Below are 115,343 nucleotides of genomic sequence, written 5' to 3'. Positions count from 1 at the left end.
ATCAACGCACGTATGGAATTACCTTTCGCTACAGTCTATAATGTTAACTAGTAGCTTGAAAATGCTTTCTATGCGTTTTTAAGATCATTTGAATACGAATTCTAATTGAAATAAAAGGGAACGCCGTCTCATTGAGACGGCGTTCCCTTTTATATTGTTTCAATATTTTAGCTAGCTGCCAGCGCTTGTTCGATATCAGCAATAATGTCTTCAACAGCTTCTAGGCCTACGGAAACTCGAATCAATCCGGCCGTAATTCCTACTCCGGCTTTTTCAGCATCACTGAGTTTGCTATGAGTTGTAGAAGCGGGGTGAGAAGCAATGGTTCTGCTATCACCAAGATTATTGGTCATAGAACACATCTGCAATGCATTGAGGAATTTTCTTCCTGCTTCTACGCCCCCTTTAATTTCCATTGTAACAATACCGCCACCATTGCTCATTTGCTTTTTGGCGATTTCGTATTGAGGATGGGTGGGAAGAAATGGATACTTTACCCAATTTAATTTCGGATGATTTTGAAAATGTGTTGCCAATGCCAACGCATTGGAAGCGTGTTTATCCATTCGTAAGAACAATGTCTCCAAGCTTTTCGTGAGTACCCATGCATTGAATGGACTCATGCTAGGTCCTGTATTTCGAACGAACAAATACATTTGATAGATCAAGTCTTTAGGACCTACCACTACACCACCGAGTACACGACCTTGTCCATCTATGAATTTAGTAGCAGAATGCAAAACCAAATCGGCGCCCAATTCAATAGGTTGCTGAACTGCCGGTGTTGCAAAGCAATTGTCTACAACCAACAGTACTTTGTGTTTTTTGCAGATATCAGAAAGAAATTTGATATCAATGATGTCTAAACCCGGATTTGAAGGGGTTTCCACATACATCATTTTTGTATTTGGCTTGATCAGTGCTTCTACTGTTTCAGGTTTTGCCATATCAAAATACGAGTACTCAATTCCCCATTTGGGCATGTACTTCGTGAGAATGGTATGGGTTGAACCAAATACAGCAGAAGCGGATACAATATGATCTCCTTTACTAAGGAAAGTCATGAAAGTACTGAACACTGCAGCCATTCCTGTTCCGGTAGCAATACCATCTTCGGCACCTTCCAATACTACGATCTTTTCAACGAATTCGTCTACGGTTGGGTTGGAGAAACGGCTGTAGATATTTACATCCAAGCTGTCGTCCATAAAAGCTGCCGCCATATCTTCAGCAGAATCATACACAAAACTACTGGTTAAAAATAGCGGAGTGCTGTGTTCTTTCTGTTCGGTACGTTTGGTTTGTGTACGTATTGCTTTTGTACTGCGTTGTTGAGCCATGTCATTCCTTTTATAATGAAGCTTTTACTTCTTCTCCGTTTACAATTACTTTAAAGTTTACTTTTCCGCCCGCTCTGCGTAGGGTTTCTGCAACTGTGCAATATTTATCAATTGAAAGTGCAGCGGCGCGGTAAACTTTCTGAGCATCTACGTTTCCGGTAAGGGTGAATACTACTTCAACAGTTTCCCAGATCGCTAGATCTTTATCTTTCTCGCGTTCGCCATCAACAGTAATATTAAGCGTTTCATAATCCTGACGTTGTTTTTTCAGGATATTGACCATATCAACACCACTGCAACCACTGAGTGCAGCAAGTAGCAATTGCATCGGACGAAAACCCGTTCCATTTCCTCCTTGATCTTCAGGAATGTCAATGGTAAGATGGTGACCTGCACTGTCTTTAACAGAGAATCCATAATCACGAGTGGCCAGGTCTGCATTCATAATAGGCATACATAACAATTTGAGTGCAAAGATAGCCTCATTCTACGGAATAATAAGCTACTTGCCCTTGACACTTTCATCGTTTTACATTTTAATGATGAATGCTTGTTAGTATTTTAAAGGATCAAGGATTGAGGGACTTTCAAGTTGTTTCCTGCGAAGTTTAAGTGGTTGATGATTAGTATTTTTGATTGGTTGAAGCTGCGTAGAGTTGATACCAGTCTTGTCGATCTAACTCAAAATTGAAAGCATCTGCAACATGATGAATACGCGCCTCATTAGTGGTACCTATGAGGGGAATCGCTCCAAGGGATACAATCCAGGCGACTGCCAATGATTCAATATCAGCATTGTATTTAGGCGCCAATTTTTCCAAAACTGATCTAACTGCCAATGCTTTGTGGTCGGTACTGTTGGCAATGTCTCCACCGGCTAAAGGTGAGGAGGCGAGGGGCCTCATAAAGCGCTGTTTGATATAATCGAGCTGGCCATTCTCCAAAGGTTCGGTTTGAAGAAGGTTGAGTTCAATGTGATTGGTCACAATGGGAAAACGGAGCACTGAGGCTAATAACTGATGTTGAAAAACGGTAAAGTTGGCCACACCAATGTTTTTAACTTTGCCCGATTCTTTTAGTTGCGCCAATGTTATCGCTGTTTCCTCTAGATTGGAAAGTGGATCAAGATGGTCTAACAGAAATATATCGATATAGTCTGTTTTCAAACGTTTCAAAGAATTGTCTAAACTTTCTTTGATATGCTCTCTTGAAGTGTTGTAATGCTTGATTCGAATACCCGGTTGATTGTGATTGGGTAAGCTAATGCCGCATTTAGTGAACAGAACAATATCTTCTCTTTTGAATGATTTTTTTGCGATCACGTCACCAAACCATGACTCTGCTAATCCATGACCATAAATATCGGCGTGGTCAAATGTATTGATTCCCAGTTCTAAGCAAAGGTTAACAATGCGCTCCATTTTTTGAGGAGCATTTTCGGTTTCTGCATCCCATCTCCAGAAGCCATAAACTGCTTCAGATACTTTTGGGCCTGAATCGCTTAAATAAATCTTTTTCATCTTTGAGTTGATCTGGGTTTAAATTCAAATATCAATTAAAATAGTAGACTAATAGTTCTTAAGTAAGGGAGTACCTGTTTCGATTGTGATTTAATTAGAATAATTTAATCAAAATTCTTGCACTCCAGAAAATAACCAAGGCGCCTAACAATAAGAAAGCCGTTTTGCGGGGCAGTTTGCCGGCAATTTTTGCGGCAATAGGAGCTGCAATGGTTCCGCCAATAATAAGTCCTACAATGGTTTGCCAGTGGGTGAGGCCTATCATAGTAAAGAAAGTAAAAGCGCTGGATACGGTAACGAAAAATTCGGTTAAGCTTACCGTGCCCACAGCAAAGCGGTGATTTCTACCTCGGTTGATTAGTGTTGAAGTAACAATGGGTCCCCATCCACCACCGCCAAATGAATCAAAAAAACCTCCTACGGCTGCCAATACTGAATATCGTTTTATCTTTTTTTGAGGCTTAATTTCTTTAAAGGCATTGATAATGAATTTGATCCCTAGAAACAATGTATATATGGCAATAAATGGACGAACATAATTACCATATTTATCTCCCAACTGTGTTAATAGAATTGCTCCGGCCACAGCCCCTAATACACCGGGTATCACGAGTGCTTTGAATAATTTCATGTTCACATTTCCGAACTTGTAATGACTGTATCCCGATACACCCGAAGCAAATGTTTCGGCTGTATGAATGCTGCCGCTGATCGCTGCAGGGCTAACTCCGGCCGACATTAATACTGTGGCACTGGTTACCCCATAACCCATTCCAAGTGCGCCATCAACCAACTGTGCAATAAAGCCGGCGAGCAACATGATAGGGAAATTTGCATCAAGAGATTTGTACAATTTAGTTACTGAGGCGCCAATCGTTTCGTAAGGGAAATACGAAAAAAGAAGATGACCCAATACCATGAATCCAAAAGCTGCTAATGTGTAGCTTGCTACTTTTTTCCACTTCTTTGCTTGCAGCTCTTGATCGTCCACTAAACTACTGGTGAGTTTGTTGAGTTTTCTAACCTTATTGTTAAAATCGCCGTTTAAAGTGGCACGTACTTTATTGATATTCCCAATTAGATCATCGATCTCATTAGGGAAGGCGTCGTTCAAAACTTCTTTTACACGTTTAGCAACGGTGGGTGATTTGCCATTGGTTGAAATAGCCATTTTTAAATAACCCTTTTGTACTATACTGCCTAAATAGAAATCGCACAACAAGGGAGTATCGGCTACGTTTACAAGCAAGTTTTTGGCATGAGCCTGTTCTCTAATTTGAACGTGCAGTTCTTGGTTGTCAGTTGCACATATAATCAAGTCCTTGCCTTCCAAGTCTGTTTCTTGATAAGCCCTTTCATGTATGGTGACATTTGAATAGTCCGAAACGAAAGAGCGAAATTCTTCTCTTACCAAAGGGGCCACAATGCTCACTCTTGTATTGGGTGAATTGCGCAAAACCGATTGCACTTTTTCCAACGCTACATTGCCTGCACCTACCAATAATAGATCGAATTCCTCCAGCTTCAAGAAGATGGGGTACAATGGATTTTTAGTGCCGGTTTCCACTGTGTTTTGTGTTGAATCTATTTGTGCAGACATGTATTATTGTCGATTAATTTTTAATAAATATGGTGGCTGAGTGCCGGATCTTCTACTTTAAATTTTCCCAATACTTTTTGCAAAGCATAGGTTAATACGTTCAGATGCTTGGGTTGATGCTTCGCAGTAATGATCAATCTCAAACAGGCTTCGCCAATAGGTACTGTTGGATGATTGATTGGTTGCATATAAATTCCATGGTCTTCTAATAAGGCGGATGCAATTTGTTTGCACAAATGAGCGTCTCCTATGGGAATATTGGTGATATGTGATTTGTTGGGACTGAAATAGACTCCATGTGCTGTAAGCGTGCGACGAGCTTGCTTTACTTGTTCATGAAAAAGCCTTCTTTTCTCAGGGTTTTTTTGAATCGATTCAATACTTTTTTCCGCGGCTGCGCAAATTGCAGGCGGAATAGAAGTGGTGAAAATAAATCCGGGTGCGAAGCTTCTAATAAAGTCGATCAATAGTTCTGACCCGGCAACATAACCACCGTATACACCGATTGCCTTTGAAAGTGTACCGTTGATTAGATCAATCTCTTCAGCACAATTTTCTTGCTCACTCATACCTGCCCCTGTAGGTCCGTAGAGTCCTACAGCATGAACTTCGTCTAAGTAGGTGAGTGCTTGGTATTTTTTAGCTAGCGTTATGATCTCTTTCAGTGGTGCAATAGTGCCTTTGATAGAATAAACCGATTCAAAGACGATTATTTTTGGGGTTTCAATTGAAACCGATTGCAATTTCAATTCGAGGTCTTGCAAATCATTGTGGCGGAATATTTTCTTCTCGTTTCCGGCTGCGCGCATGCCTTCTATTAAGGAAGCATGGTTTCTTTCGTCGGAGAAGAACACCAAGTTCGGAATGTTCCGCCCGAGGGTTTGTAAACAAGCGTGATTGGCTGCATAAGCACCATTGAATACAAGGGCTCGATCTTTCTTGTGCCAATTAGCTAGGGTGGTTTCTAAGCTTACATGGTGGTTGGTGCTTCCGGAAATATTTCGGGTTCCTCCACTGCCTGTTCCTGATCTATGGGCTACAAAGGAGAGTTTCGCAATTACATCCTCTTCCGTGCTTTGTCCTAGATAATCATTGCTGCAAAAATTAATAGCTGAACGGTATCTCCCGGAAGAATCGGTGAAGTAAAACTGTGGAAAGTGCTGCGCACTTCGGTTTACCTCCAAAAATTGGCGGTAATTCCCTTCTCGGCGAAGGGTATTTAATTTGGTAGAAAGATGATCCGTCCACATAATACCCTACAAAAATAGTAGACAATAGAACCTCAGCCAAATAAATTCCTTAAAAGTCTACTAAATAAATAGGATAAATACTAACGTTCATTTAAAAAAGCAGTTTTTCTTAGGTCAGGTGGGCAGATTTCGTTACTTTTGTTACAGTCTATTAATGTAGTAGACTAATAAAAAACAGTAAAACTCGATTGTAAAATCAACACATTCAATAAGCTATGCAAAGTTTTCGTACGGAATTAGAAAATCCTTTAGTAGAGAAAGACATATTGGAACTGGAGCGCAAAATTCGCGCATTTAAGGAAGGAAGCATCCCTGAGGAAAAGTTCAGATCACTTCGATTGGCGCGTGGGGTGTACGGTCAGCGTCAGCCCGGCGTACAGATGGTTCGGATTAAACTGCCTTATGGTAAAATGACACTTGCGCAGTGGAAGCGTATTTCAGATGTTTCGGATGAATATTCTACCGGGAACTTGCACTTAACAACACGACAAGACATTCAAATCCACTTTGTGAGCCTCGATCGCACTCCGGAGCTTTGGAGTGAATTAGAGAAAGACGCCATTACCATTCGTGAAGCTTGTGGTAATACGGTTCGCAATATCACAGCGTCCGATATGGCGGGTATTGATCCTGAAGAGCCCTTCGATGTAACTCCTTATGCGCATGCCATGTTCGAATATTTCTTGCGCAAGCCTTTGTGTCAAGAAATGGGGCGTAAGTTTAAGATAGCATTTAGTAGCAGTGAGAAGGATACGGCCTTAACGTTCATGCACGATTTAGGTGCCATTCCTCGTATTCGTGTGATTGACGGAAAAGAAGTGCGTGGTTTTAAAATATTGATTGCAGGTGGATTGGGTGCCCAGCCTCACTTAGCGGTTGCCACCCACGAATTCTTGGAAGCTTCATTATTGATTCCTTATCAAGAAGCCGTTTTGCGTGTGTTTGATAGACATGGAGAACGCAACAGTCGTCATAAAGCCCGAATCAAATTCCTCGTTCAAAAGATTGGTATCGATGCGTTCAATGAGCTAGTAGCAGCGGAGCAATTGGCTCTAACCTATCAAGAATACCCGGTGAACGCAGATGCGTTTCCTGAGGCTGCTTTACCATCGTACGAAGGCGATACAGCAGCAAGTCCGGTAGATCCCCTGAAATATGAGTTGTGGCAGGCCACGAATGTAGTACCGCAAAAGCAGGAAGGATTTTTTGCAGTTTATGTGCGTGTGCCTAACGGCAACATTAGTAGCGACACAAGCCGTTTTCTCGCCGAGCGTTTGAAAAACGTAATTGGTGATGATGTGCGTGTTACCATCAACCAAGGCTTGCAGTTTCGATTTGTGAAAAAGGAGCATTTAGTATATATCTACAATACACTAGCAGAGGTGAACTTGGCGGCTGCAGGTTTTGGTAGTGTAGCGGATATCACAAGCTGTCCGGGTACAGATACCTGCAATCTCGGTATCTCTAATAGTACCGGCACTGCATTGGTACTATCGGAAGTGATTGAAGAAGAGTTTCCGGAATTCTTATACAATAAAGAAATTGCCATTAAGATCAGCGGCTGTATGAACAGTTGTGGTCAACATGGAATGGCCTCCATTGGGTTTCATGGAAGTTCCTTGAAAGCAAAAGGATTGGTATTGCCTGCCTTGCAAGTGCTGGTGGGTGGTGCTGTATTGGGGAGTGGGGAAGCAAGAATAGCAGATAAAGTAATTAAAGTTCCTAGTAAAAGAGCACCTGAAGTATTGCGCGTTGTACTCAACGATTATATCAGCAACGCAGCAGGTAAAAGTTTTGCCGACTACAGCTTTGAAAAAGGCGATCGTTATTACTACGAACTGCTCAAACCTCTTGCAGGATTGGAAGCTTTACAAGACGAAGACTTTATCGATTGGGGACAAGAACAGAAATTCTCAACTGCCATTGGAGTAGGAGAGTGTGCCGGTGTGATGATAGATTTAGTGGCAACACTGATCTTGGAAGCAAGAGAAAAATTAGCTCTGAGTGAAGCTACGGTAGCCACTCAATCGTGGGCCGATGCCATTTATCATGCTTATGCAGCGCAAGTACATGCAGCCAAAGCATTGTTGTTAAAAGAGGGCGTGCAATGTAACACTCAAGCAGGCATCTTAAAAGATTTCGATACGCATTTCATTGCAACAGGAAAAATTACAGGCTTTACAAGTTTCAAAGAATCGGTGATGCGTATGAATGATCACATTCCTTCAGAAGCATTTGCTGCAGAATATTTGCAACAGGCTGCTTCGTTTGTAGATCAAGCCGAAGCGTATAGAACAGTTTAGTCATTGTTTATTCCAACCATCTGTTATTTGTTTCAGCACACACGAGTCTTATGGGCTCGTGTTTTTTTTGGGGAAGTTGGAATTAGGACGAGGTAATTAATAATTAAGAAGTAATAATTAATAATTAATAATGAAACAGCCAGGGAGCTAATTGGTGAATTTGGGAGTTTGTGAATGTGGGAATGAAATACAAAAAAGAGGAGGGAAGAGGTAGACTGTCCATCCTGTAAATCCTTTAATCCTGTGAATCCTGATCGCAGTTAGGTTGGTTGAATATCGGAGGCTAATCTGTGGGAATCTGTACTAATCAGTGTTATTTGTGGTCAAAAAAAGAGCTCTTCAATTATATTCATTCATCAAAATTTCCAATTAGTAGACTCTACCGCAAAGAGAGGAAGAACACAACGATGCGCAAAGAAAGTTGCCGCGAAGCTGTGCCAATCTGTAATAATCAGTGTTATTTGTGCTCAAAAAAAGAGCTCTTCAACTATATTCATACATCAAAATTTCCAATCAGTAGACTCTACCGCAAAGAGAGGAAGAACACAACGATGCGCAAAGAAAGTTGCAGCGCAGCTGCACAGAACTTAATAACTTAAAACTCAATAACTCATAACTCAACCTTGAAAGCCATCTCTGGTAAAATAGCGCCACATTCACTAATTATCATAATACGTGTGATCTTTTACAATCTTTCCGTTTTTGATCGTGAAAATCGTAGTAATAGGAAGAAATAGTTTTGTGCTATCAAGACCCGTACCAATTGAAATAAACTCCGCTGTTATTACATCCGATCCTGATTGGTAAGTTCTAATGACACTGTCTTTTATATTCGGGAAAATAGCTTCTAGTTCTGAGTACTTTTTTACAATACTATCCTTTGATTGCACAACTTCTTTCAAGCCCAAGGAAGGGTCTAAAAACAATGCAGAATCGGCATACATTGAAGCCATGCTTTTCCAGTCATGTTTGTTGAAGTGGAAGTACAATGAATCCACTACAGGTTTCAGATCAACCGTCTTCTCAAGGGGAGAAGTGCAGGAGATCAATAATCCTAAAGAAAGACAAGCTATAAGCAGTTTCATAGCAATTCAGTTTTCGGTAATTGTGAATACTACAATTTACCGAAAACTGATCAATATTGTGCTAGGCATTCTTACTATTACATTTAAACTAACTTGTAAAATACGCCTCCTGTTTACCGCTGTTCTTTAACCAACTGAATTGTTCGTGTAAGGCCACCACTTTCCCGATGATCACCAAAGAGGGCGATTGGAATTTCAATCCGGCAAAAGTTTGCTTGTGATTGTGGATGGCTGAAATATAGGCATTTTGATTTTTAGTAGTTGCTTGTTCAACAACAGCAATGTATTTATCGGAAGTGATGTTGTGTGCTCTTAGGCGGTCTACCAACTCATCAAGGGTTTCAGACGACATGTAGAAAACCAAGGTGTCATCTGTATTTGCCAGATCGTACCAATAGTCTGCAGGTACCGCATCATGTTTATAGAAGGTGAGTAAACGAACCCCTAATGCATAATTACGGGCAGTCAGTGGAATTCCGGTATACGCAGCAGCACCCATTGCAGCCGATACCCCGGGAATCAATTCGTACGGAATATCATGTTCTACCAATGTTTGCAATTCATCCAAAATATTTGAAAACACTGAAATGTCTCCTCCTTTCAAACGTACCACGGTTTTGCCTTGTGAAGCATGTTCTACCATCAATTCATTGATGGTTTTTTGCGGAGTTGATTTTCCTTTATGTCCTTGCTTGCCCACTTTAATGATGAGCGCATTAGAAGGTACATGGGTTTTTAAGATTTCCGGACTCACCAAGCGATCCGTTAACACCACATCGGCAGTGCTCAATGCATTGGCTGCTTTAATGGTGATAAGATCGGGGTCGCCGGGACCTGCGCCGGCTAGAATTACTTTTCCTTGTTTAAGGCCTACTTGGTGTAAGATCATGGTGTTGTTTTAAGACAGTGATTGTTTAAACAGTACGGCGGCAACAGTACTATTGCTGGTTTCATCGATCAAAATTGCCGTGCCGTTTAGAGGCAATTGATCGTAAGCATCGAATACCAAAGGAGAAGCTGTTTTAATTGTAGCTTTCACTACTTCATTAAGTTTAACTCCACCTTCCACAGGTTGCTCTTCCAAACTGTTTACATCCAGCTTGAAGGCAAGGTTTCGAACCATGGCGCGAACCAGTCTACTGTTGTGTTGTAATAAGTATTTATTTCCGGGCTGTAGAGGCTTTTCATCGAGCCAGCACAGCAAGACTTCTAATTCGTTGGAAACATTGGGTTGTTGGTGTGATAGTACAATACTGTCACCTCGGCTGATATCAATGTCTTCGTTCAAATGTATCACGGCACTTTGTGGTGCAAAAACTTCTTCTACTTCTTTTCCGGCAATTTCGAGTTTGGAAATAGTGGCGGGTAATTGCTGCGGAAGGATCGTAACTTGATCGCCTTTTTTATAAACCCCGCTGTTCACTTTTCCAGCATAGCCTCGGTAATCGTGAAGGTCAGCTGTTTGGGGACGAATTACCAATTGCACTTGAAAGCGGGCCGTTGATAAGTTGATATCATTTTGAAGCGGCACTTCTTCCAAGAACTCTAATAACGAAGGCCCTTCGTACCAATTCATGTGCGTAGAGCGGTCTACAATATTGTCTCCGTTTAAGGCACTGATTGGTACATAGGTTACTTCTTCTAAACCTAATTGTTTGGCAACTGCTGAGTAATCGATCACGATATCATTATAACGCTGTTGATCGTATTCAACCAAATCCATTTTATTAATGGCCACTACTACATGCGGGATCTTCAAAAGAGAAGCGATGATGGAGTGACGTCTGGTTTGTTCTACAACACCCTGTCGGGCATCGATCAAAATGATGATCAGATTCGAATTAGACGCCCCGGTGATCATGTTACGGGTATATTGAACATGACCGGGTGCATCCGCTATAATGAATTTACGTTTTGGGGTAGAAAAATAGCGATAAGCTACATCAATGGTAATACCTTGCTCTCTTTCAGCTCTAAGTCCATCTGTTAACAAGGCGAGATCTATTTCACCGGCAGCTTTGTTCTTGGTTTGTTTTTCCAAAGCTTCCAATTGATCAATAAGAATGTTCTTACTATCGTAGAGCAAGCGTCCAATCAAAGTTGATTTTCCATCATCTACACTGCCTGCTGTTATAAATCGGAGTAAATCCATGAGAGTTGTTTGTGTTGAGTTTTAAGTTTTGAGTTTTGTGTTCTTGGTTATGAATGTTCCGAAATTACTAGTACAGGAAGCTCATAACTGATTGCTTATAACTTAAAAATAGCCGTTCTTTTTTCTGTCTTCCATTGCCGCTTCGGTTACTTTGTCATCGATGCGGGTTTCGCCGCGTTCGCTGATTCGCGTAGCCGTGATTTCTTCAATCACTTCTTCTAAAGTAGCAGCTTTGCTTTCAACTGCAGCCGTGCAGGTCATATCACCAACTGTTCTATAGCGAACGCGTTTTGTTTCTATTTTGTCGTTAGGTTCCAGTTGAACAAATTCAGATAAAGCCACCCATTGACCTTCGTGGTCTATTACTTTGCGATCATGCGCGAAGTAGATTGATGGCAAGGCTATTTTTTCTTTTTTGATATAGTTCCAGATATCAAGTTCGGTCCAGTTGCTGATTGGGAACACACGTACGTTTTCTCCTTTATGAATGCGGCCGTTGAAAGTGCTCCACAATTCAGGACGTTGGAGTTTGGGATTCCATTGACCGAATTCATCGCGCACTGAGAAGATGCGTTCTTTGGCGCGTGCTTTTTCTTCGTCTCTTCTTGCGCCACCAATGCAGGCGTCGAATTGAAACTCTTCGATGGTGTCGAGTAGGGTATAGGTTTGCAACCAGTTTCTGCTGGCGAATTTACCTTTTGGTTCCGTGAGATTGCGTTGTTTGATGGTATCGCCAACCAAACTAACTACCAATTCGGCGTTTACTTCTTTTGCCAAAGCATCACGAAATTCGAGTGCTTCGGGGAAGTTGTGTCCGGTATCGATGTGCACCAATGGAAAAGGAATTTTTCCGGGTGCAAATGCTTTTCTGGCTAAATGAACGAGCGTGATGGAGTCTTTTCCACCACTGAACAATAAAGCGGGGCGTTCGAATTGCGCTGCTATTTCGCGAAAGATATGAATGCTTTCTGCTTCCAGTTGTTCGAGATAGTCCAATTGTCTGTTGTTCACACTACTCATAGTATAAGCTTCTTAGTTATGCATTTGATACGGATGCATGTACATGCAAACCACATTCTTTTTTTGATGCGTCTTCCCACCACCATCTTCCGGCTCTGAAATCTTCTCCGGGTTTAATGGCTCTGGTACAGGGGGCGCAGCCGATGCTTACAAATCCTTTATCGTGTAAAGGATTGTAAGGAATGACATTAGCGTTGATATAATTTTTTACTTGTTCTTGTGCCCAATTGAACAGCGGGTGCACTTTGATGAGTTGATTGCCTTCGTCCCATTCAATCCAATGCATGTCTGTTCTGTTTGGAGAGTGAGCGGCGCGGATACCGGTGATCCAGATTTTTTTTCCGGCAAGTGCGCGTTTCAAAGGTTCTACTTTGCGGATCTGGCAACATTGTTGACGAAGGGCTACGGAATCGTAGAACGCATTGGGCCCATTACTGCCCACAAAGTTCTGTAGCGCAGCATCATTCGGGTAATAAGCAGTAATGGGTTTTTGATAGCGTTCCAAGGTGGCCGACCATGTGCTATAAGTTTCGGGGAAAAGGCGTCCGGTGTCGAGCGTGAAAACAGCAATGTCCAATCCCTGTTCAAAAATTTGATGGGTTAAAATTTGATCTTCTTCGCTGAAACTAGTGGAAAGGGTTACGGCGCCGGGGGCATAGTTTGCCAGCCAGCGGAGTTGATCTTCCGTTTTCAGAGAAGCCAGGTTTTTTTCAATTTCCTGTAATTCAGTATGGATGCTGTTTTGCGTCATAGTCTATTAGTCTACTAGAGAAGTAGAGTAATGCAAATGTACGTCATTATTTTGAAAAGGAGGGGGAAAGTTTGGTTAATATTTTGTGGGGTGAACGGGTGTTTGTAAGTGTGTGGGGTGGGTAAATAGTATATGAAGGTTTCAAATTTAGAATATGTACAATGTGAATTGTAGGAATGAGGAAGTGCGGGTTCTGTTTTTGAATAAGCCTGATTTGGCAGTTTTAGATTTCACCGCGGAGATCGCAAAGCCCACTAAGTTGTCGCAAAGAGCCTTCAACGTCTTTTCCATCTTCCCGAATCTCGATCTTTTTCTTTCACCGCGGCGGCGCAGCGTCCTTCGACTGTGCCTTCGGCCCGCTCAGGACAAGTCCGCAGCGGTTCCGCAGCGCTGGCAGTACCGTTGTATTTCCTCCTTCATACCTCTTCTTTGTTGTATTTCCTCGTTCCTGTATTCCGGCTGTTCCATTATTAATTATTACTTATTAATTATTAATTACCCCGGCTGTTTCATTATTAATTATTAATTGTTAATTAATAATTCAAACCCCTAACGCCTAATAACTAACGACCCATTTTTTATTTTCCCAACAATCCCTATCTTTGTATCAGTTCTTTCAATACTACTTATCAAGAAAGGCGGAGGGTATGGCCCGACGATGCCTTGACAACCTGTTTGTTATGAGTTACTTATAACAGGCAAGGTGCCAATTCCATCCCGTATTACGGGGCAGATAAGTCAGATCCTACGCTCAATATTTTCAACTCTACTTTTATAATATTTAGCGCTTCTGACGAACTGTTGGAAGCGCTTTTTTTGCTTTCAACGTTCCTTTTGCCAACTTCTTGGTGTAGTGTTTTACGAACCTGTTTATCAATTTATTCACCCGCTTTGCGGAAAAAAAATGTTTAACATGTCTCAAAACACAGAAAAGCCCATCTCACCAACGGTGTATGAAGGATGGCAGAGGGATTTACTACCTCTTAACTTAAATTTTAGAAATTCAATTTGGTGGTTCGTAAAAAAGTCTATTACCTTTATAGAGAATTTATGCCACAAAACAACAACCATAGTTTCTTCTTCGCTGCAGTTCCTTGCTGCATCAGTTGTTGTTGTTGTATGCCCTAGGGCATACCTATTTCCATATAAACCTATTGGGTATTCTCCTGTTCGTATTCCATTGGAATCAAAGCCTTCATTTTAAAACTTTTTAAATTCATTCATCATGAGCCATCGTTTCGAAACCTTACAACTACACGCCGGTCAACAAATTGATCCAACAACTAAATCGCGCGCCGTTCCCATATATCAAACTTCCTCTTATGGATTCAATAACAGCGATCACGCTGCGAATCTTTTTGGATTGAGAGAGTTTGGTAATATCTATACCCGAATCATGAACCCAACTACCGATGTGTTTGAACAACGCATCGCTGCCCTAGAAGGGGGTGTAGCTGCATTGGCTACAGGTTCAGGACAAGCTGCACAGTTTCTCGCTCTAAATAATATTTTACAAGCAGGCGATAACTTCATCACCACTTCTTATTTGTACGGTGGTACCTACAACCAATTCAAAGTTGCTTTTAAACGTTTGGGCATTGAAGCACGCTTCGCTGATGGCGATAATGTGGAGAGCTTTGTTAAGTTAATCGACAAGAATACCAAGGCTATTTACTTAGAGACAATTGGTAATCCTCGTTTGAATATTCCCGATTTTGAAAAATTTGCTGCTCTTGCGAAAGAATACGATCTGCCGCTGGTGGTAGACAATACGTTCGGTGCGGGTGGATACCTCTTCCGTCCATTAGAACATGGTGCTAATATTGTTGTGGAGTCTGCAACAAAATGGATTGGCGGACATGGTACTACCATTGGCGGTGTGATCATCGATGGAGGTAATTACAATTGGGGCAATGGTAAATTCCCTCAATTCACTGAACCTTCTGAAGGGTATCATGGATTGAATTTCTGGGCAACTTTTGGTGAAGGAAATCCATTGGGCTTACCCAATATCGCTTTCATCATCAGAGCTCGTGTAGAAGGCTTGCGCGATTACGGTGCTTCTCAGTCTCCTTTCAACTCTTTCCTTTTATTGCAAGGTTTGGAAACATTGAGTTTGCGCGTTGAACGTCATGTTGAAAATAGTTTGAAACTCGCCAAATGGTTGGAAGCACATCCACAAGTAGAGTTTGTATGGTACCCCGGTTTGGAATCAAGCCCCTATCATACCCTCGCAAAAAAATATTTGAAAAACGGATTCGGTGGAGTATTGCAATTCGGTATCAAAGGCGGTGTAGCCAATGGAAAGAAATTTATTGATTCACTGCAATTGGTAAGTCATTTGGCGAATGTGGGAGATGCGAAAACATTGGCCATTCACCCGGCTTCTACCACACACGAACAATTGAGCGATGAAGAGAGAGAAAGAAGTGGTGTATTGTCGAATCTTATTCGTATCAGTGTTGGATTAGAACACATCGATGATATCAAAGCTGATTTTGAGCAAGCTTTTGAAAAAGTATTTGCTGCTACTTTGGTAGGATAATATAGAAGCTGTGTCGTTACAAAGCGACACGGCTTTCAACAACTCTAAGTGATTTAAGCTACTATGTCAACAACGATTTTTCATTACAACCAACCCTTCAAGTTGGAAAGCGGTACAACGCTCCCGGCTATTCATTTAGCTTACACTACCTTGGGAGAGCTGAACGCACAAAAATCCAATGTGGTTTGGATTTTCCATGCGCTGACTGCCAATAGCAATCCCGCTGAATGGTGGCCCGGACTCGTAGGTGAAGGAAAGTTTTTCGATCCTTCCAAACACTTTATTATTTGTGTGAACAAACCGGGTAGTCCGTATGGAAGTATTTCTCCTTTAAGTACCAATCCTGAAACCGGTAAACCTTATTACGACAGTTTTCCGGTATTCACCATTCGCGATATCGTTCAATCTTACCAATTGTTGAAAGAACATTTAGGTATTACAAAAGTGTGGATGGGGTTAGGGGGAAGCACCGGTGGCATGCAGTTATTGGAATTTGCTATTGCCGAGCCTGAACTGTTCGAGCATATTGTTCCCATCGCAACCAGTGCGGTTTTATCACCATGGGGCGTTGCATTCAATGCCTCTCAACGGATGGCCATTGAAGCTGATCCAACTTGGTTAGATCACAGTACCAATGCAGGAGAAAAAGGATTAGCCGCCGCCAGAAGCATCGCTTTACTTTCCTATCGTCATTACAACGGCTATGGAATTACGCAGCCTAGAGACAAAGCCTTTCTTCCCATTACGGAGAATGTTACTTACGCTGCAGATAACTATCAACGTTACCAAGGATTGAAATTGGTGAATCGTTTTCATGTACTGTGTTATTATCGTTTAACGCAGGCCATGGACAGTCACGATATTGCTCGTAACAGAGGTACAGCGGAGGAAGTGTTGAAAGGAATCAAGTCGAAAACGCTGGTGATTGGCATTGATAGTGATGTATTGTATCCAATTGAGGAGCAGGAATGGCTGAAAGAGCATATCAAAGGGGCAGACTTGTTGACCATTAGTAGTGATTTTGGTCACGACGGATTTTTATTAGAGTATGAAAAAATAGAAAGAGCACTGGCAGAATTCGCCTCGGTGCCCGGTTCATTACATTTAAAAGTTGTCAATAAATAAAAAATGGAAAGTCAGAAGCAATTAACAATTGGATTGTTCGGTTTTGGTGTGGTGGGAGAAGGTTTGTACAAGATATTACAACAAACTCCTTCTTTAAAAGCCACCATTAAAAAAGTGTGCATTAAAGACAAGAGTAAGAAACGCAATGCTCCCGATTCTTTGTTCACGACCGATAAGGATGAAATTTTGAATGATCCTGAAATCAATGTGGTGGTAGAAGTGATCAGTGAAAGCGAGCCTGCTTTCCAGATCGTGAAAACAGCGCTGAAGAATGGGAAAGAAGTAGTGAGCGCCAGCAAGAAGATGTTAGCCGAGCATTTGCCTGAACTCCTTCAAATGCAACAAGAAACCGGATTGTCTTTATTGTATGAAGCTTCTGCTTGTGCTTCTATCCCTGTTATTAGAAATTTGGAAGAGTATTACGATAATGATCTGTTGTATTCCATTCGTGCCATTGTAAACGGGTCTACCAATTTCATTCTTACTAAAATGTTCGAAGAGAAATTGGATTACAAAGAAGCCTTGTTATTGGCGCAACAATTGGGTTTTGCAGAAGCGGATCCAAAATTAGATGTAGAAGGATACGATGCAGTAAACAAATGGACTTTATTGGTGAACCATGCTTATGGTATCGTTTCACATCCTGACAAAATCTTGTTTACCGGTATTCAAAGCATTCAGGGTTCTGATGCTACCGTGGCGAGAGAGAAGAACTATGACATTAAACTGGTGGCTCAAGCTAAGAAATTGCAGAACGGAAAAGTTGCAGCATTTGTACTCCCACAATTTGTGAAGTTGAATGAGCCTTTGAGTTTTGTGAAGAATGAATACAATGGAGTGGTAATTGAAAGTGGTTTCGCCGATAAGCAATTCTTTTATGGAAAAGGCGCCGGTAGCTTTCCAACAGCTTCTGCGGTATTGAGTGATATCTCCGCTTTGCGTTATAACTACCGTTACGAGTATAAAAAGCTATACTATCACAAACCTCACGAATTAACCAATGAGTTCTTTGTAAAAGTGTATGTGAGCTTTGATGATTTGGCAGTTATTCCAAAAGATAAATTTGAGTGGATCGAAGAATGGCATTCCGATGCTGAACGCAAATATTTGATTGGTGTTATTTCCTTCACGGCTTTGAAAGAAAGCAATTGGTGGAGAGAAAACAATACTTCACTCATTCTTACTCCCGATCCAATTATTGAAGATGTAGAAATTCGGAAATTGAAGAAGAAGAGTTTGGAGTTGGCAGGACTTTAGAGAATTAATAATTAATAATTATCAATTAATAATTAAACGGCCGGCAGTCAGGTTGATTGAAATTCGGAGGCTAATCTGTGTGAATTTGTTTTAATTTGAGGAATCTGTGGTTTCAACACATAAAACCTAAGGCCTAAAGCCTAAAACCAATTCTTCCACAAATACAAAGGGCTCGTTTCGATACCGCGAAACGAGCCCTTTCTGATTTTATTTCTTCACTACTCCTGAGTGTCGGTTGGAGTATAATGATTGCTTTCTTCATTTTTCTTACGTCCGGTAATGAAACGCCAGATGGCTCCACCGGCGGCAACTACGCCAATGATAATGAATTTGAGGAATTTCAAAATAACTGCAAAGAATCCCACTTTTGCGAGCACTTTACCGGCAACTAAGCCTCCGATGGTCCAAGCGGCAACATTGTCTACGTCGGGGTTAAAATCACTGTATTTATTACCATCCGTAAATTTGGCCATTTTCAATACCTGGTCCATTTCTTTATTAATTTCCGGTAATTCGTTTTTAGAACAAATGGCACCAAGAGATAATACGCCCTTTCTTCCCAATACCCGAATATCATAATTAATGGTAGTTCCTTCCGAGCCTTCTACTTTGAATTCCTTGGCCCAATGAAGTACTTTGCGATCTTTATCATAGTATGGTTTTTGCGCCCAGCCAATAACAGAAAATGTTTGAAGCCCTTGTTTTACTCTTTCTTTATTCGCTTCGGTAACATCTTCTTTGATCTGCTTTAAAAGATCGTCATAGTCTATTTTGTCGGCGTCATCGTCTTTCACATAACCCATTCCTTCATATCGAACAACGTAAACCCATGAATTATCATCGAAGGGGCCAAATTTTTCTGGGAAAATCATTCCTAGAACAGAGCCGTCTTTTAAATTACCCCAGTAAGTTTCAAGAATTTGCTGACTTTGCTCGGCACCTAGAAATTTAAATCCGGTAGGAATTTGAAGTTGGGCCTCCCCTCCGGGAAGTTGAATGGTTCCGGTTTGCCATTTCATTGATTTGTTGACAGAATCAACGAAGGCAACTACTTCCTCAGAAGCTACTGCAACAGAGTCTTTTGTTTTGTTTTTTTCTTTGCCTTTGTCTTTATCGCCTGCGAATAAGGCTGTGCAGATAAAAAGGCTCACGCACATGAGTAGATAAGATCTCATAAAAAGGAAAGTTTTGGTTTAAAATATGCCGATCGTTTTGGCTGAGACTGAAAACTACAGGAATTATTTGAGATTTGTGACGTAGGAAGTAGAAAAACTCTGATTTCTTGGCGTTCTTCGCGGTTTTAGCGGTGTAAAAAGCGAAGGGTTCTATTGGTTTTTTTGACCACAGATAGTACAGATTAGAACAGATTTGCACAGATTGGTCTCCGATATTCTAAAAGTATGTTTAACTCGCAAACTCTAATCTGTGACAATCCGTCTTAATTCGTGCAACGCTGCGAAACCACTGCGGACGCTGCGCCGCTGCGGTAAAAAAGGTCTTAAGAACTAATGGGAGTTTTTTGACCACAGATAGAACAGATTAGTACAGATTTGCACAGATTGGTCTCCGATATTCTAAAAGTATGTTTAAATCGCAAACTCTAATCTGTGACAATCCGTCATAATTCGTGTTATCTGTGGTCAAGAAAAATTATGATAACAAGTACTCTCTCAATTCATTATACTCCGCCCCAATCAACTCCGCCTTCTTCTCCCTCTCCAATAACCCCTTCAATCCCTTCGGCACTTCCGGCTGAAATCCCAACGCCTGTTCAATTGCATCCGGAAACTTAACAGGATGCGCCGTTTCCAAAATGAATCCTTTATCCTTAGGGAGCGATTTCAAATATTCTTCTAATGCATAATATCCAACAGCCCCATGCGGGTCGAGTAAATAATTTGATTCTTTATACACCCGTTCAATTGTAGCCAAAGTAGTAGCATCATCAACACGCACACTCTTGAACATTTCTCTCAACTCAGGAAGCTCTTGGTGAAAAAACTCCAATATGCGAACGAAATTACTGGGTACGGCCACATCCATTGCATTCGATAAAGTGGGAATAGGGTCTCTGGGTTCCAATTTTCCGCTTTCTAAGAATCGTGGAATGGTGTCATTGGCATTGCAGGCTGCTATGAATTGTTTTACGGGTAAGCCAGACTGATATGCCAGCACGCCCGCACAAATATTTCCGAAATTTCCACTCGGTACTGTAATAACCGGTGGCTGCCCTTGCTGCTTCCATTGCTTGTAAGCAAAGAAGTAATAGACCTGTTGTGGTAACCAGCGGGCCACATTGATGGAGTTCGCTGATGTCAAGAATTTCTTTGCTTTAACTTGTTCGTCGGTAAAAGCTTGTTTCACCATGCGCTGACAATCGTCGAAACTGCCCTTCACTTCCAACGCATGAATATTATGACCTAAAGCTGTTAATTGTTTTTCTTGAACCGGACTTACTTTTCCGGAAGGGTACAATATCACTACTTCAACTCCGGGAACTTTGTAAAACCCGTCGGCCACTGCGCCACCCGTATCACCCGAAGTGGCTACCAGTACAGTTACTTTTCGATCACTGTTTTGAACGAATGCACCCAAACACCTACTCATGAAGCGCGCGCCAATATCTTTAAAGGCGAGGGTAGGTCCATGAAACAATTCTAAACTGCTTATTGTATTCGTAATGGGAACTAAAGGAATCGGGAAATTAACCGTCTCCGACACTATATTGTACAAGGCGTCTTCTGCAATGGTGGCGCCTACATAAGGACGCAACACTTCAAAAGCAATATCTGCTTCCGATTTTGACTCCAGTGTATCAAAAAAAGCAGCACAAAGCTTGGGTACTTCCGATGGGAAGTACAAGCTTTTGTCCGGCGCTTGTCCGGCAATGGTCGCTTCTTTGAAATCAACAACAGGCGATTGTTTCGCTAAACTATAATACTGCATATACTATGATACTTGTGTAACTCCCTTGGTATTGATAGTGGTTACATAGGTTTTGTAATCGATTCCCAATTCTTTGAACACCTCTTGCATGATGCGTTCGTTTTCTTTGGCGATGGACTCGTGTTGATTGAGCATGAATAAAGAAGGCCCGCTTCCGGAAATACCACCTCCGAGGGCACCTGCTTCCAAACATCTCGACTTCACCGTATCAAATCCCGGAATCAGAATACTTCTTACGGGTTCAATGATCACATCTTCCAAGCTACGTCCAATCAATGCGTAATCTTTCTTTAAAAAGCCCGCAACCAATCCGGCAATATTGCCCCATTGTTTAATGGCCGATTTCAACAAAACCTCCTTGCGTAAAATTTGTCGAGCATCGGAAGTTTTTACTTCTATTTGCGGGTGAACAACGGTAACGTATAGGGGAGGAGCATCCAGTGCAACAACATCCAAGGGATGAATGGATCGAATGAGGGTAACGCCACCATAAATACAGGGAGCTACATTATCGGCATGTTTTACTCCCGAAGCTACTTTCTCCCCAAACATGGCGAAGCGAAGCAAATCTTCATTGGAGAATTTATTTCCCAATAATATATTAGCCGCAACAGTCGCCCCGGCTGCACTCGCCGCGCTTGAGCCCAAGCCACTGCCGGGTTTGATGTTTTTATGAGTCAATACATCGAAGCCGATACCCGGCTCCAATTCTTTTACCATTTCCAATAGAGGAGCACCGGCGGTGTTTTCCGCAGGATTTTCCGGTAAGGGATAACCATCGGCGCTTTTTACGGTAATGCGTCCATCATGATTGATAGAAACATCCATTAAGTCGGCAGGGTCATCAAGACACAATCCCAATACATCAAAGCCACATACAAGATTGGCCACAGTAGCCGGACATTTTACTTGAACGCTATTCTTCATCTCAATTTTTTTAAACGTACTCTGCTGAGTTTATTTCAACAATATCTTAATCAAATTCAGTCGCTACGAATTTTTAGTTCGTTCGTAGCTCCTGTTGCGTAGCAACCTGTGTCCCTTTTTCCGAAGTAACAGGTTCTTACCAAACAATCAAGCTGCAAACCCTCTATTCCTTCACCGTGCCCCCGTGCCTCCGTGGTTAACTCGCTATGGCGCACCGCGCCACCTATTTTGCTTATGCATTCATCGTACGCATGATATCAGCAAATACCCCACTGGCAGTTACATCAGCGCCTGCACCGGCTCCTTTTACTACCAAGGGTTGTTCGGGGTAACGTTTGGTATAGAACAATACGATATTATCTTTCCCATACAAATGATACAAGTTGTGAGCAGGATCGATGTGTTGCAATCCTACTTTCGCTTTACCGTTATCGAACTGTGCAACAAACTTCAGTTTCTTACCGTCTTTCGCGGCAGCATCATAGATGGCTTTGAAATGGGCTTCTTCTTGCTCCATGGCTGCATAGAAATCGGCTACGGAACCTTGCATACAAGATTCCGGCATGAATGATTCATTGGTGATGGCATCCATTTCCAAAATCGAGCCCGACTCACGAGCGAGGATCATGATCTTGCGCATTACATCGGTGCCATTCAAATCCAAACGTGGATCGGGTTCAGTGTATCCTTCATCTTGCGCTTGTTTCACTACACTGGCAAATGATTTCGATCCATCATAATTATTGAAAACGAAATTCAGTGTGCCGCTCAAAACTGCTTCAATTTTGGTGACGGTATCACCTGTACGCAAAAGATCATTCAAGGTTCCAATCACCGGTAGGGCAGCACCCACATTGGTTTCAAACAAATAGTGACAATTGAATTCCCGCGCCAATTGTTTCAGTTTGGAATAATGCGCGTACGAAGAAGCGGCCGCTATTTTATTACAAGCTACAACAGAAATACTCTTTCTTAAGAGTTTTTCGTAGATCAAAGCAACAGACTCATTTGCAGTAACATCTGCAAAAACAGCATTGCGGAGATTTTTAGCCGCTGCCATTGCTACAAATTGATCAAGGTCCATTTCCATTCCCTCTTGCAAAGCTTCTTTCCAATTGGAAAGGGCAATGCCCGATTCTTTGATCAACATTTTCTTACTATTGGCAATTCCTACCACGTTTACCTGTAGTCGAAGAATTTCGAGTAAGTAGGCTCTTTGTTGTTCCAATTGTTCTAGCAATCGACTTCCAACATTTCCGACTCCTACAATGTACAAGTTGATTTGTTTGTACGATTCTTCAAAGAAGGCCTCGTGGAGTACGTTGATGGCTTTTTTAACATCGTCTGCTGCAATTACGGCTGAAATATTACGCTCAGAAGATCCTTGTGCAATGGCGCGAATGTTCACCCCGTTTCTTCCCAATACATAAAACATCTTTCCTGCAATACCGGGATGGCTCTTCATTTGATCGCCTACTAATGCTAATATCGACAGACCTTCTTCAATTTGAAGTGGCTCTAGTTTTCCTGTTTCAATTTCATAGTCAAAAGCAGCATCTACCACTTGTTTCGCCTTCGATACATTTACTTCATCAACGGCCACACAGATCGAATGCTCCGAAGAACTTTGAGTGATCAACACTACGTTGATTTGCGCTCCGGCCAATGCTTCAAACAATCGTTTTGAAAAGCCCGGTATACCTACCATGCCACTTCCTTCCAAACTCAATAAAGCCATTTTATTCAAGCTGGAAATACCTCGAACCGCATCTTGGCCAATCGATTCTTTTTGAATCAAGGTGCCATAGTCTTCCGGTGCAAACGTGTTCTTGATCCAAACAGGAATGTCTTTTTTCATCACCGGTTGAATGGTAGGGGGGTAGATCACTTTCGCCCCAAAATGACTCAGCTCCATGGCTTCTTGGTAAGAGATATCCGGAATGATCCGTGCATTCGGAACCAAACGTGGATCGGCCGTCATCATACCACTTACATCGGTCCATATTTCCACCGCATCTGCGTTTAATGCACCACCTAAAATTGCAGCGGTATAATCGGATCCGCCTCTTCCCAAAGTAGCGGTAACGCCTTTGGCAGTGGCAGCAATAAAGCCCGGGAGTACAAACAATCCTGCAGGATTGCCGAGAAAATAATCTTGTATTTTTTGATTGGTTTCTACAAATTGAACGGCGGCATTACCAAACTGCTCATTGGTTTGAATCAATTCTCTGGAGTCTTTCCAAACGGCCGACATGCCGAGGTTTTGAAAGCGGTGCGCAATGATTTGGGAGGAAAGCAATTCTCCATAACTCATGATGCGGTCTTTGGTTTGGAGCGACAATTCTTGTAACGCATATACACCGTTGCAAATATCTTCTATTTCATTGCATTGTTTCTTTACCAAACTCAACACGCTGCTTTGATTGGTAACTGGGATCAAGGCTTTTACGGCTTCTAAATGAAGTTGTTCAATAAGCGCCAAATTTTCTTTGTAGGATTCATCTCCTGCCGCAGCGAGGGTTCCGGCTGCCAACAAGGTATCAGTGATACCGCCTAAAGCTGAAACTACTACCAGGGTTTTCTTTTTTGCAGCGGCGTCCTTTACTATGGCGGCTACTTTGTTGATGTTTTCGGCATTGGCTACGGAGCTACCGCCGAATTTTAGAACTTGCATAAATAAGTTATGTATGTAAATGCTGTAAAAGCGATGATAAAAGTGGAAATTTCTTGATCTCAGAACAGCCAAACGGCCCAACGGTGATATGACAACTTACAACCCTTGACGGGTTGTTGTAATAATAGTCGTAGTGGTAGCGGTGAACGCTACAACAGCAGAAGTGATAATATTGAGACGACTATTTTTCATTGATTCGAGAGCGAAACTAGCATTAAAACTCGATATAACAATCGTTAGTCTTTAAAAAATATCCAAAAACGATTTATTTCATTTAAAATTAACGTCAAACTATTGAAAATTATTCAATAGTATTCCCTAGTCTTTTGTTAACTTCGCCTACTGCTTGCCTGAACTATTATTTGTACTAAATATTTGAAAGAACGATGAGCCAACAGTCTTCCAGAGGATTGCAGCAGTTTCGGAATTTCGTGTCCATCAAATTCCAGCTCTACAACAGTTTGTTTACATCCCTTCCTTTTCATCGAATTGAAAAGACGGGCATCTTATTGAGTTTACTCCAAAATATTTGTGAAGAAGGATTCAAGAAGAAGATGAGTCCGCATCAAATCATCGACGAGTTTTTCGAGAAACATACTACTTATACCAAGGATCAGGAAAAAATTGATCTTTTGTTTCGATTTGTTCAATTCGTAGAACGCCAAGTGGTGTTGTTCGATGCATTGGAAGATGCTGCCTTCCGTGAGGTTCACGATATGGGTGGCATTGGTACTTTGAAGCAATTGGAGGCGGAGACCATTCAGTCAAACAAGCAAGAAGACCTGGCGCAAAAGCTGAAGGACTTCTCCGTACGACTGGTGTTGACCGCTCACCCTACTCAGTTTTATCCCGGTACCGTGTTGGGTATCATCAACGATTTGTCGCGAGCATTGTCGGAAAACAACGCCTCTCAAATCAACGTGTATTTGCAACAGTTAGGGAAGACTCCTTTCTTGAAAAAGCAGAAGCCTACTCCTTACGATGAAGCCGTGAGTTTGATCTGGTATTTGGAGAATGTGTTTTATGCAGCAGCCGGAAGAATCATCGGCTACATGAAGTCTCAATTCCCCGATGCCTTGCCGGCGAATCATTCACTTATCACTATGGGATTTTGGCCCGGTGGCGACCGCGATGGAAACCCTTTTGTAACGGCAGCTACTACTTTACAAGTTGCCGATGCATTGAGGGGCGGCATCATTAAATGTTATTATTTGGATGTGCGTCGCTTGAAGCGCCGCCTTACCTTCAAAGGGGTGGATACCATTTTAGCCGAATTAGAGAATACTTTGTATACCAATATCTTCATTCCCGGTCAGCGTACAGCGCTTACCAAAGAATGGATCATGGAGAATTTGGTGAAGATCCGCGATATTTTGGTGTACCAACACAATGGACTGTTTGTGCACTTGATCGAAAACTTGATCAATAAAGTAGAAGTATTCGGATTGCATTTTGCTTCTTTGGATGTTCGTCAAGACAGCAGCATCCACAACGGCGTATTGGAATCCATAGCCGAACGCACCGATGCATTGCCTTCCGATTACGCCAGTAAATCTGTTGCTGAAAAAATTGAATTGCTGACTTCTGCAGCCAGTGATGTAGGAACGCATATTTTCGATGAAGGCATCATTAAAGATACCATTCAAACCATCAAAGCCATTAAAGATGTGCAGCGTTTCAATGGTGAAGCGGGTTGTAGCCGATACATCATCAGTCAGTGCAACAGCACGTTGAATGTATTGGAAGTATACGGCTTGTTCAAGCTCTGTGGATGGAGAGATAATGAGTTCAATATTGATATTGTTCCTTTGTTTGAAACCATCGACGATTTGAAGAACGCCGGTGATATCATGACCGAATTGTACGAGAACAAAGTTTACGCCGCACATTTGAAAAAGCGTGGCAATAAACAGACCATTATGCTTGGTTTCTCTGATGGAACCAAAGACGGCGGTTATTTGATGGCCAACTGGAGTATTTATAAAGCCAAAGAAGCATTGACCAGATTGTCGAAACAATATGAGATCGACGTGGTGTTCTTCGATGGTAGAGGTGGACCCCCTGCACGTGGTGGTGGTAAAACGCATAAGTTTTATGCTTCCATGGGCAAGCATATTTCCAATAAAGAAATTCAATTGACCATTCAAGGGCAAACCGTGAGTTCCAACTTCGGAACCATTGATTCTGCCCAATACAATTTGGAGCAGTTGATCAATGCAGGAATCAGCAATGAGCTTTTCTCTGTAAATGAGAAAACCTTGTTACCCGATGAGGAAGCTTTGTTGCAAGAATTAGCGGAAGCCGGCTTTAAATCGTATTGTGAGTTGAAGGACGATCCTGCTTTCTTGGATTATTTATCGCATGTAAGTCCTTTGCGTTTTTACAATGAAACGAATATTGGTAGCCGTCCCGCGAAAAGAGGCGGTGGTAGTAGATTGACCTTAAAAGACCTGCGTGCGATTCCGTTTGTTGGAGCTTGGAGTCAGTTGAAGCAAAACGTAACCGGTTATTATGGAGTGGGATCTGCTTTGGAGCAATTAGACAAACAGGGAAAACTTCCGGCGGTAAAAGCATTGTACCAACGTTCTTTGTTCTTCCGCACTTTGATGGACAACTGTGAAATGGCGATGAAGAAATGTTTCTTCCCATTAACAGCGCATTTGGCGGATGATCCGCAGTTTGGTCCATTATGGAATAAGATTTATGAGGAATACGAACTCACGCAGCGATATGTATTTCAGTTATCGGGCAAGAATGAATTGATGGCGGCCTATCCGGTAGAGCAGTTGTCGGTACAAATGCGGGAGCGCATTGTATTACCGCTCATTACCATTCAGCAGTACGCCATGAGTCGCATCCGCAAACTCGAAACCGCGCCAAAGGATTCCGCACCGAAGGAAACTTTTGAGAAACTGGTAATTCGTTCATCGTTCGGGATTATCAATGCGGGGAGGAACTCGGCTTAAGAGTTGTTTAGACGCAGCGTTTTGTGGAGACGCAGAGGTTTATTGAGACGCTGAGTACGCAGAGGGATATTGGAGAAAAATTTAATAAGAATAGAATTGACGCCGCGAGAGATCGCGGCGTTTTTTGTGGTAAAAAGGCAATTCAGTTATTTTTTGAAATGAATTGTAAGTTGTAGAGAAAGGATGAATACTTTCCTGATTGTTTCAAAATACTCAGTAAAAATTATGTGTGGAAGTCCCCGTCCGTCCGTTTGGGTAATCAAGGCTTGCTTACGTATTTTAGATGATATACAGAATGTTATATAGAATATTTTTAGGCCCATCTCGTGTAGGTGTTAACCATTAGTAAATGTTAATAAATTATTTAGTTGATTTTTGTATTGGTATCGCTTGTATATTTGAGTTATAACGGTAACGTTATGTAATAACCTTAAACCTTTTACTAGCTTCTTATGCGAATCAGGCATTTGCTTACAATTGTATGCATGGTGCTGTTGAATCAGTTATCTAATGCCCAGGTGGTAAAGATTGATTCAACGCTGGCAAGTCTCTCCGACAAAGCCATTAGTAAGCTTTCCTCGAAAGCCGATAAGCTAGCATCGAAGCTTCACAAAAAATCACTAAAGCAATTAGACAAATTTGAAAGAATAGAAAAAAAGGCACTGCGTAAGATTGCTTTGAAAGACTCTATTCTTGGAAATTCGCTGCTCCAAGAATCCAAGGAGAAGTATGCAGCAATGAAGAGTAGACTCCGCTCCGGAAGGCTTGAAACACTCGGACTCGACAACTACTTACCTAAACTCGACAGCCTTGAAACCGGTCTTGCCTGCATTACAAAGAATTTTGATGTTTCATCCAATGAAAAGTTAGCTAGCATTTCTAACGGAATTAAGAGCATTTCATCCCTGAAGCAATCTTATAAAGATGCTGGGTCTGTTAGTGCATTTCTGAAGCAGCAACGAAATCAGCTCAAGCAGTATTCGACAAAGTTTGGCTTGGATCGACAACTAAAGAAGCTAAGTAAGGACTATTATTATTATGGTCAAATGGTAGCGGACTACAAACAAGTATTGAACGATCCTTTGAAGCAACAAGAGTTGGTGTTAAAGGTGATTCGAAAAGTACCCATGTTTTCGGAGTTTTTTTCCAAGCATTCTGAGCTAGCTTCTTTATTCCCTAATAATGGAAATATCGGGACCGCCGCCGGATTGGTAGGTCTGCAAACCACTGCAATGGTGCAGCAAGGGATCCAGGGCCAATTGCAAGGTGCCAGCACTGCTCAAATAAACGCCCTTCAGCAACAGATTACACAGGCGCAACAAGAGTTGAAGCAATTGAAACAGAAACTGAGTCAAATGACATCGGGTAACTCTGAAATGGAAGTGCCGGATTTTACACCGAATTCGATGCGCCGAAAACCCTTTGCAAAAAGACTTGAATACAATGCTAATATTCAGTCAACGAGGAACACCCCCTTTTGGCCTATTACTTCGGATATAGGATTAGGACTTGGATTTAAACTAAATGATCGAAGTGTCATTGGACTTGGTGCTAGTTATAAGTTGGGGTGGGGAAGGGATATTCGCAATATTAAAATTACACATGAAGGTTTAGGGTTGCGCTCCTACATTGACTGGAGGTTGAAAGGATCTTTTTATTTGTCGGGAGGCTATGAGCAAAATTATAGACAGCGTATTGAAAACATTAGTCTGTTAAAACAGACCGACTACTGGCAACAAAGTGGGTTATTGGGGTTATCGAAGAAGATTGCTGTAAAGAAGAAAATGAAGACGGATTTTAAATTGTTATTTGATTTTTTATACAGACAACACGTTCCCGAAACGCAGCCAATTTTGTTTCGGGTAGGGTATTCCTTTTAAAGTAATTGATTCATTTATGAGAAAGAGTTTCGTTGCTTTTTTGTTTCTATGTATTGGTATAAGTGCCAAATCTCAAGAAGGCTTAGAGGTGAAGCTTCCAAGTGTGCTTCCTCCTACGCCCGAACCTGCTGCGATTGTTAAACAAGGGCAGTTAGCTGCAGGCTTATATACGGGCGCAGCACAGGCTTCCATACCCTTGTATACAATCAATGTTGGAGAGGTGGCTGTTCCCATTTCACTCAGTTATACAAGTAATGGAACACGTGTTGACGACATCCCTTCTAGAGCGGGTTTGGGTTGGGTATTGAATGCATCGGGTGTTGTGACTAGGATTGTTAGGGGGGCACCGGATGACAAGGCACCTCGAATAAAAGTTCCTACTGCACCTTCGAGCTTTAATCAAAGTAATTTTAACTATTATGTAGGTATCACAACCATCGATGGAGGAAATTCAACGTATGATTCTGAACCCGATGAGTTTTCATATAGTGCCCCTGGTATTTCAGGAAGATTTGTTTTGGACGACTCCGGTAGAGTAGTCAGTATTCCTTATAGTGCCAATAAAATCTATGTATACGGCGGCGGCGGCGCATTCAATTTTACCGGATTTAAAATCATAAGTTTGGAAGGCAACACCTACGAGTTTGGAACCGACGCCATAGAGTCAACGACCAGTCATACGAATATTTCAGGAATGGGTGGACATCAAACTGTGAACACAAGTTTTTTTCTTCGCAAAATCACCATGCATACTGGTGAAACGATTGAATTCAATTATGGAACGATTAATACTACGTCTGCAACAGGTGTTAGTCAATCGATTACTTTGCAGAATGGCGGAATTGTACAGTGTTCTCAAGTGGGTGGTTGCCCAACCAATGCATACGGTACTTTAAGCACAAAAGTTTCTCTAGTAAATTACAGCACAAAATACTTAACGAGTATTCAGTCGTCTGATGGTACGTATGTTTCACTTGGGTATGCATTCAGGCCGGATTACAGTGGTGATAACCGGGTTACTAGTCTCACAATTTTGAATGGTTCTACTTCTTTAAAAAAGTACGTTTTTAACTATACTGATCCTACAACTTTTAGTGGGGTTGGGGGCAATCCAGGTGCTTCTTTTAATACGAATAAGAGATTCTTTCTTAGTAGTTTGATGGAGTTGGGCAGACCTACGGTTACGCAAAACGATAGTTTGATTTATTCCGATACTTTAAAATATCAGTTCGATTACAATGATATCAATGGCCTTCCGGTTCGATTGTCTTATTCTCAAGATCATTTTGGATTCTATAATGGAAAAGGCAATAGTTGGTTACTACCTCCAACGGGTGACAATCTTACCTGGGGTGGTTACACGGCTGGGGTCGATCGTTCTTCTGATTGGAGCTTCGCTTCAAAAGGGATGTTGACAAAAGTTACTTATCCAACTGGAGGGTACGAGTCTTACGAGTATGAGGGGAATACTGTTCCCGGAAGCCAACAACAGTATCCCAATCCTTATGTTACGGTGTCTGTGAGTGGCACGGGTTTTAATACGTCGGATGTTGGTACTTGGACTGTTAATTTTCTTGCTAAAAAGACACAAACGACCAATATCAATATTGAGTCTAAGTTCAATCAGTATTATTGGGAGAGCATTAGTCAAACTCCGCCTGCCAACGATCCCTCAAAGCCGGTTGAGTTTTTCTTGAAAAACTTAACTAACAATACTACGGTTTATTATTCAAAACCTATTGTGAATAATACACTTACGGCATCTGTTAATTTGGTTGCAGGTAATAATTATCAGATCATGGTGAAGGTAACGGGACAGGCTTATTATGGCAATGCTTATTTAGCTCATGATACATTGACGGTTTCGAATGCTTCAATGGTAGTGAATGCTCCGGCGTCGGGGGTTCGGGTGAAGTCAATCGTTTCATACGATCCTGTTACCAACAAGCAGTTTAGGAAGTACTACAAGTATGGCTATCGAACTAATCCTGATAGTACATCCGGGATCGGAGCATTGAGAATTTCAGGTGCGACCTATGTTACCAATTCAATTACAGCTACGAGTTGCGGTACAAACTGTCTTGGGTGTTACAATTTCTGCAACAACAAAACCTTGAGTTCATCAAGTTCAATTCCTCTTTATGCATATGGCAGTGATATTGTGGTATACAAATCTGTAATCGAGACTGACGACACTGCATTTGTCAATGGCGGAACCGAGCATCGATTTGAATTGCCTACTGAATATGCTAGTGCTAATTTGGTATTAAATGATGGAATTAAGGGGCTACCTGCCAATACCAATACGAACAATGGCGGTGTTGAATCACTAACCACAGTATTCAACAGTTCAAAAGCTATTGTAAAGCAAGTTGAAAAGCGATTCAAATTTGACAGTCTTTATATAGTGGTTCCCGCAATTAGTGCTCGCCGTAACTACTTCTACAATCCAACACTACCCTACAGTGATGATGACTTTGCGCAGTTTGATGCGTCACAATATTATTGGCTGTCAATGTGGATTCAACCTGATTCAGTAATTACGCGAGAATACGATGCCAATGGTACGGTACTCACTAATTACAGCTTGGATAGTTTTGGTTTGAAGGAGAATACCTATCCGGTTAAAACAGAAACAATGGGTAGTGATGGCAAAAAAACGGCGGTGTATATGAAATACCCTAACCATTTTGCATCTACCTATCCCTACAATAGAATGGTGAGTGGTAACTACATGAGTCCAGTTATTGAAAAAAAAGTGTATGTGGATGGTCGTCAAGTGGTACTTTCAAAAACAAACTATGTAGGCTTTACGACCGGCGGCACAGACACTTTGTACGCTCCACAAAATATTGAGACAAAGAAAGCGGATCTAGCACAAGAATCACGCCTTCGTTTTTATAAGTATTTCAAGTTTAAGCGACCAGGCGAGCTTTCGAAAGAAAATGATATTCGAGTATCCTATATCTGGGACAGTACTTTTTCCAATCCCATTGCCCAGTTTACGAATGCTAGTTTATCGAATGATTCTATTGCCTATACTTCTTTTGAAGATGGTCAAAAAGGATATTGGAACTACTCGGGAACTCCTACTGGTGATATCTCTGCTCCTACCGGAATCAAAGTCTATAATTTAAGTGGTGGTGCTTTGTCGAGAAGTACCACAACAGGAAGGAACTATGTATTGACCTTCTGGTTAAAGAATGGATCCGGTACACCAACAGTTGGAGCTGCAACAGGTAAGGCGATTCTTTCGAAGTATGGATGGACCTGTTATCAATATGATTTAGTGGAGACAAATTCTGTTGGTATTAGTGGTACAGGTATTATTGATGAAGTGCGGTTGTATCCACAGCTTGCTCAAGTTACAAGTTACACGTATCAAAAAGGGGTCGGGATCACTTCTGCCAGTGGACCGGACAACAACTTGGGTCGATTCGAATACGATGCTTTCAACAGATTGTCAATTGTTAGAGATGGAGACAGAAATGTACTAAAAAAGAATGAGTACAAACTAAACCAGAACTACACGCCTTGTGCGTCAACAACGGCCAATTGGGTATCGCAAGGTGTAGAACAGTGTGTGCAATCGGGTCCTAACAACAACTATACGGGACAGCGTATTCGTCTTGAAAAAGATGTCAATCCTTGCAGTGCTACTTATTTGCAAACACGTTGGCTCAATATTGGAACATCGGGATGTACTGCCACCAATTGCACCGGCACCAACTACCGAATTCCTACCGGAGGTTCTACTTGCGTTCAAGGTCAAATGGTGTTTGTTTATCAGACTTGGATGGGTTCTTACTGGGAGTGTAAGTACTATTATTACTGGCCACAAGACGGATATAGAACCCAAGACTATATTTCTAATGACATTAATATTTGTTCAGTTAACTAAATCTAATATATGAGAATCAGTTTTCTTTTTATCTGTGTTGTGTTGTGTGCAGCGGTTGGAAAGAGTCAGTCTATTTATAGTTATAAATTATATGAACTCAATGGAGTTGATAGCATCGACTTTCAGCAGTTTACGGGTAAGAGAATTTTACTTGTGAACATTGCGACTCAACATCCCAAGGTAGGTCAAATCAAGTCGCTTGATTCCCTTCAAAATCGCTACAGGGACAGTGGCTTGGTGGTCATTGGTATTCCTTCCAACAGCTTTGGTAATGAACCGGGGACGAACGAAGAGATCGATTTGCTATTAAGAAATCGTTATGCACCCAATTTTCTGATCAGTCAAAAATTGGCGGTGTCTTACCCTGGAGCGGAGCTGGTGTACGACTGGTTTTCTGATAAGAATAAAAATGAACTGTTGAACGGTCGCGTGAAGACTGATTTTTACAAGATATTAATTAACGGGCAAGGGAAGATTGTGGGACTGTTCAGTGATCAAGTGGACCCGCTTGATTCCATATTAATCCAAGCGATTCAAAAAAATTAAGATAGGTTGATTAAAGTACAATCAATCAATAATAGTTGAGTTTAAACCTCCTCTCATGACGGCTAGAATGAAATTTGTTGGTCTATCGATCTTAGTATTGTTTTTGCAAACAGAAAATGCTGTTGCGCAACAACCGCTGCCACCTTCTTATGCAAGTGGTGTTGGCTTGAACTATGTCCGCAGTTGGCAAGTGGTAGCTCCGGACACGAGTGCAACGGCAATTGTAACGCGGCCTTTGAAAGATGTTCGGATGACGACGCAGTATTTGGATGGGTTGGCACGTCCGTTGCAGACAGTGACCAAGCTCGGTTCTCTTGAAACGGGTGGAAGTTCAGCCGACTTAGTCGCTGCTAATGTGTACGACGATTATGGAAGAGAGGTCTATAAGTATTTACCTTTTGCAGCAAATACTACAGCAGGGAATGCGTCACTAACCGACGGTGGCTTCAAGGCCAATCCCTTTCAACAGCAAGAGGTGTTTATGCAAGGAATGTATTCTAGTCAGGGGGAGACGTATTATTACGGTAAAACTGAGTTTGAGAATTCGCCGATGCAAAGGGTGACCAGGGCCATGTCGCCGGGCAATAACTGGGTAGGTGCGAACAGAGGCATTCGAAAAGAATATTACTACAATCAATCAACAGAGACGACGCTTCGCAGATGGGTGGTTGCCGATGCTATTGGAAGCATCCCTACATCACCTGCTGCCTACGGGGCAGGTCAATTGAGCAAAGTGGCTACCTATGATGAAAACAACAATCTTGTTTACGAGTATACCGACAAAAAGGGAAAATTGGTTATCAAGTCCATGCAGGTAGGTTCGGAGTGGGCGATGACAACTTATATTTACGATGATTTTGGCTTCTTGCGCTGCGTGATCCCTCCGAAAGCCAATGCTGCTATTGCTTCAAACTGGACGCTTACGCAAGCGATTATGGACGAGCTTTGTTTTCGATATGAGTACGATCAGCGCGGACGGGTTGTTGTTAAGAAGGTTCCCGGTGCGGATGAAATGAGAATGGTGTACGATGCAAGAGACAGGGTAGTACTTTCTCAGGATGGAAATTTAAGACAGAAAAAGCAATGGCTGTTTACCAGTTATGATGAAGCCAATAGGCCTGTTACAACCGGTATCCTTAATGACGCTACTAATTTCAACAACAGAGCCTACCACCAGGGCCTTGCCGACGCAAGTACCAGTTATCCCAACTTGTCCGGCTATACTTATGAAGTGTTGACAAGAAACTTTTATGATAACTATGTTTGGATCTCTAATTATCTAGTGCCCTTCAGTACTACAAGGGTTACTACAGACGATGCTAAGTTTTTAACTCCTTCCACTACTTATCCCTATCCACAGGCATTGACTCAATCGGACAATATTTACGGAAAGCCAACGGGTATGGCGGTGAAGGTGCTTGGGACCAGTCAGTTTTTATATACGGTCAACTTTTACGATGCCGATGGCAGGGTTATTCAAACCATCTCTCAGAATTTAACAGGTGGCACGGTGACCAGTACCACGCAATACAGTTACTCGGGACAGCCCTTAGTGAACTATTCTGTTGTAAAGTACAATACTTCTAGTGCTACGGCGGGAACCCTTACCAAGTATGATTACGATGACTTAGGTCGGGTACTCACCATTAAAAAGACTGCTTTAAATTCAGCAGGCATTACAAGTGGAGAGAAAACAATCGTTCAGAACGAATACGATAAATTAGGACAACTAAAGAAAAAGAAACTGGCACCTGCCTATAAATCAACCGGGCTTGAAAGTCTTTTATACGATTATAATATTAGAGGTTGGATGCTAGGAATGAATAGAGATTATTTACGAGATCAAGGTGGGGTTGGTTATCAAGATAAGTATTTTGGTTTTGAATTACGTTATGACAAAGATTTTGCCATGAGTGGCAATACCGCAGGCGCACCCAATCAATTTAATGGTAATATCAGTGGTAGTTCATGGAAAACGAAAGGGGATATGGTGCGACGTAAGTTTGACTATGAATACGATCAGTTGAATCGGCTGTTGAAGGCGAACTATACACAGAATAGTACAGCTGCAAGTGGGGGCTCATGGACAAAAACTGAGATGGACTATAGTGTGCATGGTTTTGATGCTGATAACAACTGGGGCATTAAATATGACTTGAATGGTAATATTTTGCAGATGATTTCCCATGGATTCAAATTAGGAGATCCTACCGGTTATATCGATGCGCTGCGTTACACTTATAATACAAACAGCAATAAGTTGAAGTATGTGGGGGATGATTACTCGGATCCCAATACAAAACTCGGGGATTTCAAAGATGGTACAAATGCGCCAGGAACGGATGATTATGCCTATGATGTAAATGGAAATATGAAAATTGATAACAATAAGTCCATTGACTCCATCCAATACAATCACCTAAACCTTCCGGCTTTTGTACATATTAAAGGCAAAGGAAATATCACCTATACCTATGACGCTGCCGGTAACAAATTAAAGAAAACCGTATTGGACAGCACGGCTGCTCAAAAAGTGACTACCACCGTATATGTCGGAGGACAAGTATATGAGAACGATGCTCTGCAATTCATGGGACATGAAGAAGGTAGGGTACGTTATAAAGCTGCGGTAGGAAGCACTCCGGCCAGTTTTCAGTATGATTATTTCTTAAAAGACCACTTAGGTAACGTACGAATGGTACTTACAGAAGAAAGTCAACAAGATGTTTATCCGGCACTTACATTTGAAGGAACGTGGACAGACACTACGACAGCTGTAGCGATAGAAAAACTCTACTACAATGTGGATTCTTCGAAGATTGTAAATGCTTCTGTTGCAACGGGCATTACGGCCTATCAAAACAACAACGGCAATCCCCCTTTCAACAACAACCCGAAAAGCAATACCACTGCCAATAGTGCCAAGGTTTATCAAATGAACGGTTCTGTGAATAAAACAGGACTAACCATTGCATTGAAGGTAATGGCCGGTGATACAATTAACATATATGGAAAATCCTACTATAATTTAAATGGCGGAACGATATCGGGTACTACCACGGCTCCAACAACTTTAGCGCTGCTCACTTCATTTGCAGGTACCAATGCCATTAGTAGTAAAGGTGTTAGTGGAACGGCATTGAACAGTATTACTCAGTTAACCTCAGGCATTACCAGTCTATTGGGAACCCAGCCTGCTCAAACGTCTAGTACTCCCAAAGCCTTCATCAACTGGATCTTATTTGACGAACGCTTTAACTATGCAGGTGGTGGCTACGACAGGGTCGGTAGCAGCGGAACTGTTAAAAATCACAATAGCAGTACCATTCCATCCATTGTAGTTCCGAAAAATGGGTACATTTATGTATATTGTAGCAACGAATCGAACATAAATGTGTTCTTTGATAATTTACAGATCATTCACTCACGCGGACCAATTGTGGAGGAGACGCATTATTATCCGTTTGGGTTGATAATGGCCGGAGCATCAGCAAAAACCATTAATGCTGCTGGTTACGATTTAAGCTGTGGATGTGGTAACAAGAGAGGATTCAATGGGAATGAGAAGCAGGAAAATGAATTTATAGATGGATCAGGACTAAACGTATACGACTTCAATGCTAGGACTTATGATCAGCAAATTGGTAGGTTTATACAGATTGATCCGATACCCGAAGAAGGAGATCAAGAGTCTTTGTCCCCATATCATTTTGCAGGAAATAACCCAGTTTTGTATAATGATCCGGATGGCAAATGTCCATGGTGTTTGGTTTATGTAGTAAAATTTTTAGTTGGTGCTGCTGTTGAATATGGATCTCAAGTCTACGATAATTATAAAGAAGGTAAGACAGGAGCTGACGTTCTTATCCCTCAGAGTACAGGAAAAATTATTTTAAATGGTGTAACCAGTGCTTTTGATCCGTCGGGTGGTGCAGTTAAAAAGGCTGTTCTAAAAACCGTAAGTAATGTGGTGGAATCTGTAGGAGGGCAATTATTAGAAGGTAAAAAAGTTGAGCTTGGAAAAACTGTAAAAGATGTTGCTGTGATGACGTTGTCAAGTGTTGTTAAAGTTGATGGGTCAAAGACAGTTGCAAGTGCCGAAAAGAATGCTGCTAAATTGGAACGGGTAGCAAAGAATAGCCCTAGTGCGAGAAATAAAATACAAGCTGCCCAAGCTAAAGATGCTGCAAAGGTTGCAGATTTAAAGAATCAAGGTCTCGAAACTGCTACTACTGAGACTACCGAAAGTATTGCTGGCAAAAAAGCCGATAAGATAGACTTCAGCGCTGGTTATGGCGTAAATAATTTTGATTTTCGAGGGCTAGGTGTAGACAATACATCTGTTAAAAAACCTACATTTCGTCCAGTTCGTCCGCTATACAGTCAATAATTTATTTACATGAAAAGATTAAGATATTGGGTATTAGTTTTGGCGGCCATAACCGTTCTTGTAATTGGCTTTTTTTCAGTTGGAATAAAAATTTTTATCAAATATCATGGTGTTAGAACAAATGCATTTGTTATTAAAATTCCAAATTCCTGCGACAAGTATAATCATATAACTTTATTAATTGATTCTGCTTTTTACGAAGTTAGTATTAGTAGGTCTGATTGTAAAAATGCGGTTTATAAGGTTGGGGATATAGTTGTTGTGCTTAAAAGTGACCTATTTGATGAAGTTATTTGGCCTGAAAATCAATTTGAGTACTTACCTATTATATTTATTTTACTTGCAATCATTGGATATTTTTCTATTAACTCAAATTTGAAGGAAATTCGAATTGGTAAAAATCCAGTGACATCTAAATCTGATTCCAGTTGATTGGTATTCATAATCAGAGTATTTTTTTGAAATCCCTTTCAATCTATATGTTCACTATTTGATTGTTTGTAATGAAGAACAAGAGTTTTTTTGATATTGCTTAAGAAATTATGAACGCGAATAACATGCCATTGCTAGTAATTTAGAAATTGAAAACTAGTAATAGTGTTATTTTCAAATTATACTAGTAGCAGAATCTAGCAAGCACGATAGAGTTTTACCTTTTTGATTGCAGTAATCATTGTATAGATTGTTAATGCGAATATTATTGAAATGATTTCTATCATATTCTATCCTATTTTTATCCCATGAACGCAATTGGTGTATTCGACTCAGGATATGGAGGACTAACGATTTTTGAAAAAAGATTGTGAAGAGGTTCCCGTGGTAGGACTATGTGTACTTGAGTTTAGTGTTAAATAGACGAAATCAATTAGATTAGTTATTTAAGACTGATTTGGGGGTGCTCTCTAGGATTCAATCTGGTGTTATACCTCAAGAAATTGACAAGACAAGGACACCTCAATTGTATTAAAAGCGCAGTTGTATGAAAAAAAATTTGTTCGTAGTTGGGGTACTATTTTTTTTATCTTGCGAACACAAGTCAAAGACTTCCAGATATCGTTTAAGCGATAGTTACGAAAAAGTAAGTAAAACAAAGGACGTCAATTATTTAATCGAATATTCAAAAAAGCTCCCATGTGTTTGCAGTATTAGTATAGGAATAGAAGGGTCGTATAATCCGGATGGAGAGTACTTTAAACGGTTAAACGAGTTGGCTTCTGATTCATTGTTAATTGAATTAACTCGAAGTAGCTCTCCTAACCTGAGGATTTCTTCTTTTTGGGAACTTGAAAGTAGAAAATCCAAGAAGTTGCCGCAACTTATAGAGCTTCTTAGTAATGATACTTCAGAGGTGTGCGTAATAGATGGAGATATTAAAATACACAGTACCATTGGACAATTAGTTCAAGTATCAAAATCCAAATAGAATTCCAATATCAAGTAATACAAACGTTATAGATATTTGCGTAATTTTAAAAGCCTGAGCGTTGAACAGTAGTACAGTAATTATCAGAATTGAAAAGAATATGTATGCTTATTTTTCTAAATACCTCAATCACCCCATCCTAGGTTTTTGTTACCAATAAATTCTTCCACTTCCTCATTTCTCCTCCTGCATTCCCCCTGTTCCTCCCCCTCTTCTTTCTTTCTCCCTCTCGTTTTCCACATTCCCCCAATTCCTCCCTCTTTGCTAATTAATTTAGCCTTAAATTTGCCTAGCCCGCGGCATAGAACCCCGGGATTTGTGGAGGTACGTAATTACTATGGCAACAAAAAAAACAACTGCTTCTTCTAAAACTGAATCGCCTACGGTTGATTCTCAATTGGAGCAAATCGAGATCTATGGCGCACGGGAGCATAATCTCAAAAACATCGATATCAATATCCCCAAGAATAAATTGGTGGTGATCACCGGCATCAGCGGCAGCGGTAAAAGCTCCCTGGCTTTCGATACCATCTACTCTGAAGGACAACGCCGCTACATGGAGAGCTTTAGCGCCTATGCCCGACAATTCATGGGCGATATGGAGCGACCCGATGTAGACAAAATAACAGGCCTTTCCCCCGTTATTTCCATCGAACAAAAGACCACCAATAAAAACCCACGCTCTACCGTGGGTACCATCACTGAGATCTATGATTTCATGCGCTTGCTCTATGCCCGTATTGGAGAAGCCTATAGCTACAATACCGGCAAACGCATGGTGAAATGGAGCGAGGAAGAAATCATCGCCAATATTTTCAAAAAGTTCAACGGTAAAAAAATATCCTTACTGGCGCCATTGATCAGAGGTCGGAAAGGTCATTACCGAGAATTGTTTGAAGACGTTCGAAAAAAAGGATTCCTGAAAGTACGTGTAGATGGTGAGATCAAAGACCTCGTGCCGAAAATGCAAGTAGATCGCTACAAGATCCACGATATTGAAGTGGTGGTAGACCGATTGAAAGTGAGCGCCGAATTCAAAACCAGGATCAGTCAAAGCGTGCAGCAAACGCTGAAGATAGGGAAGGACTTGATGTTCGTGGAAGTTGAACCTGATTCACCCAAAGCCGCGCCACTGAATGTTGGCTATTCAAAACTGCTCATGTGTGAAGATACCGGCATCAGTTACGAAGAACCTTCGCCCAATGCCTTCTCCTTTAACTCTCCCTACGGTGCCTGCCCTTCTTGTAAAGGATTGGGTACGATGTATCAAATAAACATGGAAGCTGTGATCCCCGACAATTCATTGAATGTGAAAGAGGGTGGAATTGCTCCATTAGGTGAAGAACGCGAAGCACATGTGTACCGCCAAGTACAAGAGATCGCTAAAAAGCAAAAGATATCCTTGTCCACACCCATCAAAGATCTTTCCGAGAAATCATTGAACTTCTTATTGTACGGAAACGAAGAAGGTACCGAAGAAGACATTGATTTCGATGCAGAAAAATTTGATCCATACGGGCCTTTTGAAGGGATCATTCCCATGCTGAAACGTTGGTTCAACAACGGCTACAGCGAAGGCTTGCGCGAATGGGCGGAAGGTTTCATGATCGTTAAACCTTGTGAAACCTGCGGCGGAACACGCTTGAAGAAAGAAAGTCTTTGGTTCAAAGTTGATAAAAAGAACATCGCTGAAATTAGTGAGATGAATCTCGATGCTTTGGCAGAATGGTTCAAAACCATTGAAAAGCGCTTGAGTGATAAACAAAATGCCATCGCTAAAGATGTGTTGAAAGAGATTCGGGATCGCTTGCAGTTTTTATTGGAAGTAGGTCTTACTTATTTAACCATCAATCGTAGTTCTAAAACCTTGAGTGGGGGAGAGAGTCAACGCATTCGTCTCGCTACTCAAATTGGATCGCAGTTGCAAGGGATTACTTATATCTTGGATGAACCTAGTATTGGGTTGCACCAACGCGATAACATGCGATTGATTGAAGCACTCAAGCATCTACGTGATATTGGTAACAGTGTATTGGTAGTAGAGCACGATAAAGACATCATGATGGCTGCCGATCACTTGATTGATATTGGCCCTAAAGCCGGATACCATGGTGGAAAAGTAGTGGCAGCAGGCCATCCCAAAGATTTGTTGAAGTTGGATACCCTCACTTCCGGTTACCTCAACGGCAAACGCTCTATTCCGGTTCCCAAAGAGCGAAGAAAAGGAAACGGTAAGTTTTTGGAATTGAAAGGCGCTACCGGAAACAATTTGAAGAATGTCTCTGTGAAGTTTCCACTCGGTAAACTGATCGTAGTAAGTGGTGTGAGCGGAAGCGGCAAATCTACTTTGATCAACGAGACCTTGTATCCGATTCTTTCTAAACATGCTTACGGATCGAGGATGACTCCGTTGGAGTACAAAGAGATCATTGGACTAGAGCATGTAGACAAAGTAATTGAGATCGATCAAAGTCCAATTGGTAGAACCCCTCGTTCGAATCCGGCCACCTATTGCGGATTCTTCACTGATATCCGAACGCTTTTTGCCAATGTGCCGGAGGCGAAGATTAGAGGTTACAATGCCGGTCGTTTTTCTTTCAATGTAAAGAGCGGTCGTTGCGATGTGTGTGAAGGAGGCGGCATGCGTGTAATTGAAATGAATTTCTTGCCCGATGTGTATGTGCATTGCGAGAAATGCCAAGGCAAGCGCTATAACCGAGAAACCTTGGAGATTCGATATAAAGGGAAATCAATCTCCGATGTGTTGGACATGACGGTGGAAGAAGCTGTAGAGTTTTTCCAAAACGTTCCCTATATCTATCGCAAGATAAAAGTGTTGCAAGAAGTAGGCTTGGGATATATCACACTAGGTCAAAGTGCAGTTACTTTAAGTGGGGGAGAAGCGCAGCGTGTGAAGTTGGCAACAGAACTTGCAAAGAAAGACACGGGTAAAACATTTTACATCTTAGACGAACCCACAACCGGTTTGCATTTTGAAGACATTCAACATTTATTGGATGTACTCAATAAATTAACCGATCGAGGAAATACTGTATTGATGATTGAGCACAATTTGGATGTGGTGAAAGTGGCCGATCATATCATTGATTTGGGTCCGGAAGGCGGGGCCGGAGGTGGAAAGATCTTGTTCGAAGGAACGCCCGAAGGATTGGTGAAATGCAAGGAAAGTCATACCGCAGTTTATCTAAAACATGAACTATGAAGAAAAGAATTATTGTAGACATGGACGAAGTAATGGCCGATGTACTAGGCGCCATGGAGCTTTGGTACAAGGAACGTTATGCGGCCCCCATCGACTACGATCGCATGAAAGAAGGATCTTTGGTAAAAGGATTCCCGGAAGAAGTACAGCCCATCATGCGTCAGCGTTTGTTTGAGCCCGGATTTTTCAGGCACTTGCCTGTAATGGCGAATAGTCAGGAAGTATTGAAAGCCATCAATGACAAATACGAACTCTTCATTGTATCTGCTGCAACAGAATTTCCGAATTCGTTGAAAGATAAAATGGAGTGGTTAAACGATCATTTCCCCTTTATAAGTTGGCGCCAATTGGTTTTATGCGGCGACAAGAAACTCGTAACCGGAGATGTGATGATCGACGATCACGGTCGCAACTTGGTTCATTTTCCCGGAGAGAAATGGTTGTACCATGCTCCGCACAATGTGTTGGTAACTGAGTATGAGCGGGTGATGGATTGGGAGGAGATTGGGAAGCGATTGCTGTAAGGATAATTAATAATTAATAAGTAAGAATTAATAATGAAACAGCCGAGCTAATTAATAATTAATAAGTAATAATTAATAATGAAACAGCCGACGGTCAGGTTGATTAGAATTAGAAGGCTAATCTGTGCAAATCTGTACTAATCTGTGGCGATCTGTGGTCAAAAAAAGAAAATGAATCTAGTAATTAAGTCGAGTCTTAGCGACTTCTTTGAGACCTTCTAATACTTTACGAATAAAAAAGCCGAGATATTCTCTCGGCCTTTTTTATGTGTGTTAATCCAATAAGCGAAACAGGGAGTGATCAATAAAATCTTTTTGTGGGTACAATGAAAAATAGGGAACGGATCAGGTTTTGACTCAACCGGATATTAGATTCTACTAATTTTCCCTGCTGCTTATTGGCAATAGCGTGCACAACAAACTATTTGACGGTGAGCAAACCGTTTTCGATGCGCTCATCATCACTAAACACTTCGAACGAATATTGACCTTTCTCAATATTGTTCACCACTGTTGTTTGTTTGTTGCGAATGTTCACTTGTTTGATCAATTTTCCGTCAATGTCAAAAACGAAAAGTTGATACACTTTTCCCTCTTCTCCGCTTGCGCTGAAGAATAACACTGAACTAGTGTTGTTGGGATAAAGTTTGATTTTGTGCTTTTTGCTGGTTAACTGTTTCTGAATGATGATTGAATCTTTCAGTGTAACCTGAGCAGATGGGGATACTGTAGTGAAACCTGATAAAGCGACCACTATGGTCCCTGATACCATCAAGGAGGTGAGGGCGCGCGAATAAGACTTGTAGCGTAAAATTTGCTTCATAGTAATCGCTCCGTTAGATTTCAAAGGGTACGGATTAACAAATATCTTTTACTAAAAACTATCTCTGATAATTAGAAACGGATAGGGCAACGTACGTCTCCGGTATAACGACGGCTGTCATCTGTTCCTAATCTGATTCCAATTTTGAATCCGACAGAATAGTAGGCATCGTTGTTAGTTGGAGTACCGCGTTTGTCGCCAGGACCGAATGTAGTGCTACCTACGTTATTAATATCGGTCTTGTTTGCCATACGCTCTGCCAATCGAGCTTGTTCAGTGGGTAAGTAAGTATAGAACAAGGATGGGTTAATATAGTTAGTACTAACATCATCAATATAGTCGGTAAATGTTTTGCGGTGGATGATTTCAAGACTCAAGCTTGTTTTATCGCTCACAAAGTATTTGATACCGATACCCATTGGGATGTTTAACTGAGTAAGTTTGTACTCTTTACGATCAGGGTATTCAGGGAATCCTTGACCTTCTGTGTGCAAGGGTTTCAAATCAACCCATGTACCTGAGAAGTTATCGTATCCTTTAGGATTGAAGTGGAAAGCACCCACACCAATTAAACCATAAGGACGAAGTTTATGAAATACATCGATTGGTTCGTATTCAAAGAATACAGTAGGATAGATCTCCATTGCAATGAAGCCTTCCAATAATCGAGATTTAAAGTTGGAGTTTCTGATCTTACGAGCTTCTTCCAAACCACCTTTACCTTTGATGATGGCATCATCACCTTCTAATGTTCCGGCGTTTAAGCTCAAACGAAAGTTGATCCACTCTGAAGGTTGATAAGAAAGGAAACCTCCAATCATCAACTTCGTCATTTGTAAGTTATTATCTTTCAGGAAAGTAGTACCTCTACCGTAGTTACCTCCTAAGTCGCCTAAGAAGTTTGATGGACCGATGGTAAAACCACCTTCCCAATTGGAAACTTTTTCAAATAAGTTTTGGCTTTGCGACGGGAGCGCGTTAAATATTACAAGCAGAATACCTGCCACGTACTTCCACACAAAAGGTTGTAGCTTTTGTTTCATGAGATATTAGATTTAGTTTTCAGATGGTCAATGATTTCAGCGCCTAAACTAATAAACGCTGGACATACTTACAATAAACGATAGAAAATACTTTTCTTGTGTGTGGGCAGAAGAATATTTTTTAACGCATGAAACTATGTAGGAGAATTACTATGTTTTTCTATAGTAACATTTCTATGTGATCGATGCCATCTTCATCGTATACATCGCTTATTTGTTGAAAACCAAAGGATTCATAAAAGTTCTTGAGATAGAGTTGCGCACCAATTTTTATCGGTGCTTTTCCCCATAATTCATAGCATTTATCGATGGATACACGCATTAATTCTTTCCCAAATCCGGAACGACGGTCTTTTGGGTTGGTGATCACTCTTCCTATAGATATATAATTTGGGTAACTCACGCCTACAGGAACTAAGCGAGTATAGGCTGCTAATCGATCTTCGTTCCAACCCATTAAGTGATAACATTTTTGATCTTTATCATCGGCGTCTTGAAATACACAGTTCTGTTCTACTACGAATACTTCATTGCGTAGTTGAATGATCTTATATAATTCTAGTGGTGTTAACTCGTCGAATGGTTTTGTTATCCAGTTCATTGTTATATTGATCTTCTTAGTTATTAAATGCGATTGGGTTCACCGCAAAGTGCGCAGAGAACGCAAAGAATTCGCAGAGTCTTGACTTACTTCCTAGATTCATCTTCATTTTTTGACCACAAATAACACTGATTAGTACAGATTGACACATATTCGTCTTCTAATTCTAATCAACCTGACCGCCGGCTGTTTCATTATTAATTCTTACTTCTTAATTCTTAATTACTCCCCCTGCTCATCTTCTTGTTCTTTCTCTGTTTTTTCCTCGTTCCTCGTCTCCTCTTATCCTCGTTCCTATTCTCCCAGCTGTTTCATTATTAATTATTACTTATTAATTATTAATTAGCTCGGCTGTTTCATTATTAATTATTAATTCTTAATTATTAATTCACTTATATTTCTCCCACCGCTGCTGCAAAAACTTCCGCATCTCTTCTTCTCGTGCATTCTTTCCGGGTTCAAAGAATTTTTGATTTTTTATTTCTTCCGGTAAGAATTCGTGTGGAACGAAATTGTTTTCATAGTTGTGAGCATATTTGTATTCTGCTCCATAGTTCAATTCTTTCATCAATGCCGTTGGTGCATTGCGAAGAGATAGAGGTACGGGAAGATCGCCTGTTTGTCGCACCATTGCCAGTGCAGCATCAATGGCTACATAGCTGGCATTGCTTTTAGCAGAACAAGCCAAATAAATGGCGCATTGACTGAGAATGATTCTTGATTCAGGATAGCCAATTTTATTGACTGCATCAAAGCAATTGTTGGCCATGATCAAGGCGGTTGGATTGGCATTGCCAATATCTTCCGCAGCCAATATCAACATTCTGCGGGCAATAAAAGATACATCTTCGCCTCCTTCTATCATTCGTGCCAACCAATACACCGCTGCATTGGGGTCGCTGCCGCGAATCGATTTAATGAAAGCTGAAATGATATCGTAGTGTTGTTCTCCTTTCTTGTCGTAGATCGCCATTCTGCGCTGCGCAATGTCCATTACCAATTCGTCGGTGATGGCTGCTTCTGCAGGTAGGGAGTCGCAAACCAGTTCAAACAAATTTAACAGCTTTCTAGCATCTCCTCCTGATATTTGCAACAAGGCATTGGTTTCTGCCAATACTTGCTTTTTCTTGCGCACCGATTCGTCTTTGGTCATTGCATCGTTCAACAATTGAATCAACTGCTCCTTATTCAAATGTTGTAATACATACACCTGACATCTACTCAGCAAGGCCGCATTTACTTCAAAACTGGGATTTTCTGTGGTAGCGCCTATTAAGGTAATGGTACCTTTCTCAACAGCACCTAACAATGCATCTTGTTGCGATTTGTTGAAGCGGTGAATTTCATCTATAAATAAGATAGCCGACCGGTTTCTCTTAGCGGATTCAATCACTTCTCGCACTTCTTTAACACCACTGCTGATGGCACTGAGGGCATAAAAGGGTATCTTTAGACTGTGGGCAATGATATTGGCCAGCGTGGTTTTGCCGGTTCCGGGTGGACCCCAGAGGATCATAGAAGGGATTCGTCCATTTTCAATGGCATTTCGAAGCACCTGTCCTTTACCTACCAAATGCGTTTGGCCGGCCAGTTCATCCAAGGTTTTTGGACGCATGCGTTCTGCCAAAGGAATTTCCTGAAATAACATGCCCGATTTTTGCATGCAAACTACAATAAGTTTGCCTTTTGTAAGTTAAAACCCTGATATGCGGTCACTTTTTTTACTGGTAGGATGGCTCGGTTTTTCGATGGTTTTCGGCGCGTCGCTGCAAGCACAGGGTCCCGATTTGGCGGCCCAATATGCCACCAATCAACCGGCTGTGGTAATGGTAAAAACGGAAGTGTCTGCCGAAGTAAATGTGGCCCGCATCAATATCAATGGAAGGGCTTTTAATCGATTGCTCGATTCGATCCATGATCAAGAATTGGACAGCATTTTTTTGACCCCTTCCCAGAAACTCGACATTGTTTTAAATGCTTTTTACCGCCAACCCCGCAGGTACTTTACTCCTGAATTTAATTATTTCCGTCACCGCGAACGAGTAACTGCCACAGGCTCCGGATTTCTCATCAGTAGTGATGGCTACGTGCTTACCAATTGCCATGTGGTGGACGAGAATGAAGGTGAGATCAAGCGACGATTCATTTTATCTGCGTTCAATTTTATCACTACTACTAATATTCAAGCGATTGAACAAGCTTGGGCCATTCAATTTACCGAACAACAACGCAATTTGCTCAACCGCACTTTTGCCGATGTATATTCTGAAATGGTGCCCATGGAGTTTGAAAAGTTGGAGAAGAAATTATGGGTTTCTTTTCAAATGGAAGACTCGCACGGCATTAGTGTGCCACTTGAACTGGCTGCAACTATCATAAAGAAAGGACAGGCCATGCCCGGTAAAGATGTGGCCCTTTTAAAAGTAGACCCTCCGTTTCAATTGGCTTCTTTGAATTTGTCACTCGATTCAATTCCGGCTGTGGGTACCAATTCGTACGTCTATGGTTTTCCCAATCCTGTTGCAAACAATCCCTATTTATCGAATGTAAGTGCCGCGGCTCCCTCTTTTACAAAAGGAATTGTGAGTTCTTGGAAAACAACCATTCACCAATGGCCGGTGTTTCAAATGGATGCTACCATCAATCATGGCAATAGTGGTGGTCCGGTTTGCAATGATAAAGGAGAAGTGATTGGAATGACCACTTTTGGAAGTCTCGATGACAATGCTCGTGGATTGGCTGCCGGACTGAATTTTGCCATTCCCATGTCAATTGTGAAAGAATTCATTCCCGATAGTATCGAATTGAAAAAGTCTCCTGCCTATTTAGAGTTTTCGAACGGTATTAAGTTGTTTTATCGTGAACATTACAAAGCAGCCTTGGCCCAGTTTGAGCGATTGCATTTGTATCATCAAGGATTTCCGGGATTGGAGTATTACAAAACAGAAGCCTCAAAAAGAATAAAAGAGGGGAGAGATCAATCACCCAATTCTTTCTTTTTCTATCTCATTTCATTTCTCATCTTTGGCTTGTTTTTTTGGATCGTTCGCCGCACTTATCTGAAATAAGTTGAAAAGAAGGTATTCATTTTCGTTAGTGCATCCAATAAATTATTACTATTGAGTCCATGCCCCTCTGTAGGGTAATTGACATAGGTTACGGGTACTTTTACCTGAGTAAGCCAGTCTTTTAGTTTAACCGCTTGAGATACATTCACTACTGTATCTAAGGAGCCATGAATCAGCATTGTTGGACTTGAACTAATATTGGCAGCAGCAATTGGGCTGGCTTGTTGGTAGGCGGTTAAATTGGAACTAGGTGTTGCTCCAATAAAGAGCGCGATCGCTTTTTGCAGATCAGCATTGCTTTGGTTATAAAGATCTGCCATATCTGTTGGACCGAAAAAGGATACCACAGCAGTGGGCTTCTTGGGTACTTCACTTTTATACGTGTATAGCAATGCCAAATGACCACCGGCACTGGTTCCTAATAAAGCAAAATTCTTTGCATATTTATAATGATCGGAATGCTCTAATAGATAATTATAGGCCTCAACAACATCGTTGTAACAAGCCGGAAATTTAGTGGCGGGGGTGCCGTCAAATAGCGTATAGTTGATATTGGCGATGGCCATGTCGGGATTTTGAAACTGAAGCATGGGGATCATGGCGTTGAAATCGGCTTTGTCGCCCGAAACCCAACCACCTCCATGTATCAAGATCAAAACTTTGGTATTTAGTGAAGTTCTGTTGGCCGGCAAGTAAAGGTCCAATGTTTTTTTAGAACCCGTGCCATAGCTCACATTCAATATGGTTTCGGCAGATGCGGGCTTGTCGTTTTTAGTACAAGAGACCAAAAAAAACAATCCGATGGCCACTAGTGCTGGTTTCATGTGACATCGTTTGAAGGAAAACTACAAAAATCGGGCTGAAAAGTTGAAGAGATAGCATTATTTAGAATCGCTTTAACTTTTTGAGTTTAGAAAGCTGATTCTAAATCCTTGATGTACTGATTACTTTTTTTAAGCAGTGTTGTTTGCAATAACGCACAAACTAGATAAATCACAAACATTGCAGTATAAACTGCCGGAACAATATAGGTATATTTAATACTAATTTCATCGCGATTGGACATTTGGATTAGATTATATACAGTAAATAAGACTGCAAGTATGCACATGATAACTAATATCCAAACAGCTACACGGGTTCCTTTTAGAAAAGCAGTCAGATTTTTGGTTGTGTAAGATTTAAAATAGTATCGTTTTAAAAACCTTCGGAACAAAATTGTATTCCACACGCTACCACCAAATGGAATGATAACTAAGATATAGAAAAAAATGGACCAAGCCCCCAAAATTAGACCGGACGTAAGTATTCCAATAATTGAAGTTATTAAGAAGATTGTAGAAACAATCATATTCAAGTAATTAAAAACTGTGGCTGTTGTTTTTTGTCGCATAAAAAAAGGATGACCAAATATACTGATCATCCTTTAATAACATATATAAATTTTCGACTAGTCGTTTAGCTTAGTAGCAATGCTTAACTCTTTCAATTGTTTGTCATCAATTGTAGAAGGAGCATCTAACATCACGTCTCTGCCGCTGTTGTTTTTAGGGAAGGCGATGAAATCACGAATGCTTTCACTTCCTCCTAAAATAGAACAAAGGCGATCGAAACCAAAAGCGATACCACCATGCGGAGGCGCGCCGTATTCAAATGCACCCAAGAGGAATCCAAATTTGTGAAGGGCTTCTTCTTCGCTCATACCCAAGGCAGCAAACATTTTCTCTTGCAAGTCGCGTTGATAAATACGAATAGAACCACCACCAATTTCATTACCGTTCAATACCATGTCGTAAGCATTTGCCTTAATATTCGCATAAGGATGCTCGAGGTAACGGGCTGCGTCTTTGATACTTGGCTCGTTGTCGATCATGGTTTTTATTTGATCGGGCTTCGGAGAAGTGAAGGGGTGGTGACGGGCTACCCAACGATTCTCTTCGGGATCGTATTCGAACAGTGGGAAATCGAGTACCCACAATAATTTGAATTCATTTTCTTTACGAAGTCCGAGGCGCTTACCCATTTCCAAACGCAATTCACTCATCGCCTTACGTGTACGTTCTTCGGCACCGGCTAAGATCAAGATCAAATCACCGGCTTTTGCACCTGCGGCTTCGGCAATTGCTTTCAAGCGAGCTTCGTCGTAGAATTTGTCGACGCTGCTTTTTAAAGTACCGTCGGCATTGTATTTAATGAAGGCCAAGCCCATCATTCCAATTTGAGGACGCTTCACCCAATCGGTCAATTCATCCGTTTGTTTACGTGTATATTCGGAACATCCGGGAACCGCAATGGCTACAACCGTTTCAGCATTGTCGAATACACCAAAGTTCGCTCCATCAATTAAATTGCTGATGGAAGGACGACCGGGGAAGGTGTGTGCAGGGAATTTCAAGTTCAAGAGTTGCATGCCGAAGCGGATATCAGGTTTGTCGTTACCATAGGTCCACATCGCATCTTCCCAGCTCATGCGTTCTACTTTGTCAGTATAATCAATTCCTTTCACATCCTTGAAAATACGCTTGATCAAACCTTCGAAGGTGTTTAGAATGTCTTCTTGCTCTACAAAACACATTTCACAGTCGATCTGGGTGAACTCGGGTTGACGGTCGGCTCTCAAATCTTCATCACGGAAACATTTTACGATTTGATAGTAGCGATCATAACCGCTTACCATCAAGAGTTGTTTGAATGTTTGGGGGCTTTGAGGCAGGGCATAGAATTGACCCGCATTCATACGCGAAGGCACTACGAAATCGCGTGCTCCTTCCGGAGTTGATTTAATAAGGAAAGGAGTTTCAATGTCCATAAAATGATGCTCGTGCAAATAGTTGCGCGCGCTTCTGTTCACGGCATAACGCAGTTCCAAGTTCTTTTTAACGGCGTTTCTCCTCAAGTCGAGGAAACGGTATTTCATGCGGAGGTCGTCGCCACCATCTGTATCATCTTGAATGGTGAAAGGAGGAACCGCCGATTTGTTCAATATGTTGAAGGAACTTACTTTGATTTCAATAGCACCGGTAGGAATATTGGGGTTTTTATTGCTTCTTTCTTGAACTTGACCGGTTACTTGTAATACGAATTCGCGACCCAATGGATTGGCGTCTAACTGCGAATTCAACTCTTCTCCAAATAACAATTGCGTGATGCCATAGCGATCTCTCAAGTCTACGAAAGTGATGCTTCCGAATTTACGTACCGTTTGCACCCAACCGGCTAAGGTTACTGTACTGTTGGCGTGCTCCAATCTTAACTCACCACAGGTATGTGATCTAAACATAATGTCTGGATTTTATCAGGTCGCAAAGGTACTTCCAATAATGCAATTTTCCTTTGGGAAGTTTGGGGGAGGGGGAAGGATGTAAATTATTGAAATTTAATAGGTTGAAGATGGTTTGGTAATTAAGCGCCTACAAGTTCGGGGTGCATGGATTTGTAGAGGGTCCGGATGAGAAGCGAGAAATTTTTTCTCTTTGCTTTGAATGAAAGGTCCCTCGACTGCGTCCTACGCTGCGCTTCGGACTCCGCTCAGGAACCTTGCTTGGGGTATTCGATTTTCGCATCTACAAATTTCCAAATTCACTAATTACCTTCTTCCTTCTCAATTCACCGACATCTTCTGCATCTTGTAATCTTCAAAGAAATCCGATGCTTTGATTCTATTGGTATTCAAAATAACAATGGGATCTTGATTCAAAAGTTTCTTCATCGCTGCAAATAGATCGGGTAATTCGTGACGGAAACGAATGGGGTTTTCGAAAAATAGTTCCACGCACACGGCCCAGAATTCGTGGTAATTGGTACCTGCATAATCACCGAGAATATTGCGTCTGCCCGTTTGCATCGATTCGAAAATGGGGCGCGCCACTTTAGAGAAATTTTTGAATTCTTTTTTGAAATGCTTGTCTTCTTCGGTTTGTGTAATGAAGTTGACATAGGTAAGCGCATGACCCATTTCATGCAAACCAACATTGCAATTGGCCGTGAGACCTTGAACGCCGCGCATGAAATTGTCCCAGCTTAAATAGATGCCACTGTGGTCAACATGCCCTTGAAATGGACGTGAATAAAGACCATAGTGATAGTCGTCTTTTAAAACGAAGATGTTTTTGAAATAGTTTAGTTTGTAACGCTCTAATCCGAATGTAAGCTGCACGGCTACTGCACTGATGAGGACGCTCATTTCAGGAATTTCTTCCAATTCAATGTAGTGAAAACGTTTCGATTGACGGAAGATGTATGTGCGGAAGAGAAAACGGTGTTGTTCTTCTACCGTTAAGCGTTTATAAAAACGAATATTTTTCGAAATAATGGAGTGAAGAAAGGGTTCGTGTGCAAGAAATTTCTTGTACGCGAGCTTTTCAATAATTCGGTTATACAGGCCATTTAGTGGCTCGAAGAACACTATTATTCCAACTATCACCAACAAGAGTATAACTAGTTCCATAAGGTCCAATTTGCAAATTCTGGAATACGGTACGCTTATGGCTTTACGAAGGAACACTGGATACACTACGGTATCATGGAAATAGGGGGTGATAATTCAAGGGAATTGGGAGCGGAGGGATTAGATGCGAACAAAATAGAAAGAATCTTTGAAAAATGAAAGCAGTTGATCGTAAAAATGTTTTGCACATTTTTGGTTTCATAACTTATTCATTGTCAATAGGCTCTAGAATGATTTGAGGTTGAAGCGGGTCTTGGTTGAGCAAGATGGTCATGGCTTCGTAGAGGCGACCGTGGTGAATTTGGAAGGCATGAGGGCGTTCGAAAAACTGTTCCACGCACACGGCCCAGAATTCATACATGTTGGTAGCGGCATAAGCGCCGAGGAAAGAATAAGGATCGGTTTGAATTTCATAGAAAACCGGTCGAGCAATTTGATTGAATTTTTTGAAGAGCTGAGCGAAGAGTTCGTCTTCCGGAGTTTCAACATCTGCATTGACTTTACTTAATGCATGGGCCATTTCGTGTAGCCCCACATTGTTGCCATCGGAATAGTCTTCAAATGATTTTACAAAACTTTCCCAACTGATGAAGATGTCCGATTCAGAAACATGTCCTTCAAAAGCAACCGGTAGCCCGGCAAAACGGTAATTGCCGCTGAGTACGTGTATGGTGTCAAATTCTTTTAAAAGATAATGTTTCAACCCAAAACTTAATTGCACAGCTGCGGCACTAATGAGCAGCGGAACCTGGGGTTCTTCTTTCATATCGTAGTAATGGAAACGCTTCGATTTCATAAATGCAACGGTCCTTCTTAAAAACCGCTGTTGTTCCTCGAATGAAAGTTTGCTATAATAAGGAATGTTCTTTTCAAGAATAGAATGATAGAACCAATCGTATTGGTTTAGGATTAATCCAACCTGTTTTCTTCGAATGAATCGAAACAGCGGATTTTTTAGCATTAGTAATCCCAGAATTGTAAGAATCACAAATGTAGAAACAGCAGAATAATCGGTTTGATCTGTTTCTAGGTCGATGGGGGGTGCAGGTTTACTGGAAGCACTGAAACCTGTTCCATAAACTGGTGCTGCTGAGTTGTTTGTATTAAGAGAATCGCCGGGCAAGGTTTGGGTTTAGGTATTACAATCTTACGAAATATGATTGAAGAAAACAATGGATTTGGGATGGGAAAAACGATGTATAATGGGATTTTGATACAATGATTTCGGTTGAACGATGATGATAGGGCTACAATCATTGCTAAAATCATTCCGATCTACAATCATATCGCCCCTGACGGGTGCTACAATCATTTCGACCCTAACGGGGCTGTGCATTGGATGCGAATGATTGGATAGTTGCCACAATCATGTCGCTTTGCGCTCCTTTTTACCCTTCATCTCCTTTGCGCCTCCCAAGCAGCGCAGCTGCGCAAAACTAAAAAACTCAAAACTCATTACTCACTTCTCTCCCCCAGCTTTCAGCATCGATTCCGATACTTCCACTTCAATCGTCACCATTTTCTCTGTTTTCTTTTCATTCGGAAGTATAACGAAGTAGTAGATGCCTATGAATAGAATGCCAATGCTGAAGGGTATGGCGGCGTAGTAGCGCGTTTCATCGGGCCATTTGAAGAATTCGGAGATCATCCAATAGGCATTGGCTGAAATCCAACTTACGATGGCGAGGTTGTGAAACAATTCGGCTTTGATTTTTCTGGTTTGCCAGGTAATGAGAATGGCAACGGCCATAGTAGGTACAATCATGGCAATGCCCAATGGTCGCCAGAGCATGGCCCAACCCAAATCTTTCAACAACCAAAAAACAATGTGTAAATTTTCGATCTTGCGAAAGCGATCGGGGATGGCGTACATTTTAGTCTGACTCATGCGGTAGAATTGATTGCTTAAAAATAATAGTTTCAAAGCAATTCAATCGCTATCTACTCAGGATTCGGCTGAATCGTTTTAAATCCGCTTCGGGTGCAATAGTACGTCCATTTTTTAAATGATCGACGAGTTGTTGGGCAAAATAAGGACCTAATGAAAATCCTTTGGTACCCATACCGTTTAAAATGCCAATGCGTTCATCTTTGGGGTGAAAGCCCACGTAGGGGCGGCGTTCCATGGTAGCGGGTCTGATCGATGCTTTGTGCTCCAAAACCTTAAATGGAAGTTTTAACCACTGGTTCAAATGCGCCAGTGTTTTCTCTCTGAAGGCCGCAGTAGGATTGGGGTCCGTAAATTCCCATTCATAAGTAGAGCCTACCCAGAAGATGTCTTTTTCCCAGGGAACGAGGTTCATCCCTTTTTTGAAAATATGTGTATCGGGCAAGCCCTTGCATTCGATCCATATAACCTCACCTTTATTTTTGGTAGAAGGCAATCGCTCGAACCAAGGATTTTCAAAGCTGTCGATGCCATCACAAAACACGATTTTGTGCGCTTCTACTCCTTTATAAGTCAGCCATTCCTTATCGAGATTTAATTCGTTGAGCTCAAAGCGTTCTTCAAGCAAACGCTCTTTGTGTTTCAAGGTTTTTCGCCATGCTACTAATAACTCAGGTGAGTTCACTACATAGGCAGGGTGGATGGTTCCATACCCAAAGGGATAGTCGAAGTATTCGAGCCAATCGCGTTCGTTCTCGGGTAGGGAGATGTATTCAGTGCCTTCTTTCACACGTTCTTCGAAGGCCAGTTTCATTTGAGGCGAAGCGTGTTGATCAATAATGGGTTTTAGGAAGATGCCTTCAATACCCAATTCTGTTCCAAATTCTGTATAAGCCTGTGCGGCGAAGGGCATCACTTCGTCGATCATCCAGGTTTTTACGATTCTTCTGCCTGTTACGGGATTGATGATTCCAGAAGCAATGTAAGAGGCCCGATCGGGTCTTTGCTCGTCAATTACTTTATAGGAGAGTCCTGCTTCTTCAGCATAATAACTGAGCCATGTACCACATATTCCCTGGCCTATAATGAGTAGGTCTATTGCCATGCGGCAAAACTAGGGAATTTGGGGTTTGGAAGCGTGGAGGTTCACCGCAAAGTGCGCCGAGAGCGCAGAGAATTTGCTAAGTTTTTCGTTGCGAATCGTTGCGTACTTTGTTTCTTTGCGGTAAAATAAACTGGTTGAATATTTTTAGTGTTTTTTTACCGCAGCGGCGCAGCGATCGCAGCGGTTTCGCAACGCTGGCAGTCTCTCTTTATTTCATAACCACATTCACAAACTCCCAAATTCACCAATCATCTCCCCGGCTGTTTCATTATTAATTATTAATTGTTAATTATTAATTAGCTCGGCTGTTCAATTATTAATTATTACTTATTAATTATTAATTTCCTTCCACCTGAAACCTCCCCACTCCCGAATACGCTTTGAACTCCGGAGCATACAAACACTGTATTTCAGCGATGCCATTGTTGAATGTGCCGGTATGTGTAATGAACACATCATATTCTACGGTGAAGTTGCCTTTGGGTAGATTGTCGAAATAGAATTCGACTCTGGTGTCTTTGAAACTCTGATAATAACTCAACCCTTTGTTCCATTTGTAGCCACTTAATGCATCTTTCAAAGGTGGTTCCATGGATGCCGAACGGGTATCTTTTAATTGCACATAGTCGAAAGAACGAGTGCTGGTTATCATTAGTTTCACCCGAATGCGATCGCCTACTTTCAAGGCATTGTTCTCTGTAACCAATTCCAATGATTCTCCTTTCGCTGTTTTGCTTACTTTGTATACTTGCTTTTTCAAACTCATTCCTGCCGCAATGTCTTTTACATTGGCTGCATCGGTGAAATACTGCCAGTATACAGCACCCCAGCTTGGACTATTGCTTTGACTACCGGATACCGATACCTGAATAGCTCCCAAACTTGGTTTTACATTCTTAGCAGGAATCACTTCTTTGAAATAGCCGCCTGGCGCCGAATTTTCATTCGATTCAAACGAAGTAGAACCCATCGTGATTTTTATTTTTCTATTTTCTGAAGCCAGCTTCGCTTTGTTGTACAGCAGCGCATAGCAAGCTTCCGCTGTAGAACTGCCGGTACCCCAATCGCGGGTTTGTTTTTGCAACAAAAGCCATTGTTGCAGGGCGGTAATTTTGGCTGCATCGGGTTGAATGGTTGCATAGGCTTCAATAGCTGCCGACTGTGTTTCTACACCACCATAACTGCGGTACAAGCGCGCACTGTTTTCTTTCCAATACATACCCAATTCCGGATCGCTTAATGCAAATTGATCGATCGATTTTAATGCCGCTGCTGCCAATGCTTTATCGCCCAAACGATGCGCCGCTAACGCAATTCTCGCTTTATTATAAATACTTTGATTGTTCCAACCCGTAGCAATGGATTTTAAAATCCATTTTAGGGTATTGGCCAAGGCGGTGTCTTTTTGATTGACACTGAAATAAGATCGCATAAATGCATAGTCGATCTTTGCATCCGAAGCATTTGGAACTGCTATTTTCAATTTGAGTTCTTCCGCTCTTCTGGCATTCCAGTACTTGTCCATATACTCCAAAGCATCGTCTGTGATTTCATCAATGGGTTCCTCATCAATATCAATCAACCCCAATTGCTTCATTCTACCAATTCCGGTGAGTACTTTATTGGTCATCCAACTATTATCAGGTCCACCTTTGAACCAAGGGAAGGAACCATTTTCGTTTTGCAAGTCTTTCAACAATCGAATGCTGTTGATTCTTTGTTGACTCAACTTATTTATATCAAGCAATAAGGCCAGATTCTTCAACTGTGTTGCTTCGTTATCGGCTTCTAATACCCAAGGGGTTTCTCTTAAAATAGCTTGTTTGAGTTCCGGATTCTTGTTAAGCACCGCATCGAAATTTGGGTCTTTCGATTTGCTCCATTTCTCCAAAGCTTTTGCCATTCCCGGATGGGTTTTAATGATGGATGCTGCCAATTCATTCGCGAACCATTTGTTCAAACTTTGATCGGCGCAATCTTGCGCATTTTCTAAAAGTGCGGGCAAGGCCTGTACTGCATACCAAAGCGGTTGCGCCGTAAACTCTACGGTTACGCCTTGATGTAAAATTTGTTCATTGCCTTCGCTTTTCAAAAGACTGTTGAATCGGAAAGGTTTGAAACCATCGCCCATCATTTTAATGGGCAAACTTTCGGTGATCAACACCTGGTTGGTGAGAACGGGTAGGGTATAGCTTTCTCCGTCAGAAATACTACCGACACGCGCAATGATTCTTGCTTCTACCGGTTTATTGTATTGATAAGGCACTTCAATGGTAAAACTGGCCGGCACCGATCCATTCGCAGGAACGGTAAAATATTGATTGGGGAAGAAATTGCGGAACCAACCATCTACCGGAACATTGGTAGCAGGATCGAACAATTGTAACTGAACTTGACCGGTGAGTTCTTTGTCGGTCATATTTACAATTTTAGTGCTGTAGTCCATGCGATCGCCTTCGCGCAAAAAGCGAGGTGGACTGGTTTGCACCATCAAGTCTTTTTGAGTAATGGTACTCGCTTCTTTATAGCCGCTTTTGCCTTGCAGGCTATGAGCAAATAATTGCAGACGCCATTTTGTTAAGGCATCGGGATAGGTAAAAGTGAATTTAATCCGTCCGCTATCATCGGTTCTAAGTTCGGGATAGAAGAAAGCGGTTTCGGAGAAGTTGCGGCGGATGGGGGCTGGGTTTTCGTCGCTTGCTTGTGGCTTTTCGTTTGCTGTAATTTGAACTCCAGCAACTTTACCTCGAAGATTATAACTGATTTTATCCGCCTCCGAAAAAAAGCCGAAAGTATTACCTTTTTCATAATTGCCTCGAAAAGTTGATGGTCTGTCTGAATCAATTTTAGGACTTGTGAATTTTGAAGTAATAGCGATCCCGTAAGAATCATCTGCTCCATCCACTCCGGTTTCAGCAATATTATCAAAACTCCAATTGATAGTATCTACCGGATAGTTGTTGTCTAGTATTGAAGCTGTGATTTGATCATTCTCCACTCCTTGAAAACGTCTATGAGTGTTAACAGCCCAATAGCGACCAATACTTGGAATTCGGTTAGGATTAAAGGCGTCTAAACTCTGATCATACATTGAAGCCAATAGTTCAATTGATTTTCGTTCCGCATCCTTACCCTTGAATTGAATGGAGACGGTTTCGGATGATCCCGGAATCGATTTGTCTCTTAATCCATCAATGGTAAAATCTAAATTTTCATCTTCTTGCTTTGCGGTGAAGTATTCGTTTCTACTGATAAACTGGTTGTATCGGTAGGTGGCAAAACTTAATTCATAGTCATGGGTACTATCCTCAATAACTAAATTCTCAGATTTTTTCAATACATCATTTAAAATGATCATTCTACTGTTCTTACGGTCAGATGAAATGAATCCAATTAGGTTCAGCGTGTCAATATTTGAATTTATCTGAAATTGTGGAGCTTTGCACGTTATTTGCTTTTCGTCGATGCTGAATTCAAGATCGTCCCATGTTTTTTCATCACCGTTTACTTTGAAGTATCGGATCAGAGAATCGGTTGAACCTGGGGTACTGCCAATTACACTTACTTTATAACTTCCTTCTTCCCATTTATAGTTGTCCCATTTAAATGCGTTTTTATCGCTGCTAGTCCCAGATACGATTTGGGCGTTCACTGTTTTTCGATTCTTAAAATCCGACTCATTGCTGTATTCATCAAAGGGGAAAAAGGAGTGATAGGTTTTTTCATCGTATATAAAACGATCGGGGGCATTCCATTTTCTCTGTCTTAGCGGATTATTGAGCTCTGAAAGTTTTTCTATTTTAACGGTTATTGGTGTTGAAACCTCTTGATTTGAATAGTTGGTGGTTGAGACAACTAATTTCTGAATGGTTTCTTTTGTGTAAGTGTCCTCAAATAGGTCGACAAGTTTAAGTGGATAGCGCTGTAGATAAACGGTTTGGTTGTACTCTATCGTTTCTCCTGTTGCATCTGTTACCATTGTTTTGATGGAAAAACTCTTTGAATCTTCTTCGTTTAGCGCAATTGCTTTAAAGGGTATTGTAAAAGAACCTGTTTCATTGGTTTTCGTTTCTCCCGTAATTAGTGGTGAAGACTTATTAATGCCTGGTATTCGAACACGCAATTGTCGAGGATACGCTTGCCAAGTACCGCCTGTTGAAATGGAGTAAGAGACCTTTGCATTTGTGATAGGTTCTCCGGAATAAGCAAGGGCTTGGAATTGAGCTTGAATGCTATCGTTTAATTTTTTGAGTTCTTTCGATGGCGTGTAACTGACAATGAATTTGGGTCGTTTGTATTCTTCTACAAGAACCGAATACGATGAAACAAGATTTAGTGAATCATGAAAGTAAATGGATCCATTCATCAATTGCGATGGCAAATCGAATTTTCCATGAAACGAACCAAACTCATTCGTGGTGAGGGTCACTCTACCTACTACACTGCTATTCTCATCTCTGATTTCTATTACATCTGTTAACCCTTTTTTGAGCTGCATTAGGTTTGAGCCACGCCGCTGCTGATAGGCGATTCCTTTAAAGTAAAGAGTTTGTCCCGGGCGATAAATGCCACGGTCGGTAATCAATACTATTTGCGTTACAGGAGCAGCTTCAGATTGAATTGAATACGGTTGGATCCATCCAAAATTATTAATGGAAGAGTCGGTGCTGGTCTTTACAATAAAGCTATAGGAATTGTTTCCCTTAGTGGCAGCAGAATCTAAAACAAGATGCCCATTATTGTTGGTGAATTGTGGCTTCGATATTGCGTAGGAAATTTTTCCTGTGATGAAGTCACGTAGTACCGTTCTGTATTGTACCGATGCTTTGGGTACCGGCTTGCCTGTGTATCTGCTTACAGTAAAGAAATCATTTCCCGACAACAGCGCTCCCAAATCACTTACTTGAAATAGACATAAACTAAGTCCCTTCTGGCCAGGAGAAAACACTTGTTTGTCACTGGTAAGTAAGGCGTACATGCCCGGCGATAAACCATCAATTTTTGCTTCAACTGAATGTTCAAGATAATCTTCTGTTGATGGAATTTGCTGTTGATAGGCTCTTGCAATGGGTAAGGTTACTACTTCACTGAAAACTTTGTCGGTTTCATTGATTTGATCCGTTAGAGATTCAACTTGTTTATAGTTGAGTTTGATGATTCTTACATATACACTGGAAATGTTCTTGTAAGTAATTAAGTAACGAAATGGCTTGTAAGGAATATTGATCGATTCTACTGTGGTTCTATGCGTCTGAAACTTGATCTCGTCTTCAATCAATTTTGCCTGCTCTCTTCTTTCTTTGATCTTGCTTTGTGTAATTACCGCTTGCGCATATTGCAGCGATGTTTTAATGTTTGCAGCGCCGCCTTTTTCATAGTAATGTCTGGCCGCATACAGTTTAATCTGCTGAACCGCTTCATTGGTTTTGTATTCTTCCAGCCAAGATTTTAACACTTGCTCAAAATCCTTCTCATCCGCTTCTTCTTTGTATTTGTCTAGTAACTCAAGTCTGAGGGCCACCAATCGCTCTGTTTCATTTTTCTGTTGTAAGAAGACCAATCCCTTTTGAATCCAATACAAGGCTAGAAAATTACCATCGGTGCTGTCTTTAGGTTTGAAAGAAGTTTTGATAAAGCTTGCAATAGAACTTGTGTAAACTGAAGCGGGTATTTGAAATTGCTTGTCTACCGGAATGTCGTCGTTGTTTTTTGAGTTGGCGAATTCAATCGCTCTGTACAAGAGTAAATCAAAAAGCCCCTTTCTCTCTATCTGATTTGTCCCTTTTGAAACAATGGCGCCAAAGCTTTCTACTTTAGTGGCATTTAATTGTTCCTGATTCGCCAAACTTTCTTGATACAAACGAATGATACGTTGATAGAACTGTTCGGTGGTCCAGTCCTCTAGTTTAGCATTCTTCTTAAACTCGTGGTCTTTGATATCGTAACTATTGTCGTTGAAGTATTCTTGGTAGGCCTTGGCTAGAATTGATTTATAGATATTCAGCGCTACACCGGTATAGTTTCTTTGCTGTTTTTCGAGTTGCTCAATAGTATAGGTTTCTGTTTTTTCATCGAAAGAAGCCTCAATGGTAATTTGAGCTAGCAATGCTTTGATCAAAACATCTTGTTTCTTCTCTTTGAGTGCCTGTTGCTGAATTTCTTTTACCACCAATAAAGCATCTTTTGGTAAAGAAGCCTGATTGAAAAGGGAATCGACCATCGCCCATTTTTGCTCATAGGGAAAGGATTTGGTTTGTGCGAAAGAACCAAGGAATAAGGTGGTACAGAGTGCTGACAATAGTATGTTGCGCATACGCAATTCGGAATTTTTTACAAGGTATTAATAGTGTTTCAATTATAGGATGCCATTCTTCCCTATTTTTCATACCCGGGCCTTTTAACAGAACCTTAGCGACCCGCTTCTAAACCTTGGCACCCCTTTGGATTCTATAAGTGTAAGGAGGAATTTTTTATGAAAAAAATCTTTACACTTTTAGTTATCGCTTTAACAAGTATTCAAGTAATGGCCCGCGACCTCGATGGAGTGCTCTCCATCACACAAATAGGAAAAGCGAACTATTTGGTGGAAGTGGACGGACGAATGGTGAATGACCGCAACGGAGAAATATTCTTAGACAATATGGCTCCCGGAAAACACTTCGTTCAAGTGTATTACTGGAAAGAAACCCGTTCACGCGGGTGGTTTAGAAACGATCGTCAAAAACAATTCATATACAACAATGCGATTTATGTAAAACCTCGCACACACACTGATATTATCATCAACCGTTTTGGCAAAGTGTTTGTAGATGAAAACATGATCAATGATGTGTATGATCGTAGAGATGGTGATCGTGATAGAGATTGGGATCGTGACCGCGACAGAGGCCGTGATTACGACCGCGACAACCACGATGGCTATTTCAACGCCATGGATCTCCGCAGCTTCGAAATGCTGGTGCAAACCATGAAGCGTGAAAGCTTCGACAATGGTAAAACATCCATTGCCTTTCAAGCCATCGATCGCAACTACTTTACTTCTGAACAAGTAAAACAGTTGATGAACACCATGAGCTTCGATAAAGGAAAAGTAGAAGTGGCAAAAGCCGCTTATCGTAAAACAATCGATAAGAACAACTTCTTCATCGTATACGACGCATTGTCTTTCAGTAGCTCAAAAGCAGAACTGGTCGACTTCGTCAGAACTTCTAAATAGGTGATCGGACGGTTTAAATCAGATGGGCTTCTCTGTTTAGGGGAGCCCATTTTTAATTAATAATTAAAAATGAAACAGCCGAGGTAATTAATAATTAACAATTAATAATTAATAATGAAACAGCCGAGCTAATTAATAATTAACAATTAATAATTAATAATGAAACAGCCGGAATACAAGAACGAGGATGAGGAAGCTGGTTTTGCGCAGCAAAAGCAGTCCCGCAGGCGAAGCCGTTGCGGGAAAAGGGGAAATACGGACAGCCTGCCAGCGCTGCGAAAACGCTGCGAGCTTGTCCTGAGCGAACCGAAGGTTCAGTCGAAGGACGCTGCGCCGCTGCGGTAAAAGTTAATTAATAAGTAAGCATTGAATAGCCGGAAAACAAGAGGGAGGAAGATGGAAGAGATAGGCTATCCTTGGTCAAATAAATAGTAAAGAGTACATAGCGAAATCTTAGCGTTCTCCTTTGTTTGCGGCGAATATTTTTTTGACCACGGATTCGCACAAATTATGACAGATTTACACAGATTAGGGTCTGAGTATTCTGTTATACACTACGAACAACGGAATCTAATCTGTGGTAGCTATGTTTAAAATCTGAACTAACGGTTATCTGTGGTTTCCAAAATCCTTCGCGACATCTTCGCGCTCTTGGCGGCCTCTGCGGTGAACTCGCCAAGCAGCGAAGCTGCCCAATTATTAATTCTTACTTCTTAATTATTAATTCAATTCACCGCTTTATTCGCACAACTACTACTCGCAAATGCTTCCGGTTTTGCTTTGAAGGCAAAGCCCATTCCTAGGATATAACCCATGGCTTCACGGAGTGCGTCATTGCTTTTGAACTGGGGATTGGTATTGATATCGGCATGAACTTCCATATCCACATCATACTGCGTGAACAGGCCACAAAGCTCATAGGCGATTTCAATACTTTTGCTTACTTCCACCAGCATGCGTTCTTTGATGCTGTACTTTTGGCGGGTCTTTTCATTGTGAAGGAACATAAAGCCACCCTGTCCCTCGCGAAGAAATACAATAACGGTGGCGAATTCAGTTTCCGGACCTTTTACTTGTGAGTCGGTTCCGATGCATACTTTTAGCTTGAAGCCTTTTTGAGTTTCTCTCTTGATCGCCTCTTCAACAGCCTCTACAATGGGAATCTCAATGGCCTCACCACTAAACTTTCTCCATTTTAACGGCATAACTATGTAGGTTTTCCGAATTTACAAAAAAGCAAATTCAGAACACCGTTATGTTTAAGTTACCAAATGGAATGTGAATAAGTTCTTTAAACTAGTATTGACCTGTTGAAAGCAAAACCAAGGTACAGGCCTCCTGAGCTTGAATGCCGGCTGCTTCCAAGCGATCTTCGAATTCCGGATTTTCGGTGCCCGGATTGAAGATGACCCTTTTCGGATGCATGGATAGTATATAATTGTAGTAGGCTTCTTGATGCACAGGGTTTACATAGAGCGTTACGGTATCAATATCGGAGAGTTCGGGTAAGCCGGTTTGAACCGTAGTATCTGCCACTTGAACGGCTTTTTTCCCAATTCCAATAATTGGATGTCCATGGCGCTTAAGTAGGTGCATGGCTTTGTAACTATAGCGTTCCGGATTGTCGGAAGCACCTATTACCAGCGTTTTTTTAGTGGGTTTCATCGCTTTCTTCGTTGAACGCGTTTTGTAATTGCTCAATCTCCAAACTCTTCCATTTGTTGTGTTCAATAATACTCATAACTAGATAATAAACCGCCATAATAGCGGTCCAACCTAAGACAACTAAACCAACAGTAATAAAACTGTCATTGTCAACTACAACAATGATTATTGGAACAATAATGGTTGCAATTAAAAGCCAATTGTACAATTTACGTGCACTACTCCATAACGCACGTTGAACACTTAGATGCACCAAACTACTAATCAATTGCCAACCTCCGAGAATAAAATAACCTGAACCAACAGCCTGTACGCTTTCTCTCACAATTCCGGTTAAGTAAAGCATTAATAGGAGTACAGGAATCAAGATTTGACCTGCAAGGTCGAATTTTTTATTCCGAATCAATGATGGGTTCATAATAGGCGATCATTAATTTGATATGAAAGAGTGCACATCACAGAGAAGTTTCAAATTGCGCATACTATTTAAATAACTTCATCAAATTGCCAATAAACCAGTTTTCGTCGGCTTTTACCAAAGTGTCCAACATCTTATCGGCACTATGTCCAAAGCGTTTGATACCGTCAATGGTTTCCGTGAATTGCTTGATATGTTTGTCCTTTTTGTCGCCTTCAACTTCGCTCAGGTTGTCCATCAGTTTCAACATCGGATTCAACTCTCGTTTCTTACGTTCATGAACAATTTGAGTGGCTACCTTCCAAATATCTTTTTCAGCTACAAAAAACTCTTTGCGCTCTCCCGGAATGATCACACGGTCTACCAATCCCCAATCTACTAATTCGCGAATATTCATGTTTGCATTTCCTCTGCTCACACTCAATTCTTCCATAATATCATCCTGACTTAAAGGATCGGGAGAAATCAATAATAATGCATGAATCTGGGCCATGGTTCTATTGATACCCCAATGCGTTCCAAATGCGCCCCATGAAGAAATAAACTGTTGTTTTGCCTCTGCTAATTTCATAGTTCAAGCTTGTGCTACAAAATTACGACCGAGTTCTGAATTTTCAAAACTTATTGAAATGCCATGACAGTTCTGAAAGAAAAGAAAGAGGAGTCTAATTCGTTGATGTGGTTATTAGCTAATTAGTAAGCTTCGCTTTCTTACTTACTCAGCGCAAAAATAATTGGTTGGATTTTGTAAGATTTTACATACTTGCCATTCTGATACGCCGGAGTCCATTTCTTCGAATTTTGGATTACTTGCATGGCTTGTTTATCTAAGGAGTATTCCAACGATTGAAAAATGCGGATGTCTTTGATGCTACCGTCCGAATCTACAATGAACATCACTTTCACCAATCCTGCCTTTTTTAAATTGAGGGCCCTTTCAGGGTATTCTAAGGTTTTTTCTAAATAGCGTTTCCATTTCGATATTCCTCCCGGATATTCCGACTCAACTTCTAAACCTGAAATCTCGAGATTTGAGGGTAGAGGAGTTCTGATCGATCTTTCAAGATTGTAGCGCTCCTTAACAAACACCCCATTTTTAAAGTTGACGATCTTTGCAATAGCACCGGTATCATTCCAATAATAGTAGTCACCGTCAGCAATTCCGTTTTTATATGAGTGCAAGGAATCGATCCTGCCGTTCTTATTGTAAAAGCAGGTTATTCCATTAGTTAATTCACCGTCCTCGTCCTTGGTTTCTTCTGTTCTTATTAACGCTCCTGCTACATGATACAGCGACCATTTGTAGAGACTGTCGTGCTCTTTGTAACGAACATAGATGAATTTCGACTTGCTATATTCACAGCCCACAAAGTTTTCATCCAACGCAAAAATTGTTTCTTTTTCTTCTTGCGCAAAAACACTTTGTTGACCAATAACTATCAAAATAAAGAATACTAAAATTGATTTCATAGCCTACATTCTAAACTGAAAATAATCTAGAGCAAATTAGAACAACTAGGGCAAATTCAAAAATGTTCAGTTGGCAGAAAAATTCCAAATGAATGCAAATCTATACTTAAGTAAAAGTAGAGTAGCTCTTATCAAATTATCAAATATCCTAATTAGTTAGCCTATTGTTTTCTCGGAGGACAGTTCAATCTTCGATCACCTCTGTTCTCAGAATTTCCACCCGATTTAATGATCAATGCCATATAAAAACCGCCGTTTTGGATCGACTTTTGAGAGAAGATATAACCCAAATTATGCAAGCCAATAACCAAGGGACCAATCTTACCTGCAGCGCCAACCCAAAAATTTCCCTCTTGTGTTACGTGCAAAGGCAAATAGGCTCCAAAGCGATTGGTTTCCCACCGAGGAGTAATGCTGAATAAACTGAGGTCTTTCACATACAAGTTCTTTCCTGCAATAAATTTCGCAACATTCACCGTCAAATCTGCATTGATATACCATGCACCATTAATAAAGTAATCGGCATTCAAATTGATCCTCGTTGGATTGTATATCTTATAAGAAAAGCCTTTAAGAGTAGACATTGTAGTAACCAGGGTTGCTAAGCTATCGTTAAATTGTGCACGATCGTCCACTGCAGCCATTTTCTGATTGATCACTACATTGGTAGTGCCGGCTCTAATACCGGAAGTTTGTACACTGTTTTTTCCGTATTTGAATTGATTGAATCCAATATCCACAATAGCAACACCTAGTTTCAGATCATAGTCGTAATAACTGTCTTCATCATTTACCGAACCAATCGCTTGCGATTTAAACAACAATTCTGCTCCTAAATCAAAAGCAAAGCCTCCAAGGCTATAACGATAGAAATTTCGAATATTGGTTGCATTGCTATTGTTCTTGTTCCATTGATCGAAATTGTAAGAATAACCGTGTACAATTGCACCTGTTCTTACATCGTATTGGGTAGGATTGGTGTTGCTTACCGGTGTTACACTTGCATTAATAAGAGACGCGTTATTCCCAAATACACCTCTCATGAGTTTCAAATTAGCTCCTGCATTCAGCCTAAAACCTGCGTCTTCATACACCGTTCTTCCGTATCCTGCAAACAATTCCAACCAACCACTGCTTACTGTATTTAAGCTGAAGGGCTGTCGCTCGGTGTTCATGTCAATAAACTGACCGATATTATCAAGAGTATCAATGAAATTGTAACCGGAAGTCTTCAGATTGTTATAAGTGCGAATATTGGCGCCAAAACTAAAGGCACTGTTTTTACCGATTGCTACGCGTCCATTCAATAGATTGATGTTAGCCTGTGCATTGGCTTTTCTTTTGTAATCGCCCGATAGAAACTGGTATTCTGAATTGCTCGCCGGAGAAAATATTGAGAAGTTTTCAACTCGAACAATATTGGTTGCGGCCTTTCCTTGAACGCCAAAGATGGCCAATTCCCATTTAGAAGGAACGTTCACAATAGAAGCCGGGTTATGTAGAGCATTTAAACTGCCGATATAGGAGGAGCCGTGCACCGCCTGATAGCCTTGGGCATTTATCCCATTAATTCCGGCAATCAGTAGTAAAGTGGATAATAAAAACTTCATGGTTTTCATGGTACGCAAAAATACATCAAAAGGGTTGGCCGTGCGTGAGTCTAATTAAAAACCGAGTGAATTTTGGGGAGAATTTTGCCGTTCTAACGAATAAATTTGTCAAAAAGCGACCGCCAAACAGCGATTGAATCCAGCGACCCACCATTAATCTTTTGCCGAATTGCGCTTCCCATTGCTGATTGTATTGTTGCTCCATTTCAAAGCGATTGATCTTGTTTCGCAGAAATTCATCGATTTGATGAGCCGCCAGCTTGCTTCCATGCAAGGCCATGCTCATTCCATTGCCGCATAGGGGAGTGATCAATCCTGCCGCATCTCCAATGAGTAACACATGATTTTCTACTCTTGTTTTTTTGTTGAATGAAATTCTAGAAATGGTCACCGGCTCTTCCCACACAAAACTGGCTTTGGAGAAAATTTCTTCCAAATAAGGGTTTTTCATTAAAATACTTTTCTCCATTTCTCGAATATCATTCTTGCTTTTACGCAAATTTTCTGCGGTAGTGAGATAGCACAAGCAACACAAATCTTTTTCGATTCTTGATATTCCGCAATACCCATTTTCAAAATTGTGTAAGGCTATGAGGTCGTCGGGGAAAGGAAGTTTAATGTGATATTTAACGCCAACATAGTGATTGAGTTTGTTGGGCCGTACTTGAGTAAACTGACGTTTCCATTTTACATCCAAGTTGCTTCTTTTGCCAAATGTGCCTGCACAAACCTTGCACTCTGTTTCTCCTTTTGAGGTGAATACTACAAATCGTTGATTTCGAAACACCACATTCATTACTTTCACTCCCTCAAACAAATGAACACCTTCCGAACGCGCAGCATTGGCAAGAAGTTCATCTAAGGTATACCTGCTAATACCAAATCCTCCTAAGTCGAGAGGATGTTCTAACAATAGACCATCGGGCCCTGATACTTGAAGTCGCTGAATCTGCGGCAAGTTTAATTCAGAAAGCGGTACCCCTAATTCTTCTAAATGGTTCCAGCTTTCATGACTTATGTATTCTCCGCATACTTTATGAAAAGGATAGGTTTCTCTTTCAAACAGAGCTACCTTATAATTTTTACGTGCGAGTTGAATGGACAGCGATAGGCCAGCTAGACCACCTCCAATAATAACAATATCGTATTCTTGTTGAAGCAATTGTTCTGAATTAATGATGATGAACTATCAGCCAGCGAAAGGCCCATTTCCAAGACAGGTTCGCGTTGTCAATTTCTGCTTTTTTTAGCAGATCTGTCCATTCCAATTTAGAAAATCCTCTTAAAACACTTAATGGAGCATCGTTCTTAACTAAATAACTTTTCGAAAAAAAGCCGGTTAACAACTTGATGGAGTGATACGCCAAAGGATGTCTCTGTAAGTCATTGATAAACCATCCAAAGCCTGTATTCTCATTCATCCATTTTAATTGAGCCACCAATTCTGTATCTGTGAAATGATGACAAAACAAAGAAGAAAACACAATGTCCGGTTTGCTTTCAAATTGCACTTTGCTGTAATCAGAGCAGATCCATTCAATGTTATAGCTGTGGTGCTTTTCTTTTCCGTAAGCAATACACCACGGGTTTAAATCTATCCCGATGAACTTACAGTCAATCGAATGCTTTTTGCACCAATCTGCAACTACCCTCAAGTTATCGCCACCGCCGCAACCCAATTCTGCTATTACAATAGGACGCTTTACTGCTCGCATGCTTATTAACAAGGTTCTAAATCCTTCTGCCGTTATAGCATGCCCACCCAAATGGGTATTGATGAAATCGAGTTCCACCATATTTCGCCGAATATCCGCTTCCGGAATATCAGGTTGGTCGAGTAGTTCTTTTTGATAAGAACGATGGTTGAAATCAGGCATAACTTAAAGTAAAGGTTTCCATGGTAAGCCCCGGTCCAAAGGCCGCTCCCACAATGGTTGCCGGTTTGTGAGCCGCTTTTAAATGGTTTTCCCATATTCGTTTTAACACAAACAATACCGTGGGCGAACTCATGTTTCCGTAGTCGTTTAAAACACCGTAACTGTTTTCAATTTTTGAACTTTCAATCCCTAGATTTTCTTTGATCACATCCACTATTTTCTTCCCACCCGGATGTATGCACCAATAATCTACTTCTTCTATTGACTTATTTGCTTTATGAAGCGCGCGTTCTATCAGTGGCTTGAAATCTGCCGCCAAAAGATCTGGTATATAGCCGGTAAGTGTCATTTGAAATCCGGTAGAGGACAGCTCCCAAGCCATGTCTTTCTCACCCTTGGGTAGAATAGAAGCATAAAAGGACTCAATAGTGAGTCCTTCATTGGAATCATTGTTTTCAATTAAGATTGCGGCAGCACCATCTGCAAATAACATACTCGACATGATATTATCGCCCGTTGCTTCTTTTTGAAAATGCAGCGTACACAATTCAACACATACCACCAATACCTTGGCATTCGGATTTGCTTTGCATATAGCCGTTGCTTGTTTCATTCCATGAATGGCAGCATAGCAACCCATGAAATTGATCGAGCTTCTTTCAGTATCATTGCTAAGTTGGAGCGCAGCAATAATTTCTAGATCCAATCCGGGTGCACTCATTCCCGTGCAACTCACACTAATAACATGTGTGGCCTCTCGGGCTTTTGTTAGACCCAGATTCTCAATAGCTTTAACTGCTAATTTTAACGCTTCGTTTTTGTAACAACGCATTCGCTTCTCTAGTGAAGGAAATGCATTATCTAAGTTTTGCGAATAGAAAGTCCATTCTTCTTTAGGGGAACTATAGTCTTTTAATACAGAATATCTTTTTTGAATTCCTGATTGGTGGTAGAGAAATCGAATCTTTCTCGCCTCATTGGAATCTGCTGCGTAGATATTTTGCATAAAAGGCAAGATTTGATCTTGCGTGTGTTCGAAATCTGGAACGGCCGTTCCGAGTGCTGATATTTTTATCAAAGGAATCGTCCAATTAAGATTGAAAGAAAAGCAAGATTGGAACAAAAAGAAGCCAGCAAATTCATACGCATCGTGTGCTTAAAATCGGCTTGCCTTGGATCTTTCCAAACTTGATACAACCATATAAAGAAATATACGAGAACCGGGAGTAAAAAGATACTTAGCCAAATAAAATTCTCTATTTGATTTTTCGACGAGAAATAGTTCAATAGAAAAAGCATTGCCGCAGCATATATTATGGCCGTGAAAATAAATGTACCTCGAATGCCTAATAACATGCTTAAGGTAAGCACGCCGTCTTTTCGGTCAAATTCATGCTGATACACTTGTGTAAGCGGATAGAAACTCCCCATTAACAATCCGGCTGCTGCCATCGCATAGGTAGGCGCCAGCATGAGTTTATCGGTAGAAGCCCCATGATATACTAGAAAGAACACCAAGGTTCCTTGAAATAAAAGTACCGTGATGAATCCTATGATGGGATATTTCTTTAAACGAATGCCTCTATAACTGTAGGCCCTTGAAGCAGCAATATAGGCTATAACACCCAAGGCAAAAACAGTGCTTATTAGTAAACTCAATAAAACGGCAACAATATCCATCACCACCGTTACCCAAAACAATTCTTTGGTTGGCTGCATGGGGTTTTCAATACCGCCAATGGGCGTGTCGTCTCTGTCCATATAGGAATTGTACCCATTGCTCGCCGGATAAACCAAGCCATGTAAGATGAAAAAGATAGCTACCGCATCTAACCAATTGATTTGTGGCGCCTGACTCAATGCAAAGAAATAGACGGGCATCAGAAAGAAACTGAAATGAAAGCGCAGTAGTTGTATGGTTGATTCTTTTAGCACTTGATTGATTTAGTCTTGTATTTTAATGTCGCCATGTCCCTTGAAATAAAAACCATTTAATGGAGTGGCAAAGGCATAGTAGATCCGATAGTTGGTGTTGTTCTTAAATACGGAAGGATCAAAATTTAAGTTGTATACATTGTAGCCGGAATCAACCGCCAAAGCATAAAAAGCTTTTTTATTTGCGGACGCATCGGCGATGGCAATTTTCAAAAAGGTTTTTGCTGAACTATTGAAATGAAATTTCATATTTCTATTGGCAACCGGATTGGCAAAGCCGGGCTTCATTTCAATAGTGGCATGCGTGCTGTAACTAATATCTATTGGGTCCATTCGAAACAAGGATTCCTCCGTAGCGTTCCAAGCGGCATCTGTTGCCCAATCACTCAGATCGGTGCTTCCTATCACATTTCCTGAAGCATCGGTGGATGTAATAGCCGAAGCATCGATAGTGAAAGGATTTAGCTTTTCACAAGAGCCCAAAAACAGCGGTAATAAAACATAGAAGTAGCGCTTCATGCCTTTAAAGTTAAGGGATTCAACCGCCATTTTTTGTCATCTACACAACAAAACCGTCTGTTATTTGTAATTTTGGGTATGAATATTCTAGACCAAATTGCAGAGTATCTCTATTTAAAGAAAAAGGATCCCAATGCACCCCGCACGCAGTGGATGAAATACATGCATGGAATCAATCGGATCTCGATCCTTTTATTCCTATTTGCGTTGGTAGTGATCTTTATAAAATTGGTGATTCTTAAGAAGCATTGATCTTTAAAAAAGAAGCAATTTCTTTCGCAGCATTTTGAGAGGCTTTTCCTCCCATAGATAGTACTTCGTATAGTTCCGTATAATCTTTCTTCAGTTGGGCTCTTTTGTTGTCTTGATATAAAAGCGCTTTCAGTTCCATTCTTAAGGCATCTGTTGTGAGCTCGTGTTGAATCAACTCTTTCACTACCAATTGATCCATGATCAAATTGACCAATGAAATGTATTTGATCTTGATGATTCTCTTTGCGATAGCGTATGAAATCGGACTTCCGATATAACAAACAACTTCAGGTACCGCAAACAGCGCTGTTTCCAATGTAGCCGTGCCACTGGTTACCAAAGCCGCATCAGATCGTTTCAGCAAGGCATAGGTTTGATTGTTTACATATCCAACATTTGGATAGGAAGCAAGCATCTCATCGTAAAAAGCAGCATCCAAGCCGGGGGCCTTGGCTACAAAAAACATGCATTCGGGAAAGTCTTTGGTTACAGAAAGCATTACCGGCAGTTTTTTCAAGATCTCTTGTTTTCTACTGCCGGGCAAAAGAGCCACAGTTTTTGCCGCTGAAGCCCAATTGGTATTATTGGTTACCGGGTTGAAAGGCAGATCAGAAGCCTTTGCCTTATCAATTACTTCAACCAAAGGATGACCTACATAATGCACCGGCCATTTCCATTTTTCCTCGTAATAGGGTTTTTCGAAAGGAAGGATCACCAACATTAAGTCGATGTGCTGCTTCATTTTCACCACGCGGTTTTCTTTCCAAGCCCAAACCTGAGGGGATATATAATAAATTACTTTGATGCCTTTTTGTTTGGCCCATTCAGCAATACGTAAATTAAAACCTGGATAATCCACTAATATCAATGCATCGGGTTGATAAGCTTCAATATCTTCCTTGCAAAAAGCTAGATTTTTGAAGATGGTACGAAGGTTCATCAGCACTTCTACAAACCCCATAAAGGCCAAATCACGGTAATGCTTTACCAGTGTGCCCCCTGCGGCTTCCATCATATCGCCTCCCCATATACGAAATTGCGCATGGGGGTCTTGCTCCTTCATGGCTCTCATTAAATTGCTGCCATGTAGGTCGCCACTCGCTTCCCCTGCAATTACGTAATACTTCATAAATCAATTAATGGGTAATAACATACTTTAATATTAATGCAACTATTGCAAATACTAAGGTAACCAGAAAAATACCCTTCATTGTTTTGTCGCGGTGCGTATTTACGTAATACGTAAACAAAGCAATGTTCAAAACCAGGCAAGGAATAACAATAGCGGTTACCATAGGCGGGTTGTTTGCAATCATGTGCAATACATCTCTTACCGGATAGGCTTTGAAGCGAATAAAATAATAGGCAACCAAACTTAACAGCGGCGCTAAAATCCCTAAAAGGACACCAAATTTGAAATCGTCTTTTTTAAACATATTATGGCCAGAAATTTTCCAGCTTGTTTTTAAGTTGATAATTAGTAAGGTCGAATTGAACTGGAACCACACTCACATAGTTGTTTTTCAAAGCCCATACATCTGTATCTTTTCCTTTATCGAAGTTCACGAATTCTCCTGTTAGCCAATAATATTTCTTTCCGCCCGGATCTTTTCGTTCCACAAAATCTTCTTCGTATTTGGCATAGGCTTGTCTACAAACCTTAATGCCTTTTATGAGTTTTTCCGGAACAGCAGGAATGTTTACATTCAAAACACAGTGTTTGTCTACTTTTTTCGATAGCAATTGCTCAACAATTTTACGAGCATATACTTTTGCGGCAGAAAAATCGGCCTCAATACTGAAGTCCATTAAAGAAAAACCGATTGAGGGGATGCTTTCGATTGAAGCTTCTACTGCTGCAGACATTGTTCCTGAGTAGATTACATTTATTGAGTGATTTGCGCCATGATTGATCCCGCTTAAACAGAGGTCCGGCTTGCGATGCAGCACTTTGTCTACCGCTAACTTTACACAATCTACAGGAGTGCCACTGCATTGATACGCTTCAATTCCTTCATAGCTATGATTGGCCGTTAAACGCAATGGTTGCCCAATGGTAATGGCATGGCCCATGCCCGATTGCGGTTTATCAGGTGCTACAACTACAATAGTGCCCAGATCTTTTACAGCTTCTACCAAGTTTCGAATACCCGGTGCCGTAATTCCGTCATCGTTGGTGATGAGAATGGTTGGTTTTTGTTTGGATTTCTTAGCGGTTGCCATAGTGGCACAAAATTGCAGAATTTAAACCGCTTCACAAAAGTTAAACTAAGATGCCGACGCAAGGTCGGCATCAATTGGACTTATAATAGAGGACTGATGGTAACACGGTAGAAGTCTATTTGCTGTATATCCTCCACTTCGTAATACACCACTTTGCTTTCGGCCGGATTGTCGATAGCAAAATGAATGGTATCAATAAAGGGCTCTAACAGTACGGGAGTAAAAGCAGTTGCTTTTTTTCGAGTGAAAGGAATGAGTTCTAATAGCCCATAAATCGGTAATAATAACGAAGGCCACCATCTACCCGGTCCTAACACATACCAAGGTCGAATAATGGACAAGGGAATGTTCGTCTCCTTGAAATAATTCTCAGCCAAAGCTCGAGCCGATTGGTAGGCATCCATAATATAGGAGCGTTCCTGAGCCACGCTCACAAAAATAATATGCTTCACCCCCGCCGATCTTGCTGCTTCCGCCGCTACTTGTGCCGATTTTAAATCAACATCAATAAACCCGCCATCGGCAAAAGGGCTGGGACTTGAAATTCCTACCAAATGGACCAATGTATCTACTCCAACAAGTTCTTTGGAGAGAAACGCAAGGTCCAATGGATCACCTTTGTGCCATTTCACATTGGGTGCTGGTGTTTTCCGTTGGCTTCGAGATAAACCAATGATTCTAAGTTCTTTACGGTCTTCTAGACGACGGATCAGTGCAGTGCCAATAAACCCGGATGCACCGGTAATATAAATGGTGTTCAATTTTGATGCTTTGTACCTATTTACGCACAATTTTTCGAGTCGGATTTTTAGCCCCCATCCTTGAATTTTCACGCTATTGCGCTACCTTTGCGCCCAATTAGCAGCAAGCTATCTTATTTTGGTTTGTAACTAGTTGAAAATCAATTGTAATTACAATCTTTTAAATATAACGCAATGGCAGGTCAGTTAAAAGAAGTGAGAAACCGAATCAAATCGGTGCAGAATACACAGCAAATCACTAAAGCGATGAAAATGGTGAGTGCTGCGAAACTGCGTAAAGCTCAAGACGGTATCATTCAAATGCGTCCTTATGCTAAAAAGCTTCAGGAAGTATTGGGAAATATCGTGAGCAATACCGAAGGAGATGCTGGTATTAGCTTAAGCGTAGAACGCCCTGTTGAGAACGTATTGATGATTGTAATTACCAGCGACCGTGGTTTATGTGGCGCCTATAATGCCAATATCATCAAATTGGCAAAAGCAACCATTAAAGAAAAGTACGCAGCGCAGTTTGCTAAAGGTCAAGTAACCATTTGGGCAATCGGTAAGAAAGGGTTCGAGCATTTCAGCAAGAACAAATTCAATACCGTTGAAACCTATAAAGATATTTTCCTCAATCTCTCTTTCGAAGGCGTACAGGCTTGCGCTCAAGCTGCAGTAAAAGCTTTCGAGGCAAAACAATTCGACGCAGTTGAAGTAGTGTACAGCGAATTCAAAAATGCTGCATCTCAAATATTCACTGTGGAACAATTCCTCCCCATCCAAAAGGTTGAAAAGAAGGAAGGCGCGAAAAAAAGCGACTTCATCTTCGAACCTGCAAAAGAAGAATTGATCGCTGAATTGATGCCTAAAATCCTTAATACGCAATTGTTCAAGGCTGTTCTCGACGGTCATGCTTCTGAGCATGGTGCCCGAATGACTGCCATGGATAAAGCCACTGAAAATGCCAACGAAATGTTGAAAGCATTGAAGATTTCTTACAACCGTGCTCGTCAAGCGGCGATCACTACCGAGTTGACAGAGATCGTAAGTGGTGCAGCAGCATTACAAGGCTAATTTCTCGGCTATTTTTTCACATTTTACCTCCCTTTTCGGGGATAACTGGCGTGCAAACTCTGTGCGGAAGATGCTATTTTCGTCCTCCCCGTTCAAGGGGTTATTTCAGCTTACTAAACGGAGCAGGTGGCTCCAAAATGGGTTAGTGTATGGAAATTTCAAATTTGATTCCGCATATCGAAGCGTTAATATTCGCGAGTGAGAAACCACTCACTTCTTTAGAATTGACCGAACTCATCAACAATGCTTTTGGCTTCATGGAAGACAAAATTACCCTCGATCAAATTGAGTCGGGTATCGAAGGCATTCGCGAAAAATACAGTTCAGAGTTCTATCCCTTTGAAGTTCGTCAAAGTGGCGGTGGCTGGCAGTTCCTAACCAAAAGAGATTATCACAAGACTGTTGCTCAGTTAAACGGCGACAAATTCTTGAAACGTCTTTCTTCTGCCGCTATTGAAACCCTCGCTATCATCGCTTACAAACAGCCGGTTACAAAGGGTGAAATTGAATCCATTCGCGGGGTAAGTTCAGACTACGCCGTTCAAAAATTATTGGAAAAAGACTTGATCGTCATTACCGGAAGAAACGAGCAGTTGCCCGGTCATCCATTGGTATACGCTACATCCAAAAGCTTTATGGACTATTTCGGATTGAATTCAGCCGAAGATCTTCCAAAACTCAAAGAGGTTTTTGATGAAACCATGATTCAACCCACTACCATTACTGAAGACGGCGGTACCTCCAACGAAGAAACCATTGAAGATGAAAATGCAGTTTTAGTAGTGAGTGAAACGGGAGAATTGGTAGAAGCCGAAGTAACGGTTGAAACGGAAGTGGAAATGGAATTGGAATCGGAGAAAGAAGAGGAGCAGGGGTATGAAAAAGAAGAAGAACAAGAACAGGGGGATGTAGAAGAGCAGGAGCAAGGAGAAGATGAAGAGAAGCCTCAAGAAAACGAATAACTGTTCGTATAAAACTTATAGGAAAGTCCTCTGCCTTCGGGTAGGAGGACTTTTTTTTGATTTATATTTGCGCCCATGTCAACAACAATCGCTCCTGAAGTCTTAAAAGCAGCTGCTGCTGAGTTTGGTACCCCTGTTTATGTTTACCATGCCGAAAAAATCAAGGAACAATTTGAGTCTTTGAAGTCAAGTTTTTCAGCTTGCGACGTTCGTTTTTTCTATGCAGCGAAATCACTAACGAATATACATATCCTAAAATATTTGAGTGAAATTGGCTCGGGTATCGATTGCAGTTCCATTAATGAAGTGGAATTGGCTTTGTACTCCGGCGCTAAACCTGAGAACGTTCTATACACGTCCAATAACATCCATTTTTCAGAAATTGAAAGAGCGGTTGAGTTGGGTGTTCACATAAATATCGACAGCCTTTCGAATCTCAAAAAGTTCGGAGAAAAATACAAAGGAACTTACCCGGTTGGCATTCGCATGCGCCCTAATATCATGGCAGGCGGAAATATTAAAATTGCTACCGGTCACGATAAAAGCAAGTTCGGTATTCCTGTAACGCAATTGCAAGAGGTGTTAGACATTGTAAACACAACCGGACTTCATATCAAAACCCTTCACATTCACACCGGAAGCGAGATCAAAGATGTAGAAGTATTTGTAAAGGGACTGAGTGTGATGTTTGAATTGGTGCCTCATTTTCCTCAACTTGAAGTAGTAGACTTGGGAGGTGGGTTTAAAGTTCCTTACAAGCCCGATGAAAAAGGAACAGATATGGAATTGTTGGGTTCTTCGGTGGCAGAGGCTTTTAAGAAGTTTGAAGCTGCTACCGGCAGACATCTACAAGTATGGTTTGAACCCGGAAAATACATGGTAAGTGAGTGTGGTCATTTTGTTACTTCTGTAAACGTGTTGAAAGAAACCGGCGATATCAACTTTGCCGGAATTGACACGGGACTTAATCATTTGATTCGCCCCATGTTCTATGGGGCATATCATAAGATTGATAATATCTCCAATCCCGATGGTCCCTTGAAGAACTACCAAGTAGTGGGGTATATCTGCGAAACCGACAATTTTGCAGAAGACCGTCCGCTCCCTGAAGTTCGAGAAGGCGATCTTATCGTAATTCGTAATGCAGGCGCGTATTGCTATGAAATGGCGTCTAACTACAACAGCCGTTTTCGTCCCGCAGAAGTTCTTTACCGCGATGGTAAACTTTCTTTAATTAGAAGGAGAGAAACGATGGAGGATTTGTTGAGAACGCAGTTGTTTTGAGTTTTAGGTTATTGACCTCAGTGTTTTAGGCATTGGGCCTTAGGCTTTAGGCTTTGGGTTCACCGCGGCGGCGCAGCGTCCTTCGACTGTGCCTTCGGCCCGCTCAGGAGAACATCGCAGCGATCGCAGCGTTTCTCACCCATCTTCTTCCCTCCTCGTCTCCTCGTTCCTGAATTCCCCCTGTTCCTCTTCCTCTTCTTTTTTTGTGTTTCCTCGTTCCTCTATTCGGCTGTTCAATTATTAATTGCTCCGCCTAACGCCTAAAGCCTAAAGCCTGAGGCCACTCCCCAAAACTCACCACTTACAACTTCCTACTTTTCACTATCTTAGTTACCTACCAACAACTTATCTTATGCCTATCCGTATGACAGACGATCCGCAGGATCAACAAGACAATTCCTCCAATTCCGAAAATAGCGGCGGTGGAGGTGGTGGAGGTTTTAATCCCAGTGGAGGAGGTGGTGGCGGTCTCTTTCAATTGCTGCCTTTATTGCTCTCATTATTCAGAGGCAAACGTTCTATTCTATTGATCGTGCTTATTGTGGGAGGTTATTTTCTAATGAATAGAGGTCAGGGCTGTAATATTGGTGATGCCATTCAACAGCTTTCAACCGGTGGGTTCCTCGATCCTCGCCAGTTTGAACGCGCACCTATTTATGAACCAACAACCGAAGATCCCAATAAAAATGCCTTACCGGAATCTGCTGATCTAAGCAAATTCGCTCCTACGCCTAAAAACCAAGGTAGCCAAGGTAGTTGCGTAGCTTGGAGCAGTGCCTATGCAGCCAGAACCATATTGGAAGCAGAAAAAACCGGACAAAACCCCGATCAACTGACTTTCTCACCTGCATTCTTGTACAACCAAATAGGACTGGAAGATTGTCAAGGATCCTACATCGTTCGGGCTATGGAATATTTGAATAAGCAAGGGGCCGTTCCATTCGATGCATTTCCATACACGGATCAAGATTGCACGCGTCAACCCGATGGACAATTACTGAAAGAAGCCGGGCAATTCCGCATTCAAGGCTTCAATCGTTTATCCGACGGCGATCGAAACAATAAACTCGATTTCTATGCCATTAAAGAGCATCTCGCACAAGGATCACCGGTAGTAATTGGAATGATGGTAGGTCAAAGCTTCATGCAACCTATGCAAGGAGCCGAAGTGTGGGAGCCTACAAGTGAAGATGCTGCGGGAATGAGTGCAGGAGGTCATGCCATGTGTGTAGTTGGATACGACGATAAGAAGTTTGGTGGGGCCTTCAAAATCATGAACAGTTGGGGAACCGATTGGGGGCAGAATGGTTTTGGATGGGTACGTTACTCCGATTTCAACAGATACGTACGAGAAGCTTATGCATTAGAAGCACCCAAGCCCATGAGTGCCAATCTTCCGTTCTCCGCAGAAGTGGGTTTGATGGAAGTAGTAAACCAGGGAACCAAAACAGTTGCCAAAGATTATATTCAACTTGAGAATAGTGGCGAGAATGTATTTACTACTAGCAATGCATTGACAAGTGATACCAGATTCAAAATCGAAATCAGAAACCAGCAATCTTGTTATATCTATATTTTCGGCAAAGAAACCGATGGAACGAGCTATACCTTGTTTCCTTATCCCAATCCGGAAGACGCTACTACAACAAAGTACAGTCCTTTCTGTGGTATCACCGGCTATCGATTGTTTCCAAAAGATAAAAGTTTGCAACCCGATAATATTGGGAAGGAAGATGAAATGGCGATTGTGGTTTCAAAAGAACCGATAGATTGGTATGAAATCAATAAAAAGCTGAGCAAAAATCCCGGTACCTCTTTTGCACAACGCTTGAAAGGCTTGTTTCCTGAAGCATATGGAGGCGATGTTCGCTACTCTGAATCGGGCAAAGGTGGAATTAAATTCGAAGGGTCAGCTAACAGCTCGCTGGTAGTGGCTCTCATAAAAGTTCAAAAAAATTAAATTGAAATACAGATTATTATTCGTTGCAATTCTTTTTGTTGTTGGTTATAATGTTTCAGCGCAAGACATGAAGGCGTTCAAACTATACCATCCGGAAGAAGATGCAAAAGCTGAATTGAACAAAGCCATTGCGCAAGCAAAGAAAGAAAAGAAACATGTGTTGGTTCAAATTGGAGGCAACTGGTGTGTGTGGTGCGCGCGCTTTCACGATTTCGTAACCAAAGATGCCACCATCGATTCTATGATGAAGGCTGATTATGTAGTATACCATTTGAATTGGAGCCCCGAAAACAAAAACAAAGAATTGACCACCAAGTATCGTTTTCCCGAACGCTTTGGCTTTCCTGTGTTTCTTATAATAGACGGCAATGGGAATTTGATTCACACACAGAACAGTGCCTATTTAGAAGAGGGGAAGAGCTACAGCGCCGATAAAATCAAGGAGTTTCTTCTGCATTGGAATGTTGCGGCCTTCGATCCCAAACGATACGAAAAATTATAATACTATATGAGTAGTTCTTTCGATAAACTGGTTCAAAGCCCATTGAAGTTTCGCTTGTTTTTATTGATGAAACTTCCGAGTGCGTACTTTTCGGGCGTAAGAGTTCGTGAATTCAGTTCGTCGAAAGCGGTAGTATCAGTTCCTTTCAAATGGTTTTCTCAAAATCCCTTTCGTTCCACCTATTTTGCTTGTTTGGCAATGGCGGCTGAAATGAGCACCGGTATTTTAGCGCTCAGTAATATTTATGGAGCTTCAAAATCGGTTTCGATGTTGGTGACCAAACTTGAAGCTGAATATTACAAAAAAGCAGATACCATTACGTTGTTCACTTGTGAAGACGGCGATGCCATTCGAAACTGCATACAACAAGCCATTGATACCGGAGAAGCAACGCAGATTCGAGCGAAAGCAATAGGGAAAAATAATGAAGGAGAACTCATTGCAGAATTTAACATTACCTGGAGTTTTCGATTGCGCAAATAGATTAGCTTTAAACCAAATTCTTGTCAGATGAAAATAGCATTTCATGGAGCGGCACAAACGGTTACCGGCTCAAAGCATTTGATCACCCTTAAATCAGGTAAAAAGGTTCTTTTAGATTGCGGTATGTTTCAAGGCATGGGAAAAGATACCGATAACTTGAACCGCCATTGGGGCTTTGAACCGCGTGAGATCAGTTACATGATTTTATCGCATGCCCATATTGATCACAGTGGACTAATACCAAAATTGGTAAAAGACGGATTTGGAGGAACCATCTACTGTACTCCCGCTACAAAAGATCTTACAACAATATTGCTGGAAGATTCTGCTGAAATTCAAGAAGATGATGTACGATATGTGAACAAGCGAAGAGCGGCGGAAGGTCAACCTTATCTAAAACCTTTGTACACAGTTGAAGATGCAAAGGCAGTTGCGTCACAATTCAAAACAGTTGAATATGGAGAATGGTTTCGCATAGACGAGCAGGTAAGTGTTCAGTTTACTGATGCCGGACATATTATTGGCAGTGCAGCGGTGCATCTCAAAATCAAAGATAATAACACCACTACGCGAGTAACTTTTAGTGGTGATGTAGGAAGGTATCGAGACATCATTCTAAAATCGCCCGAGGTGTTTTCTCAGGCCGACTATATCATTCTAGAATCAACCTATGGCAATAGTTTGCATGAGATGGAGGCCACTACTCCCGATATGCTTCTTAAGTGGATTGAGAAGGCCTGCATTCAAAAGAAGGGAAAGTTGATCATACCCGCATTTAGTGTAGGTAGAACACAAGAGATTTTGTACTCATTGAATCAGCTTGAGTTGGAAAGAAGGCTTCCGGATGTAGATTACTTTGTAGACAGCCCTTTAAGTGTAGAAGCTACAGAAGTGGTAAAAAAGTACCCTCAGTATTTTAATAAAACTATTCAGAAAGTGTTGGCCAATGATGACGATCCTTTTAAGTTCAAAGGAATGAAATATGTGAAGTCAGTGGACCAATCAAAAATGTTGAACTTCAGAAATGAACCCTGTGTGATCATCTCTGCTAGTGGTATGGCCGATGCCGGACGTGTGAAGCACCATATAAGTAACAATATCGAGAACAGTAGAAATGTCATTCTGCTGACGGGTTATTGCGAACCTCATTCTTTAGGTGGCAAATTGATGCGTGGCGATAAAGAAGTGAAGATCTACGGTGTGGTACACGAAGTGCATGCTGAAATTGGAGCCATTCGAAGTATGAGTGCGCATGGTGATTATGAAGATTTGTGCCAATTCTTGTCTTGTCAAGACCCTCAAAAAGTAAAACGTTTGTTCTTGGTTCATGGCGAACCCGACGTGCAAGTACAATTCAAACAACGATTGGTGAAGAAAGGCTTTGATGTAGAGATTCCTTCGATGCATAGTGTGCATGATATGTGATGGGAGGAACGAGGATGAGAGGAGACGAGGATAAGAGGAAGCGAGGACCGAGGGTGGGAATACAAAACCACGGAGGCACGGGGGCACGGGATTCGCTGCGGTAAAAAAATAAGTACAATAAGCCTTTGCGACTGCTCTGCGCCCTTTGCGATCTCTGCGGTGAACCCCAAAGCCCAATACCTAAAGCCTAACACCTAAGACCTAACACCTAAAACCTAACTCAATAAACAAAAACCCCGCAGAACTGCGGGGTTTCTTGTTGAAATCCGATGATGGATTAACAAAGAGTAAGCTGGTGGAGTTACTCCTCATTGGGTACGGATTTCGGTCGGTGCTAAATTCCAGTATGTGTTACCGTCACTACCAGAGTATGTCGAAAAACTAAATCCGGCTTGCTTATACAAAGGTGTTTATTCTTAATTTTTTTTCAAACAATATTAGTCTAATGGAATATTTTCTTCGGTGAATCGACTCATTTCTGATCTAAATAGCAACGCTGCCGTTTGGTTCAATTGAGCGTATATTGATGGATGACCCAAGGATCGAACGGTAGAATTCGAATGTCGATTTAAAAACAAAAAAGCAGACTCGAAGTCTGCTTATTAAGTGATTTGCGTCGTGAGAGTTATTGTTGCACGAAACTCATAGGGTACGAACACAATTCGTTGTTTTTCCAGTTGCGTTACCGTCGCGAATTATAATCTTTTTATAGAGTGGCCGAAGCCGTTTGATCGTGTTTGATGATGTAAAGATGCTGCGGAAAATACGGTTTTGAAACTTTATTAGACCGAATAGCCTAGGGCTTCGATGAATGGATCGTTTTCTTCGATGAATTGAAAAAACCTTAATAAACAAAGGAGGATAGGAGTATAAATGTCTAAAAACAAAAAAGCAGACTCGAAGTCTGCTTATTAAGTGATTTGCGTCGTGAGAGTTATTGTTGCACGAAACTCATAGGGTACGAACACAATTCGTTGTTTTTCCAGTTGCGTTACCGTCGCGAATTATAATCTTTTTATAGAGTGGCCGAAGCCGTTTGATCGTGTTTGATGATGTAAAGATGCTGCGGAAAATACGGTTTTGAAACTTTATTAGACCGAATAGCCTAGGGCTTCGATGAATGGATCGTTTTCTTCGATGAATTGAAAAAACCTTAATAAACAAAGGAGGATAGGAGTATAAATGTCTAAAAACAAAAAAGCAGACTCGAAGTCTGCTTATTAAGTGATTTGCGTCGTGAGAGTTATTGTTGCACGAAACTCATAGGGTACGAACACAATTCGTTGTTTTTCCAGTTGCGTTACCGTCGCGAATTATAATCTTTTTATAGAGTGGCCGAAGCCGTTTGATCGTGTTTGATGATGTAAAGATGCTGCGGAAAATACGGTTTTGAAACTTTATTAGACCGAATAGCCTAGGGCTTCGATGAATGGATCGTTTTCTTCGATGAATTGAAAAAACCTTAATAAACAAAGGAGGATAGGAGTATAAATGTCTAAAAACAAAAAAGCAGACTCGAAGTCTGCTTATTAAGTGATTTGCGTCGTGAGAGTTATTGTTGCACGAAACTCATAGGGTACGAACACAATTCGTTGTTTTTCCAGTTGCGTTACCGTCGCGAATTACAATCTTTTTATAGAGTGGCCGAAGCCGTTTGATCTTGTTTGATGATGTAAAGATGCTACGGAAAATACGGTATCTGAACTTTATTAGACGGAGGGGCTTAAAGCTTCGACGAATAGACCTATTTCTTCGATTTTTGGGTTCTAGACCTGTTCTAAAAAAGGTTTCAAATGCGCAGAAATACGCTAATGTTATATATAACCTGTTGATTATTAATACATATTAGGTATTTCAACCAAATTTGAGGCGATACCTCAATATAAAGAGGGTTAGTTTGAATAACTCTTTGATTTTAAGGTCTTTAATCATGGCTTTGAGATACACCCATTCCCGTCGATGAAGCTCCTTCTTAATTTCTTTATGAATTTCGGGAGAGAAGATTTTAGCCTCTTTCATTTTTAAACGGGTATGCAATGTTTGCTCATAACGATCAAGTTTATTCATCCTATTGAACAAGCCATCCGGGTGCTTTCTGTAAGCAGCTCCAATAAAGCCCAAATCTGCCCCTTTGCCTTTGTCAGCAAGCAACGCAAATAAAAATGCGTCGGTACTTTTTACTTCATGAAATTCAGGAGGGAAATCAACAGCATTCTTCCTAAAAAACAAGGATGGCGTCGGCGCAAATAAATGAATCAGTTTCTCTGATTCGTATATTACGGGCGTACGCTCTATGTTTTGCTGTTCGATGATGTGGCCCATCTCATCAACAGAAACAATTCTATGAAAGCACACTGTTACATCCGAATGCTTCTCCATAAAGTCGAACTGCCTTTGAAGCTTGAGCAAGTCTGTGAAATAATCATCCCCCTCGCAATAGGCAATGTACTTGCCTCTAGAGTGCTGAACAGCCCTCTCTAAGTTCTTACTTTGACCGTACTTGAACTCATTGTCTAATACCCTTATGATGGCAGGATAGATTCCCTCATAATGCTTACAAATAGCGGTAGTGCCATCGTTCGATTGATCGTCTGCAATTACAATTTCAAACCTGAAGCTGGTCTGTTGAGCCAAAGCCGATAAAATCGTTTGCTCTATGAATTGACCGTGGTTATAAGTGCTTATAGCTACGCTTACTTCCGGAGCCAACTGATTTTCTAAAATTGGATCCGTAGCGTGAAGGGAGATCTTGTTGTTTGTATGTACGTTGTTGAAATTCATCTAGTTACGAATTGATATAGCAAGGTCAACAGCGCTGTAATGGATGACAATTTCAATTAGGTACACTAGATTCGGGACTGTAAAGGTAGACCATTCGAAAAGCTTTTTCAGATGGTCTTAAAAAAAAGTAACGTTAAAATAAAAGGTAGATAAAAAGAAAAGGAGCCTGAAAGCTCCTTTTCAACTAGTTAAGAGTAGGTCAATCAAACATTTTGATAAATCAATTTCTTGTATTTCAAAGGATTGGAAAATAGTTCGTGGATTTTGACATCGGATGTAAAAACGGGACTTGCCATAGGATTACTAGATCAAATGCTTTTCATCGGGTTGGAATTGGCTTTGATAGGAGAGGATTAGGTCAGGATCAATAAGCAGGCTTTAATAAGGATTGGATCGCTTGGGACTTCATTAGTATCGGATCGTCTTTCAGAGGATTGGATAGTGCGTATTGACAACACAAAAGTGCGGCGATTTTCATCCTTTTTCAACTCTATTCGACAACCTGTTTTGCTTCTTCGACGAACGACCGATTTCTTTAGATAAGGTATAAACAGTTGAATCTTAAATAAGTATAAACTTTATAAATAAATAAGTAGTAACTAGTATACATAAATTCAGATTCTAACAGTGGCAGGAGGTAAAAAAAATCCCGGATTGCTCCGGGATCTAATCGTAATACAAAAATCTCATCAATTAAAGGGTAGGTCAACAATAGAACCTGGATCTTAATGACGGTCTTTTGTAGGATACTCTGATGTTACGTTACATCAAAGGGATTAAGATTTACGATTGGTGCAGAAATCCGCACGATATATAAACGCTGTTTATAACAACTAAGTATATGTACTTATTTATGTTGACTCGAATCAAGATTGCATAGTTTAAAATAATATATGTAATTAAACATACATCCTTGCTCACCTAATAACAGATTAAATTGAGAATCAGGTAAAAATGAGGATTCAAACTTTTACAGAAACGCATTGAGAAAGTGTAATAAGCGACAGATGTAGCTGCAAGAAAAAGTCCCCGGGGTACCGGGGACGAGCTTCGTAAAGTTAAATCATCAAACAAAAATTGGTTCTTTTACTTCATAGGAACATTGAAACTGCTTTGTTTCTAATAGGGTTGGATCAGACGTAAATGGTACAATCAACACTTCTTGGTTCATAGGAACATTGAAAACTTCTTGTCTTTGATAGGATTGGATTGAATCGTACTGTCAACACATTTTTGGATCTTGGCTCTTTCGAAGGATTGGATTTGAAAGCTTAGGGGTTAATCGTGAAGCAAAGATGCACAACCTCAAGCCCTTTTAAAACTATATTCGACCAGCTACTGCGCGGTTTCGATATTTGGGCTTTTTTTTTCGATGAATTGGACTTGGCTTTCTCTTTAAGTTCAGTTCGTATTATAAACTATATGCGTGTATGGCTGAGGGATAGTGAAATTAAATAATATGTAATCGCTTCATTACTTCTGAACGATGCGCTTTACTAATAGGGATCTCAACGCCCTTAATGAACAAATCATTCTCTCTAATATCATCTATCTTACTGAGATTCACGATATAAGAACGATGCACTTTCATAAATTGATCCTTGTTTACTTTTTCTTCTAAAGCCTTGATAGTATTGTGAGTAACGTATTTTTTCTCGGCTGTTACAAACTTCACATAGTCGCCCATGCTTTCAATATACAATATGTCTTCATTGTTCAAGCGAACCAACTTGCCGTCGGTTTTAATAAAGATATGTGTGCTAGGAGTTGTGGAAGGACTTTCTTCTTTTTCAACTTTTTTAATACTGAGCTTTTGAATGGCCTCGGTAAAACGTTGATAGGTAAAGGGTTTTTTAAGAAAGTCAACTACGTGGTATTCAAATGCATTATAGGCATACTCCGGTTTTGAAGTAGTAAGAATAACTTCTGGTTTATAGGCCAACTGATCTAAAAGATCGAACCCGGTAGCACCCGGCATTTCAACATCCAAAAAGATAATATCGATTGGATGTAAATTTAAATACTGTAGAGCATCGGCTACATTGGTAAAATGCGCCTCTACTTCCAATACGCCGCTTTTCTCACAACATCTACGTGTGTAGTCGGCGGCTACCTGTAAGTCTTCTACAATTACACAGCGCATGTTAATTCAGTTTATTATGAGTTTCCAAAAGTGTCAATTCCTTGATTAACAAATCTTTGCTTTCATGCAATAGAGCCCACAAGTTTTTGAAAGGGGCTATTAAAACAGCCATATCCGATGTGGTACCACAGAGGTCTTCAAAGTCTTTACATGCTTGTTCGGTGCCCAACAGTCCCACATATCCAAAGGATGGCTTCACTTTATGAACGCTTTTCTTAAGCGAAGCGATGTCTCCCTTTTCGAAATCTATTTCTACTACAGGTAAGTCTGTACTCAATTGGTCGAGTGTAATGGTAAATACTTCCTGAATATAGATAAAGTCATCGTCGTACATCGATTGTAAAAATCCTGTATCGAATTTATTATTGAAAATGAATGGGTTAGCATTAGGGGCTTGACTCACTGGATACTAGTTTTTATTTTTATACGTTACTCCTTTTAGGAACGGAGGAAATTCGTTCCATCCCTAAACACCGTACCGTATAATAACTCTATGAAAGGCAAATTATTTTATTGGGCCTGGTCAATTTACCGAGATATCGTATACTCGGGATTGACACATGTTTCCAACAAAGAAGATCGGAAGAAAATCATCCGATTCAACCAGTTTATTATCCTTGCCCTGCTGGTCAATTCCTTTTCAGTTATCACTTATTTCTATCACAAACTGTATATCAGTGCGCTGATCAATATCACTGCCGCTTATCTATTCTTGGTGGCCTATTACCTTGGAACCAAAAGAAAACTCATTGCAGGGAGAATCCTTTCTATTGTGAATGTGAATCTTTACCTGATTGTAATGTGTTTTATTGAGGGATTGAAAGCAGGCGACTACTTTCTCTTCTTCCCCTATTTCCTTGCGCTTACATTTGTAGTGAGTATACGGAGGAATTATAAGGAATTGGTGATTGTGTATGCTATCACTATTTATTCACTTATTCTTGCTCTCATTGTAAGTCCCTATACCAACGATATTGAAATTATTACTGATAAGTTATATTCCAGTCTATATAACGGAAACTTGGCAATTGCCTTTTTACTTACAATGGTGTTCTCCTACGCTATCTTAAGGGTGAATAAGGATAATGAAGTATTGATTCTTCAAGAGAAGCGATTCGGTGATACGATCTACAATACCTCTTTAGACGGTGTTTTTATCATATTCAAACAAACGGGTTTGGTGGCGAGTTGCAATCAACGTGCGCTCGACTTGTTTGAATTGAAAGAGCATACTGAAATTGAGGGTACCAGTATTGATCAATGGTTTGATGAAGACCATATTAAAAAATTCAATTCCATCGAGAAAGCTGTTTTTGGAAACACCAATAATTGGCAGGGTGAGCTAAGCTTCACAACTAAAAATGGTAAAACATTCCCGGCTTATGTAAGTGTGGTTCCTTTCATTCACAAAGATGAACATTATATAAAAATCAGTATTCTTGATATTTCAGACGTGAAACTAACTGAGTTTGAACTCATGAAAGCAAAAGAAGCTGCCGAAGCTGCAGTGAAGGTAAAGTCGCGTTTCTTGAGTAACATGAGTCATGAATTGCGTACTCCTTTGAACGGGATCATCGGAGCTTCGAACCTCCTTTTACAAGAAGAGCATTTGCCCGCTCAAGAACCCTACTTAGATACTTTGAAGTTTTCTTCAGAACATATGATGGTGCTGATCAATGACATCCTTGATCTCAATAAGATTGAAGCAGGTAAATTGGAATTGGTGGCTGTACCTATCAATATGAATGAGTTCCTGAAGAAAGTGATCGCGCAATTTACGGGACAAATAAATTCCAAGGGTTTGCAACTGGTTACGGATATCGACCAACGACTCGATTTAGAAGTGATGGCTGATGAAACCAGGCTGAACCAGATATTGAGTAACTTGTTATCGAATGCCATAAAATTCACTTCACATGGTTCTATTACTATTGCTGCAAGGCAAGTAATGGCTTCTAGTACACGTTCTACTATTCAGTTCATTGTTCGTGATACCGGAATTGGAATTCCGAAAGCAAAGCATAAAGAAATTTTTGAAACTTTTACGCAAGCTGATGTTGATACCACTCGTAAATATGGAGGAACAGGCCTTGGTCTTTCCATTACGAAGAAATTGGTAAACATGTATCGAAGTGAACTTTACTTAGAAAGCGTTGAAGGAATTGGAAGTACCTTTCATTTTACAATTGAATTGCCCATAAACGAGAATCGTAAAATGTACATCAACGAGCATTCTGCAAAACAACTACCGTTGTTGACCGGTGTTCATGTACTTTTAGCGGAAGACAATCCGGTAAACCTTGCCGTTGCTAGAAAGTTCTTGCAAAAATGGGATGTAAATGTTACCGAAGCTAGAAATGGACGAGAAGCCGTTGAGTTATTTCGTCCCGGTATTTACGACATCGTGTTGCTCGACTTAGAGATGCCTGAAATGGATGGTGCCGCTGCACTCAAAGAAATTCGTAAAACCGATGACCAAATTCCAATTGTTGCTTTTACTGCAGCTGTTTATGATAACATGCAACAAGATTTAATACAGAAAGGGTTCAACGATTTCATACACAAACCTTTCCGCCCTGAAGATCTTCATGCCAAAATACACATGAGGCTTCATGCGAAAAGAGCTTAAAAATGAGCCATCCAATCGGATGGCTTTTTTAATGGTCTGGAGTTTCTAAAAAAATTATTTTCCAAACTATAATAGGCTTTGATGTTCGCTTTTATTTCAGTTGTATCTTAAAGGCCTATAACAACTGATATGAAACGGACACTGATTTTACTTGCCAGCTTTCTCCCTGTTCTTTCCTTTGCCCAACACACCCAAGAACTTTGGTACAGAGACCCTGCCAACTATTTTGAAGAAGCCCTTCCCATTGGAAATGGTAGAATGGGAATGATGGTGTATGGTGGAATTAATAAAGACCGAATTGCTCTTAATGAAGCCAGTCTTTGGGCTGGTGGACCCATTAAAGAAGAGAAAAATAAAACTGCATACACTCATCTCAAAGATGTTCAAAACGCACTTTTTGCAGAAAACTACAAAGCTGCCGATTCCTTGGTGAAATTCTTGCAAGGGAAATTCACAGAGTCCTATGCGCCTCTAGGTGATTTGAATTTTGAGTACAGCTATCCCAATGGGAAGCCGTTAAATTACAAACGCTCCCTTGATTTGAGAACTGCAACAGCAGCCGTCTCCTTTCAAATTGGCGCTACAACATATACCAGAGAAATGTGGATTTCGCATCCTAACCAAGTTGCCGTAATCAAATTGCAAGCCAACGGAAAAGATCGTTTTTCGGTTTCATACGAATTGAACAGTCTATTGCCTCACAGTAATGGATACCGTAATAACTATTACGAAATGAAAGGGCGAGCGCCTATTCATGCAGAACCCAGTTATCGTGGCGATATGCCCAATGCGGTTGTGTTCGACACTGTTCATTCCATGCGATTTTCAGCTTGTGTAAAAATTGCCAGCACCGATGGGGCCATTATTTCGGGTGGTAATAAAGTGGTGATCAACAATGCCTCTACCATTATTTTATTTGTGTCAATGGCCACTAGCTTTAACGGCTACGATAAAGATCCCGGCTTGGAAGGTTTGAATGAATCCAATTTAGCAGTAGCGGCCCTCAATAAAATTGGAAAACTGGGCTACAAAGAAATGTATGAAGCGCATGTAAACGATTATTCAAAATTTTACAAAAGAGTGAATTTTAGTTTGGGATACGATAAGTCACTCGATACCCTTTCAACAGTGGAACGTTTAAAGCGGTTCTCTACAGGTGTTCCCGACAATGATCTGGTAGCATTGTATTATCAGTACAGTCGTTACTTACTTATCAGTTGTTCTCGCACAACCGCCATTCCTGCCAATTTGCAGGGGATTTGGAATCAAGACATGCGCCCACCTTGGAGCAGTAACTATACCACCAATATCAATGCAGAAATGAACTATTGGGCGGCTAATGTGGCCAATTTGGCCGAATTGCAAATGCCCTTGTTGCAGCTCATTGAACGGATAGCTGTGAATGGAAAAGAAACTGCGAAGTATTACTACAATGCCGGAGGCTGGGTAGCACATCACAATTCAGATATTTGGGCTATGTCGAATCCCGTTGGAGATTATGGTAAAGGGGATCCTTGTTGGGCTAACTGGCCAATGGGAGGTGTTTGGTTGAGTACACATATTTGGGAGCAATTCCTGTTTACCAACGATACCGCCTACCTTAAAGCAAAAGGATACGATCTCATGAAAGGTGCTTTCCAGTTTTGTCTCGACTTTCTAGTGAAAGACAAATATGGAAAGTATGTAACAGCTCCTTCTACTTCCCCTGAAAATGTTTACATTACTGAAACAGGTTACTATGGCCAAACCATGTATGGTGGAACGGCTGATATGGCCATGATTCGTGAGTTGGCCAAAGATTTAATTGCTGCAGCAAAGATGTTGAAACGAGACCTGAAACAAGTGGATCAGTGGGAGAAATGGGTAGCACAATTAACACCGTATAAGGTAGGAGCTGCCGGGAACTTGCAGGAATGGTACCACGATTGGAAAGATCAAGATCCACACCACCGTCATTTATCGCATTTGTTTGGAGCCTACCCTGGTTATACAATTACATCTAGTGCCACTCCGGAATTGGCAAAAGCAGTTCAGAAGTCATTAGAAATTAGAACCAATGAAGGAACCGGTTGGGCCATTACATGGAGAGTGAATTTATGGGCAAGAATGCAAAATGGAGAACGTGCTTACGATGCATTAAAAAAGCTCTTACGTTTTTACGAATCAAACAGCCCTTTGCAAATGCACGGCGGTGGAACCTATACTAACTTGTTTTGCGCACATCCTCCTTTCCAAATGGATGGCAACTATGGAGGTGCTGCAGGTATTTCAGAAATGCTCTTACAAAGTCATCAAGGGTATATCGAATTACTGCCCGCTTTACCGGCCGAGTGGCCTGAAGGTAATTTCAGTGGTTTAAAAGCACGCGGTGGATTTGAATTATCTGTTGCTTGGAAGAATTCAAAAATCAGCTCTTTTAACATCATCTCTCCAACCAACACAACCGTAAAAGTGAAATTTAATGGAATATTAAAAGAGGTTAAACTTAAAAAAGGAACCAATACCATCCTTTAATAGAAAGTGCCTGATTTCACAACGTTGCGAAATCAGGCACTTCTTATTTTCATCACATAAAACCTAAAGCCTAACGCCTAAGGCCCAAAGCCTAAAGCCTAACACCTAACGCCTAAGGCCCAAAGCCTAACACCTAACACCTAATATCTAAACACCTTTCCCCCCACCATCACTTCTTGCTTCGCCTCATCAAAGGTCGCTTTCATCCCTGTTCTTACCGCTGCATTGGTCATGATATTGGCAATTGAATGATAATAGCCTGCTTCAACGGGTGCATTGGTTTGTTGTCTGCTGCGAATGCATTCCATCCAATTGCGAACGTGCGCCGATGTTAGAGGATCGCCTCCTGTATTAGCACTCGCAACAACGGGAGTAGCAATATCTGTTAAATTAATATTCGGCAATAAGTTGGGCTCCATATTCATTGCTTTCGCAAAGCCTGGGGTTAATCCTCCCTGAGGTGATATTTTGTTGGTGATCAAGTTCAATTCACCGCCATTGCTGTAATAGATTTCACTGGGACGTTCGTCGCCATTGTGCATGCGCGACATAAACACTACTTGAAATCCTTTTTCCTTATCATCAGATGGTCCATAATCAAATACCGCGGTTGTAGTATCCCAATTTCTTCTTCCATCTTTCCATTTGTAGATCCCTCCATTTGCAACAACAGAACGCGGATGTTTCAATCCCGTAAACCAATGCACCGTGTCAATTTGATGACTCATCCATTGTCCGGGCATTCCGGAAGAATAAGGCCAGAATAAACGGTACTCCAAGTATTTTCTCGGATCGAAGGATTCGTAGGGTCGATTCAAGAGGAAGCGTTTCCAGTCTAAATCTTCCTCCTTACATTTTGCTACCAAGTCTGGTCTGCGCCAACGGCCCGGTTGGTTAACATTCCAGGTTAGCTCTACCATTGTTACATCGCCAAACTTTCCGGATTGAATAAAGTTAGCCGCTGCATGATAGTTGTTGCCACTTCTTCGCTGCGATCCAACTTGAATAATGCGGTCCGTGGCTTTGGCTGCTTTGAGAGCCGCACGATTGTCTTCCATGGTTTCCGCAAAAGGCTTCTCGCAATACACATCTTTGTTTGCTTTGAGTGCTTCAATAGTATGGAGGGCATGCTGGAAATCAGCAGTTGCTACAAAAACCGCATCGATATCTTTTAAGCTGTAAAGTTCTTCATTGTTTTTGCACCCAATAACATCGTGTCCCATTTGTTTTGATAAGAAACCAACACCTTCTTCTCTTCTCAACTTCCAGATATCTGAAACGGCCGCTATGTCGAAGTTTAGTTCTTTGTAGTGATTCATAAAGGAAGGAAACAACGAGAAACGAAAGCGATCGGAGAAGCCGATTACACCTACACGCACGCGCTCATTCGCTCCAATAATTCGTTTGTAGGATGCGGCATCCCAGCTAATAAGTGGGGCGACAGCAAATGCGGCGCCTGCCTTCAAACCGGTTTTAATGAAATCTCTACGTTTTTTCATATGCAATGTTTAAAGCGTTTTAATTTTAATACTTCTAAAACTCACTACTGTTCCATGCTCTTGTAGCAAAATTCTACCGGTGGGAGCCATGCCGAAATTTTTCCATTGGGCATATTTACTTCTTGCCACCAATGCATAAAAGATTGGAGTGCCACGGTCATAAGACACAATTTTAAACCCATTCAGCCAATGCTCAATATGTCCATTAGGATACACAATGATTCTTCCTCGGTTCCATTGACCAACAGGCAGTTTATCTCTTCTTCCATTGCCTGGCTCTGATAAATTCGCAGCCGGAATCAAGTCATACAAACTTCCCATGGTTCGGTTTCCGATGGAGCCCAATTTTGCATCCGGATGTTTGTCGTCGTCCAAAATTTGAAATTCCAAACCAATCGCTGATCCCACATTGTTTTCTGTTTCCGTTACAAAGTATTTTACTCCAGAATTTGCGGTATCGGAAATCTTGAATTCAAATTGTAGATCGAATGCCCCAAATTTTTCTTCGGTTACAATATCGCCACCATTAGCACTTTCAGCACCACTTTTTGAATTCACGGTTAAAGTGCCATCTTTTATTTGCCATACTTTATCGGGGAAATCAGTTTTGTAAGCACCTCTCCAACCCTTTGAACTTACTCCATCCCAAAGCAAACGATATCCTTGCTTTTCTTCCTCCAATGAAACATTGTTTGCCAAACTGTTTACAATGAAGATACCTGTTGATGGCGCCGGTTTTAGGTTCTTGGTTTTGATTCGAATGTTCTTCCATTGAATTTCTTCACCTTCTTCTTCTTTCTTGCTGATATTATGCACTTGCAGGGCAATGAACCCTTTCGCAGTAGTTGCATCTATGATATGGGCGCATGGGATGCCGTTGATCCAAGTACGAATAGAATTTCCAATGCATTCAATTTTGTAATGGTTCCAATCCGATTTTTTGAAGGCCACCTTTGCGCCCGGATTGTAATCCAATGGGTACAACCAGCCTCTTCTAGCTTCATCATAAATTCCACCGCTCCAGGCTCTTGCCGAAGGATCTACTTCCATCTGATAGCCGTGAACTCTGTTCGGTGTTTTGTCCGATACTGCGCAAGTATCATTCGCATCTTTTATTTCACTTCTAAACTGTATGCCGGAGTTCATCGGGTTTTTTAGGCGTAGGTCCAATTCCAATACAAAATCCCCGTAAACTTTATTGGTTGCCAAAAACGAATTCGGTTCACCATAAACAGTTTTTCCGATGATCATTCCATTCTCAACGCGATAATTGGCTTTGCCATTTAGTATCGTAAAACCGGAGAGGTCTTTACCGTTGAACAAAGATTCCCATTCCTGTTGGGCAAGAGCAGAGAGGCTTGATACAATAAAGACCGAAAAGTAAAACAACCGTTTCATGCAGATGATTTCCTTAAATGTACATTTTTTCGACATTTGAAAACTGCACATACGAATTAATTTGTTGACCATCTGAGTTGCAATCGTTTGATTTTCGTCTACTTACGAATAATTTTAGAAATCAACCCCACTGTAGTAATTTTGTGGTCCTAACGATCCGTTCTTGTCATATATATCACTTGAAATTAAAACAATATATATATGGCTTTAGTAGGTAAAAAAGCACCTCATTTCGTAGCCGGTGCCGTAATCAATGGAGAAGAAATCGTAGACAACTTCAGTTTGGATCAGTACATCGGAAAGAAAAATGTCATTTTCTTTTTCTATCCCAAAGACTTCACCTTTGTTTGTCCCACAGAAATTCATGCTTTCCAAGAGAAATTAGCAGAATTCGAAAAAAGAGACACCGTAGTAATCGGTTGTTCTACCGACACAGAAGAAACCCACTTAGCTTGGTTGAATACTCCGAAAGACCAAGGTGGTATCCAAGGCGTTACTTTCCCAATTGTAGCAGATACTGCTAAAACCATTTCATTGAATTTTGGTGTATTGGGTGGTGAATACCAATTCAACAACGATACCAAAACATGGTCTTTTGTTGGTGCTCCTATTGCTTACCGCGGCACCTATTTGATTGATAAAACAGGAATCGTGCGTCACGAATCTGTTAACGATTTTCCTTTAGGAAGAAATATTGACGAATATCTCCGTTTGGTAGATGCTCAATTGCATGTAGAGAAATACGGTGAAGTATGCCCTGCTAACTGGGAAGAAGGTAAAGAAGCGATGGTTGCTACCAATGAAGGTGTGGCCGAATATTTTTCAAACAATTAATGAAGGAACGATGATAGAATTAGCAACAGATAGTTTGGAAGAATTGGTAAAACAACATGAGAATGTGGTGGTTCAATTTTCTGCGGGTTGGTGCGGTAATTGTCGTTTGATGAAACCTAAATTCAAACGCCTCGCCGGAGAACAAGAAGGTAAGGCTGTGTTTGTTTTGGTGGATGCGGAAAAATTCCCCGCTTCACGCAAATTGGCCAGTGTTACCAACCTGCCAACTTTCGCAAGCTTTAAAAACGGATGCTTGGTAAATCAAATTCAAACGAATAAAGAAGAACTTTTAAAAGATTTGATCAATGAAGTTACCGCTAATTAGAAAGATTCAGCAGAATGCTTCTGTAGAAGAGATTGAAGCTACCATTAAAGTATTGGAAGCTGCTTCTGAATCACCTTCCTTAAAAGGAGAGGAAATTGATGTAATTGGTGAATTGATCTCAAATTGTTGTGGCGCATTGGAAGTTCATCAAATGATTTCAGAAGGAATGGCTGAGAAAGATGCCGCCAATGCTTTTATGAAAAAAGTATTAGGCAGCATCGACAAATAAGTTTTGCGTTGATTTTTTGAAGAGACCCCATCTTGATTCTTTTGAGGATAGATGGGGTTGTTTTTTTAATAAGAACCTATGGGTAAAAGATCTTGCATTTTAGTGATCAATTCTTTGGTCGGTGTTTCTTTTAATGCATTTAAAAGTTCTAAAAGTTGAGCTGTACCACTAACACCGGCTACAATACTCTGCACTCCCGGCTTGTTGAATACGAAATGCAGGAGCATACTACTTACTGAAACTCCATATTCCTGGCTCCAGCTCTTTAATTGTGTAGTAGCTTTTGCCATGGCTTCCTCCGAATGTTGCAAATAGCCACCCGTTTTTACTCCATGAAGTTTTCCTTGTACCAAGGCTCCGCGCACCATGATTCCTACATTTTTACCGAGAACTTCAGGAATGATCTCTTGCTCCGGCCTTCTATCGGCAATGCTGTATTGAGTCATCAAGGCACTTATATTGGCGCGTTCTGTCCATCTTTTTACAACCGCAGGACGTATGGAAGAAATACCATAATGCGCAATTTTTCCTTGCTCTTTTAAAATTTCAAATGCTTCAATGCTTTCCTCTGTTGGGTCTTCCAATGTGCCTCCATGTAAATAGTATAAATCGATCTGTTCTATTTGAAGTCGTTTCAAACTTCTTTCAACTGCTTTCAAGATATAGTCCTTTCTGGGATTCCAATCCCAACCGGATCCGTCAGGTCGCAATTGATTGCCTACCTTGGTCGCAATTTTTATTTTGGTTCGATGTGATTTCAGTAGTATTCCCAACATGGTTTCATTAGCGCCTTGTTGGTATAAATCGGCTGTATCGAATAAGGTGATGCCATTGTCAATGGACATGTCAATGATGCGTGCACAGGTTTTTTCATCTGAAAGTGGCAAACTCATGCACCCCAATGAAAGAGGATGATTCTCCGGAAATTTAAACATGATTCAAAACTAGCCATTATTCCCAAAACTTGTTTTCTGGAGGGTTCTGCTCCAAAAAATCTCTGGTTTGCTCGTAGCCCGTGTTCACCAGGTCTTTCCATTTACTCCAATCCAAGAATTTATATTGCTTCAAATTCAATTCTAAAAAGTGGGAGACGTATGATTTTGTGAGTTCTTGTTTTTGCCTGCTGTTAATAGTGATACTGTTCACCAAAATGGAAGCTAATCCGGGTATCTTAAAGAAATTGGTTTTTCGTAAACTGTTCTTGAACAATTGCCATGAATTGGGAACTTCTTGCAGTTCAATGGGGTTCGATTCTTCCCCCGAAAGGGCAATCGCAAATACATGTTTTACCGGACGCTGGAGCATGCTTTCAATCGGTAAGTTGTCGAGTACTCCGCCATCAATATGCAATTCATTCTCAATGATGGCAGGTGGAAACACTCCCGGAATAGCGATACTTGCTTCTACTTTTTTTCGGATCATTCCCTTATCGTGAATAGCCAGAACCGCATTCGAAAAATTAGTTGATGTACAGAATGTAGGTATCCAAAGGTCTTCCAAATAGTAGTCTTGAAAAAGTTCTTCTAAGAACTTCCGCATTTTCTTGCCCGACATCAAGCTTACAATGGGAATATGATAATCATTGGAAGTAGGCTTTAACGCCACAGCTCTATTACAAGCTTGCATTACCGCATCTAAATTAAATTCCAATTTTGCCATACCTGCACCATAATTGGCCCCTGCACTCTTGCCTCCAACAAAGTCTATTTCAATGCCTTTCTCTAACAATGCCTTCACCGCACCTATATGCGCAAATCCTTTTACACCACCTCCGCCAAGTACGAGTCCAATTGCCTGATGAGTAATAACCCTACAAAAGCGACGTGTATCGCGATCATTGAACATTCTCATGTGTAAATGCAGTGAAAAAGAACGTTCGCTGAACCATTTGCGCGTATTTTCCGGAATACCCACATTGGGAGCGTGCAATAAAAGCAAATACAGCTTTTTGTTCAATACATTATTGGTGTAGAGATGGAGTTTCTGTTCAATTTCTGTTAATGTTGTTTCGGCGTTGAAATCAGTTGCTACAATAATAAGATCACAATAGGCAATGCACTGATTGGCCCAGTTCAAATGATTGGCATCGCATACCAAGAAATTCAACCCTTCACGGTTTTCCATTTCTTCAAAAATCTGGTTGTACTGCGATTCCTCTTGAGTATTGTGATAATATACATTGCTCATGAATCCCATTCGCTGCAGTTCTTCTATGATGGGTCCTGTAAAAGCACTTACATCCGATTCCTGTTGCAGCTTTACAACCGCAATATTTTTAGGGGCAGCCTCTTTTTTTCGTTGAGCTGCATTTCTTCTAATTCTTTCTACAATATATTTTGTTAATTGGGCTGCAAATTGAGGAAAGGCTTGAATCAACTTGAAATATGCTGCTTCATTCAATTTCAGTACAGTCGATTTTCTCAAAGCAACCACTGAAGCCATGCGATTTTCTTTGGTAAAAAGCGCAATTTCACCAATAGGCTCACCAACAGAAATATCACCTAATATATAAATTCCTTCTGATGTGTTTTGCAAGGCGCGAAACCGTCCGGTAATGACGAGGTAAAAGGCATCCCCTGGATCATCCTGATAAAATATAAAATCTCCTGTGTTATAATGTTGAACTTCGATGAGCTGCTGCAGGAGTTCCCAAGTTTTTTCATCGATGGGTCCAAGTATTTTTTGCAGCAGTTCTTTAGCAATATGCTCGTTGGTTAATTGGCTCATCTGGCAATCGTTAGTCCGGTACAATGTTCAAACCTTGAAAATACCGAAAAATCCCAACGTCTGCGCGTAATCGCTGAAAAAATTGATTGAAATGAATTCGTTATGAGAGTTTTCGAGGCAGCGAAGATGCACCTAGAATTAATTCAGGACTTAGTACTCGTTTTTCAATTTGAGTGATGGGGCGCTTGCTTTCTATTTGTTGCAGTAAAAGTTGAATGGCGCTTTGACCCATTTCTAACGCCGGTTGTCTTATCACAGAAAGATGGGGCTCTATCAGTTCGGCTATTTCTGTATTAGAAAACCCAATAATGGCTATTTCTTCCGGTACACGAAGTCCTCTTCTTTTAATGGTTTTCAAACAACCTGTTGTCAGTTTATCACTTGCCGTAAACACAGCATCCGGTTTCTGCTTTAACACCATTAGTTCGTTTACGGCTTCTTCAATTTCGGAATAGATCATTCCTCCATAAAAGCAATGTTTGATGAGCTGAGGGTCTACTGCTATACCATAGTTTTCCAAGGCTTGCTTGTATCCGGCGATGCGTTCATTGGAAATCGACAAAAACTCAGAATTACTGATGGCTGCTATTCTTCTGTATCCATTAAAGATCAAATGTTCAGTGGCTTCATAGGCACCTTTGAAATTATCAATAACCACACTGGGAGCATTGATTTCACTTGAAACACGATCGAACAACACAATGGGCAAGCCTTTTTCATTCAGCGCTTTCAAATGTGAAACATCGCTTGTTTCAGTTGAAAGTGAAATGAGCAAACCGTCAACTGATCGAGAGGTCAAATATTGCAAATCCATGATCTCCCGTTCATAACTTTCATGACTTTGAGAGATGATTACATTGTACCCTTTGTCGTAGGCAATAGATTCTATTCCGTTAATGATCTGGGAAAAGAAGTTGTTGGCAATTTCACAAACCACCACACCAATGGAACGAGTTCTTTTCTCTTTTAAGCTCTGTGCTATTGGGTTGGGACGATAATTTAAACGTTCGGCACACTCAATTACCATTTGCTTGGTTTCCGGACTGATTTCGTAACTATCTCTCAACGCACGCGAAACCGTTGAGGTTGATACGCCCAAGGCTTTTGCAATGTCTTTGATGGTTACCGCTTCAAATTTCATAGTGCTTTCAGGTTCAAGATTTTAAAGATATGACAATATCTTTTGCGCTCCTAACCGTTCTCGCAACTCCGTGGCATCGTTACCGGCAACGATTGCGTAAAAAAACAAGCCGTTAACTGTTCGTTAATCATGGATACAAAGTTAGTATTGTGAGGAAGTGCAGGCGAATTGCCATCGATCTGCACTTTTTAAACTAATAGCAAATTGCTTGGTATGAAAAAATTGATAGCGCTCTTTTTAGGGCTCACAGTGCTTTGTGCAGCTGTGTATGCCCAGTCTCGCCAAATCAAAGGAAAGGTTGTGGACGCCAACGATAGTCCCATTGCCGCCTCCATCTTGTTAAGTGGGTCCAAAACGGGTACCACCACCGATAAGGATGGTAATTTCACCTTAACCACCAGTCAAAAAGGTACACTCACCCTCGTAATTACATCTACCGGCTTCAAGCCCGTTACAGTTAAAACGGAAGGTGTGGCCCCAGTTTCCATCAAAATGGAAAAGGATGTATCGTCACTCGAAGATGTGGTGGTAGTGGGTTATACTACTACTCGAAGAAGAGATCTTACCGGATCGGTATCATCTATTACTTCCAAGCAATTAAGAGATATCCCCGTTTCTTCAGCCGCCGAAGCCATTCAAGGTAAATTGGCCGGTGTGCAAGCCATCGCTTCAGAAGGTGCTCCCGGTGCCGAAGTAGTGATCCGTGTAAGAGGGGGTGGTTCCATTACACAAGACAATTCACCCTTATATATTGTAGACGGAGTTCAAGTAGAAAGAGCACTGGAAGTGATTTCCCCACAAGACATTGCTTCGATCGATGTACTTAAAGATGCCTCTACAACGGCCATTTATGGTGCTCGTGCAGCCAACGGGGTAGTAATTATTACTACCAAGTCGGGCAGATCGGGTAAAACTCAAGTGAATTACAATGCCACTTTTGGTTACCGCGAACTCACCAAAAAAATGGAAGTATTGAGCCCATACGACTTTGTGATGTGGCAGTATGAGCGCAGTCGTGCCAATTCAACCGATAGTGCCAGTTTCGCCCAAACTTATGGAACCACTTGGGACACATTGAATGTGTACAAGCAAATGCCCGCAATCAATTGGCAGGAACAGGTATTTGGCAGAAAAGCTTCATTCCAAAGTCATAACGTTAGTGTTAACGGTGGCAACCAGAATACCAACTTCAACTTGAGTTTAACTGCGAATAGAGAAGAAGGCGTTCAGTTAGAATCCGGTTTCGAACGCTACCTAGCTACCTTTAAAGTAGATCACAAAGCGTCTGATAAATTCAGGATAGGATTTTCGGCGCGTTACCTCGATCAAACCATCAAAGGTGCCGGTACCACTAATAGTGGAACCAGAACTACGAATCGTTTGCGTCACACTATTAACTACCGTCCATTCGAATTAGCTACTGCAACAGGAGGGATCGATGATTTTGATGAAGCTTATTACATCGCTTCTGCAGGTGCTATCAATCCGATCATTCTTACACAAGCAGAATACAGACGTCAATATACAAAGGCCTTGTACCTCACCGGTAACATGACCTACAATCTTACTAAAAATCTGATCTTCCGTTCAACGGTAGGTTTCGATAATGCCAACATTCGTACCGATTTATTCTACAGTAAGATTACCGGTACCGCTCGAAACTTTGCCTCTTTACCGGTTGCTTCCATTGGTCAACAATACAACAGCACCCTGTCTAACTCAAATACGCTTCAATATAGTTTGAACGATTTCAAAAAGCATCATGACATTTCAGTACTTGTTGGTCAGGAAGTAGTGGACCAACGTTCAAATCAAAACAGCTTTGAAACGCGTTTCTTCCCTGCAGATATTAGCGCCAACAAAGCACTCGCCAATATGGGATTGGGCGCAGCACCAACAGGCTCGGCTCAGCCGCTTCCTACTTCGTTCACACAACCTGCAGCGAGAATCTTTTCTCTGTTCGGAAGAGCTACTTACTCTTATGACGACAAGTACCTGGCTACTTTCAATATGCGTGGCGACCGTTCTTCAAAATTTGCAGCCGAAAACGGAACCTTGATTTTCCCTTCCGGTTCAGTAGCTTGGAGATTCAGTAAAGAAAAATGGTTCGATAAAATTACTTGGTTAACCGATGGTAAACTTCGCTATGGATATGGTTCAGTGGGTAATAACCGCATTGATAACCTTCTCTACTTGCAGTTGTACGGAGTAACCGGACAGTATGCGTTCAACCATTCGGTTCTTCCGGGTTATGCACCATCTGCATTGGCCAATCCAAATTTGAGATGGGAAAAGAATACAACATCAAACTTTGGTATCGACCTTTCTTTCTTCCAAAACAGATTGAGCTTAACTGTAGATGTTTATAAAAATACTGCGAAAGACTTGTTGCTGGCAGTAGCCATTCCGCCAACAACAGGTTATACTTCTCAATTGCAAAATATTGGTGCAACTTCAAACAGAGGGGTAGAATTCCAAGTGAATGCAACGCCCATTCAAAAGAAAGATTTCTCGTGGACAACCAACTTCAATATCTCCTTTAATAAGAATAGAGTGGAAAGTTTAGGTGGCGTGAGTCAAATTACTAGAAACTCGGGTTGGCAAGGAAGTGATGGAGTAGACGACTATTTAGTGAAAGTAGGTGAGCCAGTAGGATTGATGTACGGATTTGTTACCGATGGATACTTTAAAGTAAGCGAATTTGATTACAATGCTACCACCGGAGTATATACGCTAAAAGCCGGTATTCCTTTTAATGGTGTGTATGGAACACCACAGCCCGGTATGTTGAAATGGAAAGATTTGAATGGCGATGGAGCCATTACTGCCGATGGTGACAGAACTGTGATCGGTGATGCTAATCCGAAATTCACCGGCGGTTGGAATAACAACTTTGTTTTTGGTAATTTCGATATGAGCGTGTTTTTGAACTTTGTAGTTGGAAACGATATCTACAATGCGAATAAAATTGAATGGACAGATGGAGCTTTTGCTAACTTAAACGTGCTGAACTCCATGAAAGGTCGCTTCACCAATATCGATCCTTCAACAGGTGCAATTGTGAGAGATCCGGTGGCACTCGATAAATTGAATGCCAATGCTACCATTTGGTCGCCAGTTCGAGTTCAACGTTGGTGGTTGCACTCATGGGCAATTGAAGATGGTTCTTATCTGAGAATCAATAACCTTACCATTGGTTATACACTTCCCAAACCGGCCTTAGAGAAATTCAAGATTTCAAATTTCAGAGTGTATGCAACGGTCAACAACTTATACACTTTTACCAAGTACTCGGGATATGATCCGGATGTAACAGCACGTAGATCGGATCCTTTAACTCCGGGTGTTGATTTTGCGGCTTATCCACGTTCACGTGTAGCCCTGATTGGTATAAATGTAACTTTCTAAAACGATTCAAAGCTATTCATATGATCAACAAGAAACTTTCATACGTATTACTGAGCAGCATCTTTGCCATTCTAGTAACATTGGCTGCTTGTAAGAAATATACAGAAGTGGAACCTGTGTCACAGTACAGCGTGGCACAAGCTTTCTCCGATGTTTCCAACGCATTCAATGCCATCATTGGTGTTTACGACGAACTTCAGGGCGATAATGGTTACGGGATCCGTATCAGTATGTATTATCCTTACGATTCCGACGAAGGAATCGTAAGTGGTAATATCGACAACGGACGAAGAGGAATTGGACGTTATCAATTACTCCTGACCAATGCAGAGTTAACCAATCCTTTCCGCCAACTCTATAGAGGTGTTGAAAAAGCTAATTTGTGTATAGAGCAGATTCCATTGATGGCTCAATACAATAATGGAACAGAAGCGGATAAAAAAGAACTGCGCAGGCTTTATGGTGAAGCGCTTACCCTCCGTGCTCAGTTCTATTTTGAATTGATTCGCTGCTGGGGAGATGTACCTGCACCCATGACTCCGGCTTACAAACAAACCGATCTTTTTATACCTCAAACCGATAGAGACTCTACCTATGATAGAATTATTGCCGACTTGGCAACTGCTATTGATTTACTCCCCTGGCGCACCGAAGTTGCCAGAAACGAGCGCATCACCAAAGGGGCAGCAAAAGCATTAAGAGCGAGAATCGCCCTTTTTAGAGGCGGCTATTCTCTTCGTGCCAATGCACAAATGGAAAGAAAATCAGATTATCTCACTTACTACAACATTGCAAAGAAGGAATGTGAAGAATTGATGGCGAGAAGAGATCAGCACACGTTAAACCCTAACTACGAGAATATTTGGAGAAGCGTAACTTCTTTCGTTTACGACCCACAAGGTGAGTTGATGTTTGAAATTGGAGCCGGCGGTGGTAATGGAAACAGTGATAGCCGTATGGGGAACTACGATGGTCCTAACTTAAATGCTGCTTCTCGTTACGGTGCAGGAGGTGGAGGTATTACCATGCTCCCGAACTATTTCTATGCTTTCGATTCGGTTGATACAAGAAGAGATATTACTCTTACTCATTTCGCAGTGAACACTTCCTCAAATATCAAAAGCCAACGTCGTTTGGGTGAGCTGAATACGGGTAAGTACCGTAGAGACTGGCGCGTTCCCTTATTGCCCGGTACTGTTTTGAATGTTGGATACAACTGGTCAGTGATTCGTTTCTCAGATGTACTCTTGATGTATGCAGAAGCGGTGAATGAGATCAACAATGGACCAACAGCCGCCGCAATTGCAGCCTTTGAAGAAGTTAGAAAAAGAGCGTATCGCGGAAATACCGGTTTAATTGGTACTACACCAACAGATAAAGCAGGCTTTTTTAATGCAGTAGCCAATGAACGTTATTTGGAATTTGGTCATGAAGGCATTCGTAAATTCGATCTAATTCGTTGGAATTTGCTCACTACCAAATTGGCGGAAGCAAGAACCAAGATTCAACAAATTCGCGACCGCGTTGCTCCTTATAATAATGTTCCTCAATACATCTATTATAAAAATGTGGGAGAAGAAATTGTATACTATACTCCGGCCGATAGTACCGGAAAAGGATTTCCTTTCTGGCGTCCTACTACTATTCCTCCAACAGGAACAGTAGGAACAGCTCCTGCTTCCGGTGTTGCTGCCGCAAAATGGGTGAGGATTGATTGGGCTCAACATCTTACAACAGCGAGTGCGATTGATGGAAAACCACTTTGGCAGGGCTTTGCTTCCTTCTTTGTAGCAGGTAAAAGCGAGTTGTTCCCCTTTGATGCAGCAACCATAGCCAGCTATCAAGGACGACTCAAACAGAACCCCGGTTATTAAAGGGCGATTGATTTGATATAAGGTGGCTGCACTAGTGCAGCCCTTTTTTTCTAAATTGAACCAATGAAGAAAAGCTTCCTTCTTTCTTGTATCACCATCGGTGTCTTGCTTTTGGCCTGTAAAGCTCAAAAAGCAACCACTGCATCGGCAACCACAGCTGAAGCACCGCTTGCGTTTCCAACAGCCGAAGGTTTTGGGAAATACAGTACGGGTGGACGAGGAGGAAAGATCCTTTTCGTTACCAATTTGAACGATGACGGTGATGGTAGTTTGCGCAATGCCGTAGAAGCGAACTTTCCCAGAATAGTTGTATTCAAAGTAGCAGGCACCATTCATCTCAACTCTAAACTCAATTTAAAAGCCAACTTAACATTGGCCGGACAAACAGCTCCGGGCGATGGCATTTGTATTGCCGATCAACCGGTAGTATTGGCAGGCGACAATATCATCGTTCGCTACCTCCGTTTTCGAATGGGAGACAAATTTCAAAAAGGTGGAATGAAAGATGGCAATGGTGCCGACGACGCCTTTGGCGGTACCAAACGTAAAAACATCATCATCGATCATTGTAGCTTGAGTTGGAGTACCGATGAAGTATTCTCAATTTACAATGGCGATAGCACCACCTTACAGTGGAACTTGATCAGCGAACCTTTGAATTATTCCTATCACTTTGAAGAAGGGGATAAAGATTATGAAAATCACGGTTATGGTGCCATTTGGGGCGGTGCTCATTTAACTGCACATCACAACCTGTTCGCTCATTGCAATAGTAGAACCCCTCGTTTCAATGGATCTCGGCAAGGGGTCGCCGAACTGGTCGACTTTCGCAACAACGTTATTTATAACTGGGGACATAACAATGCCTATGCGGGTGAAGGCGGACACTATAATATCGTTAACAATTATTATCGTTTCGGACCTAGCACAGTTAAAAATGTTCGATTTCGAATTGTAAACCCCGGTAAAACAGAAACCATTGACTTCGGCAAATGGTTTGTAGATGGCAACTATGTAGATGGCGCGGCAGATGTATCGCGAAACAATTGGTTAGGCATTCATATGGGCAACAATGCTACTGAACAAGAAAAGCGTGCTGCTGTAATTGATGCGCCTCACAGCGTACTTTCTATTAATACTGAAACTGCGCTGGAAGCCTTCGATAAGGTACTCCAAATAGTAGGAGCTAGTTGTATAAGAGATACCTTAGATACAAGAATAATTAATGATGTAAAAAATAGATCAGGCCGTTTTATTGATGTACAAGGTGGCTTTCCGCACGGAACAGCATTTGAACAAACCATCAACGCATGGCCTTCTTTGAAACCGGGAACTGTAGCAACGGATTCTGATAACGATGGCATACCCGATGAATGGGAGCGCAAGAATGGGTTGAATCCAAATGATGTGTCGGATGCAGCTGCCTTTTCAATTAATAGGAATTGTATGAACATAGAGACCTATATTAACAGTATTATAAAATAAGACTAATGAAAGCAAAGTGGCTAGTTCTATTGGTAGGAGGCATTGCATTGTCTTCTTTCTCTTGGTGGCAAGAAAAAAAGATCACGCTGTTTATGGCGGGCGATTCTACCATGAGTATCAAAGAAACAAAAGCCTACCCTGAAACAGGTTGGGGAATGCCCTTCGTCTATTTCTGGGATTCTTCTGTAACGGTAGTTAACAAAGCCAAAAATGGAAGAAGCACCAAAACCTTTATCAGTGAAGGTCTTTGGAAGTCAATTTGCGATAATATAAAGCCGGGCGACTATGTATTCATTCAATTCGGTCACAACGATGAAGCGAAAGACAAAGTAGAACGATATACAACTCCGGAAGAATACACAACCAACTTATTGAAGTTTGTGAATGAAACCAAAGCTAAGCAAGGAATCCCCGTTTTATTGACTCCCGTTTCTCGTCGACGATTCGATAAAGAAGGAAAGGCAACAGAAACACATACAGAATACAGTGCCTTAGTGAGAACATTGGCGGCGAAAGAAAATGTACTGATGATTGATTTAGACAAGCTCTCGATGGACTTGTATCAACAGTTCGGTGCCGAAAATTCAAAATGGCTCTTTCTTCAATTGCAACCCAATGAGCACCCCAACTATCCTGAAGGGAAAAATGACAATACCCATTTCAACGAATTGGGAGCTCGTTTAGTAGCGCAATTAGTGCTAAGCGAAATCAAAAAACAAATTCCTGAATTGGCTGCTCACCTCGTTAAACCAGTTGTGAAAAAATGAGATTCCTTCTAATTGCATATTGCCTTTTTATCAGTGGAACCCTGCTCGCCCAAAAGAACAAATGGACGGTTGCGGCGGATGGCTCGGGTAATTTTAAAACCATTCAACAGGCACTTGATAAGGTTCCCTCCAATAACAATTCTCCCATTACGATCTATGTAAAGAAAGGAGTTTACAAAGAAGTGGTAATTGTGGATGCCACCAAGAACAATATCAATTTAATTGGTGAAGACAAGAATACAACCATTATTACTTTCAATAATCACGCTGGCACGAGAACACCGCAAGGCGATACCTTGAATACCTGGACCTGCGCCACCGTTTTTGTTTATGGAAACAATTTTCACGCAGAAAACATCAGCTTTGAGAACAATGCAGGTTTTACTGCGGGGCAAGCAGTGGCATTAAGGGTGGAAGGGAACCGCGCCTCTTTTTTCAATTGCCGTATGCTCGGTTTTCAAGATGTACTCTTTTTGAGCGGAAACGGAGTAAAACAATATTTTAGAGACTGCTACATAGAAGGAACTACCGATTTTATTTTTGGTGCTGCAACAGCCGTATTTAAAAGCTGTCACATCCACAGTAAGAAAAATAGCCATGTTACTGCTGCTTCTACCAATAGCATCATTCCCTTTGGATTTGTGTTTTTTGATTGCAAACTCACCGCCGATTCGGTAACCAATAAAGTATCATTAGGTAGACCTTGGTCTCCAACGGCTAGTGTAACCTATATCAATTGTTGGATGGATAAACACATCGTTCCCGAAGGTTGGAACAATTGGAAGAACCCGGCCAATGAAGCCACCGCTCGTTACGCCGAATACAATAGTTCAGGGCCGGGAGCCAATCCGGAAGCACGCGTGAAATGGTCAAAGCAATTGACGGCAGAAGAAGCCGGTCGCTATACCTTAAAAAATATTATGGGTGAATGGGATCCCGAATCAATCAAGGTTCCAAAAAAATAGGAAAGTATGAAGAAGATCATTTGTGTTCTATACATTTTATTGCCGCTTCTGGTGTTGGCACAAGGAAAGGAGGAAAAGAAACTGGCAGCAAGGGTTGAGAGTCTGAAAGCGGCCATGGTTGACCCAACTGAATCCGGTTTATTGGATTTAACGATGGCTCAATTGACTTATGGTCATAGCAGTGGCGTAATTGACACCCAAGCCGACTTTGTAGCTAAATTCATTTCGGGGAAATCTGATTTTGTCTCGATCTCAATCTCTGAACAAACCATAAAAATAGAAAAGAACACTGCTATCGTTCGCCATAAATTGGATGCCATCACAAATGACAACGGAAAGCCGGGAGAAGCACATATTTGGGTGATGTTGGTATGGGTTAAAAACAAGGGTGAATGGAGGCTTTTAGCGCGCCAAGCAGTAAAAGCAACTTAATAAAAAAATTACGATAACGATTCCGATAACGTTTTCGTAAATAAAGTGGATTCGAAAGTAGAATCTTCCTTTCAAAGAAACTAGAATTGTACATTAAACTGATGTAAACGAGCGCCGTATGAGAAGAACTGCTATTGTGTTGGGTTTATTATTGTGGGTAGGTTTTGCCTTTGCTCAACTGCCGAAGGTGGTGGTTCCCAAATTCAAAAAAGATACCTTGTCTATTTTGAAGTTGGGAGCGAAGGGCGATGGACTTACCTTGAATACTGTTTCAATCAATTCTGCTATTGAAAAACTCAGTAAAAAAGGGGGAGGAGTGGTGGAAATTCCCTCCGGATTGTTTCTTACCGGCCCTATTGTTCTGCATTCAAACATCAACCTTCATTTAAAAACAGGCGCTACACTATTATTCACTTCCGATTTCGGTCAATATCCATTGGTGCAAGGTAATTGGGAGGGCGTCCCGCAAATGAGAAATCAATCTCCAATTTCTGCCAATAAAGCAACCAATATCGCTATTACCGGTAATGGAATCATTGATGGAAATGGCGATGCTTGGAGAATGGTGAAGAAAGACAAACTCAATGAAACACAGTGGAAGAAACTAGTGAGCTCAGGTGGGGTTTTGAGTGAAGATAAAAAAACATGGTATCCTTCTGCTAAAAGTATCAAAGGAAGTCAAGAAAAGAATCCCGGATTCATCAGTTCCGATAAAACAGCTGAATACTATCAGTCAGTAAAAGATTTTTTACGCCCCAATTTGGTGGTTCTAAATGAATGTAAAAACATTTTATTGGAAGGTGTAGTGTTTCAAAACTCTCCTGCTTGGTGCTTGCATCCAATTTTGAGTGAACAGCTTACTGTTAGAAATATAAGAGTAAAGAACCCCTGGTATGCGCAAAATGGTGATGGCATCGATGTAGAGAGTTGTAAGAATGTTCTTATTGAAAATTCAGTTTTTGACGTGGGTGACGATGCCCTTTGCATCAAAAGCGGTCGCGATGAAGAAGGAAGGAAACGAGGAGTGCCTACCGAAAACGTTACTATTAAAGGATGCACCGTTTACGCGGCTCATGGCGGTTTTGTGATTGGCAGTGAAATGAGCGGCGGCGCCAAAAATATTTATGTAAGTAATTGTACTTTCATTGGCACCGATATCGGTCTTCGTTTTAAGACAACGCGTGGTCGTGGTGGGGTAGTGGAAAACATCTTTGTCGAGAATATTTACATGAAAGACATTCCCGGTGAGGCCATTTTATTCGATATGTATTACATGGCCAAAGACCCCATCCCATTGGCCGGAGAAAAAAGAGAATTGCCTAAAGTAGAATTCAAACCGGTTGACGAAACCACTCCGCAGTTTAAAAACTTCGTGATCAAAAACGTGTTCTGCAACGGAGCCGAAAAAGCCATCTTTATTCGTGGCATTCCTGAAATGCATGTGAAAGATGTGAAACTTTCAAATATCGTAGCCAAAGCAAAGTACGGTTTGGATGTTCAAGAAGCTTCTAATATTAGCTTCACAGACTTAAAAATAGAAGCTTCGGAATCTTACGCCGTAGACATCATTAACAGCGATGCGCTGATATTTACCAATTGCCTATTAAGTGGAAACGCCAAGCCGGGAGTACGAATCAGTGGCGAGCGCAACAAAGGCATCAATCTTCAAAAGTCGGGCATCAACACTACTGCTAACCCCATCGTATTTGAACTCGGTGCCACCGAAAAAGCGATCAGTTTGCAATGAAAAAACTTCTGACCATATTATTACTATTGCTGTCTTGCAAGGTCTTCTCGCAATCATGGGGAGCGAAACTTGGCACTACAGTAAGAACCATCTGGGCCGATTCATTTGCATTGGATAGAAAGCCTGCTAAGTGGACCTACGATATGGGCGTGATCTTGAAAGGAATGGAACAACTCTGGTATCAAACCGGAGATGTAACTTATTTCAATTACATTCAAAAGCAGATCGATTTTTTTGTAAGAGAAGACGGCAGTATCAAAACGTACAAACAAGAAGATTTCAATATTGACAATGTAAACAATGGGAAGATATTACTCCTATTGTACAAAGTTACCCAGAAAGATAAATACCTCAAGGCTGCCAAAACGTTAAGAGAACAATTGGCAAAGCATCCAAGAACAGCAGAGGGCGGCTTCTGGCACAAGAAAGTATATCCCTACCAAATGTGGCTCGATGGATTGTACATGGCAGAACCTTTCTATGCAGAATATGCCGACTTGGCAAATGAAGATACTGCCTTCAATGATATCGCGAATCAGTTCATTTGGATGGAAGCGCATGCACGTGATTCAAAAACAGGATTGCTCTACCACGCCTGGGACGAATCCAAACAGCAAAAATGGTCAAACCCCGCTAGCGGCACTTCTCCCTTGTTTTGGGCACGAGCCATGGGGTGGTACGCCACTGCTTTGGTAGATGCTTTAGACTGGTTTCCTAAAAATCATCCCAAACGAGCAGCACTTATTGCAATCCTTAATCGATTGGCTGCTGCAGTTGCAAAGCAACAGGATGCGAAAACCGGACTGTGGTTAGACATACTTAACTACAACGGTCCCGATAAGCAAAAGAACTATTTTGAAGCTTCTGCTTCCTCTCAGTTTGTATATGCACTTGCCAAAGGCGTTCGAAAAGGATATTTGCCAGCATCTTATAGAGTCCTAGCGCAAAAGGCATACAAGGGGATCCTTGCAAAATTTATTAAAGAAGAAAACAACCAAACCAATCTCTACGGAACGGTTCAAGTAAGTGGCTTGGGTGGTAATCCTTATCGCGATGGTTCTTTTGCATATTATATGAGTGAGCCGGTAATTGTAAACGATCCAAAAGGAATGGGCGCTTTTTTACTGGCCGCTTCTGAAATAGAAAAGATTCCACTCTTGGAGAAGAACAAGCCTGTGAATGTTCTTATGGACAACTATTACAACCGAGAAACCAAACAAGACGCTTTCGGTAATAAAATAGTTTTCCATTATAAGTGGAATGAAAAAGACAATGGAGGGTTCTCCTTTCTTTCCTCCATTTTCGAGTCTCGAAATGCAACTACTAGTTTGCTGAACGAAGCCCCTACTAAATTGAATCTTAAGAATGCTGGTGTTTATTTTCTCATAGATCCCGATTGGCCAAAGGAAAATAAAACGCCAAATTATATTGAACAAACCCATATCGACGCCATTGTAGAATATGTAAGAAATGGAGGTGTATTGGTGTTAATGGCAAATGATTCTAACAATGTAGAGTTTAAGAACTACAACAAGTTGGTATCGAACTTTGGAATGTTTTGGAATGAAAACATGCGTCATGATGTAATCAACAATCAATTCGAGCAAGGTGCTTTGTTGATACCGAAGGGACACCCCATCTTCAAACATTGCGACAAAGTATTCATCAAGCAATTGTGTACCATTACAATTAAAGCTCCGGCAACTGCCGTTTATTCAGAAAATAAAGAAGTACTAATGGCCATTGCAAAATTGGGAAAAGGAACCGTGTTTGCAGTGGGTGACCCTTGGTTTTACAATGAATATGTAGATGGAAGAAAGCTTCCTGCAGAATATCAAAATTTTCAAGCAGCATCCGATCTCGTAGAATGGTTGCTTAAACAAATACCGGTTAAAAAATGAGACTAGTGTTTATACTTCCATTTTTCACTGTTCTATTGCTGAGCTTGAATTCTCAAGCACAGAAAAAGATCATTGTGGCTAAAGATGGTTCCGGTGACTTCAATTCCATTCAAGCTGCCATCAACAGCCTCGATACCAATTCATCCCAAACGCGCTGCATCTATATCAAGAACGGGGTATACAATGAGAAAATCTACCTAGAGAAGAGTAACATCATTCTTGAAGGTCAGGATCGTAGCAAAACCATCATCACTTCTTCTATAGCACGCGACGAATGGCGCTGCATTCACAATGAAGACTGGGGAGTAGCTACTCTCAATGTAGATGGAAACGATATTACGCTCAAGAACTTAACAATTACTAATAGCTACGGCTTCGATAATGATAAAGAACGACTAGTGGCATGCGCCTTTGATACACTCACCCATCAAAAGAAAATTGCTAAGAATGGTCATCAAATGGCCTTGCGCACTATGGCAGCTACTCGTTTGAAAGCCATTAATTGCCACTTTCGTGCTTTTGGTGGAGATACCGTGAGCCCTTGGAATGTTGCTGAAGGTCTATTTTATTTTAAAGACTGTGTAATGGAAGGCGGAGTAGATT

At 41.2% G+C, this 115,343-nt stretch carries 86 protein-coding genes and 1 riboswitch (2 of these 87 running past the window's edge); of the genes, 38 read left to right on the top strand and 48 right to left on the bottom strand.

The annotated features are described in order from the left end of the window. Positions 1–41, top strand: the final stretch of a protein-coding gene (locus tag ACQ2HE_RS09750) for a TonB-dependent receptor (RefSeq protein WP_430898128.1). The gene continues 2,542 nt to the left of window position 1, outside the view; 41 of the gene's 2,583 nt are visible here — the last part of the coding sequence; its start codon lies beyond the left edge, outside the window; it ends in the stop codon at positions 39–41. A gap of 126 nt (positions 42–167) precedes the next feature. On the opposite strand, the gene ACQ2HE_RS09745 is transcribed toward ACQ2HE_RS09750, so the two are convergent. The 5 genes from ACQ2HE_RS09745 to hemA all read right to left on the bottom strand — a co-directional run bounded on the left by ACQ2HE_RS09745 (position 168) and on the right by hemA (position 5,710). Further along, the gene (locus tag ACQ2HE_RS09745; RefSeq protein WP_430898130.1) at positions 168–1,340 is read right to left on the bottom strand and encodes a trans-sulfuration enzyme family protein; all 1,173 of its coding nucleotides are present in this window, start codon (positions 1,338–1,340) and stop codon (positions 168–170) included. Between the two features lie 10 nt (positions 1,341–1,350). Beyond that, positions 1,351–1,794: an OsmC family protein gene (locus ACQ2HE_RS09740; RefSeq protein WP_430898132.1), complete on the bottom strand. Its 444-nt coding sequence runs from the start codon at positions 1,792–1,794 to the stop codon at positions 1,351–1,353. Positions 1,795–1,963: 169 nt separating this feature from the next. Beyond that, a complete protein-coding gene (locus ACQ2HE_RS09735) occupies positions 1,964–2,860 on the bottom strand; it encodes an aldo/keto reductase (protein ID WP_430898134.1) in 897 nt (298 codons plus the stop codon). Positions 2,861–2,954: 94 nt separating this feature from the next. Next, entirely contained in the window at positions 2,955–4,460 is a 1,506-nt protein-coding gene (locus ACQ2HE_RS09730) for a TSUP family transporter (protein ID WP_430898136.1), read from the bottom strand. 20 nt (positions 4,461–4,480) lie between these two features. Beyond that, positions 4,481–5,710 carry a 5-aminolevulinate synthase gene (hemA, locus tag ACQ2HE_RS09725; RefSeq protein WP_430898138.1) on the bottom strand — a complete coding sequence of 410 codons (1,230 nt, stop codon included), beginning with the start codon at positions 5,708–5,710 and terminating at the stop codon, positions 4,481–4,483. Between the two features lie 215 nt (positions 5,711–5,925). Here hemA and ACQ2HE_RS09720 point away from each other — a divergent pair, with 215 nt between their 5' ends. Then, complete coding sequence (locus ACQ2HE_RS09720; RefSeq protein WP_430898140.1) at positions 5,926–8,013, top strand: nitrite reductase; 2,088 nt, start codon at positions 5,926–5,928, stop codon at positions 8,011–8,013. 659 nt (positions 8,014–8,672) lie between these two features. Here the strand turns inward: ACQ2HE_RS09720 and ACQ2HE_RS09715 are convergent. The 5 genes from ACQ2HE_RS09715 to ACQ2HE_RS09695 form a co-directional block, all read right to left on the bottom strand. Continuing rightward, a complete protein-coding gene (locus ACQ2HE_RS09715; protein ID WP_430898142.1) occupies positions 8,673–9,098 on the bottom strand; it encodes a nuclear transport factor 2 family protein in 426 nt (141 codons plus the stop codon). Positions 9,099–9,186: 88 nt separating this feature from the next. Next, complete coding sequence (gene cobA, locus ACQ2HE_RS09710) at positions 9,187–9,987, bottom strand: uroporphyrinogen-III C-methyltransferase (protein WP_430898144.1); 801 nt, start codon at positions 9,985–9,987, stop codon at positions 9,187–9,189. A gap of 9 nt (positions 9,988–9,996) precedes the next feature. Then, positions 9,997–11,250 (bottom strand): sulfate adenylyltransferase subunit 1, encoded by a 1,254-nt coding sequence (locus ACQ2HE_RS09705; protein ID WP_430898146.1) that lies wholly within the window; start codon positions 11,248–11,250, stop codon positions 9,997–9,999. Positions 11,251–11,352: 102 nt separating this feature from the next. Continuing rightward, on the bottom strand, positions 11,353–12,270 hold the full coding sequence (gene cysD, locus ACQ2HE_RS09700) for a sulfate adenylyltransferase subunit CysD (protein WP_430898148.1): 918 nt from the start codon (positions 12,268–12,270) through the stop codon (positions 11,353–11,355). A 16-nt stretch (positions 12,271–12,286) separates the two neighbouring features. Beyond that, on the bottom strand, positions 12,287–13,021 hold the full coding sequence (locus ACQ2HE_RS09695) for a phosphoadenylyl-sulfate reductase (protein ID WP_430898150.1): 735 nt from the start codon (positions 13,019–13,021) through the stop codon (positions 12,287–12,289). 623 nt (positions 13,022–13,644) lie between these two features. Next, positions 13,645–13,761, top strand: a riboswitch (SAM riboswitch). Between the two features lie 485 nt (positions 13,762–14,246). Here ACQ2HE_RS09695 and ACQ2HE_RS09690 point away from each other — a divergent pair. The 3 genes from ACQ2HE_RS09690 to ACQ2HE_RS09680 all read left to right on the top strand — a co-directional run bounded on the left by ACQ2HE_RS09690 (position 14,247) and on the right by ACQ2HE_RS09680 (position 17,948). Next, complete coding sequence (locus tag ACQ2HE_RS09690; protein WP_430898152.1) at positions 14,247–15,566, top strand: O-acetylhomoserine aminocarboxypropyltransferase/cysteine synthase family protein; 1,320 nt, start codon at positions 14,247–14,249, stop codon at positions 15,564–15,566. Positions 15,567–15,629: 63 nt separating this feature from the next. After that, the gene (locus tag ACQ2HE_RS09685) at positions 15,630–16,691 is read left to right on the top strand and encodes a homoserine O-acetyltransferase family protein (protein ID WP_430898154.1); all 1,062 of its coding nucleotides are present in this window, start codon (positions 15,630–15,632) and stop codon (positions 16,689–16,691) included. Between the two features lie 3 nt (positions 16,692–16,694). Continuing rightward, positions 16,695–17,948: a homoserine dehydrogenase gene (locus ACQ2HE_RS09680; RefSeq protein ID WP_430898156.1), complete on the top strand. Its 1,254-nt coding sequence runs from the start codon at positions 16,695–16,697 to the stop codon at positions 17,946–17,948. Between the two features lie 218 nt (positions 17,949–18,166). On the opposite strand, the gene ACQ2HE_RS09675 is transcribed toward ACQ2HE_RS09680, so the two are convergent. The 4 genes from ACQ2HE_RS09675 to thrA all read right to left on the bottom strand — a co-directional run bounded on the left by ACQ2HE_RS09675 (position 18,167) and on the right by thrA (position 24,495). Further along, the gene (locus tag ACQ2HE_RS09675) at positions 18,167–19,123 is read right to left on the bottom strand and encodes a DUF2167 domain-containing protein (protein WP_430898158.1); all 957 of its coding nucleotides are present in this window, start codon (positions 19,121–19,123) and stop codon (positions 18,167–18,169) included. 475 nt (positions 19,124–19,598) lie between these two features. Then, positions 19,599–20,894: a threonine synthase gene (thrC, locus tag ACQ2HE_RS09670; RefSeq protein ID WP_430898160.1), complete on the bottom strand. Its 1,296-nt coding sequence runs from the start codon at positions 20,892–20,894 to the stop codon at positions 19,599–19,601. A 3-nt stretch (positions 20,895–20,897) separates the two neighbouring features. Continuing rightward, complete coding sequence (locus ACQ2HE_RS09665; RefSeq protein WP_430898162.1) at positions 20,898–21,821, bottom strand: homoserine kinase; 924 nt, start codon at positions 21,819–21,821, stop codon at positions 20,898–20,900. Positions 21,822–22,053: 232 nt separating this feature from the next. Then, positions 22,054–24,495 carry a bifunctional aspartate kinase/homoserine dehydrogenase I gene (gene thrA, locus ACQ2HE_RS09660; RefSeq protein ID WP_430898164.1) on the bottom strand — a complete coding sequence of 814 codons (2,442 nt, stop codon included), beginning with the start codon at positions 24,493–24,495 and terminating at the stop codon, positions 22,054–22,056. 386 nt (positions 24,496–24,881) lie between these two features. Between thrA and ACQ2HE_RS09655 the strand changes: the two genes are divergently transcribed. From ACQ2HE_RS09655 to ACQ2HE_RS09620, 8 genes are all read left to right on the top strand, one after another. Further along, positions 24,882–27,461 (top strand): phosphoenolpyruvate carboxylase, encoded by a 2,580-nt coding sequence (locus ACQ2HE_RS09655; RefSeq protein ID WP_430898166.1) that lies wholly within the window; start codon positions 24,882–24,884, stop codon positions 27,459–27,461. 452 nt (positions 27,462–27,913) lie between these two features. Further along, complete coding sequence (locus ACQ2HE_RS09650) at positions 27,914–29,341, top strand: hypothetical protein (protein ID WP_430898168.1); 1,428 nt, start codon at positions 27,914–27,916, stop codon at positions 29,339–29,341. A 16-nt stretch (positions 29,342–29,357) separates the two neighbouring features. Continuing rightward, on the top strand, positions 29,358–33,242 hold the full coding sequence (locus tag ACQ2HE_RS09645; RefSeq protein ID WP_430898170.1) for a hypothetical protein: 3,885 nt from the start codon (positions 29,358–29,360) through the stop codon (positions 33,240–33,242). A gap of 9 nt (positions 33,243–33,251) precedes the next feature. Beyond that, a complete protein-coding gene (locus ACQ2HE_RS09640) occupies positions 33,252–33,788 on the top strand; it encodes a hypothetical protein (RefSeq protein ID WP_430898172.1) in 537 nt (178 codons plus the stop codon). 55 nt (positions 33,789–33,843) lie between these two features. Then, positions 33,844–38,178, top strand: a complete 4,335-nt coding sequence (locus ACQ2HE_RS09635; RefSeq protein WP_430898173.1) for a DUF6443 domain-containing protein — start codon at positions 33,844–33,846, stop codon at positions 38,176–38,178. 9 nt (positions 38,179–38,187) lie between these two features. Beyond that, positions 38,188–38,610, top strand: coding sequence for a hypothetical protein (locus tag ACQ2HE_RS09630; protein ID WP_430898175.1), 423 nt, complete (start codon positions 38,188–38,190; stop codon positions 38,608–38,610). A 1,328-nt stretch (positions 38,611–39,938) separates the two neighbouring features. Beyond that, a complete protein-coding gene (gene uvrA / locus ACQ2HE_RS09625) occupies positions 39,939–42,824 on the top strand; it encodes an excinuclease ABC subunit UvrA (protein WP_430898177.1) in 2,886 nt (961 codons plus the stop codon). Further along, entirely contained in the window at positions 42,821–43,348 is a 528-nt protein-coding gene (locus ACQ2HE_RS09620) for a 5' nucleotidase, NT5C type (protein WP_430898179.1), read from the top strand. Before uvrA ends, ACQ2HE_RS09620 begins: the two co-directional genes overlap by 4 nt. 421 nt (positions 43,349–43,769) lie before the next feature. Here the strand turns inward: ACQ2HE_RS09620 and ACQ2HE_RS09615 are convergent, their stop codons facing one another. From ACQ2HE_RS09615 to ACQ2HE_RS09600, 4 genes are all read right to left on the bottom strand, one after another. Next, entirely contained in the window at positions 43,770–44,171 is a 402-nt protein-coding gene (locus tag ACQ2HE_RS09615) for a T9SS type A sorting domain-containing protein (RefSeq protein WP_430898181.1), read from the bottom strand. Positions 44,172–44,242: 71 nt separating this feature from the next. Next, positions 44,243–45,214 carry an outer membrane beta-barrel protein gene (locus tag ACQ2HE_RS09610; RefSeq protein WP_430898183.1) on the bottom strand — a complete coding sequence of 324 codons (972 nt, stop codon included), beginning with the start codon at positions 45,212–45,214 and terminating at the stop codon, positions 44,243–44,245. Between the two features lie 160 nt (positions 45,215–45,374). After that, positions 45,375–45,815, bottom strand: coding sequence for a GNAT family N-acetyltransferase (locus ACQ2HE_RS09605; RefSeq protein WP_430898185.1), 441 nt, complete (start codon positions 45,813–45,815; stop codon positions 45,375–45,377). 388 nt (positions 45,816–46,203) lie between these two features. Further along, positions 46,204–47,463 (bottom strand): replication-associated recombination protein A, encoded by a 1,260-nt coding sequence (locus ACQ2HE_RS09600; RefSeq protein WP_430898187.1) that lies wholly within the window; start codon positions 47,461–47,463, stop codon positions 46,204–46,206. A 58-nt stretch (positions 47,464–47,521) separates the two neighbouring features. Between ACQ2HE_RS09600 and ACQ2HE_RS09595 the strand changes: the two genes are divergently transcribed. After that, the gene (locus tag ACQ2HE_RS09595; protein ID WP_430898189.1) at positions 47,522–48,883 is read left to right on the top strand and encodes a S1C family serine protease; all 1,362 of its coding nucleotides are present in this window, start codon (positions 47,522–47,524) and stop codon (positions 48,881–48,883) included. Here ACQ2HE_RS09595 and ACQ2HE_RS09590 read toward each other — a convergent pair. The 7 genes from ACQ2HE_RS09590 to ACQ2HE_RS09560 all read right to left on the bottom strand — a co-directional run bounded on the left by ACQ2HE_RS09590 (position 48,871) and on the right by ACQ2HE_RS09560 (position 62,636). Next, the gene (locus ACQ2HE_RS09590) at positions 48,871–49,707 is read right to left on the bottom strand and encodes an alpha/beta hydrolase fold domain-containing protein (RefSeq protein ID WP_430898191.1); all 837 of its coding nucleotides are present in this window, start codon (positions 49,705–49,707) and stop codon (positions 48,871–48,873) included. The genes ACQ2HE_RS09595 and ACQ2HE_RS09590 overlap by 13 nt on opposite strands. A 626-nt stretch (positions 49,708–50,333) precedes the next feature. Beyond that, positions 50,334–52,163 carry an aspartate--tRNA ligase gene (gene aspS, locus ACQ2HE_RS09585; protein WP_430898193.1) on the bottom strand — a complete coding sequence of 610 codons (1,830 nt, stop codon included), beginning with the start codon at positions 52,161–52,163 and terminating at the stop codon, positions 50,334–50,336. A 321-nt stretch (positions 52,164–52,484) separates the two neighbouring features. Beyond that, positions 52,485–53,330 (bottom strand): zinc-dependent peptidase, encoded by an 846-nt coding sequence (locus ACQ2HE_RS09580; protein WP_430898195.1) that lies wholly within the window; start codon positions 53,328–53,330, stop codon positions 52,485–52,487. Between the two features lie 205 nt (positions 53,331–53,535). Further along, positions 53,536–54,453 (bottom strand): zinc-dependent peptidase, encoded by a 918-nt coding sequence (locus tag ACQ2HE_RS09575; RefSeq protein WP_430898197.1) that lies wholly within the window; start codon positions 54,451–54,453, stop codon positions 53,536–53,538. Between the two features lie 336 nt (positions 54,454–54,789). Then, a complete protein-coding gene (locus ACQ2HE_RS09570; RefSeq protein ID WP_430898199.1) occupies positions 54,790–55,218 on the bottom strand; it encodes a hypothetical protein in 429 nt (142 codons plus the stop codon). A gap of 49 nt (positions 55,219–55,267) precedes the next feature. Further along, positions 55,268–56,323: an NAD(P)/FAD-dependent oxidoreductase gene (locus tag ACQ2HE_RS09565; protein ID WP_430898201.1), complete on the bottom strand. Its 1,056-nt coding sequence runs from the start codon at positions 56,321–56,323 to the stop codon at positions 55,268–55,270. 337 nt (positions 56,324–56,660) lie between these two features. After that, positions 56,661–62,636: an alpha-2-macroglobulin family protein gene (locus ACQ2HE_RS09560; protein ID WP_430898203.1), complete on the bottom strand. Its 5,976-nt coding sequence runs from the start codon at positions 62,634–62,636 to the stop codon at positions 56,661–56,663. 159 nt (positions 62,637–62,795) lie between these two features. Between ACQ2HE_RS09560 and ACQ2HE_RS09555 the strand changes: the two genes are divergently transcribed. Further along, entirely contained in the window at positions 62,796–63,539 is a 744-nt protein-coding gene (locus ACQ2HE_RS09555; protein WP_430898204.1) for a DUF4476 domain-containing protein, read from the top strand. 159 nt (positions 63,540–63,698) lie between these two features. Then, positions 63,699–63,884, top strand: coding sequence for a hypothetical protein (locus ACQ2HE_RS09550; protein ID WP_430898205.1), 186 nt, complete (start codon positions 63,699–63,701; stop codon positions 63,882–63,884). 380 nt (positions 63,885–64,264) lie between these two features. Here the strand turns inward: ACQ2HE_RS09550 and ACQ2HE_RS09545 are convergent, their stop codons facing one another. The 11 genes from ACQ2HE_RS09545 to ACQ2HE_RS09495 form a co-directional block, all read right to left on the bottom strand. Continuing rightward, positions 64,265–64,744 (bottom strand): ribonuclease H-like YkuK family protein, encoded by a 480-nt coding sequence (locus ACQ2HE_RS09545; RefSeq protein WP_430898206.1) that lies wholly within the window; start codon positions 64,742–64,744, stop codon positions 64,265–64,267. Between the two features lie 91 nt (positions 64,745–64,835). Then, complete coding sequence (locus tag ACQ2HE_RS09540) at positions 64,836–65,204, bottom strand: CoA-binding protein (RefSeq protein ID WP_430898208.1); 369 nt, start codon at positions 65,202–65,204, stop codon at positions 64,836–64,838. Beyond that, a complete protein-coding gene (locus ACQ2HE_RS09535) occupies positions 65,191–65,622 on the bottom strand; it encodes a hypothetical protein (protein ID WP_430898209.1) in 432 nt (143 codons plus the stop codon). Before ACQ2HE_RS09535 ends, ACQ2HE_RS09540 begins: the two co-directional genes overlap by 14 nt. 64 nt (positions 65,623–65,686) lie before the next feature. Further along, the gene (locus ACQ2HE_RS09530) at positions 65,687–66,193 is read right to left on the bottom strand and encodes a GbsR/MarR family transcriptional regulator (RefSeq protein ID WP_430898211.1); all 507 of its coding nucleotides are present in this window, start codon (positions 66,191–66,193) and stop codon (positions 65,687–65,689) included. Positions 66,194–66,333: 140 nt separating this feature from the next. After that, the gene (locus ACQ2HE_RS09525; RefSeq protein ID WP_430898213.1) at positions 66,334–67,092 is read right to left on the bottom strand and encodes an energy transducer TonB; all 759 of its coding nucleotides are present in this window, start codon (positions 67,090–67,092) and stop codon (positions 66,334–66,336) included. 161 nt (positions 67,093–67,253) lie between these two features. Beyond that, positions 67,254–68,702, bottom strand: a complete 1,449-nt coding sequence (locus tag ACQ2HE_RS09520; RefSeq protein WP_430898215.1) for a hypothetical protein — start codon at positions 68,700–68,702, stop codon at positions 67,254–67,256. Between the two features lie 25 nt (positions 68,703–68,727). Then, positions 68,728–69,864 (bottom strand): NAD(P)/FAD-dependent oxidoreductase, encoded by a 1,137-nt coding sequence (locus ACQ2HE_RS09515; protein WP_430898217.1) that lies wholly within the window; start codon positions 69,862–69,864, stop codon positions 68,728–68,730. 10 nt (positions 69,865–69,874) lie between these two features. Next, complete coding sequence (locus ACQ2HE_RS09510; RefSeq protein ID WP_430898219.1) at positions 69,875–70,579, bottom strand: methyltransferase domain-containing protein; 705 nt, start codon at positions 70,577–70,579, stop codon at positions 69,875–69,877. Continuing rightward, positions 70,572–71,657 (bottom strand): type III polyketide synthase, encoded by a 1,086-nt coding sequence (locus ACQ2HE_RS09505; protein ID WP_430902440.1) that lies wholly within the window; start codon positions 71,655–71,657, stop codon positions 70,572–70,574. The genes ACQ2HE_RS09510 and ACQ2HE_RS09505 overlap by 8 nt, the downstream gene beginning before the upstream one ends. Next, complete coding sequence (locus ACQ2HE_RS09500) at positions 71,654–72,514, bottom strand: UbiA family prenyltransferase (RefSeq protein WP_430898223.1); 861 nt, start codon at positions 72,512–72,514, stop codon at positions 71,654–71,656. Before ACQ2HE_RS09500 ends, ACQ2HE_RS09505 begins: the two co-directional genes overlap by 4 nt. Before the next feature lie 9 nt (positions 72,515–72,523). After that, positions 72,524–73,033 (bottom strand): hypothetical protein, encoded by a 510-nt coding sequence (locus tag ACQ2HE_RS09495; RefSeq protein WP_430898225.1) that lies wholly within the window; start codon positions 73,031–73,033, stop codon positions 72,524–72,526. A gap of 78 nt (positions 73,034–73,111) precedes the next feature. Between ACQ2HE_RS09495 and ACQ2HE_RS09490 the strand changes: the two genes are divergently transcribed. Next, positions 73,112–73,285, top strand: coding sequence for a DUF6728 family protein (locus tag ACQ2HE_RS09490; protein ID WP_430898227.1), 174 nt, complete (start codon positions 73,112–73,114; stop codon positions 73,283–73,285). On the opposite strand, the gene lpxB is transcribed toward ACQ2HE_RS09490, so the two are convergent. The 4 genes from lpxB to ACQ2HE_RS09470 form a co-directional block, all read right to left on the bottom strand. Further along, positions 73,272–74,414, bottom strand: a complete 1,143-nt coding sequence (gene lpxB, locus ACQ2HE_RS09485; protein WP_430898229.1) for a lipid-A-disaccharide synthase — start codon at positions 74,412–74,414, stop codon at positions 73,272–73,274. The two genes, ACQ2HE_RS09490 and lpxB, sit on opposite strands and share 14 nt — an antisense overlap. A gap of 7 nt (positions 74,415–74,421) precedes the next feature. Further along, the gene (locus ACQ2HE_RS09480) at positions 74,422–74,721 is read right to left on the bottom strand and encodes a hypothetical protein (RefSeq protein WP_430898231.1); all 300 of its coding nucleotides are present in this window, start codon (positions 74,719–74,721) and stop codon (positions 74,422–74,424) included. Between the two features lies 1 nt (position 74,722). Then, positions 74,723–75,508, bottom strand: coding sequence for a 5'/3'-nucleotidase SurE (surE, locus tag ACQ2HE_RS09475; protein ID WP_430898233.1), 786 nt, complete (start codon positions 75,506–75,508; stop codon positions 74,723–74,725). Between the two features lie 80 nt (positions 75,509–75,588). Beyond that, positions 75,589–76,269: an SDR family oxidoreductase gene (locus ACQ2HE_RS09470; RefSeq protein WP_430898235.1), complete on the bottom strand. Its 681-nt coding sequence runs from the start codon at positions 76,267–76,269 to the stop codon at positions 75,589–75,591. Between the two features lie 174 nt (positions 76,270–76,443). Between ACQ2HE_RS09470 and atpG the strand changes: the two genes are divergently transcribed. From atpG to ACQ2HE_RS09435, 7 genes are all read left to right on the top strand, one after another. Then, on the top strand, positions 76,444–77,325 hold the full coding sequence (atpG, locus tag ACQ2HE_RS09465; protein WP_430898237.1) for an ATP synthase F1 subunit gamma: 882 nt from the start codon (positions 76,444–76,446) through the stop codon (positions 77,323–77,325). 149 nt (positions 77,326–77,474) lie between these two features. Continuing rightward, positions 77,475–78,287, top strand: coding sequence for an SMC-Scp complex subunit ScpB (gene scpB / locus ACQ2HE_RS09460; protein ID WP_430898239.1), 813 nt, complete (start codon positions 77,475–77,477; stop codon positions 78,285–78,287). A gap of 75 nt (positions 78,288–78,362) precedes the next feature. Further along, positions 78,363–79,571: a diaminopimelate decarboxylase gene (gene lysA / locus ACQ2HE_RS09455; RefSeq protein WP_430898241.1), complete on the top strand. Its 1,209-nt coding sequence runs from the start codon at positions 78,363–78,365 to the stop codon at positions 79,569–79,571. A gap of 352 nt (positions 79,572–79,923) precedes the next feature. Next, positions 79,924–81,531 carry a C1 family peptidase gene (locus tag ACQ2HE_RS09450; RefSeq protein WP_430898243.1) on the top strand — a complete coding sequence of 536 codons (1,608 nt, stop codon included), beginning with the start codon at positions 79,924–79,926 and terminating at the stop codon, positions 81,529–81,531. 1 nt (position 81,532) lies between these two features. After that, entirely contained in the window at positions 81,533–82,033 is a 501-nt protein-coding gene (locus tag ACQ2HE_RS09445) for a thioredoxin family protein (RefSeq protein ID WP_430898245.1), read from the top strand. Between the two features lie 6 nt (positions 82,034–82,039). Beyond that, on the top strand, positions 82,040–82,516 hold the full coding sequence (locus ACQ2HE_RS09440) for a DUF4442 domain-containing protein (RefSeq protein ID WP_430898247.1): 477 nt from the start codon (positions 82,040–82,042) through the stop codon (positions 82,514–82,516). 27 nt (positions 82,517–82,543) lie between these two features. Further along, on the top strand, positions 82,544–83,941 hold the full coding sequence (locus ACQ2HE_RS09435) for an MBL fold metallo-hydrolase RNA specificity domain-containing protein (RefSeq protein ID WP_430898249.1): 1,398 nt from the start codon (positions 82,544–82,546) through the stop codon (positions 83,939–83,941). A gap of 1,854 nt (positions 83,942–85,795) precedes the next feature. On the opposite strand, the gene ACQ2HE_RS09430 is transcribed toward ACQ2HE_RS09435, so the two are convergent. The 3 genes from ACQ2HE_RS09430 to ACQ2HE_RS09420 form a co-directional block, all read right to left on the bottom strand. Further along, on the bottom strand, positions 85,796–86,722 hold the full coding sequence (locus ACQ2HE_RS09430; protein ID WP_430898251.1) for a glycosyltransferase family 2 protein: 927 nt from the start codon (positions 86,720–86,722) through the stop codon (positions 85,796–85,798). A 1,450-nt stretch (positions 86,723–88,172) separates the two neighbouring features. After that, entirely contained in the window at positions 88,173–88,865 is a 693-nt protein-coding gene (locus tag ACQ2HE_RS09425) for a LytR/AlgR family response regulator transcription factor (RefSeq protein ID WP_430898253.1), read from the bottom strand. 1 nt (position 88,866) lies between these two features. After that, complete coding sequence (locus ACQ2HE_RS09420; RefSeq protein WP_430898255.1) at positions 88,867–89,268, bottom strand: Hpt domain-containing protein; 402 nt, start codon at positions 89,266–89,268, stop codon at positions 88,867–88,869. Positions 89,269–89,358: 90 nt separating this feature from the next. Between ACQ2HE_RS09420 and ACQ2HE_RS09415 the strand changes: the two genes are divergently transcribed. Continuing rightward, positions 89,359–91,494 (top strand): response regulator, encoded by a 2,136-nt coding sequence (locus tag ACQ2HE_RS09415; protein ID WP_430898257.1) that lies wholly within the window; start codon positions 89,359–89,361, stop codon positions 91,492–91,494. Positions 91,495–91,623: 129 nt separating this feature from the next. Continuing rightward, on the top strand, positions 91,624–94,008 hold the full coding sequence (locus ACQ2HE_RS09410; RefSeq protein WP_430898259.1) for a glycoside hydrolase family 95 protein: 2,385 nt from the start codon (positions 91,624–91,626) through the stop codon (positions 94,006–94,008). A 140-nt stretch (positions 94,009–94,148) separates the two neighbouring features. On the opposite strand, the gene ACQ2HE_RS09405 is transcribed toward ACQ2HE_RS09410, so the two are convergent. Both ACQ2HE_RS09405 and ACQ2HE_RS09400 read right to left on the bottom strand, forming a co-directional pair. Beyond that, a complete protein-coding gene (locus tag ACQ2HE_RS09405; protein WP_430898261.1) occupies positions 94,149–95,507 on the bottom strand; it encodes a Gfo/Idh/MocA family protein in 1,359 nt (452 codons plus the stop codon). A gap of 9 nt (positions 95,508–95,516) precedes the next feature. Next, a complete protein-coding gene (locus ACQ2HE_RS09400) occupies positions 95,517–96,905 on the bottom strand; it encodes a 3-keto-disaccharide hydrolase (protein ID WP_430898263.1) in 1,389 nt (462 codons plus the stop codon). A gap of 201 nt (positions 96,906–97,106) precedes the next feature. On the opposite strand from ACQ2HE_RS09400, the gene ACQ2HE_RS09395 reads away from it, so the two are divergent. From ACQ2HE_RS09395 to ACQ2HE_RS09385, 3 genes are read left to right on the top strand one after another with little or no spacing between them, the layout of a single operon-like run. Next, positions 97,107–97,739, top strand: coding sequence for a peroxiredoxin (locus ACQ2HE_RS09395; RefSeq protein ID WP_430898265.1), 633 nt, complete (start codon positions 97,107–97,109; stop codon positions 97,737–97,739). 10 nt (positions 97,740–97,749) lie between these two features. After that, positions 97,750–98,064 (top strand): thioredoxin family protein, encoded by a 315-nt coding sequence (locus tag ACQ2HE_RS09390; protein WP_430898267.1) that lies wholly within the window; start codon positions 97,750–97,752, stop codon positions 98,062–98,064. Then, entirely contained in the window at positions 98,045–98,293 is a 249-nt protein-coding gene (locus ACQ2HE_RS09385; protein ID WP_430898269.1) for a DUF6952 family protein, read from the top strand. Before ACQ2HE_RS09390 ends, ACQ2HE_RS09385 begins: the two co-directional genes overlap by 20 nt. A gap of 65 nt (positions 98,294–98,358) precedes the next feature. On the opposite strand, the gene ACQ2HE_RS09380 is transcribed toward ACQ2HE_RS09385, so the two are convergent. From ACQ2HE_RS09380 to ACQ2HE_RS09370, 3 genes are all read right to left on the bottom strand, one after another. Next, positions 98,359–99,228: an aldo/keto reductase gene (locus ACQ2HE_RS09380; protein ID WP_430898271.1), complete on the bottom strand. Its 870-nt coding sequence runs from the start codon at positions 99,226–99,228 to the stop codon at positions 98,359–98,361. A gap of 16 nt (positions 99,229–99,244) precedes the next feature. Further along, positions 99,245–101,020, bottom strand: coding sequence for a patatin-like phospholipase family protein (locus ACQ2HE_RS09375; protein ID WP_430902439.1), 1,776 nt, complete (start codon positions 101,018–101,020; stop codon positions 99,245–99,247). Between the two features lie 100 nt (positions 101,021–101,120). Further along, positions 101,121–102,161: a LacI family DNA-binding transcriptional regulator gene (locus ACQ2HE_RS09370; protein WP_430898275.1), complete on the bottom strand. Its 1,041-nt coding sequence runs from the start codon at positions 102,159–102,161 to the stop codon at positions 101,121–101,123. Between the two features lie 213 nt (positions 102,162–102,374). Here ACQ2HE_RS09370 and ACQ2HE_RS09365 point away from each other — a divergent pair, with 213 nt between their 5' ends. From ACQ2HE_RS09365 to ACQ2HE_RS09325, 9 genes are all read left to right on the top strand, one after another. Next, positions 102,375–105,569, top strand: a complete 3,195-nt coding sequence (locus ACQ2HE_RS09365) for a SusC/RagA family TonB-linked outer membrane protein (protein WP_430898277.1) — start codon at positions 102,375–102,377, stop codon at positions 105,567–105,569. A 20-nt stretch (positions 105,570–105,589) separates the two neighbouring features. After that, positions 105,590–107,443: a RagB/SusD family nutrient uptake outer membrane protein gene (locus ACQ2HE_RS09360; protein ID WP_430898279.1), complete on the top strand. Its 1,854-nt coding sequence runs from the start codon at positions 105,590–105,592 to the stop codon at positions 107,441–107,443. A gap of 63 nt (positions 107,444–107,506) precedes the next feature. Continuing rightward, entirely contained in the window at positions 107,507–108,928 is a 1,422-nt protein-coding gene (locus ACQ2HE_RS09355) for a pectate lyase (RefSeq protein ID WP_430898281.1), read from the top strand. A 5-nt stretch (positions 108,929–108,933) separates the two neighbouring features. Next, positions 108,934–109,695 carry a rhamnogalacturonan acetylesterase gene (locus tag ACQ2HE_RS09350; RefSeq protein ID WP_430898283.1) on the top strand — a complete coding sequence of 254 codons (762 nt, stop codon included), beginning with the start codon at positions 108,934–108,936 and terminating at the stop codon, positions 109,693–109,695. Continuing rightward, positions 109,692–110,660, top strand: a complete 969-nt coding sequence (locus ACQ2HE_RS09345; RefSeq protein ID WP_430898285.1) for a pectinesterase family protein — start codon at positions 109,692–109,694, stop codon at positions 110,658–110,660. Before ACQ2HE_RS09350 ends, ACQ2HE_RS09345 begins: the two co-directional genes overlap by 4 nt. Before the next feature lie 6 nt (positions 110,661–110,666). Further along, positions 110,667–111,092 (top strand): nuclear transport factor 2 family protein, encoded by a 426-nt coding sequence (locus ACQ2HE_RS09340; RefSeq protein ID WP_430898287.1) that lies wholly within the window; start codon positions 110,667–110,669, stop codon positions 111,090–111,092. Positions 111,093–111,210: 118 nt separating this feature from the next. Beyond that, the gene (locus ACQ2HE_RS09335; RefSeq protein ID WP_430898289.1) at positions 111,211–112,839 is read left to right on the top strand and encodes a glycosyl hydrolase family 28 protein; all 1,629 of its coding nucleotides are present in this window, start codon (positions 111,211–111,213) and stop codon (positions 112,837–112,839) included. After that, positions 112,836–114,740, top strand: coding sequence for a glycoside hydrolase family 88/105 protein (locus tag ACQ2HE_RS09330; RefSeq protein ID WP_430898291.1), 1,905 nt, complete (start codon positions 112,836–112,838; stop codon positions 114,738–114,740). The genes ACQ2HE_RS09335 and ACQ2HE_RS09330 overlap by 4 nt, the downstream gene beginning before the upstream one ends. Next, positions 114,737–115,343, top strand: partial view of a pectinesterase family protein gene (locus ACQ2HE_RS09325; protein ID WP_430898293.1) — the 5' portion only. It continues 407 nt past the right edge of the window; 607 of the gene's 1,014 nt are visible here — the first part of the coding sequence; its start codon is at positions 114,737–114,739; its stop codon lies off the right edge, out of view. The genes ACQ2HE_RS09330 and ACQ2HE_RS09325 overlap by 4 nt, the downstream gene beginning before the upstream one ends.

This window comes from Endoryza foliicola (assembly GCF_050589245.1).
GTDB lineage: Bacteria > Bacteroidota > Bacteroidia > Chitinophagales > Chitinophagaceae > Endoryza > Endoryza foliicola.
Note: the sequence above shows the minus strand (reverse complement) of the source record. Positions and strands in the feature narration are given on the sequence as shown.

What these genes read in the sequence shown, in the direction of transcription:
- lysA (WP_430898241.1), top strand. Translation starts at nt 78,363, where the DNA reads ATGTCAACAACAATCGCTCCTGAAGTCTTAAAAGCAGCTGCTGCTGAG.
- ACQ2HE_RS09545 (WP_430898206.1), bottom strand. Translation starts at nt 64,744, where the DNA reads ATGCCGTTAAAATGGAGAAAGTTTAGTGGTGAGGCCATTGAGATTCCC.
- ACQ2HE_RS09400 (WP_430898263.1), bottom strand. Translation starts at nt 96,905, where the DNA reads ATGAAACGGTTGTTTTACTTTTCGGTCTTTATTGTATCAAGCCTCTCT.
- aspS (WP_430898193.1), bottom strand. Translation starts at nt 52,163, where the DNA reads ATGTTTAGATCACATACCTGTGGTGAGTTAAGATTGGAGCACGCCAAC.
- ACQ2HE_RS09685 (WP_430898154.1), top strand. Translation starts at nt 15,630, where the DNA reads ATGTCAACAACGATTTTTCATTACAACCAACCCTTCAAGTTGGAAAGC.
- ACQ2HE_RS09615 (WP_430898181.1), bottom strand. Translation starts at nt 44,171, where the DNA reads ATGAAGCAAATTTTACGCTACAAGTCTTATTCGCGCGCCCTCACCTCC.
- ACQ2HE_RS09430 (WP_430898251.1), bottom strand. Translation starts at nt 86,722, where the DNA reads ATGAATTTCAACAACGTACATACAAACAACAAGATCTCCCTTCACGCT.
- ACQ2HE_RS09495 (WP_430898225.1), bottom strand. Translation starts at nt 73,033, where the DNA reads ATGAAGCGCTACTTCTATGTTTTATTACCGCTGTTTTTGGGCTCTTGT.
- ACQ2HE_RS09665 (WP_430898162.1), bottom strand. Translation starts at nt 21,821, where the DNA reads ATGAAGAATAGCGTTCAAGTAAAATGTCCGGCTACTGTGGCCAATCTT.
- ACQ2HE_RS09415 (WP_430898257.1), top strand. Translation starts at nt 89,359, where the DNA reads ATGAAAGGCAAATTATTTTATTGGGCCTGGTCAATTTACCGAGATATC.
- ACQ2HE_RS09645 (WP_430898170.1), top strand. Translation starts at nt 29,358, where the DNA reads ATGAGAAAGAGTTTCGTTGCTTTTTTGTTTCTATGTATTGGTATAAGT.
- ACQ2HE_RS09350 (WP_430898283.1), top strand. Translation starts at nt 108,934, where the DNA reads ATGAAAGCAAAGTGGCTAGTTCTATTGGTAGGAGGCATTGCATTGTCT.
- ACQ2HE_RS09360 (WP_430898279.1), top strand. Translation starts at nt 105,590, where the DNA reads ATGATCAACAAGAAACTTTCATACGTATTACTGAGCAGCATCTTTGCC.
- ACQ2HE_RS09565 (WP_430898201.1), bottom strand. Translation starts at nt 56,323, where the DNA reads ATGGCAATAGACCTACTCATTATAGGCCAGGGAATATGTGGTACATGG.
- thrC (WP_430898160.1), bottom strand. Translation starts at nt 20,894, where the DNA reads ATGCAGTATTATAGTTTAGCGAAACAATCGCCTGTTGTTGATTTCAAA.
- ACQ2HE_RS09520 (WP_430898215.1), bottom strand. Translation starts at nt 68,702, where the DNA reads ATGAAGTTTTTATTATCCACTTTACTACTGATTGCCGGAATTAATGGG.
- ACQ2HE_RS09345 (WP_430898285.1), top strand. Translation starts at nt 109,692, where the DNA reads ATGAGATTCCTTCTAATTGCATATTGCCTTTTTATCAGTGGAACCCTG.
- ACQ2HE_RS09525 (WP_430898213.1), bottom strand. Translation starts at nt 67,092, where the DNA reads ATGAAATCAATTTTAGTATTCTTTATTTTGATAGTTATTGGTCAACAA.
- ACQ2HE_RS09590 (WP_430898191.1), bottom strand. Translation starts at nt 49,707, where the DNA reads ATGAAACCAGCACTAGTGGCCATCGGATTGTTTTTTTTGGTCTCTTGT.
- ACQ2HE_RS09550 (WP_430898205.1), top strand. Translation starts at nt 63,699, where the DNA reads ATGAAACAGCCGGAATACAAGAACGAGGATGAGGAAGCTGGTTTTGCG.
- ACQ2HE_RS09720 (WP_430898140.1), top strand. Translation starts at nt 5,926, where the DNA reads ATGCAAAGTTTTCGTACGGAATTAGAAAATCCTTTAGTAGAGAAAGAC.
- ACQ2HE_RS09730 (WP_430898136.1), bottom strand. Translation starts at nt 4,460, where the DNA reads ATGTCTGCACAAATAGATTCAACACAAAACACAGTGGAAACCGGCACT.
- ACQ2HE_RS09340 (WP_430898287.1), top strand. Translation starts at nt 110,667, where the DNA reads ATGAAGAAGATCATTTGTGTTCTATACATTTTATTGCCGCTTCTGGTG.
- ACQ2HE_RS09745 (WP_430898130.1), bottom strand. Translation starts at nt 1,340, where the DNA reads ATGGCTCAACAACGCAGTACAAAAGCAATACGTACACAAACCAAACGT.
- ACQ2HE_RS09535 (WP_430898209.1), bottom strand. Translation starts at nt 65,622, where the DNA reads ATGAACCCATCATTGATTCGGAATAAAAAATTCGACCTTGCAGGTCAA.
- ACQ2HE_RS09695 (WP_430898150.1), bottom strand. Translation starts at nt 13,021, where the DNA reads ATGACGCAAAACAGCATCCATACTGAATTACAGGAAATTGAAAAAAAC.
- ACQ2HE_RS09680 (WP_430898156.1), top strand. Translation starts at nt 16,695, where the DNA reads ATGGAAAGTCAGAAGCAATTAACAATTGGATTGTTCGGTTTTGGTGTG.
- ACQ2HE_RS09555 (WP_430898204.1), top strand. Translation starts at nt 62,796, where the DNA reads ATGAAAAAAATCTTTACACTTTTAGTTATCGCTTTAACAAGTATTCAA.
- ACQ2HE_RS09640 (WP_430898172.1), top strand. Translation starts at nt 33,252, where the DNA reads ATGAGAATCAGTTTTCTTTTTATCTGTGTTGTGTTGTGTGCAGCGGTT.
- ACQ2HE_RS09675 (WP_430898158.1), bottom strand. Translation starts at nt 19,123, where the DNA reads ATGAGATCTTATCTACTCATGTGCGTGAGCCTTTTTATCTGCACAGCC.
- atpG (WP_430898237.1), top strand. Translation starts at nt 76,444, where the DNA reads ATGGCAGGTCAGTTAAAAGAAGTGAGAAACCGAATCAAATCGGTGCAG.
- lpxB (WP_430898229.1), bottom strand. Translation starts at nt 74,414, where the DNA reads ATGAAGTATTACGTAATTGCAGGGGAAGCGAGTGGCGACCTACATGGC.
- ACQ2HE_RS09630 (WP_430898175.1), top strand. Translation starts at nt 38,188, where the DNA reads ATGAAAAGATTAAGATATTGGGTATTAGTTTTGGCGGCCATAACCGTT.
- ACQ2HE_RS09610 (WP_430898183.1), bottom strand. Translation starts at nt 45,214, where the DNA reads ATGAAACAAAAGCTACAACCTTTTGTGTGGAAGTACGTGGCAGGTATT.
- ACQ2HE_RS09705 (WP_430898146.1), bottom strand. Translation starts at nt 11,250, where the DNA reads ATGGATTTACTCCGATTTATAACAGCAGGCAGTGTAGATGATGGAAAA.
- ACQ2HE_RS09570 (WP_430898199.1), bottom strand. Translation starts at nt 55,218, where the DNA reads ATGAGTCAGACTAAAATGTACGCCATCCCCGATCGCTTTCGCAAGATC.
- ACQ2HE_RS09740 (WP_430898132.1), bottom strand. Translation starts at nt 1,794, where the DNA reads ATGCCTATTATGAATGCAGACCTGGCCACTCGTGATTATGGATTCTCT.
- ACQ2HE_RS09335 (WP_430898289.1), top strand. Translation starts at nt 111,211, where the DNA reads ATGAGAAGAACTGCTATTGTGTTGGGTTTATTATTGTGGGTAGGTTTT.
- ACQ2HE_RS09510 (WP_430898219.1), bottom strand. Translation starts at nt 70,579, where the DNA reads ATGCCTGATTTCAACCATCGTTCTTATCAAAAAGAACTACTCGACCAA.
- ACQ2HE_RS09540 (WP_430898208.1), bottom strand. Translation starts at nt 65,204, where the DNA reads ATGAAACCCACTAAAAAAACGCTGGTAATAGGTGCTTCCGACAATCCG.
- ACQ2HE_RS09655 (WP_430898166.1), top strand. Translation starts at nt 24,882, where the DNA reads ATGAGCCAACAGTCTTCCAGAGGATTGCAGCAGTTTCGGAATTTCGTG.
- ACQ2HE_RS09440 (WP_430898247.1), top strand. Translation starts at nt 82,040, where the DNA reads ATGAGTAGTTCTTTCGATAAACTGGTTCAAAGCCCATTGAAGTTTCGC.
- ACQ2HE_RS09425 (WP_430898253.1), bottom strand. Translation starts at nt 88,865, where the DNA reads ATGCGCTGTGTAATTGTAGAAGACTTACAGGTAGCCGCCGACTACACA.
- ACQ2HE_RS09605 (WP_430898185.1), bottom strand. Translation starts at nt 45,815, where the DNA reads ATGAACTGGATAACAAAACCATTCGACGAGTTAACACCACTAGAATTA.
- ACQ2HE_RS09410 (WP_430898259.1), top strand. Translation starts at nt 91,624, where the DNA reads ATGAAACGGACACTGATTTTACTTGCCAGCTTTCTCCCTGTTCTTTCC.
- ACQ2HE_RS09435 (WP_430898249.1), top strand. Translation starts at nt 82,544, where the DNA reads ATGAAAATAGCATTTCATGGAGCGGCACAAACGGTTACCGGCTCAAAG.
- ACQ2HE_RS09635 (WP_430898173.1), top strand. Translation starts at nt 33,844, where the DNA reads ATGACGGCTAGAATGAAATTTGTTGGTCTATCGATCTTAGTATTGTTT.
- ACQ2HE_RS09620 (WP_430898179.1), top strand. Translation starts at nt 42,821, where the DNA reads ATGAAGAAAAGAATTATTGTAGACATGGACGAAGTAATGGCCGATGTA.
- ACQ2HE_RS09355 (WP_430898281.1), top strand. Translation starts at nt 107,507, where the DNA reads ATGAAGAAAAGCTTCCTTCTTTCTTGTATCACCATCGGTGTCTTGCTT.
- ACQ2HE_RS09735 (WP_430898134.1), bottom strand. Translation starts at nt 2,860, where the DNA reads ATGAAAAAGATTTATTTAAGCGATTCAGGCCCAAAAGTATCTGAAGCA.
- thrA (WP_430898164.1), bottom strand. Translation starts at nt 24,495, where the DNA reads ATGCAAGTTCTAAAATTCGGCGGTAGCTCCGTAGCCAATGCCGAAAAC.
- surE (WP_430898233.1), bottom strand. Translation starts at nt 75,508, where the DNA reads ATGGCAACCGCTAAGAAATCCAAACAAAAACCAACCATTCTCATCACC.
- ACQ2HE_RS09405 (WP_430898261.1), bottom strand. Translation starts at nt 95,507, where the DNA reads ATGAAAAAACGTAGAGATTTCATTAAAACCGGTTTGAAGGCAGGCGCC.
- ACQ2HE_RS09450 (WP_430898243.1), top strand. Translation starts at nt 79,924, where the DNA reads ATGCCTATCCGTATGACAGACGATCCGCAGGATCAACAAGACAATTCC.
- ACQ2HE_RS09715 (WP_430898142.1), bottom strand. Translation starts at nt 9,098, where the DNA reads ATGAAACTGCTTATAGCTTGTCTTTCTTTAGGATTATTGATCTCCTGC.
- ACQ2HE_RS09375 (WP_430902439.1), bottom strand. Translation starts at nt 101,020, where the DNA reads ATGAGCCAATTAACCAACGAGCATATTGCTAAAGAACTGCTGCAAAAA.
- ACQ2HE_RS09395 (WP_430898265.1), top strand. Translation starts at nt 97,107, where the DNA reads ATGGCTTTAGTAGGTAAAAAAGCACCTCATTTCGTAGCCGGTGCCGTA.
- ACQ2HE_RS09580 (WP_430898195.1), bottom strand. Translation starts at nt 53,330, where the DNA reads ATGGAACTAGTTATACTCTTGTTGGTGATAGTTGGAATAATAGTGTTC.
- ACQ2HE_RS09330 (WP_430898291.1), top strand. Translation starts at nt 112,836, where the DNA reads ATGAAAAAACTTCTGACCATATTATTACTATTGCTGTCTTGCAAGGTC.
- ACQ2HE_RS09560 (WP_430898203.1), bottom strand. Translation starts at nt 62,636, where the DNA reads ATGCGCAACATACTATTGTCAGCACTCTGTACCACCTTATTCCTTGGT.
- ACQ2HE_RS09595 (WP_430898189.1), top strand. Translation starts at nt 47,522, where the DNA reads ATGCGGTCACTTTTTTTACTGGTAGGATGGCTCGGTTTTTCGATGGTT.
- ACQ2HE_RS09650 (WP_430898168.1), top strand. Translation starts at nt 27,914, where the DNA reads ATGCGAATCAGGCATTTGCTTACAATTGTATGCATGGTGCTGTTGAAT.
- ACQ2HE_RS09480 (WP_430898231.1), bottom strand. Translation starts at nt 74,721, where the DNA reads ATGTTTAAAAAAGACGATTTCAAATTTGGTGTCCTTTTAGGGATTTTA.
- ACQ2HE_RS09600 (WP_430898187.1), bottom strand. Translation starts at nt 47,463, where the DNA reads ATGTTATTTCAGGAAATTCCTTTGGCAGAACGCATGCGTCCAAAAACC.
- ACQ2HE_RS09490 (WP_430898227.1), top strand. Translation starts at nt 73,112, where the DNA reads ATGAATATTCTAGACCAAATTGCAGAGTATCTCTATTTAAAGAAAAAG.
- ACQ2HE_RS09370 (WP_430898275.1), bottom strand. Translation starts at nt 102,161, where the DNA reads ATGAAATTTGAAGCGGTAACCATCAAAGACATTGCAAAAGCCTTGGGC.
- ACQ2HE_RS09530 (WP_430898211.1), bottom strand. Translation starts at nt 66,193, where the DNA reads ATGAAATTAGCAGAGGCAAAACAACAGTTTATTTCTTCATGGGGCGCA.
- ACQ2HE_RS09690 (WP_430898152.1), top strand. Translation starts at nt 14,247, where the DNA reads ATGAGCCATCGTTTCGAAACCTTACAACTACACGCCGGTCAACAAATT.
- scpB (WP_430898239.1), top strand. Translation starts at nt 77,475, where the DNA reads ATGGAAATTTCAAATTTGATTCCGCATATCGAAGCGTTAATATTCGCG.
- ACQ2HE_RS09380 (WP_430898271.1), bottom strand. Translation starts at nt 99,228, where the DNA reads ATGTTTAAATTTCCGGAGAATCATCCTCTTTCATTGGGGTGCATGAGT.
- ACQ2HE_RS09385 (WP_430898269.1), top strand. Translation starts at nt 98,045, where the DNA reads ATGAAGTTACCGCTAATTAGAAAGATTCAGCAGAATGCTTCTGTAGAA.
- uvrA (WP_430898177.1), top strand. Translation starts at nt 39,939, where the DNA reads ATGGCAACAAAAAAAACAACTGCTTCTTCTAAAACTGAATCGCCTACG.
- ACQ2HE_RS09365 (WP_430898277.1), top strand. Translation starts at nt 102,375, where the DNA reads ATGAAAAAATTGATAGCGCTCTTTTTAGGGCTCACAGTGCTTTGTGCA.
- hemA (WP_430898138.1), bottom strand. Translation starts at nt 5,710, where the DNA reads ATGTGGACGGATCATCTTTCTACCAAATTAAATACCCTTCGCCGAGAA.
- cysD (WP_430898148.1), bottom strand. Translation starts at nt 12,270, where the DNA reads ATGAGTAGTGTGAACAACAGACAATTGGACTATCTCGAACAACTGGAA.
- ACQ2HE_RS09390 (WP_430898267.1), top strand. Translation starts at nt 97,750, where the DNA reads ATGATAGAATTAGCAACAGATAGTTTGGAAGAATTGGTAAAACAACAT.
- cobA (WP_430898144.1), bottom strand. Translation starts at nt 9,987, where the DNA reads ATGATCTTACACCAAGTAGGCCTTAAACAAGGAAAAGTAATTCTAGCC.